This is a genomic window from Paenibacillus phocaeensis (genome assembly GCF_900021165.1).
Classification (GTDB): domain Bacteria; phylum Bacillota; class Bacilli; order Paenibacillales; family Paenibacillaceae; genus Fontibacillus; species Fontibacillus phocaensis.
Map to the genome: position 1 here is coordinate 346,028 of NZ_FCOQ01000012.1, position 89,630 is coordinate 435,657.

At 54.8% G+C, this 89,630-nt stretch carries 76 protein-coding genes; 33 read left to right on the top strand and 43 right to left on the bottom strand.

Features of this window, described 5'->3' with window-relative positions; translation table 11 throughout:
* Positions 1-714, bottom strand: a complete 714-nt coding sequence (locus BN3795_RS07045; RefSeq protein ID WP_068783984.1) for a copper homeostasis protein CutC — start codon at positions 712-714, stop codon at positions 1-3.
* Positions 715-906: 192 nt separating this feature from the next.
* Complete coding sequence (gene rlmN / locus BN3795_RS07050; protein ID WP_068783985.1) at positions 907-1,962, bottom strand: 23S rRNA (adenine(2503)-C(2))-methyltransferase RlmN; 1,056 nt, start codon at positions 1,960-1,962, stop codon at positions 907-909.
* A 368-nt stretch (positions 1,963-2,330) separates the two neighbouring features.
* Here rlmN and BN3795_RS07055 point away from each other — a divergent pair, with 368 nt between their 5' ends.
* The 4 genes from BN3795_RS07055 (at position 2,331) to BN3795_RS07070 (ending at position 6,767) form a co-directional block, all read left to right on the top strand.
* Positions 2,331-3,488 carry an MGDG synthase family glycosyltransferase gene (locus tag BN3795_RS07055; protein ID WP_068783986.1) on the top strand — a complete coding sequence of 386 codons (1,158 nt, stop codon included), beginning with the start codon at positions 2,331-2,333 and terminating at the stop codon, positions 3,486-3,488.
* Between the two features lie 62 nt (positions 3,489-3,550).
* The gene (locus BN3795_RS07060) at positions 3,551-4,759 is read left to right on the top strand and encodes an MFS transporter (RefSeq protein WP_068783987.1); all 1,209 of its coding nucleotides are present in this window, start codon (positions 3,551-3,553) and stop codon (positions 4,757-4,759) included.
* 252 nt (positions 4,760-5,011) lie between these two features.
* Positions 5,012-5,548, top strand: a complete 537-nt coding sequence (locus BN3795_RS07065; protein ID WP_110945061.1) for a phosphatase PAP2 family protein — start codon at positions 5,012-5,014, stop codon at positions 5,546-5,548.
* Between the two features lie 622 nt (positions 5,549-6,170).
* Positions 6,171-6,767, top strand: a complete 597-nt coding sequence (locus BN3795_RS07070; RefSeq protein WP_068783988.1) for a YkoP family protein — start codon at positions 6,171-6,173, stop codon at positions 6,765-6,767.
* 69 nt (positions 6,768-6,836) lie between these two features.
* Here the strand turns inward: BN3795_RS07070 and BN3795_RS07075 are convergent, their stop codons facing one another.
* From BN3795_RS07075 to BN3795_RS07090, 4 genes are all read right to left on the bottom strand, one after another.
* Positions 6,837-8,540: a methyl-accepting chemotaxis protein gene (locus tag BN3795_RS07075; RefSeq protein WP_068783989.1), complete on the bottom strand. Its 1,704-nt coding sequence runs from the start codon at positions 8,538-8,540 to the stop codon at positions 6,837-6,839.
* Positions 8,541-8,658: 118 nt separating this feature from the next.
* Positions 8,659-8,937: a hypothetical protein gene (locus tag BN3795_RS07080; protein WP_068783990.1), complete on the bottom strand. Its 279-nt coding sequence runs from the start codon at positions 8,935-8,937 to the stop codon at positions 8,659-8,661.
* Positions 8,938-8,974: 37 nt separating this feature from the next.
* Positions 8,975-9,562 (bottom strand): class I SAM-dependent methyltransferase, encoded by a 588-nt coding sequence (locus BN3795_RS07085; RefSeq protein ID WP_068783991.1) that lies wholly within the window; start codon positions 9,560-9,562, stop codon positions 8,975-8,977.
* A 57-nt stretch (positions 9,563-9,619) separates the two neighbouring features.
* Positions 9,620-11,251: a bifunctional metallophosphatase/5'-nucleotidase gene (locus BN3795_RS07090; protein ID WP_110945062.1), complete on the bottom strand. Its 1,632-nt coding sequence runs from the start codon at positions 11,249-11,251 to the stop codon at positions 9,620-9,622.
* Positions 11,252-11,435: 184 nt separating this feature from the next.
* Here BN3795_RS07090 and BN3795_RS07095 point away from each other — a divergent pair, with 184 nt between their 5' ends.
* The 4 genes from BN3795_RS07095 to phnE (BN3795_RS07110) all read left to right on the top strand — a co-directional run bounded on the left by BN3795_RS07095 (position 11,436) and on the right by phnE (BN3795_RS07110) (position 15,171).
* Positions 11,436-12,452: a phosphate/phosphite/phosphonate ABC transporter substrate-binding protein gene (locus tag BN3795_RS07095; RefSeq protein WP_068783992.1), complete on the top strand. Its 1,017-nt coding sequence runs from the start codon at positions 11,436-11,438 to the stop codon at positions 12,450-12,452.
* 108 nt (positions 12,453-12,560) lie between these two features.
* Positions 12,561-13,361 carry a phosphonate ABC transporter ATP-binding protein gene (gene phnC / locus BN3795_RS07100; RefSeq protein ID WP_068783993.1) on the top strand — a complete coding sequence of 267 codons (801 nt, stop codon included), beginning with the start codon at positions 12,561-12,563 and terminating at the stop codon, positions 13,359-13,361.
* Positions 13,358-14,242, top strand: coding sequence for a phosphonate ABC transporter, permease protein PhnE (gene phnE, locus BN3795_RS07105; protein WP_408635012.1), 885 nt, complete (start codon positions 13,358-13,360; stop codon positions 14,240-14,242). Before phnC ends, phnE (BN3795_RS07105) begins: the two co-directional genes overlap by 4 nt.
* 149 nt (positions 14,243-14,391) lie before the next feature.
* Complete coding sequence (phnE, locus tag BN3795_RS07110) at positions 14,392-15,171, top strand: phosphonate ABC transporter, permease protein PhnE (protein ID WP_068783994.1); 780 nt, start codon at positions 14,392-14,394, stop codon at positions 15,169-15,171.
* Between the two features lie 443 nt (positions 15,172-15,614).
* Here phnE (BN3795_RS07110) and BN3795_RS07115 read toward each other — a convergent pair whose 3' ends face one another.
* The 3 genes from BN3795_RS07115 to BN3795_RS07125 all read right to left on the bottom strand — a co-directional run bounded on the left by BN3795_RS07115 (position 15,615) and on the right by BN3795_RS07125 (position 19,455).
* Complete coding sequence (locus tag BN3795_RS07115) at positions 15,615-17,183, bottom strand: IS1182 family transposase (RefSeq protein ID WP_068783995.1); 1,569 nt, start codon at positions 17,181-17,183, stop codon at positions 15,615-15,617.
* A 658-nt stretch (positions 17,184-17,841) separates the two neighbouring features.
* The gene (locus BN3795_RS07120) at positions 17,842-18,519 is read right to left on the bottom strand and encodes a hypothetical protein (RefSeq protein ID WP_068783996.1); all 678 of its coding nucleotides are present in this window, start codon (positions 18,517-18,519) and stop codon (positions 17,842-17,844) included.
* A 453-nt stretch (positions 18,520-18,972) separates the two neighbouring features.
* Positions 18,973-19,455, bottom strand: coding sequence for a glutathione peroxidase (locus BN3795_RS07125; protein ID WP_068783997.1), 483 nt, complete (start codon positions 19,453-19,455; stop codon positions 18,973-18,975).
* Between the two features lie 183 nt (positions 19,456-19,638).
* Here BN3795_RS07125 and BN3795_RS07130 point away from each other — a divergent pair, with 183 nt between their 5' ends.
* The 5 genes from BN3795_RS07130 (at position 19,639) to BN3795_RS07150 (ending at position 23,895) form a co-directional block, all read left to right on the top strand.
* Positions 19,639-20,103 (top strand): MarR family winged helix-turn-helix transcriptional regulator, encoded by a 465-nt coding sequence (locus BN3795_RS07130; protein ID WP_068783998.1) that lies wholly within the window; start codon positions 19,639-19,641, stop codon positions 20,101-20,103.
* 62 nt (positions 20,104-20,165) lie between these two features.
* Positions 20,166-20,348 (top strand): hypothetical protein, encoded by a 183-nt coding sequence (locus tag BN3795_RS07135; RefSeq protein ID WP_068783999.1) that lies wholly within the window; start codon positions 20,166-20,168, stop codon positions 20,346-20,348.
* A gap of 177 nt (positions 20,349-20,525) precedes the next feature.
* Positions 20,526-21,371: a helix-turn-helix domain-containing protein gene (locus BN3795_RS07140; protein WP_068784000.1), complete on the top strand. Its 846-nt coding sequence runs from the start codon at positions 20,526-20,528 to the stop codon at positions 21,369-21,371.
* 122 nt (positions 21,372-21,493) lie between these two features.
* Positions 21,494-22,501, top strand: a complete 1,008-nt coding sequence (locus BN3795_RS07145) for an ABC transporter substrate-binding protein (protein WP_232729866.1) — start codon at positions 21,494-21,496, stop codon at positions 22,499-22,501.
* Between the two features lie 185 nt (positions 22,502-22,686).
* A complete protein-coding gene (locus tag BN3795_RS07150) occupies positions 22,687-23,895 on the top strand; it encodes an MFS transporter (RefSeq protein ID WP_068784075.1) in 1,209 nt (402 codons plus the stop codon).
* A gap of 114 nt (positions 23,896-24,009) precedes the next feature.
* Here BN3795_RS07150 and BN3795_RS07155 read toward each other — a convergent pair whose 3' ends face one another.
* The 18 genes from BN3795_RS07155 to BN3795_RS07240 all read right to left on the bottom strand — a co-directional run bounded on the left by BN3795_RS07155 (position 24,010) and on the right by BN3795_RS07240 (position 46,799).
* Positions 24,010-25,032, bottom strand: a complete 1,023-nt coding sequence (locus tag BN3795_RS07155) for a potassium channel protein (RefSeq protein ID WP_068784002.1) — start codon at positions 25,030-25,032, stop codon at positions 24,010-24,012.
* A 34-nt stretch (positions 25,033-25,066) separates the two neighbouring features.
* A complete protein-coding gene (locus tag BN3795_RS07160; protein ID WP_068784003.1) occupies positions 25,067-25,459 on the bottom strand; it encodes a DUF350 domain-containing protein in 393 nt (130 codons plus the stop codon).
* Positions 25,456-26,097 carry a hypothetical protein gene (locus BN3795_RS07165; protein ID WP_068784004.1) on the bottom strand — a complete coding sequence of 214 codons (642 nt, stop codon included), beginning with the start codon at positions 26,095-26,097 and terminating at the stop codon, positions 25,456-25,458. Before BN3795_RS07165 ends, BN3795_RS07160 begins: the two co-directional genes overlap by 4 nt.
* The gene (locus tag BN3795_RS07170) at positions 26,098-27,303 is read right to left on the bottom strand and encodes a glutathionylspermidine synthase family protein (RefSeq protein WP_068784005.1); all 1,206 of its coding nucleotides are present in this window, start codon (positions 27,301-27,303) and stop codon (positions 26,098-26,100) included. It abuts the gene before it with no gap.
* Positions 27,300-28,058, bottom strand: a complete 759-nt coding sequence (locus BN3795_RS07175) for a hypothetical protein (RefSeq protein WP_408635013.1) — start codon at positions 28,056-28,058, stop codon at positions 27,300-27,302. Before BN3795_RS07175 ends, BN3795_RS07170 begins: the two co-directional genes overlap by 4 nt.
* A gap of 30 nt (positions 28,059-28,088) precedes the next feature.
* The gene (locus BN3795_RS07180; RefSeq protein ID WP_110945063.1) at positions 28,089-28,304 is read right to left on the bottom strand and encodes a hypothetical protein; all 216 of its coding nucleotides are present in this window, start codon (positions 28,302-28,304) and stop codon (positions 28,089-28,091) included.
* 804 nt (positions 28,305-29,108) lie between these two features.
* Positions 29,109-29,342 carry a hypothetical protein gene (locus BN3795_RS07185; protein WP_068784006.1) on the bottom strand — a complete coding sequence of 78 codons (234 nt, stop codon included), beginning with the start codon at positions 29,340-29,342 and terminating at the stop codon, positions 29,109-29,111.
* 283 nt (positions 29,343-29,625) lie between these two features.
* Positions 29,626-29,958, bottom strand: coding sequence for a hypothetical protein (locus BN3795_RS07190; protein ID WP_068784007.1), 333 nt, complete (start codon positions 29,956-29,958; stop codon positions 29,626-29,628).
* A gap of 107 nt (positions 29,959-30,065) precedes the next feature.
* Positions 30,066-30,398 (bottom strand): hypothetical protein, encoded by a 333-nt coding sequence (locus BN3795_RS07195; protein WP_068784008.1) that lies wholly within the window; start codon positions 30,396-30,398, stop codon positions 30,066-30,068.
* Between the two features lie 298 nt (positions 30,399-30,696).
* Positions 30,697-31,866 carry an outer membrane protein assembly factor BamB family protein gene (locus BN3795_RS07200; protein ID WP_068784009.1) on the bottom strand — a complete coding sequence of 390 codons (1,170 nt, stop codon included), beginning with the start codon at positions 31,864-31,866 and terminating at the stop codon, positions 30,697-30,699.
* Positions 31,867-31,890: 24 nt separating this feature from the next.
* Positions 31,891-33,147 carry an RHS repeat domain-containing protein gene (locus tag BN3795_RS25830; protein ID WP_232729876.1) on the bottom strand — a complete coding sequence of 419 codons (1,257 nt, stop codon included), beginning with the start codon at positions 33,145-33,147 and terminating at the stop codon, positions 31,891-31,893.
* Between the two features lie 153 nt (positions 33,148-33,300).
* On the bottom strand, positions 33,301-33,693 hold the full coding sequence (locus BN3795_RS07210; protein WP_068784011.1) for a CDI toxin immunity protein: 393 nt from the start codon (positions 33,691-33,693) through the stop codon (positions 33,301-33,303).
* A gap of 8 nt (positions 33,694-33,701) precedes the next feature.
* Positions 33,702-34,496, bottom strand: a complete 795-nt coding sequence (locus BN3795_RS25835) for an RHS repeat-associated core domain-containing protein (protein ID WP_068784012.1) — start codon at positions 34,494-34,496, stop codon at positions 33,702-33,704.
* A gap of 264 nt (positions 34,497-34,760) precedes the next feature.
* Positions 34,761-35,186, bottom strand: a complete 426-nt coding sequence (locus BN3795_RS07220; protein ID WP_068784013.1) for a hypothetical protein — start codon at positions 35,184-35,186, stop codon at positions 34,761-34,763.
* Positions 35,187-35,196: 10 nt separating this feature from the next.
* Positions 35,197-40,050: an RHS repeat-associated core domain-containing protein gene (locus tag BN3795_RS07225; protein ID WP_198524665.1), complete on the bottom strand. Its 4,854-nt coding sequence runs from the start codon at positions 40,048-40,050 to the stop codon at positions 35,197-35,199.
* A 44-nt stretch (positions 40,051-40,094) separates the two neighbouring features.
* On the bottom strand, positions 40,095-43,250 hold the full coding sequence (locus tag BN3795_RS07230; RefSeq protein WP_232729867.1) for a hypothetical protein: 3,156 nt from the start codon (positions 43,248-43,250) through the stop codon (positions 40,095-40,097).
* 166 nt (positions 43,251-43,416) lie between these two features.
* Entirely contained in the window at positions 43,417-44,835 is a 1,419-nt protein-coding gene (locus BN3795_RS07235; protein WP_068784078.1) for a hypothetical protein, read from the bottom strand.
* 128 nt (positions 44,836-44,963) lie between these two features.
* Positions 44,964-46,799 (bottom strand): sigma-54 interaction domain-containing protein, encoded by a 1,836-nt coding sequence (locus BN3795_RS07240; protein ID WP_068784015.1) that lies wholly within the window; start codon positions 46,797-46,799, stop codon positions 44,964-44,966.
* 228 nt (positions 46,800-47,027) lie between these two features.
* On the opposite strand from BN3795_RS07240, the gene BN3795_RS07245 reads away from it, so the two are divergent.
* From BN3795_RS07245 to BN3795_RS07275, 7 genes are all read left to right on the top strand, one after another.
* Positions 47,028-47,942, top strand: coding sequence for a proline dehydrogenase family protein (locus BN3795_RS07245; RefSeq protein ID WP_068784016.1), 915 nt, complete (start codon positions 47,028-47,030; stop codon positions 47,940-47,942).
* A 33-nt stretch (positions 47,943-47,975) separates the two neighbouring features.
* The gene (pruA, locus tag BN3795_RS07250) at positions 47,976-49,547 is read left to right on the top strand and encodes an L-glutamate gamma-semialdehyde dehydrogenase (RefSeq protein ID WP_068784017.1); all 1,572 of its coding nucleotides are present in this window, start codon (positions 47,976-47,978) and stop codon (positions 49,545-49,547) included.
* Between the two features lie 1,968 nt (positions 49,548-51,515).
* Positions 51,516-52,784 carry a Glu/Leu/Phe/Val family dehydrogenase gene (locus BN3795_RS07255; protein ID WP_068784079.1) on the top strand — a complete coding sequence of 423 codons (1,269 nt, stop codon included), beginning with the start codon at positions 51,516-51,518 and terminating at the stop codon, positions 52,782-52,784.
* Between the two features lie 3 nt (positions 52,785-52,787).
* Positions 52,788-54,191: an NAD-dependent malic enzyme gene (locus BN3795_RS07260; protein WP_068784018.1), complete on the top strand. Its 1,404-nt coding sequence runs from the start codon at positions 52,788-52,790 to the stop codon at positions 54,189-54,191.
* A gap of 180 nt (positions 54,192-54,371) precedes the next feature.
* Positions 54,372-56,408, top strand: coding sequence for an S-layer homology domain-containing protein (locus BN3795_RS07265; protein WP_068784019.1), 2,037 nt, complete (start codon positions 54,372-54,374; stop codon positions 56,406-56,408).
* 101 nt (positions 56,409-56,509) lie between these two features.
* Positions 56,510-57,709 (top strand): lysophospholipid acyltransferase family protein, encoded by a 1,200-nt coding sequence (locus BN3795_RS07270; protein ID WP_068784020.1) that lies wholly within the window; start codon positions 56,510-56,512, stop codon positions 57,707-57,709.
* Positions 57,710-57,731: 22 nt separating this feature from the next.
* On the top strand, positions 57,732-59,102 hold the full coding sequence (locus tag BN3795_RS07275) for a sodium/glutamate symporter family protein (RefSeq protein WP_068784021.1): 1,371 nt from the start codon (positions 57,732-57,734) through the stop codon (positions 59,100-59,102).
* Positions 59,103-59,173: 71 nt separating this feature from the next.
* Here the strand turns inward: BN3795_RS07275 and BN3795_RS07280 are convergent, their stop codons facing one another.
* The 9 genes from BN3795_RS07280 to BN3795_RS07320 all read right to left on the bottom strand — a co-directional run bounded on the left by BN3795_RS07280 (position 59,174) and on the right by BN3795_RS07320 (position 67,435).
* Positions 59,174-60,202 carry an HAAS signaling domain-containing protein gene (locus tag BN3795_RS07280; RefSeq protein WP_068784022.1) on the bottom strand — a complete coding sequence of 343 codons (1,029 nt, stop codon included), beginning with the start codon at positions 60,200-60,202 and terminating at the stop codon, positions 59,174-59,176.
* Positions 60,180-60,536: a PadR family transcriptional regulator gene (locus BN3795_RS07285; RefSeq protein ID WP_068784023.1), complete on the bottom strand. Its 357-nt coding sequence runs from the start codon at positions 60,534-60,536 to the stop codon at positions 60,180-60,182. The genes BN3795_RS07280 and BN3795_RS07285 overlap by 23 nt, the downstream gene beginning before the upstream one ends.
* Before the next feature lie 185 nt (positions 60,537-60,721).
* A complete protein-coding gene (locus BN3795_RS07290; protein ID WP_068784024.1) occupies positions 60,722-62,041 on the bottom strand; it encodes an extracellular solute-binding protein in 1,320 nt (439 codons plus the stop codon).
* A 41-nt stretch (positions 62,042-62,082) separates the two neighbouring features.
* A complete protein-coding gene (locus BN3795_RS07295; protein ID WP_068784025.1) occupies positions 62,083-63,240 on the bottom strand; it encodes an efflux RND transporter periplasmic adaptor subunit in 1,158 nt (385 codons plus the stop codon).
* An 18-nt stretch (positions 63,241-63,258) separates the two neighbouring features.
* On the bottom strand, positions 63,259-64,113 hold the full coding sequence (locus tag BN3795_RS07300; RefSeq protein WP_068784080.1) for a carbohydrate ABC transporter permease: 855 nt from the start codon (positions 64,111-64,113) through the stop codon (positions 63,259-63,261).
* Positions 64,114-64,203: 90 nt separating this feature from the next.
* Positions 64,204-65,118, bottom strand: a complete 915-nt coding sequence (locus BN3795_RS07305; RefSeq protein ID WP_068784026.1) for a carbohydrate ABC transporter permease — start codon at positions 65,116-65,118, stop codon at positions 64,204-64,206.
* A gap of 98 nt (positions 65,119-65,216) precedes the next feature.
* A complete protein-coding gene (locus tag BN3795_RS07310) occupies positions 65,217-66,326 on the bottom strand; it encodes a sensor histidine kinase (RefSeq protein WP_068784027.1) in 1,110 nt (369 codons plus the stop codon).
* Entirely contained in the window at positions 66,319-67,020 is a 702-nt protein-coding gene (locus tag BN3795_RS07315; RefSeq protein WP_068784028.1) for a response regulator transcription factor, read from the bottom strand. Before BN3795_RS07315 ends, BN3795_RS07310 begins: the two co-directional genes overlap by 8 nt.
* Before the next feature lie 43 nt (positions 67,021-67,063).
* Complete coding sequence (locus BN3795_RS07320) at positions 67,064-67,435, bottom strand: winged helix-turn-helix transcriptional regulator (protein ID WP_068784029.1); 372 nt, start codon at positions 67,433-67,435, stop codon at positions 67,064-67,066.
* A 196-nt stretch (positions 67,436-67,631) separates the two neighbouring features.
* Here BN3795_RS07320 and BN3795_RS07325 point away from each other — a divergent pair, with 196 nt between their 5' ends.
* Both BN3795_RS07325 and BN3795_RS07330 read left to right on the top strand, forming a co-directional pair.
* Entirely contained in the window at positions 67,632-68,837 is a 1,206-nt protein-coding gene (locus tag BN3795_RS07325) for an MFS transporter (protein ID WP_068784030.1), read from the top strand.
* Positions 68,838-68,852: 15 nt separating this feature from the next.
* Positions 68,853-69,695, top strand: a complete 843-nt coding sequence (locus BN3795_RS07330; RefSeq protein ID WP_068784031.1) for an aldo/keto reductase — start codon at positions 68,853-68,855, stop codon at positions 69,693-69,695.
* A 57-nt stretch (positions 69,696-69,752) separates the two neighbouring features.
* Here the strand turns inward: BN3795_RS07330 and BN3795_RS07335 are convergent, their stop codons facing one another.
* Positions 69,753-70,256, bottom strand: a complete 504-nt coding sequence (locus tag BN3795_RS07335) for a hypothetical protein (protein ID WP_198524666.1) — start codon at positions 70,254-70,256, stop codon at positions 69,753-69,755.
* Positions 70,257-70,465: 209 nt separating this feature from the next.
* Between BN3795_RS07335 and BN3795_RS07340 the strand changes: the two genes are divergently transcribed.
* Complete coding sequence (locus BN3795_RS07340) at positions 70,466-70,930, top strand: DsrE/DsrF/DrsH-like family protein (RefSeq protein ID WP_068784081.1); 465 nt, start codon at positions 70,466-70,468, stop codon at positions 70,928-70,930.
* A gap of 136 nt (positions 70,931-71,066) precedes the next feature.
* Positions 71,067-72,581, top strand: coding sequence for an aminotransferase class V-fold PLP-dependent enzyme (locus tag BN3795_RS07345; protein ID WP_110945066.1), 1,515 nt, complete (start codon positions 71,067-71,069; stop codon positions 72,579-72,581).
* A 19-nt stretch (positions 72,582-72,600) separates the two neighbouring features.
* Here BN3795_RS07345 and BN3795_RS07350 read toward each other — a convergent pair whose 3' ends face one another.
* From BN3795_RS07350 to BN3795_RS07360, 3 genes are all read right to left on the bottom strand, one after another.
* A complete protein-coding gene (locus BN3795_RS07350; RefSeq protein ID WP_068784034.1) occupies positions 72,601-73,566 on the bottom strand; it encodes a DMT family transporter in 966 nt (321 codons plus the stop codon).
* A 203-nt stretch (positions 73,567-73,769) separates the two neighbouring features.
* Positions 73,770-74,648, bottom strand: coding sequence for an N-carbamoylputrescine amidase (gene aguB, locus BN3795_RS07355; RefSeq protein ID WP_068784035.1), 879 nt, complete (start codon positions 74,646-74,648; stop codon positions 73,770-73,772).
* A gap of 30 nt (positions 74,649-74,678) precedes the next feature.
* Positions 74,679-75,722: an agmatine deiminase family protein gene (locus tag BN3795_RS07360; RefSeq protein WP_068784036.1), complete on the bottom strand. Its 1,044-nt coding sequence runs from the start codon at positions 75,720-75,722 to the stop codon at positions 74,679-74,681.
* Between the two features lie 283 nt (positions 75,723-76,005).
* On the opposite strand from BN3795_RS07360, the gene BN3795_RS07365 reads away from it, so the two are divergent.
* Together BN3795_RS07365 and BN3795_RS07370 are read left to right on the top strand one after the other, a co-directional pair.
* Positions 76,006-77,085, top strand: coding sequence for a bifunctional transcriptional activator/DNA repair enzyme AdaA (locus tag BN3795_RS07365; RefSeq protein WP_068784037.1), 1,080 nt, complete (start codon positions 76,006-76,008; stop codon positions 77,083-77,085).
* Complete coding sequence (locus BN3795_RS07370; RefSeq protein ID WP_068784038.1) at positions 77,060-77,857, top strand: isocitrate lyase/PEP mutase family protein; 798 nt, start codon at positions 77,060-77,062, stop codon at positions 77,855-77,857. The genes BN3795_RS07365 and BN3795_RS07370 overlap by 26 nt, the downstream gene beginning before the upstream one ends.
* A 1,271-nt stretch (positions 77,858-79,128) precedes the next feature.
* On the opposite strand, the gene pcp is transcribed toward BN3795_RS07370, so the two are convergent.
* Entirely contained in the window at positions 79,129-79,737 is a 609-nt protein-coding gene (gene pcp / locus BN3795_RS07375) for a pyroglutamyl-peptidase I (protein WP_068784039.1), read from the bottom strand.
* Positions 79,738-80,046: 309 nt separating this feature from the next.
* Here pcp and serS point away from each other — a divergent pair, with 309 nt between their 5' ends.
* From serS to BN3795_RS07405, 6 genes are all read left to right on the top strand, one after another.
* On the top strand, positions 80,047-81,339 hold the full coding sequence (gene serS / locus BN3795_RS07380) for a serine--tRNA ligase (RefSeq protein WP_068784040.1): 1,293 nt from the start codon (positions 80,047-80,049) through the stop codon (positions 81,337-81,339).
* A gap of 77 nt (positions 81,340-81,416) precedes the next feature.
* Positions 81,417-82,532: a C40 family peptidase gene (locus BN3795_RS07385; protein WP_068784041.1), complete on the top strand. Its 1,116-nt coding sequence runs from the start codon at positions 81,417-81,419 to the stop codon at positions 82,530-82,532.
* 111 nt (positions 82,533-82,643) lie between these two features.
* Positions 82,644-83,357, top strand: a complete 714-nt coding sequence (locus tag BN3795_RS07390) for a guanylate kinase (protein ID WP_232729868.1) — start codon at positions 82,644-82,646, stop codon at positions 83,355-83,357.
* A gap of 250 nt (positions 83,358-83,607) precedes the next feature.
* Positions 83,608-83,991: a GntR family transcriptional regulator gene (locus tag BN3795_RS07395; protein ID WP_068784042.1), complete on the top strand. Its 384-nt coding sequence runs from the start codon at positions 83,608-83,610 to the stop codon at positions 83,989-83,991.
* Entirely contained in the window at positions 83,981-84,883 is a 903-nt protein-coding gene (locus BN3795_RS07400) for an ATP-binding cassette domain-containing protein (RefSeq protein WP_068784043.1), read from the top strand. The genes BN3795_RS07395 and BN3795_RS07400 overlap by 11 nt, the downstream gene beginning before the upstream one ends.
* Positions 84,855-85,571, top strand: a complete 717-nt coding sequence (locus tag BN3795_RS07405; RefSeq protein WP_068784044.1) for a hypothetical protein — start codon at positions 84,855-84,857, stop codon at positions 85,569-85,571. The genes BN3795_RS07400 and BN3795_RS07405 overlap by 29 nt, the downstream gene beginning before the upstream one ends.
* Positions 85,572-85,745: 174 nt before the next feature.
* On the opposite strand, the gene BN3795_RS07410 is transcribed toward BN3795_RS07405, so the two are convergent.
* Positions 85,746-86,462 carry an ArsR/SmtB family transcription factor gene (locus tag BN3795_RS07410; protein ID WP_068784045.1) on the bottom strand — a complete coding sequence of 239 codons (717 nt, stop codon included), beginning with the start codon at positions 86,460-86,462 and terminating at the stop codon, positions 85,746-85,748.
* A 113-nt stretch (positions 86,463-86,575) separates the two neighbouring features.
* Between BN3795_RS07410 and BN3795_RS07415 the strand changes: the two genes are divergently transcribed.
* Positions 86,576-87,205, top strand: coding sequence for a flavin reductase family protein (locus BN3795_RS07415; RefSeq protein WP_232729869.1), 630 nt, complete (start codon positions 86,576-86,578; stop codon positions 87,203-87,205).
* 475 nt (positions 87,206-87,680) lie between these two features.
* Here BN3795_RS07415 and BN3795_RS07420 read toward each other — a convergent pair whose 3' ends face one another.
* Positions 87,681-88,742 (bottom strand): LLM class flavin-dependent oxidoreductase, encoded by a 1,062-nt coding sequence (locus tag BN3795_RS07420; protein ID WP_068784046.1) that lies wholly within the window; start codon positions 88,740-88,742, stop codon positions 87,681-87,683.
* Positions 88,743-89,630 lie beyond the last annotated feature (888 nt).

The window sequence follows — 89,630 nt, forward strand, 5'->3', positions numbered from 1 at the left end:
TTATGGAGTTTCCTGTTGGTTCGTGTTGTTGTCGTGCAGCAGGCGGGATACGCGCAGCAGCCTGGATGGATCGAGAGGAGCACGCCCGTCCCCGCCCGCTCGTACGGCGGAGCCGAAATGCACCTCGGTAACGCCGGTCTCGGCGACGAATGCGGAGAGGGTCTCCAGCGTCAAGCCGTGTCCGGCCAAAATGCGCAGCGAACTGCCGCCGGCCAGCTGGACCAGCTCCCGGATCTCGGCAACCGCCTGCGGTGCCGGGCGCGGTCCGCCCGAAGTCAGCACCCGGTTCACCTGCGGGTACCGCATGAGCGTACGCAAACCGGACGGCAGGTCGGCCAGTTCATCAAACGCGCGGTGAAACGTTACGTTTAACCCGCCGGACAACGCCAGGATTCGTTCCAGCGCCACCTCATCGATCTTACGCTCAGGCGTTAGCGCGCCGAATACGATACCCGCCGCTCCTGCATCGGCGATGGCCCGAACCTCTGCCTCCATTGTCAATACATCCGCTTCCCCATACACAAAAGAACGGCTATGCGGACGCACCATCACGTGAACGGGAAGGCGCACCGCCTTCACTACTTGTTGGACCATCCCTATGCCGGGGGTTAGCCCGCCTTCCGTGATCGCAGTGATCAGTTCCAGCCGATCCGCCCCGTTCGCCTCCGCGACGATGGCGTCTTCCACACAAGTTGCAATGACCTCCAAGAACATCTCTTGTCCTCCCTCCAAACTGCCGATTCTATTACTCTAGTTGTATCCCAGGATCAGGTCCTGATGCAAATATGTAAATGTCCCATTTCCGAGCGCGAAAAAGGACCTGGAGCATTTCCCCAAGTCCTTCTCCTTTCAATTCCTGCTTGCGCGTTCGCCGCCCAGCAGCTCGTTTCGTTCGCACTCGCCCGCTCAGCTCGGCTGCTTCAGTTGCTTGCTGCGCAGTTGCCCGCAGGCCGCGTCGATATCGGCCCCGTGTTCCAACCGGACGCTGACGCTGAGACCGCGTTTTTTCAACGCATCGTAGAAGGCCAGCACGGAATCCTGCTCGCTCCGCTGATACTGGCTGTGTTCGTCCACCGGATTATACGGAATCAGGTTGACGTTCACGAACCGGTCGCCCAGCAGATCGGCCAGTTCCTGCGCATGCTCTATCCCGTCATTAACGCCCTTCAGCAAAATATACTCGATCGTAAGCCGCCGATTCGTTTGTTCCAAGTAGTAGTCGATCGCCGCCATCAGCTTCTCAAGCGGAATCGCTTTGTTGATCTTCATGATCCGCGTGCGCAGGTCATTGTTTGGCGCGTGCAGGGACACCGCCAAGTTCACTTGCAAGTCGGAATCGGCAAACTCGATGATTTTGTCCGCCAAGCCGCTGGTCGACACAGTAATGTGACGCGGTCCAATTGCGAGCCCTTTGGGGTCCTGGATGACCCGCAGGAAATCGGCCATATTCTCGTAATTATCGAAGGGCTCGCCGATCCCCATCACGACGATATGCGTCACCCGCTCCCCTCGGCCTTGCCGGTCCAGATGCAATTGCACCTTCATGACCTGCTCCACGATTTCGGCGCTCGTCAGGTCCCGGCTCTTCTTCAGCAGGCCGCTCGCACAGAAACTGCAGCCGATGTTGCATCCGACCTGGGTCGTCACGCAAACCGACAGGCCAAATTTATGGCGCATGAGCACCGTCTCGATCAGGTTGCCATCCTGCAGGCGGAACAGAAACTTGATCGTTCCGTCTATCGACTCCTGACGGACGTGCTCCTCCAAGGTTTCAATGGCGAACTCTGCATCAAGCAGCGCAAGGCACTCCGCATGAACGCCTTCCATAGCTGCGAAATCGGCAACCCGCTTGCGGTACAGGCCGTCCCACACCTGCTCAGCCCGGCCTTTCTTATGTCCACGGTCCAGCAGCCATGCGGTCAGCTGGTCCTTCGTTAACCCATAGATTGATTGTTTATTCATGCGTATCCTCTTTCTAAGCGAACTCAAGTCATTTTCTAATTATACCTAATCCGCCATCCCCAATGCCACAGGTAAAAAAAACGAATCCCGCCGCGCCGCCTCAGCATCCGTTTTACACAGAATGCCTTCCCTTTTAAACGAACGTTAACATTAGTGCCCTAAAGTGAAGGTACATTCGCTTGGGCTGTGAAGCGATGGAGCCGGTTGAATCCAAGCGGCGGTCCGGCTTGCAGACTGGACCAAGGTCGGGATCAAATCACGCCGCGCGGCCGGTTTGGTTCTTCCAGGCTTCCTATATACTGGAACTCGGAATGAACCGACGGAACGAACCGTGCGTTTCTATTTCGGTGGAAAGGCGGCAGCTAGCTATGAAGCAAAACATGCACTTCGTCATCCTGACCGCCGGGTACGGCAATGGCCATATCCAGGTGGCGCGGACGCTGGAGCAAGCCCTGACCCGTTCGGGTGTCCGCTCGGTCAGCGTGATCGATCTGTACCGTGAAGCCCATCCGGGAATGAATTCCGTCTCTCGACATCTCTATTTATACAGTCCGTGGTTCTCGGCGTATGGCCTGGACTATTACGGATGGAGTTACTACGCCACTCGGGATCTGGAGCAGACAAGCGCGATAGCGAAATGGGGGAACCAGCTGGGGATGAAAAAACTGGTCACCCTGCTCCAAAAGCAGCGTCCCGACGCGATCATCACCACGTTCCCCTTCGGCGGCATCACGGACCAGCTGCGGAAACACGGCATTCGGGTACCGGTATTCACCGTCGTCACCGACTTCAGCCTGCACAATCGCTGGTTGTTCACACGGCCGGATCGTTATTACGTGGCGACCGCAGATTTGAAGCGGGAGATGCTCCAACGCGGCGTGCCTGCGGAGTCGATTGTGGTAAGCGGGATCCCGGTCCGGGAGCCGTTCTATGAGCCGGAGCGCTCCGCGAATCCGCATCCGCAGGCGCAAGCATGGCGGCCCTCGGAGGAATCCCGCTCCATCCTGGTCATGATGGGGGCGCATATTCCCTTGCCCGACGCCCAGCTCATCATTGCCAAGCTGCTGGCGCTGCCGAACGCACAGGTGGACATCGTCTGCGGCGGCAACGAGAAGCTGCGACGCCGGCTGGAGCGGAGGTTCGCCGGGCATGAACGGCTGCGCTTGTTCGGTTACGTCGAAGCGATCCACGACCGCATGCGGGAAGCCGCCTGCATCGTGACGAAGGCCGGAGGCATTACGCTGTCGGAAGCGATCCAGATTCGCACCCCGATCGTGGTCTACAAGCCGTTCTCCGGCCAGGAGCGGGAGAACGCGAGGTATCTGGAACGCAAAGGGGCAGCCATCGTAGCCTCCTCGCCGCAAGCTTTGGTAGAGCAGGTACACGAGCTGCTGAATTCCGAGGTTCGCAGAGCCCGTATGCTTCAGCAGTACGATGTACTGGCCGCAGGATGCGCCACCGAGACGATCGTCCGGGATGTGCTGCAACGGGCAGGCCAACTGCCGGCCTTGGCGGACAGCCAATGATCCGGTTCCCCGCGCCTTTGCCGGCGTACGAATACGAATAAGAAGCAAGGAGCCTTGCGAATATGAAACGTACTAGCCAATGGATTTCCGGAAATCATCTTACCCCTGCATTTCTGCATTGCGCCGCCATTTTGTTTATGACGGAAATCGCTCGCAGCGCTTTTCTCATCTCGTTCCTGCCTGCCTATGCCAAAGAACGCCAGATTACCTTGGCAGCGGTTGGCGTCGCCATCTCGGTCCACTACTTAGCCGACACGCTGATTAAAGTGCTCGCGGGATATGTGCTGGATCGCTTCCCGGCCCGGCTGATTCTGAACATCTTCCTGCTGCTTGGACTGCTGGGCCTGTTCGTTTCTTACGGCGTCAGCGCCCCCTGGGCCATCGTTCTCGGAGCCGGACTAATCGGAATCGGGGTCTCGCCCGTCTGGCTGCTCTGCTTATCCGAAATTCGGGAGGACAGCCGCGGCTCACAGATGGGCTCCATCTACACCATTTGGCTGGTTTCGCTGGGTCTCGGCCCGGTCGCTGTCAATTTTCTGATGGACCGCAGTTATGCTTTATCGTTCTGGCTGTTGGCCGGATGCTGGGCAGCCGGGTGGTTGCTGGCCGCCTTCAAGCGGATCGATTTCTCATCCCGCCGATTGTTGCAGGACACCATTCCCTTCAAGCAGCAAATGCGGCAGATCGGAAGCAAGCTGGCCCAGATGAAGCCGCTCGTGCCCGGCATGATCGTGCAGACCTTGGCTGCCGGCCTGCTGGTCCCCGTCCTGCCGAGCTTCGCCTCCGAATATTTGGCGCTGGATTATTCGGGATACTCCATCGTATTGATGGCCGGAGGCTGTATGACCGTACTGCTGCTGATTCCGATGGGCCGGCTCGCCGACAAATGGGGCCACAAGTGGCTGCTCATCGCAGGCTTCGGCGCCTTGGCCGCCTGCCTCGGACTGCTGATCTACTCTCGGCAGATGTTCAGCACGATGGTGCTTGCCGTCTGTCTTGGCGCAGCGTATGCCGCCGTGCTTCCGGCATGGAACGCGATTCTGTCCCATTTTGTTCCCCATGAACAAAAAGCAACCGGCTGGGGCGTACTCTCCGGCATCGAGGGCATCGGAGTCATCCTCGGCCCGATCTTGGGCGGCTGGATGGCGGAGACCTTTGATGTCACGGTTACGGTGGGAATCAGCTCGCTTCTGCTGTTCGGGATCATGCTGTTCTACTGGGTCCGCCCGGTGCGTCAGCATCAACCGGGACATTACGAGCCGCGCGGGTAAGTAGGCTGGACTGGGCGAGAGCCTGAGGCGTTGGCAGGCAAGAGAAGCGGGAGTGGTTGGAGTGGTTGGAGTGGGAAGAGTGGGAGAAGATGTGAGAGAGGTAGGAAAGGTTGGAGAGGTTGGAGTAGTTGGAGAGATAGGAGAAGCAGGAGCCTGTTTAGCGGCGGGGACCAGCATGAAGCGATTGCCTGCCTCAGCTTCAAGTAGGCACGGATAGAGAGCATTATTTTTACTGGGAGTGGAGGAGTTGGAGTGAGACATCGCTATTATCTTCGGTTGCGCGAATACGACAACCGGCTGTTCATGTGGTGCAACCATTCGCTGAGTCACCCGTGGCTGGATCGGATTCTGAAGGGATTAACCCATTTGGGGAGCGCGGCATTTACGATCGCGTTGACGATTTCGGTGGTCGTCTTCGCCACGGGGACGTGGCAACGGGCGGGGTGGCACAGCCTGATCGCCCTGACCCTCAGCCATCTGCTCGCGGTCGTGATCAAGAAGCGGTTCCAGCGCACCCGCCCCTATGAAGCCCTGCAGGACGCGCGGATTTCGATTCACCCGCTCAAGGACTACTCCTTCCCGTCCGGCCATACCACAGCGACCTTCTCCACATTTATCCCGTTTCTGTTCGCGGCTCCCGGCCTGGCTCAAGTACTGCTCCCGCTCGCTTTTATCGTAGGCCTGTCGCGGATTTACCTCGGCGTCCACTACCCCTCTGACGTCCTGGCCGGCGGCTTGGTTGGGGCCGCCACTGCCCTCCTTGTTGTTTTGGGCGCCGGATTGATGTAGATACCAGGCGCGGACGACCCACGCCAGCGGCGCATACATATCCGCAGCCTGTATAAGTTGCTTGGCAAGCGCTGGTTCACAGCGGCCAGTAATCTTACCTTGGCTGGCCTAGCCCGCCGTTGCATGATCGTCGCTGTGGCAGCGCTGGTTCACGGCGACCTGACCATCGCTCGCCAGTCACGGCAGCCTGTCCGTCGCTATGTCTGCATTGGTTCACGGTCACCTGACCGTCGCTATGATAGCACCAGTTCAGGGCGGGCCTGCCCATCGATACGCTGACGCGGGATCGCGGCATTCTGCAGCAATCCGCTTGGCGTGAGCCGGCCGGCCACGGTCTGCGGACTTCACGGAGAAATGTTGCATTTTATGCAGCATTTGGCACCGCCCACCCAGCCGAAACGCCGAAATGTTGCATTTCCTGCAGCATTTTCGAGCTAATTCTGCTCTAAGCTCCAAATTTGTTGCACATAATGCAGCATTTCCTCCATCCAGAGTCCATACCGCCTTAAAATGTTGCCCTTTTTACAACATTTCCGCCGGGATGATTTCAAAGAAAAGAAGGGAAACGCAGCCAACCTAAGCGCTCATCAGCTCAATCTACTAAAAGAAAGCGGGGATATCAATGCAAGCCGGAAGGGTTATCAAGCAAACGATTCAAGGGGTTTGGATGGGCTGGGAGCAGGTGTTCGAGCTGTTCAGTCGACTGCGCTCCCATTACGCCGGAGAGTTCGGCATCTGTAAACTGTTCGTCACGAAATATCACGGGAAAAGCATCCAATGCGAAGACGGCACCTGGATTATAGACGGCGATTGGATCGGGGAGCTGCATTTAGATAACCGCCAGATCCTCGACATGCTGCAGTCCAACGAGGCGAACCGCGTCGCCTTAAGGGTCGCCCGCCTTGCAAGAAGCGCCATGAAGCAAATTTGCGCTGAAATGCAAAGAAACCCGAAGCTCAGCCAGGTGAAGGCGCTGCAGGGCATTACATTACTCCATCGAGGGATTACACACGGACTGGGCTTCGAGACGCATCGCGTCGAGCAAGGCGCTTTCCGAACGTTAACGACCTCCTATCTACGGTTGCTGCTTACCGTCTTCCATCCCAGCAACCGCAAACGGATCAACGGCCATACAGACAAGCTGATCCCGATGAAGCTGGTTATGACCCGCGCCTCGCTGTTCCGTCAATTCGGAACGGAGACAACGGCGCTCGCCTAAACCAATCGGTGCCCGCACAGCCGCTTCTCGCAGAAGCGCTGCAGCGGGCACCGATTGGCGCGTTCCGTGCTACCGGGAGGATCCCTTCACTTTAAACTGGCCCAACACCCGCTGCAGTTCGTCCGACACCGCCGACAGCGAAGCGCATGAGGCGCTGATGTCCGCGATGGCCGACAGCTGATTGGCCGAAGCGCTGCTCACTTCCTGGGCAGCGGCGCCCGAGCTTTGGGCGATATCCGCAATGACGTGGACGGAAGCCGTAACCTCTTCAATCCCGGCGGACATCTGCTCGGCCGTCGCAGCCAGCTGTTCGATCCGGTCCGCGATTTGACCGTTCGACGCGGCGATGCCTGCAAAGCTGCGGTCCGTCTCCTGCGTTAACGCCAGCCCCGACTCTACCTCCTCCATCACGCGATCCATCGCTTCCAGCGATTGCTTGATGTCCGCATCGATCTCCGTCATCACCTCGGCGATCCGGGCCGAGGAGGTCTCCGACTGCTCAGCCAGCTTGCGGACTTCGGAGGCCACCACAGCAAAGCCGCGGCCTTCCTCCCCGGCGCGAGCGGCCTCGATCGACGCGTTCAGCGCCAGCAAATTCGTCTGCCGCGAAATTCCGCGGATCGCCTCCACCATCACGGCGATTTCCTGCGATTTATCGTTGAGCAGTTGGACCAGCGCACTGCTGGTTTGAACGGAACGATCGATGGATTCCATCTGCCGAACCGTTCTGCGTACCTGCTCGCCGCCGTCTGCGGCCTGCTGTCGGGACAGCCCCGCCAACTCGGCGGCTTCGGAGGCATGCTCGGCGATATGCTGAACGCCGACGGCAATCTCCTCCATCGCGCGGGCATTCTCCGCCGTGCTCATCGTCTGACTCTGCGCCCCTGCCGCGACCTGCTCGATCGAAGCCGCGATCCGGGCCGAGTCATCATTGGTTTGCTCCGCGACTGTCTGCAGCCTCCGGGCGGCTTCGGTCACCTTGTCCGAGGCAAGCAAGCCCTGCTGAACCAACTGCCGCAGGCTGGCGCCCATCTGATTGTAACCGGCGCTAAGCTGCCCGATCTCGTCCTGTGAATCCTCGCGGAGGGTCGCCGTAAAATCGCCCGCACCCGCAAGTTCCATCGCATGGGCCAGCCGGGCGAGCCTTTTTTTCATGCCGCGCATATAACCCAGAATTAATCCGATGGAGACCACAAGCGCACCTGCAAAGACCACGGCAAAATGCCGGATAAACGTCCCGCGAATGGTATCCATTAAACGCTGTGGCGCTCCTACGTACAAGATGCCGATCACCTCGCCGCTCTCCGACAGGATCGGTTGATAGGCCGCCTGATAGGTTTGGCCGACCACCACCGCTTCTCCGTAGTAGCTGCTGCCTCCCTTGAGGACGACATCAGCGACCTTATCAGACACCTTCGTCCCGACAGCCCGCTCCCCCTCCACCATGACATTGGTCGACACGCGAGTATCCCCTTGAAAAATCGTTACCGTATCCTCCGTCAATTCCCCGATTTCATCCACAATTTCAAAATTTCCGCTGATCACCGTATCGCCTTTGTAAAATTGGTCCCCTTCAATGCGCCAAGCACCGGGGTATTTGCTATCCAAATAGCGGGTGACCAGCTTGAGGTCGCTTTTCGCCTTGGCGGTGGCGAACGTCTTGATGCCGCTCTCCATCTGCCCCACAGCAACCAGAGCGATGGCCGCCGATACAACCACCAATATGCCGATAACGATGAGATTAATTTTGGTCCCGATGCTTCGAATGCGCATGTTTTCTCCTCCTTACCATTCTGAATAAATCATAAGGGGATTCATTCTGTTTTTGTAGCAAAGGAAAGCCCAGCGCCCCCAGTATTTAGGGGCCTGGGCTATTTTTATTTTTGCCTGATTAATCGATATACCCGGCGAGTCCATGCTCCGTCAAATAGTCCATCTCCAAATCGAGGATCGTCTCTACGGTCAGCTCGTCGAGGGTCACGTCGCTCCGGCCGAGGACATAATCGACCAGCTCATCGCCGTCGATCTCCACCTCGCCGTCGGCGTTTTGCTGGGCCTGATTGATGAAATCCGCTTCGTGCTTCAGCACCAACCGGATGCTGTCCGTAGTCGCCTTCGATCGGTCCGCGATAAACTGGACCAGTTCCTGTTCATTGATTTGATCGCTCACACCGTTCACTCCTGCCTTGTAGGGTTCATTTTGTTTTCTAGTCTTTCTCGTAGATGTAAATCTTAGTCCGGTACAGATCCCGGCAGGTGATGACCTTCGTCGGCTGCCATCCCGGCAGGGCAAAGCATAGGCTGACCACCCGGGTCCCCGGGGTTAACCGCGCCCGCAGCAGGGGATCAAGCCGCCGCATCGCTTCAGGGTACAGGTAACAAACCACCGTTCCCGCCGTCTCGTATGGAAATTCGTACAGATTCCCGCGTATCAAATCCACCTGAGAATAGCCGCCCCACCGCCGAGCCAATCTGGAAAATAACCAGGGAATCGCCGAGTTCTCGATCCCTACGATCCGCCAATGGGCCTGGGCCCGAGCGATGGCGAAAGCCAGCGTTCCCCATCCTGCGCCCGCCTCCACGATGGGGCTAAGCCCCTTCTGTGAGGCTGCTCTCTCCAAGGGGGCGGCACGCTCCAGCTGCTGCAGTTCCCGGACAACCGCCAGGCGGACGGCGGCGGAGGCAGGCATCGGCGAAATGCCGTTTCGCCAGCTCCGATAAACGATCGCCCCAACTCCGATCAACAGAAGCAGCAGCAGAATGGAGGTGAGGATCGAGGACACAGTTGCGGACACGGGAACAACTCCTTGGGCGTTAGGTTCGATGCTTGTATTGTACCAGATCACGCAGACTCAGGGCGAACCCTGGATCACACTCCAGTTCGCATTGCATGCGGCTCGGACAATTCCGCGCCGCTCGATGTACGCGGCCACCAGCTCGGCCATATCCGTCTGGATTTCCCTTACCACAGGTTTGCCCCGGTACATTTCATAATCGCCGCCCCCGCCGGCGCGGTAATGGTTCATGACCACGTCGACCTCTGCCTCGGCCTGCAGCGGCACTCCGTTCCGGGTCAGCTTCACGACCCGTTGCCCTGCAGGCTTGGCCACGTCCAGCACGTATTCGATTCCTTCCCACATATCGTAATTGTAATGCTGCGCCTTCGGCTGGATATACGCCGGATTCACCGCGATTTCGCCGCCCGGCCCCAGGACGAAATAGTTCGCCGTCTGTTCCAATGCTTCTCGGATGTCCCGCCCGGTCAAACGCAACACCGTTAAAGTGTTCGGATACATAAAATGGGTCAACACGTCCCGCAGCGTAATGCTGCCGGCAAAACCCTTGGAGTGTTCACTCAGCAAAGCCGCATTGGAGACGTCCACCCCCGCAGCTTCCATCTGCACCCGGTTAACGAACTCCATAAACGGATGGTCCGCTAACCGGCAGGCAAGCGGGCTCTCGATCGTCATATCGCCGTCCACTTGGCCGATCGGCTGATCCAGCCAAGCCTGCGTAGCCGATTCCAGCGGCCGCAAGAGCTCCAGCACCTCCGCATCAGATGCCGTATCGGGTTCGGGAACGAGCAGCTTGGCTGTTTTCTCGCGAAGGATCCAGCGGCCGCCGGCTCCCCGCTCAAACCGGACGGCGAGGTGACCCAGAGCCTGTCCGCCCGTCCCCGGCTGAATCACCGTGACCCCGCCGACTTCGCCCGCGATCATCCGGTGCTGGTGCCCCGTAATCAGGACGTCAATGCCCGGGATCTCCCGGCACATGGCGTAAGCCTGATTTTCTCCGGTCAATCGTTCCGTCGGCGCACCTGTCGCCAAATCGCGCTCGAACCCGCCGTGGTAGCTGACCACCAGCAAATCCGGCCGCTCCTCCTCCCGGATGCGGGGAACCCAGGTTTTCACCGTCTCCAGCGCGTCCTGAAATATCCAGCCTTCCATATGCCGCGGATGCTCCCAATGCGGGATATAGTGCGTTGTAACGCCTAAGATGGCGATCCTCACCCCCTCCGGGGTCGTCTTTACAATATACGGCTTGCCAAACGCCGGCTCACCCGACTCCGCCTCCACGATCCCCGCCGACAGCCACGGAAAACGAGAATCCCTCATCGCCTTGCCCAACAATTCCTGTCCGTAATTAAATTCGTGGTTGCCCAGCACCGCGGCGTCATAACCCAACAGGTTCATGGCTGCAATGGCCGGATGCACACGGTCCGAATGATTTTTTACGTAAAAAGTACACAACGGCGTCCCCTGAATCGCATCCCCGTTATCGATCAGCAGCAAGCCAGGCGCCTGCTCGCGCTCGCGGCGAATCAGCGTAGCCAGCTTGGCCAGACCCCAAGGACGTTCCTCGGCCGTGCGGTAGTCCGTCGGGTAGATGAAACCGTGCACGTCGCTCGTGACGAGAAGACAGCAAAGCGCTTCCTCCTGCCTTGCTGGTATGGGCCGTTCTACGCAATCTGTATGTTGATCCATGTCATCCACCTCATTTTTTCATATCGTAAATCCCCTTCCATTCTAGCAACCAACCTCGAGAGTTTTGTAAACTCCGGAAAATCGGAAATTTACAAACTTCCCCTTTATCTCTGACGGCGGGTTAATAAATCTCTTTTATAGTAAATCACGTAACCCAAAAATAAGATAAGTGGAGGTCATACGCTTGAACAAGATTGCCAAGTTCGCTTTGCCTTTATTTTTGACGTTCTCCGTGATCCTGAGCGCCTGCGGAAATAACGCGCCGGCCAACACCAGCGGAAACGCCTCAGCCGAATCGGGCCAAACCCAAGCCACTGCTGCCAACGGCGGTACTAACGCACCTGCCAATGCTGCTGAAACACCAGCCGATACCGGCTATGTTCCCGAAACGCTGACCGTCCAATTCGTGCCTTCGCAAAACGCCGATACACTGGAAGCCAAAGCGAAGCCGCTGGAAAAGCTGCTGTCCGATCGTTTGGGAATTCCGGTAAAAGTCAGCGTGTCGACCGACTACAATACGATTATCGAAGCGATGGCTTCCAAGCAAGTCGACGTGGGCTTCCTGCCTCCTACGGCTTATGTGCTGGCCAAAGAGAAAGGCGCAGCCGAGGTGATTTTGCAGGCGCAACGCTACGGGGTACAGGATGATACCGGCGCACCTACGGACGAGTTGGTGGATTTCTACAAATCGATGATCATTGTCAAGAAGGATTCGGATATAAAGTCCGTTGAGGACCTGAAGGGGAAAAAAATCGCCTACCAAAACGTAACGTCTTCCGCAGGTTATGTATGGCCGGCCGCCAAACTCCAAGAAGCGGGGTTGGATCCGCTGTCCGATGTCCAGCCGATTACGGTAAAAGGTCATGACCAAGGTGTTATCGCCGTGCTGAATGGCGATGTGGACGCCGCCGCGATTTTCCAGGATGCCCGCAACACCGTTGTTAAGGACTATCCGAAGGTGTTCGAAGACACCCGCGTGCTGACGTTTACGGAACCGATTCCGAACGATACGATTTCCGTCCGTTCCGACATGAGCGCCGAATGGGTGCAAAAGCTGAAGGATGCCTTCATCGAAATCGGCAAGGATACGGAAGGCCACCAAATTATCGCGGATATCTACACGCATGAAGGTTATGTCGAATCGAACGACAGCGTATTCGACATCGTCCGCGAATATAACGAGAAAGTCAAAACGGAATAGGTTGTAATCGAAATTTGACGAATAGCCCCCTGCAAGCCGGCCGGAGTGCCCCGCGCTCCCGCTGGCTGTGCGTTTTTCTCAGATTATTTCTCATAAAGGAGCCTAACCGTGATAGAACTGCGCAATGTATCCAAAACCTACCCGAACGGCACGAAAGGGCTGGATCAGATCCATCTGACGATCGAACCCGGCGAATTCGTGGCCATCGTAGGCTTATCCGGCGCCGGCAAATCGACGCTGCTGCGATCCATGAACCGGCTGCATGATATCTCCGAGGGCGACATTCGGATCGACGGCAAGTCGATCACGCAAGCCTCCGGCAAGCCGCTGCGGATGATTCGCCGCGATATCGGCATGATCTTCCAAAGCTTCAATCTCGTGAAGCGATCCTCCGTGCTGCGCAACGTGCTGGCCGGCCGGGTCGGCTACCATTCCACGCTGCGCACCCTGTTCGGCCGTTTCCCGGAGGCCGATGTAGAACTGGCCTTCCAGGCGCTGGAGCGGGTGAATATCGTGGAAAAAGCCTACGCCCGGGCCGACCAGCTCTCCGGCGGGCAGCAGCAGCGGGTGGCGATCGCCCGCGTGCTCGCGCAGGAGGCGAAGATCATCCTCGCTGACGAGCCGGTGGCCTCGTTGGACCCCTTGACGACCAAGCAGGTCATGGACGATCTGAAGCGCATCAACGTCGAATTGGGCATTACGACGATCGTCAACCTGCATTTCATCGACCTGGCGCGCAGCTACGCCACCCGGATCATCGGGCTCCGCGCGGGTCAAGTCGTCTTCGACGGACCGGTGTCGGAGGCGACGGACGCGCGGTTTGCGGAGATTTACGGCCGCGCCATCGACCAGGAGGAGCTGCTGGCAACCCGGCTCCCGGGACCGCAGGTGCTGGAGGCACAGGCTTGATGAACGTGAATCCGAATCCACATTCTAGCAACGAACCGGCTGCCACGATCAACGTCAATGCTGACGCCAAACTTGAGGTTCATCCGCCCGGCGACACCGGCCTGCACCGGAATCGCCCTCAAGCTCCCGGCAAGCTCAAGTCCTATTTAACCGCCGCGATTGTTCTGCTCCTGCTGTGGGGCAGCGCCGTGGACACGGAGGCATCGCTGGGCAAGCTGATTCAGGGCTCGCCGAATATGCTCGACCTGCTGCGGGAGATGTTCCCGCCGAAGTGGAGCTACTTCGACAACATCGTACCAGCGATGCTGGAGACGATCCGCATGGCGCTGATCGGCACGACCTTCGGCGCGATTCTCGCCGTACCGGTGGCGCTGCTCTGCGCCTCCAACCTCAGCCGCAGCGCCTGGATCCACCAGCCCGTCCGCTTCCTGCTGAACCTTGTGCGGACGATTCCGGACCTGCTGCTGGCGGCGATCTTTGTCGCCATCTTTGGACTCGGCCCACTGCCCGGCATGATGGCGCTGACGGTGTTCTCGTTTGGCTTGATCGCCAAACTAACCTACGAAGCGCTGGAGACCATCGACCGCGGGCCGCTGGAGGCGATGACATCCGTCGGGGCTGCGCCGGTGCAGCGGATTCTCTTTGGCGTCGTGCCGCAAATCCAGGCTCATTTTATTTCTTACGTGTTGTACACGTTCGAAATCAACGTCCGCGCTGCAGCGGTACTGGGCCTCGTTGGAGCCGGCGGGATCGGCCATTATTACGAGGTCACCTTAGGTTTCCTGGAGTATGACAAGACGTGCATGATCATCTTGTTCACGCTCGCGGTCGTCTTGTTAATCGACTATGCAAGCACCAAACTGCGGGAGAAATTATTATGACGACAAATGCAAATACGAATGCAAATGCAAGTGCAAAAGCAGATGCAAAAGCAGATACAAGTGCAGATACAAACACAAGTGCAAATGCAAACACAAGTGCAAGTGCAAATGCAAATGCAAACGCAGATGCAAATACCTGGCGGCACAAAGTGGAGAAGCCCAAAAAGAGCCGCTACCGTTGGCTGATCTATCTGCTGCTCCTTCTCCTATATATATGGGCGTTTGCCGGGATCCCGTTTGACGGAATCAAAGAAACTGCCGGTCAAATCACGAAGTCGATCCTCGCAGGGCTGTTCTCGCCCGACTGGGACTACGTCTATCTGCCGGATGGCGAGGATTTGCTGCGCGGCTTGTTGGAGACTTTGACGATCTCCATTCTGGGCACCTTCGTGTCCACGGTGGTCTGCCTGCCATTTGCCTTCTGGGCGGCGGCCAACCGCAGCAAGCCGCGTTTCGTTTCCGGCTCGGGCAAGATGCTGCTGAGCTTTATCCGCACCTTCCCGGAGATCGTGATGGCGCTGCTGTTCATCAAGGCCGTGGGACCCAATGCCTTCGCTGGTGTGCTGGCGCTGGGGCTGCATTCGGTTGGAATGCTGGGCAAGCTGTTTGCCGATGAGATCGAAAATAGAGACCACGGCCCAACCGAAGCGCTGGTCGCTGCGGGGGCAAGCCGCCTGCAAATCCTGTGGTTTGCCGTGCTGCCCCAAGTGCTCCCGGGCTTCCTGTCTTACACGCTGTACCGTTTCGAGATCAACTTGCGCTCCGCCACGATCCTTGGCGTCATCGGCGCCGGCGGCATCGGAACGCCGCTGATCTTCGCCCTCAGCTCGCGGGATTGGGATCGTGTCGGCATCATCCTGCTCGGCATCATCGTCATGATCACCCTCGTCGATTGGATCTCCGGGGCGCTGCGGAAGAGACTGGTCTAGGCTAAGCCTGCATCATAAATCCATGGTGCATCGGTGTAGCGATATATCAATCTATCGGTGCATGGGTGTAGGTGTATGGGTGCATGGGTGTATGGGTGTATGGGTGTATGGGTGCATGGGTGCATGGGTGCATGGGTGCATGGGTGTATGGGTGTATGGGTGTATTGATACATCGGCGCATCCGTGCATCCGTTTTGGCTCTAGCCCAAGCTTGGCCCTCGCCCTTGTTGACACGAGCCCATTCTATATGATTTTTCGAATACATTTCCTCGAATCCTCGCCAATTGGCTTATTCTATATGAAATTTCGAATAGAATGGGCCGATTGAGCCTTTCAGCGACCGATTATATATGAAATATCATATATAAAGAGGGTGTCCCAAAAGTAAACTCTGGGACACCCTCAGCAGCCAAATTGGATGGGATTCATAAAAAACCAAGGAGCTAGGCGGTCTGTTCTCGCTTAGCTCCTTGGTTTTTGGCGTCCACCGCTGCTTTCTTGAGCAGATTGTGGGCAAGGGAAAGCCACCCCACCTCCAGACTTACTTTGGGTAAGCCTCGAAGCAGGAACCTTTTAAAGCCTCGGTTGTTCTTTACATGGCCAAACACAGGCTCCGGCTCGATCATGCGCCTTACGGCTAGGGCATGACCTTCTTCACTGCGGAGCTTTTGCCTGGCCTGGTTCTTTAGCCGCCAATACTTCATACTCACCTTGATCTCGCGATCACCTTGGGCTTGGGTACACTGCGGTTTTAGCGGACAACCCTCACAGCCGGCGCTTCGGTAATGTCGGTATTCGATTTCATACCCGCTTTCCGTTTTCTCCTTACTCCCTCTTCGGAAATGGAGCGTTTGTCCGGCCGCACATGTCCATGTATCTTGTTCACTGTTATAGGTCCAGTTGTCGATCTTGCTGATGTCTTTTTGCCAGGCCTTGCTCTTTTCGCGGTGATACGTGTTGTACTTCACCATGGCTTCGACTTCATTTCGCTCCAAGTAGTCGTAATTTTCTTCACCGCCATAGCCTGCATCGGCGATGACTTTTTTTGGCAGCTTGCCGAACTGCGATTTTATCTTCTCAAAATGCGGGATGAGGCAGCGCGTATCGGTTGGCCGCTGGTGCAAACTGTAACCGATAATGAATTGATTTTCAGTGCCAATCTGAACATTATAGGCTGGCTTTAGCTGGCCGTTTCGCATGTGGTCTTCTTTCATCCGCATAAACGTGGCGTCCGGGTCTGTTTTACTGTAGCTGTTTCTCGTGCCTAAAATCGCTTCCTGCGTCTCATACTTCTGAAGGCGAGGAAGCAAGTCTTTGCGGAGCGTGCGCATCGCCTTCTTGAGCGGCTTGTCCTTTGGTTTCTCCTGCAGACGCTCCTCTAATTGTTTGACGGCTTGCTCCAGCTTTTCACCGGTGAGGGCAGAGGACTCGCCCAGTTCAAGAAGATCCTGGCCCCCGTGAGCACGTTCTTCTTGTTTCTCAGCTTCCTCAATGGCGGCGAACAAGGTTTGGACTTTTTCTTGGAGCTTGGCTTTATGCTTCACTACCGCCTTCCCCCATACAAACGTATATCGGTTGGCATTCGCTTCGATCTTCGTGCCGTCCACAAAGTAATGCTCAAGCTGCACGTAGTTTTCCTCGGCCAGAAACTGAAGAACGGCGGTAAACACCGTCTCCAGTACGTTTTTCATTCGCTCTGAACGAAACCGGTTGATGGTGCGGAAATCCGGCTTTTGCCTGGCCGCGATCCACATGAACATGATGTTTTCACGGATCGCTTTGGCGATCTGGCGAGAGGAGTAGATACGCTGCGTGTAGGCGTAAATGATGACTTTGGTGAGCATTTTAGGGTGGTAGCTGTCTCGTCCGCCTCCAGGGTAAGCTGCGTCGAAGATGGCTTCGTCGAGACGATTAACGGCGGCGTTGACCACACGAACGAGGTGATTGGCGGGGATATCTTCTTCTAAATCCATTGGTAAGCAGAGTTGATCCATGGTATATTGAATGTACAAAGAAACCGTCTCCTTTTGGTTTATGGTTGGGTGGTACCTCCATTTTACCAAAGAGTGGTTTCTTTTTGTTTGACGAAATGAAAAAGAGGGTCGCCCCTAGTCATCTATGATGACTTTTGGGACACCCTCATTATATATGAAATATCATATATAAATCGCCCCTTCTCTCTCCCGAGGGCCTAATGTATATGATTTTTCGAATACATTCCCTCGAACCTTCGCCAAATGGCCCATTCTATATGAAATTTCGAATAGAATGAGTCGATTGAGCCTTTCAGCGACCGATTATATATGAAATATCATATATAAATCGGGCCTTCCCTCCCCCGAGGACCTAATGTATATGATTTTTCGAATACATTCCCTCGAATCCTCGCCGAATGGCTCATTCTATATGAAATTTCGAATAGAATGAGCCGATTGAGCCCTTCGGCGAACGATTATATATGAAATATCATATATAAATCGGGCCTTCTCTCTCCCGAGGACCTAATGTATATGATTTTTCGAATACATTTCCTCGAATCCTCGCCAATTGGCCCATTCTATATGAAATTTCGAATAGAATGAGTCGATTGAGCGCTTCGGCGAACGATTATATATGAAATATCATATATAAATCGGTTCCTCTATAATCACCACGGCTCACGGTTCGTGGTCACACCAAATCCGGGCTTAGCGCCGGGCCTACGTATTCATAAGAAGTGATACGTCCGGAAGCCCCTTTTGCTATTGCACGGAGCTTTCCTTTTTCTACGAGGATCCGGCAATACTTAATGACCGTCATCGGATGCAGTTCCAGTTCCCGCGCCACCTCCGCTGGGCGAAGCACCCGATCATGGCGAATCGAGGCACGCATGAGATCCCTCTCAATCTTGGAATAGTTCCTCATAGACGACCTCCCCTGTACGACGGACAAGTAAGGAGACAGAATACTCCGCAAGGAAGACAGAATAAACGTGGGGTTCTCCTTCAGCTCGTCCAAGGCAATGTAGTAGATCAAGCAGTCTTGGGACTGCAGAAACAGCCCCCTGTTCAAGTCCATCCGATACTTCGTCCGATCCGTACCATGGGAGCCGTAATCCATGACCTCAAACACGATCCGCGACGTACCCACCCTCCATAAAAAATCAACAAAATAGGATCTCCCCCGCCAATCCCTCACCTCAAACTCAGGGTGCAATCCGTCAAAATGTCCCACCAGCGGCCACCAAATCAGCTCGATGAACAATTGGTTTCCATAGCCATGCCCCCTTCGGAGTGCATCAAGCCGCTCGCCACTTCTTCGTTTCATGTGCTCCTGAATCCAGATCTCATGTTCCGTTTGAAATCCCATACTATCCCCTCCACAGTCATAGTAAAAAACAAAAAGCCCCGCTCCTCTCCAAACTGGAAAGGAAACGGGGCAGGCTTTGCCTCACGTTGCTGTCTGATACTCCTAGTGTGACACAAGAGAAAGCTCACCGCAATAGGACCTTGTGCGGCCGTCTGTTGTTCCGTATTACTCAGTATTAATCCTCCGCATCAAGACTCGTTACTACTCGGAAACTACTCCTTGCTACTCCTTGCTTCTCCTTGCTACTCCTTGCTTCTCCTTGCTACTTCTTGCTACTTCATACTACTCCTCACCACTCGTTACTCTTCATTCCCCGTAGTTCCTAATTACTCTTCAGTACTCCCTGTTTCTCCCACTTTCTCCTCCATCATTATTTCTCTTTATTACTCCTCATTCCTTCATTCCCCCTACTCCACCCTACTCCGCGTCAAACCGCATCCCCCCACGCGCTGCTTACACCCCAAGCAGCTCGCGGATCTTGCCTTCGATGCTCTCCGGTTCATCCGTTGGGGCGAAGCGCTTGACGACCTTGCCTTCCTGATCGACGAGGAACTTCGTAAAGTTCCATTTGATCAGCTTGGAGCCAAGCAGGCCCGGTGCTTCCTTCGTCAGTTGCTTGAACAGCGGATGAGCCGTTTTCCCATTAACATCGATCTTCGAAAATAACGGGAACGACACGCCGAAATTCAGCTCGCAAGCCTGTGCCACCTCTTCGTCTGTTCCCAGCTCCTGGTTCGCAAATTGGCTCGACGGGAATCCCAATACAGAGAAGCCTTGCTCCTTGTAAGTATCATGCAGCTTCTGCAGCCCTTTAAACTGCGGGGCAAACCCGCATTTGGTCGCCGTATTGACGATCAGCAGCACTTGACCGCGATAAGGCTCCAAGGTTTGTACCTGGCCTTGAATTGTTTTCACTTCAATATCGAATAATGACATCCACAGCACCTCCGACCTTCATTTAAATTAAGTATAATTTAATTGTATACAATCTTTATAGACGTGTCAATTTGAAACTCGCCGCGAGGAGGAACTTCCGGATCTTTACTCTCCCTAGGGAGCAATGCTATAATAGCTCAACAGTAAAATAAATTGCATACAATTTAATGGCAGGTGGAATAGATGAATACCGACGAGTTAATGAAACTGGATAATCAGCTTTGCTTCGCTTTTTATACCTGTTCCCGTGAGATCATGAAGCTGTACCGGCCCTTGCTGGCTGAGTTTGGCTTAACCTATACGCAATATATCACGCTGCTCGCCTTATGGGAGCGGGACGGCGTTACCGTTAAAGAGCTTGGCTCCATGCTGTACCTCGACTCCGGCACGTTAACTCCGCTGCTCAAGAAGCTGGAGCAGATGAAGCTGGTCACCCGGACGCGGGATAAGTCCGACGAGCGCAGCGTCATTATCGAATTAACCGCGGAGGGCAAAGCCCTGCGCGACAAAGTATGCACCGTACCGATGCGGCTGTTTGCCGGCACCGATGCCGAGGTGGAGGACATTACCGCCATGCACCGGCAGATCAACGAATTCATGCGCAAAATCGGCGGCGGCGGTTCCCCCCAAGCTGAACAGCCTGAATAAGGCTACCCTAAATCCTCCATAATAGGGAAGGATCACCCAGTAACCGATGGAGGAGTATCAGCATGCTGGAAAATCTCGAGAGCAACTATGACTGCGCCCACGCGGGCGAAGATCTGCACCGGTTGAAGCAAGAGTTGGCCTCGATGCGAGGCATGGGCCACGCCGACCCGGAGACGCAGGAGCAAATCAATCGGCTCGAAAACCAAATCGCGTTCATCATGAACAAATGCGACATTCATCATTAATCAAGCCGATCAAAACAGAACACCCGTCCCTGCCGCTTGACAGTCCGCGCGCGGGAAACGGGTGTTTTGTCGTTGCGGCCGGCAAATCGTCAGCGGCTTCAAAGCTTCCCTTTTCCCCGCAGGTTTGTCCGAGTAAAATAAATAGAACGCGACTCCCCCATACTTACCGGAGAGCAGGTGATTTCCATCGTTGACTTGAACGAACTGGCCGGGCAATTTGCTGCCGGCACCTTAACGATTCATGGTGTTTATTTATCGAGTCTCGAACCGGGGCAATACAACGGGCATTCCCAAGCGCGCCCTACGCCGCATGCCGGTTTGGTATTCGCCTTGCAAGGGCAAGCCGAGTTCGCTTTCGACGGCATCCCTTGCGAATTGGTCCCCGGGGTCGTTGCACACGGCGCACAAAATATGACGCTGCAATTGAAGGTACCCGCTTCGGGTTTCGAATATGTCCTGATCCATTATACGCTTGATTTGCCCGCCGCCGAATGGAAGCACGCATACCCTCGAACGCATTATGTACTGGAGCCGGGAGAGAACCCCCGGATCGTGGAAATGCTGCGCCAGCTGCACGCGGCCGCGAACACGCCGGGCTCCCTGCAGGCGATTCGCGTGAAAGAGCTGTTCTACGGAACGATCGGCGAGGTGATCCGCTGCGCCCGCAACCGCTTGAACGTGGAGAGCCGCAGCGCCGTTGAACACGCGTTGGAGTATATTCACGCCCACTATATGGAGCCGCTTAATTTGCGGAAGTTGGCCGGTCTGCACGATTGGGACGTCAAAAAATTCGCTTACGCCTTCCATAAATACGTCGGCTTATCCCCGATCGATTACGTCATCCGGCACCGGATGGCCCGGGCCAGCGAGCTGCTGGCCACCAGCCGCTGCAGCGTTGGCGACATCGCGGAGAGCGTCGGATACGGCGACGCCCATTATTTCAGTCGGCTTTTTAAAAAGCATGTCGGCTGCTCGCCCAGCGAATTTCGGGCCCGAAACGGAAATGATCCACCTTCCCTTTGAAAATTGTCTATTCTCAAGCCCGCCCGGTTTTGATTATAATTTGTTTTGAAAATGAAAATCATTATCATCATCTCGAATCAAATCAAACCAGCTCAAATCAAATCGAAGCGGAGGAACGACAAGTGTGGCGATCATTCCAAAAAAGGGGACTGTTTCCCCTCCTGATTATTTTATTGCTCTCCCTCGCGGCGACGGCCTGCGGAACGAATACGAATCCGGCAACACCAACTGACAACACCAACGGCGGAACAAGCGAGGCGGCGGCGGGCGATTCGAATACGACTTCCGGCAATGCGGCGCAAACCGCGAAATTTCCGATCACCATTCAGCATGACAAAGGTGAAACGGTGCTGAACGAAAAGCCGAAAAAAGTCGCCGTCACATATTTCCCGTATGCCGACCATCTGTTTGCGATCGGGGAGCAGGACGTCGTGGCCGGCGTTGTCGGCCTGAAATCGCTGCAGAATTTCCCCGTCTACGATGCATACACGAAGCAGGACAAGATCGCTGATTTAGGCGATACGGCCAGCATGGAGAGCATCTTGGCGCTGGACCCGGATGTCATTATCGCCTGGGAGGACGACGAGAAGATTTATGACCAGCTGTCCAAAATCGCCCCCACGATCCTGATTCGCCAATCCGAAAACTGGCAGGATACGATCGGGAAAGTTGCCGCGGTTATTGGGGAGGAAGCGAAAGCCGAGCAGTACATTGCCGACTACAATGCGAAGCTGGACGCGCTCGCGGCCAAAATGGACGAGACCGGCGCCAAAGGGAAAACGGCCATTTTCATGATGACCTGGGGCAAAGGATTCAACTATTATGGCGGTGTTCGGATGGAGCCGTATTACGATCGCTTGGGCTTCGCCAAATTCGATCATATGGAGGACTGGGCGGAAATCAGCCTGGAGGGCGTGGCTGGCATTAACCCGGATTATATTTTTCTCGGGGAGGATTTCACCGGCGCCGCGGAGCTTACGTTGGATGCACTTGCCGATAACCCGGTCTGGAACGGGCTGAAGGCGGTCAAGAACGGCAACCTTTACCCAATCGACACGGAAATTGTCGGACCGCTGGCCATGGGCCAATCGAAAGGCCTCGACGTGATCGGGCAAATCATGGGGAAATAGCCGCCGGATCTCTCCCGCAAACCGAGGATAGATAGGAGCCCGAAATTGTGTTACGATGTGGCTGTTCGTTTCTTTCCATCCCATCGTAACCTCAGGAGGGCATCTTTTTGAAGGCGAAATCTCGAACTAACGCGGAGTCGACGGCCGCCCGCGCCACACAGTCCGCTTCCGTCAAACGGAATTATATCTTTCAGCTGTTAACCGTCTTTATCGGTTTCTTTATCTTCGGCTTCTCGGAAAATATTAAAGGCCCCGCCATCCCGCGCATCCAAACGGATTTCGGCATCGACGAGATGCAGGTCGGGACGCTTCTGTCGCTCAACTCGCTGGGGTACCTGCTGGCCTGCTCCTTTACCGCTTACCTGACCCGCAAATGGGGTGCCAAAGCGGTGACGATGCTCGCCTTCGGGTCGATGGTGGCGTCCGGGGTACTCATCTTCGCTTCGCGCAGCTTCCCGGCGTTGTCGGGCTCCTATTTCCTGATGTACATCGGTAACGGGATGCTCGAGATCGCGCTGGCCATTCTGGCCGCCCGCATTTTCGTGGGCAATACCGGCACGATGATGAACCTCGCCCACTTCTTCTATGGGCTGAGCTCTACGGTAGCGCCGATGATCGCCTCGGGACTCATGACCGTGTCGATCGGGGGGCATGTGCTCGATTGGCGCGGCATGTATCTGATCATGTTGTCGCTCTCCGTCATTCCGATGATCCCGACGCTGCTCAGCCGGTTTCCGGGCGAGGAAGATCAAGGCGGCGAGCGGGTACCGTTCACGCAGCTCATGCGCGATCCGGCCATTTGGCTAATCGTGCTGGTGCTCTCGTTTGGCGTGGTATCGGAGATGGCCGTAGGGGGCTGGCTGGTCAACTTTTTGGAGAAAGCCTACCAATGGAATACCACCAGCGCTTCGGGCATGTTGTCCGCCTTTTTCCTATGTTTTACGTTCGCGCGGCTGGCACTCGGGCCCATTACGGACAAAATCGGCTTTACGCTCTCGCTGATTCTGTTCTCCGCCTTCTCGGGGATCTGCACCTTGATCGCCATTTGGGCTGGCGAACCCGGGGCCTTCCTGTTCGCGGCAGCCGGCATCGGCATCGCCCCGATCTACCCGACCGTCATGGCGCTGATCGCCAAGAAGTACCGCTCCTCCAGCGACTCCGCCATCACCTTCATCGTGACGCTGATGGGCGTTGGCAGCGTCATCGGCAACTATCTGATCGGCGCGATCACCGACGGGATCAAGGAGCTCGTTGCCGGCGGCGCCGACACCAGATTGGGCCTGCTTCGCGGCCTGCAAGCCGGGTACGCCTTTATCGGCGTCTGCGCCTTGTTGTGCGCGGTGTGCAGCCTCGTTTTGTTTGGCTATCTGCGCAAACGGAACGAGCTGCTGTAACGCCGCGCCCGCATTCATATGCGAAAAACCCCCCGCATCCAACCAAGCGATAGCCGCCGGTGGACACGGGGGTTTCCCATTATAGGGCATAGGCCGTCCTATGCGGATTGCAGTTCATGACGATAAGCCGGCAATCCGCCGATACGTGGCCTCATCGGCTACGACGTAGAGCCGTGCCTCCGCGGGAACCGGCTGATCCAGCTTGCGGTTGATCCCAAGATCGCCGCGATCCGCCAGCAAAGTCGCACCTTGCCGGAGCAGTGCCTCAAAGGCATCTCCGTACGTGCTCCAGTCCCGCTGTACCGGGACTTCATAAATATCGTCGCCGTATTGACGGCTAAGCAGTTGGCGAATCACTTCGGAGTTGCCCGCCTGCAGCGCAGATCGGACCGCCAATCGCGAAATGGCGTCATGGGACAGCACAAATTCGTTCACTTGAACGTGGCGGAAGTTCTGGATATGTTTTTCCTGCGTGATCTCCACAGTTGTATGTACCTGTGGCGCCAAGCGTTCGATGCTGGAGGCAATCAACAGCGATTTGCCGTCGATCAGCGAAAACTCCTCGATCCGCGTATCGGCAAAAATGATCGCCGCCTTCGCTTGATCGATGCCGGCTTTCATCAGGATGTCATCCGAGGCCGGATCGCCGCTGATGAAATGCACCTGATGCATATGCTCCAGCGGGTGCCGATCCCCCTCGTCAATAATGACGATGCGGCTCTTGGGAGAGTAACTCAAAATTTCCTCCACCGCCGACTGCGCCTTTTTGCTCCAATTGATCAGAATGATCTGGTCTTCGCCCCGAAAGCTCAAAGCCCCCGCTCCTCTCTGCCGCTGAAGGCTCCCGATGGAATCGATCACTTTTCCGATCACCAAGCTCAGCAGCCCGATTCCGAAAATGTACAAAAACATCGTAAACACTTTGCCCTGCACGGTCTCGGCAAAATAATCGCCATATCCCACCGTGGCCATGGTGGTCATTACCCAATACAGCGCGTTAAACCAACTCCCGAAGGTCGCCGGCTCCAGCCCGTAAGCCACCGTTGCGCTTAATGCAACAAATAACAGGATAATCAGTCCGATCGACGTTTTGCGCAAACGCATCAAACGCGTCGTAATTCTGAGCAAAAAGTGCATGTGACTGCCCCTTTTTTCAAAATTCAAGTCCCTCTTAAATGATGAGGCTGCTGACAGCGAAGGCCATACCGATAAACACCAGGCACAGCAGGGTGCCTACCGCGACATTGCCTTTCTTCAACTGCTCGGAAATGTTGAACCCCGGCGTCACCAGTTCAAAGATCCAGTAGGACGCCACGAGGCAAACGTACCCGACGGCGAACCACAGAATCATATGCACAATCGAAGTGTTCGTAAAAGCGGACACTCCCAAAATAATCGCTGTGCCCAGGAACTTGCCGCCCAACGCCAAAGCTACGGCGACGTTCCCCTTCTTCAGCTCCTCCATGTCGCGGTACGGGGTCATCCAATTGAAGACCACCATCCCCAGAAGCTGCAGCAAAATCATCACCACAATACTAACCACTATATTCACTACGATCGTCACTTCGCCCACCCCCGAAATTTCGCAAATGCCAAGTCATAATCGGCAAAATCATGCACTTCCTCAAGCACGACCGATGCGGTCTTCGCTTTCTCTAACGCAGCGTACCGCGTGTCATCAATCGGCTGCTTGATCCGGTTCCCGGATGGCAGCTCCAATACGGCGAAGCTCCGGGTTTTGCCTTGGTACTCCGTTTTGTACACGCCAACCAGGTCGACGTCGGTTGTCACCGACACCTTCAGTTCGGCCAGATCCTTCTCGGCGGATGCCTGATCGGGGTAGGACTTCAGCGTCGTCCAGGAGGATAAGCGCACCTCATTCTTCTGGTTCTCGTCCGTAGTCAGCTCGGCATCCATGAACTGAAGAATCCAGATTTTATCGCCGGTCGCGTAGTTATTATCATTTGGCAACAGATCATTATCAGGCAAAATCGTCATGTCGCTGCCCACCAGATCGCCGACCGTAGCCTCCACGATTTTATAATCCCAGGGAACGCGGGAGGTCGTTAACGCCGACTCCGAACCCGCGTTAGTGGAGAAGACGCTGGTCGTATTGCCGCAGGCTCCAAGTACCGCCACCGACAACACCAGCATCCACGTAACGAGGAATCGCCGCGCCCAAGGCTGCTTAAATACTTGCATTCACTTCACTCCTAACGGGATAAAATGGCTGGTATTGCCCGTGATCGGCCCGCCGGCCCGCCCCAGCAGGCCGCAAGGCGTTCCGTTCAGGACAAACAGGCCGATCAGCAGATGGCGCTCGCCTAGGACGGTGTTGATGCGCGCCAGCTCGGCTCTCTTTTGATAGACCGTCGGAAAAAGGACACTGCTGTCAAACCCCTCCCGGTCCTCCAGCTCCAGCTTGCCCTCCTCATCGAACAGACGCACCGAACCGCCTTCACGGCCAAACATCGATTTGGACACGAAATCCCCCGAGAAGACCGGCTTGTTGTAGGTCGGCAGTACATATTTGGCGATCGCCCGCCGTTCGTCTTCATCGAAGAGCAAACCCAGCTCGTAAAGCCCCCAGGCCGCAGCAAGCAGGCCTTTGGATTGCAGCAGGATGCTGTGCGGCCCGTTGAAAAGGGTCAGACGGCCCGTTTCGATCGCGTAGCTCAACGCTTCGCCGGCATCGTCCACCGCCATCCATTCCTTCGGATACAGTGCAAAAAGACGCTCAATCCCTCGCCCATCTTTATTCTTGAGGGTCCCTTCATCAACCCATAACTCCAGGCAATCCTCGTAATGGAGATTCAGTCCGCTGTGACGCCCCAGTGCTTCGATCGTGCCGGAATCCTCCAGATGCCAGCCGTAATCGACGCAGGCTGCGGTATCCGGCCGCTCAAGCGTCCAGGCTTCCGCCACCAGGTCCTTCATCCGCGCATTAGGCGAATCAAGCCCCGCCTGCTCCAGCAGCCAGGGAGTGGCAATCGAAGCTTCCACATAACCGGTTGGGGTATCTGCATTCAGCTCCAGCAGCTTGATGGTGCCGTCGTTCCCCACCGCGAAATCAAAACGCGCGTAGCGGCTGATCACACCCGGCTCCGGCAGCGGAAGCTGGTCCAGCATCGTCCACAGAATTGGCGGGATGCCGATCAGCTCATACAAATCAGGCCGGCGATGGACGTAACGTACAACCTTGTCAAGGATGCGCCACAGTATAGCAGCGGCTTGTTCCAACTCCTCATAGGTTGCCTTTGGCATCAATACGAGCTGATCGATCCAGTACTCCTCTTCCTCGAGATCCGCCCAGGTGAACCCCAGCTCGGCGAGCTTCGCGACCCGCGCGCTCCGATCAGGATGCGGCTGGCCGACAACTTCAAACACGCTGCTGCTTCCGTCCGTCATCCGCCGAACGACCCCTTACCTGTACCGCTGGATCTCGAACCGGAGAATGAACTCTTGGAGGAGCCGGTTGAGGAGCTGGACGATGAACCAAGCGAGCTGGATTTCCCGCCGATGCCGCCGGCCTTCGAGGACGTAGAACGCCGAACGATCGAGCCGGTGGATGAGGTTGAGGTTTTGGGACGCACAACCGAACCGGCCATTTGTTTATTTTGAAACGTCTCGCTGGAATACGTCTTTGGTTTATACGGCGTTGACGATCCTGCGTAGTAACCGCGATGCCCGTCATACCAGCGGCCGGACGAATAGCTCGATCCGCTGTTGAACAGCAGGTGGTACAGCAGCATATCGTCCCAACCAAACCCGCCGCCGTAATGGTTGATGACGGTAGTGCCTCCCGCGCCCGAGCTGCTTGAGCCGCCGGAACCGGACGTCTCTCCAGCCCCCTCTTGATCCTCTTCTGCAGCCGGAAGCGGGATGTTCCAGTCCACGTTCTTGTCGAAGTATTGCTTGACTTCCTCGGTTGACCAGGCAACCAGCTTCGGTTCATCCGCCGTTGTACCGCTTCCCGAGGCCGTAGCCCCCGCACCCGGAACCAGGAATGCATTAGCCAGCAGCGCAAGGCCCAGGGAGGTAGACAAGACGCGGATCGGCTTGCCTTCCGGGGTCAAAAACTTGGATGCGAACGGTTCTTTCATCGGCTCTGCCTCTTTGGATGCGTGAATGTCCGTTCGGGTTGCTTCCTCTTCTTTTGCCAAGATCGATTCCCTCCTTACGAAAAAAACCTCTTATTCATGCACGATCGGAACGAGCAGCAGCTCCAGTTTCCCCTCGTCCACGTTCAGCCGGCCTTCGACCGTTTCAAACTCCCGGCTGCCCACGACCAGGTAGTTCACATGCTCCAACGCAGCGACCATATTCGCGCTCCAGACGCGCTCCTCCAGCTCTCTTAGCTCACCGTCCGGTAACTTCTCGTACAACTTCACGCTCATGCCGTTATCCAATGCAGCTCACCCTTTCCATGTACACACTAAATAATGTTACGTCCCGGTTCCCGCTTCGTTTCATCCTTTGTGCAGGGAGATAGAGGGAATGGGGCGATAGGCGGGATCGGACGATCTGGCTTGGCCCGGCACCCGGCATGGTCGACTTGGTTCAGCTTCGCTGGTTTGGCCTGGTCCTGAAATCATCGACCTTAATGTGGGGGACTCTCCCACGATCCTTCCAACAGCTTACGTCCGTTGCCACTGAAAAGCAATGCTGAAATGCGAAGCTGCTATAAGTCAGGAGGCGGCTAGCCTGAAACGTGATAAATTGCGAACAAAGTGAGATAATTTGATGCCGTTCCCTTTCACCCTCACTATCGAGATAAGAGATTTTATAGTTCTTTTGGACGTAGCCGCTCGATTCAATCGGCACTGGGTGGGGTTAAAAAAGACCTTGAGGATTGACGCCCCAAGGTCAAATAGAAATTTACAAACTTAAGAATAGTCTTTTAATTGCTCAATATCGTCAGTTGCCCAATCTTTAGTCTGAATTTCTCTAAGGATTTTTTTTGAAGCTTTTAAAATGGATTCTTCAAAGAATCAGTTTCCACATCCAAAGTTGTAATCAGCTCCAAATTAGCCTTATTTCTCCTTATAAAACTTAATGAGACGAGTATATCATCTTTTTTCACAGCACGAACATAATATGGACCATCCATAAAATTAAAATCTACTGATGTACCAACTGACGAAGTTTCGAGTAATCTTATGGACTTATTCCACCAAGTTAAGATAACCACAACAAAATAACTACAACACTTATCAACTTTTTTCTCCCAGCATAGGTGTGATTCTACCAAACTCCTCCGTAGAGAATCCAAAAGACTTCAACTGTGACTCAATTACTTCAAGTACATCATAATATGAAAAATTCATACCTAGTCTGTAGTTCTTTCCAGAGAGGTCTTCCCCTTCTTCCGGGATTAATGTTTGGTCATACTTTTCTTGAATCTCCTTAATTAAATCATTCAAAAAATTTTTTGTGTCATTATGCAAAACAATCCCCCCTTATTTTTCTTTCAAAATTCCTTCGGATATTTGTTTCTGTTCCTTTTGCCTTTGAATATCAGAAGGCCACTTTTTATTTATCAAAGCCTCCTGCTGTCTGGGATCTAAATTTTTAAAATTAGGAATGTACTTCTCCGGGTTTTTAATAATACTCGCCGGAATAGCGGGATATGTTCGGTACGGTCTCTTCTTATTCTTAGGCTCACAGTATCTGTGCAAATCATTAGAAAACAATCGTTTGGAAAACCCATTAGTCATCTATTCAAAGTCGTTAGTCAATGATAAAGTAATCATCTTCAATCATGCCATCAAAAGTAAATAAAATTTTATGAACACCTATATTCTTTTTTTTGTACCTTATAGGGATTGTAACTACTACATGGTTATAGTTGAAATCTGGATAGTTGCCAAATGTAACTGAAACTGCTTGAATACTTACTTCTAAGTCAGAAGAACTGAAATTGGGAAAATTATCTTCAAACTCTTCTGGATCCTCTTCTCTGTACAATTGAATGACTTTCCAAAAGAACTCAATCGCTTTATTTTCTACTTCTGTTCTATTCATCCAGTTCTTAATAAACTTTACATCAAAGTAATTAGTCATATCATCCCTCTATTTATGTGTTTTTTCAAAAATATCAAATATAATATGTCCTGACTTTTTATCATAATTCCCTAGAGCCCTATATGCACCAAAGTCCCCCTTTACCACTAAATAATTTCACACCATTCGAGCCCTCTGCTCCAACTAGCCCTTTTTTCATTGCATTTGAGAATTTCATTATATGTTGATCGTTTAATCCAAGTTTTTGTTGCATTGCTAGAAGCAGCACCTATTTTTGAGCCTTTGGAGTTCACTGTAAACATCCCGATAGAAAGACCTATAATAGCCTCTGCTCTTTCTGCATTTTTCTCATACATTTCTAATAATTCAGCTTTGGCCCACGATGCGTTTTCCGGTGTGTTCTCTTCTTCAATGTAATGATTTCCTGTAGCCAAATTGAATAAGTATTTAAATCTATTGTTTTCGTCCAATACACTCATAGGATAGGACCCATAACATCCCCCTTACAAAAATTTATTGCCGGCATTCCCACAATGGTTCCAAACCCATAGCTTCGCTTGTGATGTGAGGTCAATGCCTCTACCAGCTCAAACATGGTCATTGGTGATAGTGGGAGAACAGTTTTTATGACGGGGTCAACGCCCCTAAAAGAGCCTCGTTCTCCCGGCTTCCCCCATCGTAAAATGCCCATAAAAAAGGCCAACCAGAAATAACTGGTTAACCTGATAATACGAAAAGAGGCCGCATAAATGCAGCCTAAAATGAAACGTAATTAAGTTACCCAATACAATACAAATATCCGTGATTTTTTAAAGGAATATTTGTCGTAATATACACCTTATTCCCTTGTCCCAAGCATGGACTTGTTACCTCTCCGGGAAGGTATACCTCACTGATCAACTCACCCGTTTCATTTAATAAGGTCATTTTTGAGACTAGCCCCTTTTTGGCATCTCTTGGAATATTTCCTCCCGAAGATGCAATGATCAATTTATTATCGTTGGATATCAGCGGAGGATGGCCAATGGTACCCTCAATTCTACTCTCCCACAACAGAGATTGACTCTTTACATCAATGGCTTGAAATCTATACTCACTTCCTGCAATATAGATGATTCCATCCCTACTTATTACAGGAGATCCCCATAGTGAGTAGTCTTCTTTTTCTGGAAAAGCCCATACACATTCTCCTAGACTATTCAACTTCAAGAGCTTCATATTTTCATTTATAGAACCAGTGGTCAGATATGAGTCGTCAGATAAAACAATTGGAATTACCCCAATACCCGCTCCCGTTTCCTTCCTCCAAACCTTTTGTCCGCTCAAATTCAAACAGTGTATAAGCCCCCCCTCGTTTATTAGAATATGTCCTTTTGAGGTTATTACTGGCGAACACGACAATAAATAATCTGTACTGGTTGTCCATTGGATAATACCATCAGGATTTATACAGCACATCTGCTTTCCGTAAGTTGTTACATAAATGTTCCCCGCACTATCCAACATAGGAGGATATGAAATCAGTTGATTCAGTTCACATTTCCATTCGACTATAGCATCAGCAGAAATGGCATAGAGGTAGCTCATTTCGGAGTCATCATTCATCTTAGCCGCAACATATATTCTCTGGTCTGCACCAATTGCTGGGCTACTAAGTTCTGAACCCAATTTTAATTTCCATACAAGTTCGCCCTCAGAAGAATAACAATACAGATCTCCTGACAGTGATCCAAAATAAATCTCTCCATTTCTACCAAGAACTGCAGAACATTCTTGAAGGCTAGATGGAACTTTTACTTTCCACTGGATTTTTAATTCGTTTGGAGCACTAATTAGCGAATGTCTTACCCAATTGGTTTGGGAAGGTTGATAGGCGTATACATCATAGCCACCTTCCATAAAACCACCGATTGTTTGATTCTGATTAAACAGAACGCGCTTTTCCATTTAGTCACCTCTCAAATTTAGTACTTAAGGAAACACCGGAAGTGGAGAAGGTACTCTAGGAATCGGTACAGGAATCGGCATCATTTCCACCGTAGGTATGATCCCATTTTCAAAATCAGCAAGGTGGTCCTTAACGATTTGATATACTCTTGATGAACTCATAGAGACCTCCTTATTTCCTTTCTTTTTATAAAAAGAATATAATGCGTATCCTCTTTCCGGAAATTCGATCATCATATAAATATCATTATAGATAGGAATATCTCTGATAGTCTGTAATTTCATACCTTCAGTCAAATTACCTTCAGTTTTGTATAACTCCAGTTGGTCCTTAGGATCTTTTCCGTACTTAGGCTTCACCTCCCATACCAATTTATTAGACCTTACGACTAAATCTGCTTCATACTTAACTGCTTTTTTAATGATACCTAATACGGTTGTTTTCTGTGTAGTTGATTTAACTTCATATTCAAGAGTTGCATTAAGCTTATTATTATCTTGGTACAATTTTCTTGAAACATGTAACTGTGCAATTTCATGAAACGCCAGCCATGGATTTTCACCATTTAAGGTAATAACTGTAGATGATAATACCTCATCACTATAAGCTTTAGTTCGGAAGTATTTTAGTGAATCCAAGTATCTTAATTTCGACACTGCCATATTTCCGCTCGGATCCACATAAATCAACGGATTATTCTCCACATACGAATACCGATTCAAACTTAGCGGATTATCGATGCTACCTTCATACGGATCCTTCGACACGAATCTTCCCGCGTTCGGGTCGTACCAGCGGGCGCGGAGGTATTGCAGATCTGTCGTGTTGTCCCAGTACTCGCCGGAATAACGGAACACGTTCGGCACCGTCTCTTCTTCCGTTTCCGGGTTACCCCAGATGTCGTAGGTGTAGGTGTTGAGTTGGTTGCCTTGGCTGTCGGTCAGGCCGACAACGTCGCCGTGGCCGTTGAGCTGGTAGTATTGCACCTCGCCTGTCTTTTGATCCACGCGAGACCACAAGAGTCCGCTCAGATCGTAGATGTAGGTGTAGCTTACGCTTGGCGTTCCGCCGCTGACGTTCGCTTCGGCGATCAGCTTGGCTTCCTCATCATAATAATACCGGGTTCGGTCGGTCCCTTCCACACACTCATAGAGTAAGCCATCGCCGTTATAGGTGTAGTTCACTTCTTTGCCGTTTTCCAGCTTCACCTTCGTTAAGCGGTTCAGGCTGTCGAAGGTGAAATTTGCGTTTGTTAGGCCCCGAAGTTCCCGGCCTTCCACGGTCAACGGATTGCCACTTGTAGGCGGTTTTTTTCTTGCTATTACCCAACCCACTCTCTCATAAAAAGAAAAACCGATTTTTGCAAGAACAACCTTGCAAAAATCGGCCTTATACTTACATAAAAGACAGAGTAATGGAATCAGAACTTCTATTTAGAAGCCTAAGGTTACTTCTCCTTCATGGAAAAATTCTATTACATACTCTGTTGGACAATAGATCCAAGTGTCAGACCCTACTGCCGTTACATCATCAATACAATCAAGAGCCCTCTGTAATTCAGTTTTTACACATGTAGCATCAGAATAATTCCAAAGCAGAAAGACAATATTATTCAAATGATCGGGATATTTTTTATTTAAAATCTTTAAAGATTCTTGAGGGAAATGTATTTTATATTTCTCTTTAATCTTATCCCAGTCTATTCTCCCCCATGATGTAACAGGATAATTCTTTACAAGATGCTTAAAAAGCTCCTGCGTTTTTTCTGAAGACATAATTTCCACTTTATCTCCCAGAGCCTGGATACATTCTTCAAATAATGTCATGGTACCTCCTATTTTTGAAGATGCTTAAGTAACGAATTAAATGTTTTTTCATCTCCCTCAAAGGGAATGACCAGTTTTATAGCATTCTTCCCTTTGCCATTACGGTAATCTTCTATATTTATGTGTGTCCCCTTCTGTGGATCATAATCAAGTCTCCATAGGAGTTTCCCATCAGATGATTGTCTCCCTACTACTTTACCATAACCAGCACTACTAGGTAATCTCCCAATAACAGCTTTGGAATCGGAACCTAAATCACCCACAATGTCTAGAGCTAAATTCCTAGCATCTTCATATGATTTGAGGGTAGAGTCAAGTGTTTTCTCAACACCATTTCCAGTGAAATTAATTACCCTCTCTATTTTCCTCCCTTCTTTGCTGGTTAACTTTATTAAAAGTTTCCCACCTTTAAAAAACTTAGAAACCGGTATAAAACCAGCAGCAGCAAGGGTTTTGTCAAAATAGGATGAATTAGGATCGAGCAATGTATTAATATCATCTATTACTAGAAAATTAGCTACAGCCATTGAAGCTTCAATTGTACCTGCCTTTGCTTCCTTCAAGCACGTACTAATCCCTACACTTGCACAATGTTTTGCAATTTTTGTATTGCTATACCATGTTCCTGTATGAAAAAATTTATTCCCGCTCGGATCCACATAAATCAACGGATTATTCGCCACATACGAATACCGATTCAAACTTAGCGGGTTATCGATGCTACCTTCATACGGATCCTTCGATACGAATCTTCCCGCGTTCGGGTCGTACCAGCGGGCGCGCAGGTATTGCAGATCCGTCACGTTATCCCAATACTCTCCCGAATAACGAAAGACGTTTGGAACCGTCTCTTCTTCGGTTTCCGGGTTGCCCAGATGTCGTGGGTATAGGTTTCTTTGCCGTTTTCCAGCTTCACCTTCGTTAAGCGATTCAGGCTGTCGAAGGTGAACTCCGCGCTCGTTTTTTCAATCTCACTTCATTTAGCTCTTTAATTTACCTAAATCAAAACTGAAAAGCCGACCTTCGAGAGAAAATCTCCTTACGGTCGGCTCTAATGCCTAAAAAGCTCAAATAAATCTCTTTAAACCTTCAATATCATCAGTTAACCATTGCTTAGTATCAACTAGCTCAATTACTTTTTTTGTAGCTCGAGCTATAGATTTTTGAAGAAGTCTAAAATCTGTTTCTAGCGTTGAAATTACTTCTTCACCAACTTTTTTTCTTCTTAAAAAACTTAACGCTGCTTTTTCATGATTTTTTATACATCTTACAAAAAACGGGCCATCCATAAAGTTAAACTCTGCTGTGGTACCTGCAGTAGCACATTCAAGTGTTTTCAATGAATTGTTCCACCACGTTAAGATCACTACCACAAAGTCGCTCCAATGTAACTCAGGAAAATACATATCCTCAATTTGAAAATAGATTTGTCCTGTAATAGTTCCAGAGTTATTTATATCAATAGTTGATTCATTAATAATAACACTAAGCATTTTACACCCCCTACTTAGAAACAGGGTAGGCTGTTTCAATAGTTTTCGTTTTTGTATTCACCCACATCTCAATAGTAATGCCATTGGATTCCCCTCTAACAAGAACACGGTCACCCTGAGTTTGAATTTTTTTAGATTTAGAATAAGCATTTTGAATTGCCTTTTCTATTTGCGATTTACTCATATTATCAGGGAATAAATCCTTTAATTTACTCTGCTTTGCACGAGCCCCCCCTTTAGTATGACCAGAGATTATATGATCAATATCAATTTTTATAGATTTATAAGATGGAAGATTAATTGGTTTAATTGGTTTAATACGTTTAGTATCCTTTATTATATCCTTACTTAAGTCTACTGTCTTTTCTGTCTTTTTGACAACTTTAAATGCCTTGAATATGGGAATCATCTGAATAAGCGTCCCACCTTTTTCGAGACCACTTGCATCTTTGCTCATTAAGGTTTTGGCATCGTCCAGATAAACAATATCAAAGGCCTGTTGTCCTCCCTTGATCTGCGCATCAAGGTTCGTCTTACAATTTTCCATATCTACAGCACAAGTTAATGAAGGAGTCGGTCCCATAGGCATGATATACTGCCCACTCGGATCCGTATAGATTAGAGGATTATTCGCCACATACGAATACCGATTCAAACTTTGCGGATTATCGATGCTACCTTCATACGGATCCTTCGATACGAATCTTCCCGCGTTCGGGTCGTACCAGCGGGCGCGGAGGTATTGCAGATCTGTCGTGTTGTCCCAGTACTCGCCGGAGTAGCGGAAGACGTTCGGCACCGTCTCTTCTTCGGTTTCCGGGTTGCCCCAGATGTCGTAGGTGTAGGTGTTGAGTTGGTTGCCTTGGTTGTCGGTCAGGCCGACAACGTCGCCGTGGCCATTGAGCTGGTAATATTGCACCTCGCCCGTGGCCTGGTCTACGCGAGACCATAAACGTCCGCTCAGGTCGTAGAGATAAGTATACGTCACGCTTGGCGTGCCGCCGTTAACGTTGGCCTCGGCGATTAGTTTGGCGTCCTCATCATAATAATACCGGGTTCGGTTGGTCCCTTCCACTCGCTCATAGAGCAAGCCATCCCCGTTATAGATGTAGCTCACTTCTTTGCCGTCTTCCGTCTTCACCTTCGTTAAGCGGTTCAAGCCGTCAAAGGTGAACTCCGCATTCGTTAAGCCTCGGAGTTCCCGGCCTTCCACGGTCAACTGATTGCCGCGTTCATCGTAAGCGTATTTTTTGCTTTTTAGCCCGCTTTCGGTCTGAATTCGGTTCAGCGGATCGTACGTAAAGGTATCGACAGCACCGTTTTGCGTACGGCTGGTGATGTTCTTGTTAAGGTCATAATCATACTTAAACGTATGCCCGGTAGCTACACTCAGCTTGGCCAAGCCATATACCGCTTCGGTTGCGGTCGCGGAGTTTTCTTCTGCATTTACCGCCGCTTTCTTTGCAGTGGCCGCAGCTCCAGCGTCTACCGTCATCCCCGTCAGATCATAACCTTCATAGCTGTAAGACGTGCTTGGTCCATTAACTGATGCGCCTTGCTCCAGCAATCCGTTGGCCTTGTAATCGAATGTAATCCGGTCGATTTCCGACAAAGCCGTTGGGGCGGCCGCCAACGCCGACTTTCGAATCCCCGCTTCATTTCGCACGACGCCCAATGTGCTGACCCGGTTCATTTTATCTAACGTGTAGCTTGCGCCAGCTGCTTTCCCCGTGGCGTCCGTCAGCGTATAGCCTGTCCGCATTTGCTTATTGTAGCTATAGTCGATACGCGTGCCATCCGGATATCGAATGTACGTCAAGGATCCGTCGGCCGGATCGTAGCTGTATGTCGTACTCCCCGTGGCATCGGTCATTCCCGTACGGCGACCCATCGCGTCATAGGCATACTGAATCTTTTGATCCGGGACCGTAATCTGGGTAAGCAAGTTATCGCTGTTATATTGATACTCCGTAAACCGGCTCGAGTGATCCAGCGATTTGCTCAGATTCCCCTTGGAATCATAGAAAAAGGCCTCTACCAAGTGTTCTTCGTTTATTTGGCGGATCAGACTGCCCGCTTCGTTGTACTCTTTCTCCACGTAAGTGTTGTCCGGGTACTCGATCTTGACCAGATTGCCGGCCAAGCTGTACGTGTATTTCGTAACGCGCTGCTCCGGATCGGTTACGGTCACGATCCGTCCCAGAGCGTCATACTGATTGAGGGTTTGCTGTCCCTTGCCGTCGGTCACGGACACCGCATTCCCTTCCAAATCATAGGCGGTTTGTTGCAGAGCGGTAAAGGTTCCGTCTTTCCATTCTTCCACGGCCACCGTGTTCCCGAGTAAATCCAGCTTCTGCCGCTGCTTAACTCCGGCTGGGTCCGTGTAGGTCACCGTGCGGTTCACCATATCATAACTGGTTTCATCCTGCGAACCGTCAGCATAAAGCGTCTGGGTTGGTCGGCTGAACCCGTCATAAGTGAATTTCGTGATGTTTTGTTCAGCATCGATTTGCTGGTCCATGTTCCCCGCTTCATCATAGGTGTACTCGAAGATGGCGTCATCCACCACTTCTTTAACCAAACGGCCAAACGGGTCGTATTTCTCCAAGGTGACGATGCCTTCCGGTCCGGTCGTCGTTACGGTATTATGGTCGTCGTCATACTGAACCGCTGTCTTGGTCTGGTCGCTGTACAACGTCTCGATCATCCGGCCAAGCGCATCGTACGTATAGGTCGTGACCGCACCTGCTTCATCTTCCGCCGTAAGGAGCTCGCCCGCCGCCGTATAGGTAAAGTTCTGCTTTGATTCGGTGGAAGTCCCGTCAACGGCGTGGATCACCCTCGATTGCTTGGTGAGCAAGTGCTTCCCATAAGGAGACGCATAGGAATAGTTGACCGTATTCGTCCGTTTATCGTCCTTGACTTTCGATACGGTCGGATTGCCGTAAATGTCATATTCCCAATCGGTTTGAGCCAGCAGCTTACCGCTAGCGCTATTTTCTCTTACCGAAGATTGGGATACGCTGCCCTGGTCATTGTATTGGTAGCACTCAATCCGCTTCTGTCCTTCCCGGAGTTTGGTTTGAACTTGGTTCGGCAGAGACCAGAAATAAGGAGCAGAGGATCCCGTATACTCGTAAATCGTTTCTTGTCCCGTACTCCAGTTTTCCGACAACACCTGTCCCTGTTCATTGTACCGGTAGGTTGCCGTCAGAGGCTGCGATTCGCTGCCTCCTTGCGCATAGCTCTCCGTGACTTGCACAGGCACGTTCCAGCCCGTCGCTTCATCATAACGAAATTGCCGCTCAAATCCCGTAGTCGCTTCATCGCTTCTCTGCTCGTCCAGATACAACCGATCCGGTTGACCGCTGCCTTGAAAAGCCTTTCGAAACTTCAACGTATCTGTGGTACGAGCTTCCTTAATGGTTGTGGCCCAGGCTGCCGCCTGACCAAAGCTGTTCAAGTCTTCGCCGGAATAGCTAAACTCCGCAGGCTGGAGAACAACGTCCCCGAGTGGCGTCGAGTACATGTTCTTGCGCTCCTTAGCCTTAAAGACAAAGTCGGTCGCATATTCACCGATTTGCTTGCGGGCCGGAACGTAATCGAATTCCGTCGTCCCCGAAGCCGGATGGATCACGCGCATCAAAAGAGCCGAATGCTTTACCGGCTGCTGCCCCTCCAGGTCCTTTAATGCCGCCAAGAAATTATATCGAGACTCGGGATAAGAATAAAAATATTGGGTACTCCGGCCCAACGCATCCTTAACCTCTTTTAAAACGGGTTGACCGTCATCGACTGCAGTGCGGTACTCCATTTTCCGATCCGTACCCGTTTGGGTTACGGTCATCTGACCTGCTGCATACGCAAAGGTCAGTTCATTGCCGTCACTGTTCTTGATTCGGGATAAGACCGTTGCGTTATTTTGACCTGTGTAGTGGAGTTCAACCTGATTCCCATAGTTGTCGGCGATCAAAATAAGATGGCCCGAAGAGCTAAAAAAGTACTGGTTCCCGTTCAACACCGAAACCTTCGTGTCACTGGTTAAGTCTCCGACTGTCTTGGTTGCATCCGCGGTCAGCAACAGGTCCTTCCATGGATACCCTTGCAGCTTCAGATCATCCGATAACGAATAACGCCCAATTCCCGGAAAGTCCAAAATCCGCGTACCTTCCCGTTCTTCGATGAAAGGAAGCTCCCATCTCCAGCCCCGGCCCAAAGCGGAGTCCTGCTCTTCCCGGCGGACTGACGTCTGATTCACAACCGCTCCGTTCTCCATTGCAACGCCGATCTCCTCGCTGGCTCGGGCGCTGTCATAGATCCGCGTTAATCCGAAAGGAAGCGCCCCAGACAGGGTCAAATCCGTGGTGTGAAGCGTCACGTCGCCAGTGGCAGCGTCAACCGAGTCCTCAGCGTAACCCCTCTCATATCTCGAAGATTCATCCTTCAGCGACAACTGCTCGATGGCCGTCTGATCATAATCGGCAGCAGCGGCGGATATAGCTGGAAGGTTATCCATTTGCACCATGGGTTCTTTCGTCTGACCGGACACCGGGACCAGATCGATCTTCCACGCTGGCTCGAACTGAGAAATGGCCGTTTCATAACCCTCCTTCCCGCCAAGCAACGCCTTATAAATCTGATAAAGCGTATATCCCTTGGACAACTGCTCGTCCATCCAGTCATCATCAAGGTCGAATTGACGCATCATCCCGGATATGGTCAGGAAATCAGCGGAAGCCGAGGAACCGGCTGTTGTATTCTCCGTTCCCCCACGATCCGCAGCAGCCCCAAAAGACACAGCCTCCATTAAGCTCGTACTCATCAGTGATAAACACAGTACCAGGCCCATGACTTTCTTATACATCCTTAATCACCCCGTGAGTTTCATATTGGCGGAACTGCCACACTTTACTGGAACGGAAACACTTTCTTCGTCCGATTCTTCAGATTCCCATTCGGATCGTAGTTGTAAATCAGCTTATCGCCGGTTGGAAAAAGGAGCTCCGTGAGCCGTCCATCCGGCCGGTAATTGAATTTCGCTTCCGGAGCCATCGCCATGATGGAAGCCATCAGTTGCAATTCAAGCGGAAGGGCATTTTTCTCGACAAGCTTCAAATAGTACGTCTTGCCGCCTTCCAAATCAAATTCCAGCACCGTGTAATCGAGGCCGAACTCCTGCTCATCATCTCCGCTTGACGCAAGCGGAACAAGCAAATCCGGCTGATCGTACAGCGTCATGACCGGCTGCAAAGCAAAGTTTTGCAGCTCTTTCGTCGCAAACCGATAACGGCCCGTTTCGGGAGCCTCAAAACGGTAATAGCCATTTTGGCCCGCCGCTTTATACACGTACAAAACCTGACGATGCAGCAAATCCTCAAACACGTATTCCTGTCCGTCCACAAACTCGAAGTTGCGATAAGGAGCCGTGAAAAGAACCGCGTTGCCCGAAGTCGTCTTCACTTGGATCGTTCCTCCGGCGGGAACACCGTACGAGATCGCGGTTTGATCCCCTTGCCGGACGATACTTCCGTTTACATCCAGAATCGTAAAGTCAAAGTACCGGTTAGCCGAAGTGCTGGCGTTGGTCGTCAGCTTCGCCTCAAAGCCGCCTTTATTTTTGAATCCGATCCGCTGACCCGACTCCAACACGCGCTTCAGCAGCGCAGGTTCCGCACTCGGACTTGCTTGAACAGCTTGTCCGTACGTAAAAGTAACAGGGGTGTCTGTAGTTACCGTAACGACAACCTGGCTGCCTGGTAAAACGGATAAGTCACCAACCTGATCAAACTCCGCTCTTTCCGGTTTACCGGTGGAGCTATACATGGCGTAATCAAACCTCGACAACGCCTCTTTGGAAGCATTAGTGGCCAATGTCAGCGACGAGGTCATTGGATTCATAAACATATAGCTTTCATTTTTGTTTAAAGTGACCTTTCGGACTGCCGGGTTTTCGCCCGGCGCACCCGTAAACGAAGTATACACTCCTCCAAAAGTGACGGAAGCCGTAAGCGGTGTTACCGTAACGGAGTAACCTGCCGGGACCGGCACATAAGTATGGCGAGCCGGGCCATCGCTTGAAATGGTACCGTCCGGACGCCGGACCACATAAGAGAACTCGTTCGTAGCCGTAGCATTACTGTATAAACGCTCCAGTTCACCGCTGATGTTTATATACGTGTACGAGTTCCCCGGAGCCACAGTCGCTCGCAGCAAAGCCGGGTGCTCCGCGGGGGATACGGTGATCGTGTCGGTATAAGAGATCGTTACCGGACTGCCGGATTGCCCCGTAATAATGGCCTCTCCCCCTGCAGGAATGGACACATTTCCCGTCTCTTCGAACGTGACATTGTAGACGCTGCCATCATCGCTATAGACGGCGACATCATAGAGCCCCTGGGCCTCGCGTGCGTTACTGTTTATCGTAATCGCCTTGCTGCCGGTGTTGCTAAACGTATAATTTTCCCCTGAATGGATGATTTGCTTGGAAATCGCTTCGCCCGGCTTGCCCTTCCACGAGAACAGCCGATAGTGAGCGCCAAAGGTCACCGGAGCGGACACAGCTGTGACCACAATCGAGTTGCCGCCAGACACCTGAGTATCGGTATACGTATTTTCGCGCTTGCCTTGCTGCGTTCCGTCGGGATAGTACTCCACCCAGTCAAATGGGTTGCTGGAGGACGCGTTACTGCGCAAATACCGTGCGGATGAAGTGATATTGATGAACTCATAGCTTTCTCCTGGCAAGAGAGTTACCCTAAAATGTGAAGGCTCATCGCTGGGTTCGGCGGAAAAGTCGTCGGTATAATCGAAGGTAACGTTAGCCGCGCCTTGGACGGTGATGATCGCAAATCCACCTGCAGGCAATTGTGGCGTGCTGATCGAGTCAAAGCCCTGAGAGTAGAAGCTGCCATCTGCTCTGTACACCGTGTAATCGTAAAGTCCGTCCACTTTTCTCGCGTCATTGTTGACCGGATTGGTGAGCGTTCCGTTATTCGTGAATTTGTAAGACACTCCAGGGGATAATGTTATCCGGGTAATCGCTTCATCTTCCCGTTCTCCCCTCATAAAAGTTCTATACGGAGCCCCCACACGAACCGGATTCTCGGTTACAAGCGTAATCACTACATATCTTCCAACCCCGACCATAGGGAAGGTCGTTTTGCTCGTTCCCCGGGAGGTTTCCGTGCCCTCCTCGTTATAAACGACATAATCGAATTTGTCCTTGGTTGTTCCCGCATGTTCGACTTTATCCGATTTCGTACCCACATTGGTAAACTTGTAGCTCTCTCCCGGATATAGCACAACGCTATCATAAGCCGGCTCATCGGTTTCATAGCCATAGAAGCCCTCATAAGGTACGGCCACCGTTACCGGCTCGTCCGAAGCTCCCGTAAGGATGATCGTATCCCCGACACTAAATGAAGGTTTGGTATACGTATCAAAGCTTGATTTTTCCAAAGTATCGTCTTCTTTGTATACCGCAAAATCGTAACGTTTTCCGTTTGCCGAGGTAGCATCGCTCATAATCGATCTTGCCGCATAGGCCTGATTGGAAAAGAGGTAGCTCTCTCCGCGAGTTAAGGTCTTCTTCAATAAAGCAGGAACCGGAGAATAGGAATATGACAGCTCAGACTTAAAGTTGACTGTTAAGGGGTTGCCGTAATCCACGGTGATGACTGTAGTTCCCCCTTTGGGGTACACGCTTGCGCTCCCGGTATGAGCCAAATCGTCAGCGGTGACCTTTCCTTCATTGTTATAAGAAACGTAATCATAGCGAATCGCATTGCTCGACTTGGCGTCCGTTGAGATGGAAATCAGACTGGTGGTATCATTCGTAAACTGAACGCTTTCGCCCGGGAAAATGACCAGTTCCGTTTTCTCAACCGCCATCAAGTTATAGACACTATCCGTTACCGAATAAACACTGTTCGTTACGGTAGTCGATTTCGTGAGATTCTTGGTTGTTTGCTCTGCTGTCCCTTCCGCTGATAACGATGCTGGCCCTAGACTACCCAAAAATAACAAAACAACTAAACTGGAAAACAGAACTCGCTTTAACCTCATACATGTTTCCTCCCTTTCCATATTTAGTATTAGGTTCTATTCTTTATATCGACTTTTTGTGAATTGTGACTAAATAGGAAAATTGCACCTAAAATGAAAAAAGCCAACTTCTAATCAAGAAGTTAGCTTCTACGTTAAACGGACGATTGGCCTTCTCTTTCCCTTGTTAAACCAGAAACATCGCCACCACGGTGGTCACGGCGAGGCCGATGAGCACCGGCTTCAGGTTGCGGCGGGCGAGCTCGAACGGGCTCACGCCGCAGATGGCGGCGGCCGGGATGAGCGCCCACGGGATCAGCGTGCCGCCGCCGACCCAGATGGCGGCGACCTGCCCCAACGCCGTCAGCACGGCCGTGCCGGAGCCGATGGCGGTGCCAAACAGCTGGGCGATCGAGCCGGCCAGCGAAATGCCCGAGAAGCCGGAGCCGTCCAGGCCGGTGATCGCTCCCGTGACGGCGAGGGTCACAGCGCCGACGATGCCGTTCAGCGGAACGACGTCGGCCAGCGCCACGCCGAGGTCGTTCACGATCCCATGCGACGTTTCGGGGAGCACCTGCCCGAACAGCTCCTTGAACGCCGCGTCGCCAAGATAGAAGAACGCGGCGATCGGGATCACGGGGCCAAACACCTTGAAGCCGAAGGTCAACCCTTCGATCAGATACGAGGTCACCTTCTCCAGGCCCCGATTCCGGTGAGCCAGCAGCGTCACGCCAATCAGGATCAGCACCGCCGTGCCGCCTACCAGCGCCGTCGCGTCGCCGCCTTGCAAATGGAGCAGGAACATGGCGACGACGTCGGCGGCGAAGAGCAGCGGGATCAGGATCGCCAGCCCTTTCTGAGCCTGCGGGGAGATGGCTGCACGATCCTCCGGGCTTGCCGGACGATCCTCGCCAAGCCCGCTACCCGTGCCCTTCCCGACAACCAGGCCGTCGCGCCACGTCCCGTTCCGCTGGTCGCGGCGCATCAGCCAGAAGGCGGTCACCGTGCTCACCAGGCCCATGACGAGGACCAGCGGCACACTGGCCGTCATCACACTGCTGACAAGCAAGCCTGCGGCATCCGCCGTCAGCTTCGGTGCCCCCTGAATGATATAATCGCCGGACAAGGCGATGCCGTGCCCGAACAAGTTCATCGCCACCGCTGCTCCCAGCGCCGGCAGCCCTACGCGCATTGCCACGGGCAACAGGACGGCGCCGATCAGCGCGACTGCAGGCGAGGGCCAGAAGAACAATGAAGTGACCATCATGATGATCCCGATGCCCCAATAGGCCCTCGTTGGTGTTCGGATGAATCTCGTCAGAGGGGCAACCATCGTTTCATTGATCCCCGTGCGGATCAGCACCCGGCTCATGGCCACGATGATCGAGATGATCATGATCGTCCCCATCAGCTCTTTGGTTGCGTAGATAAACGAGTTGAAGATGCCCGAGACCGAACCGCTGAGCGTTTCCGTCGCAAGCAGCCCCAGCGTAAAAATCCCCACCACGCATATCATCGTCGTATCGCGCCGCTTGATTAACAACGCCATAATCAAGAAAATGAACGCCAGGTATACATAGTGAATCGCCGACAACTCTATCCCTATCATGGAGTCACGCCCCTTTTCCCGCAAATGTGCTATATGCTATGCAGGAGTCCAAGCAAGGGTTCGGCCATGTCGAAGTGAACAGATGGTCGGCGTCGAAATATGCAGTATTTTCTAGATCAAGTTATCTATACCAAATTATAGTCGCGGATTTTCTTATAGAGCGTCCCCCGGGAGATTCCCAGCAGCTTGGCCGCATGGCTCTTGTTGCCCAACGTACGCTCCAGCGCTTCCTTCATCAGTTCCCTTTCTTCCTCAGGGGTGATCCGCGGGCGCAGCATCTTGTCCAGCCGATCCGACGGCTCGGAAGAGGATAGCTTCTGCCCACTGTCGGAACCGGCGACGGCTCCGGTGCCAAACGCCATGCCCGTGTGGACCGCCGCTGCGAATTCCAGCTGGGCTTGCCGCCGCTGCAGCGCTTCCGGCAGATGCTCCAGTGTCACTTGCTCGTTGTCGCTCAAAATAACGCACCGCTCAATCACCGCCCGCAATTCGCTCACGTTCCCCGGCCAGTCGTAATTCACGAACGCCAGCAGGACCTCCGGCGATACGGCCGGAAGCGGCTTCTGGTATTGCAGTGAAAAGACGCGCAAATACATTTGCACCAGTGCGCCAAGGTCCTCCCTGCGTTCCCGCAGAGGCGGCACCTTGAGCGACACCACGTTCAGCGCGTAATACAAATCCGTCCGGAATTTGCCCGCCCGCACGAGCTCCCCCAGATCCTGGCTGGTGCCCGCGAAGATCCGGGTCGATACCGGCACCGCTTCCGAAGCCCCGATTCGCGTCAACGCACGGCGTTTGATGTACTGGGCGAGCTTCTCCTGCACATCCAGCGGCAGGCATTCGATTTCGTTCAGGAAAATGGAGCCGCCGTCCGCCGTCTCGAGTCGCCCGGCTTGACCCGTTGGCTGTCCCGAAAAAGCGCCGCCCTGATAGCCGAACAGCTCGGCTTCGGCCAGCCCTGCCGGTATGGCCCCGCAGCTCAGCGACAGGAACGGTCCCTCCGGCCGCACGCCGGCCCGATGAATGACCTTGGCCAACTGCTCCTTGCCGGCCCCGGTTTCTCCGATCAGCAGCACGGCGGAGTCGGTTTCGGCCAGCTTTTTGGCCAGCTTGATGACCTTGCCCATGCTTTCGCCGCGTCCGCTGATCATGGCGAACGGGTCCTCGTCATGGATCCGCTGCGTCAACAGGCGGGACGTTGCAACCGTCAACTCGTCGTTCAGCTTCACAAGATGCGTGATATCCTGCTCGGTTGCCACGCCGCCGATGATCCCGCCGCCCGGCTCCACGATCGGCGACGCGTTGATCAGCACGTGCGTCCCTTCCCGCGGACGATGGTACGCCCCGCGCAACCGCCGACCTTCATCCAGAATGCCCAGCACGACCAGTGCATCCGGATCAAAATGCTCCCCGATCGTGCGGCCCACGATATCCGCTTTGGCGATGCCGTACACTTCTTCCGCCACCGCGTTCCAGCCGATCACGGTCCCGTTCCGGTCAACGACGGTAACCGCATCGCTGACGGTCTCCAACAGGCCGTCGAAATATGCCTCCGTCCGCTGTTGCCGTTCTGCCACAGTCTTCAGCAAGTCCATCAGCGGGAGGTACCCGAGAGGCTCCCGTCCATCCTCCGTCACTAACGCCGGCCGGCCGCTCACATCCGCGCCGGACCACCGCGATACCAGTTCGCTGACCGGGAGCGTCAGTTCCGAATCGCGCAATGTGAACGAAACGGCGAACCTGGTTCCGCTATGCCGCAGCCCTTCACCAACGGTCTGCACACCTATAGCCTTGGCTTCCAGCAACTCGGTGTCTTCCGGCGTCAGCAGATGTCGTACTCCGCCCTCTTCGACAACCGCCGCCCGGCCGTCCCGCAGTACTTCGAGCAGCCCTTTCATTTCCTCCTCCGGCTTCAGTTGAACCACACCCTGCCGGTACGATATCCGTTCATGATTGAACATAACAACCTCGCACACATGAAATTTTACTTGTAAATCTAACATGAATACGGGTTGGGTTCAATATTCCAGCCTTAAAGATAGGTGGGTGGCCATTTCGATATTGTTCAACATTGAACACTTTATTGTTGTTTCAAATCTTTTTTGTTTATTTTTTCAATGTATATTGTTCAAAAATCTAAAATATTGTATATTTTGTGTACAATGAGAATTGGAAAAGGATGGATGCCTATGGATGCGTTACTCCGAACCTTGTTTCAATCCTTCGCCAAAAGCCAGTCCGCCGGCCGCATGGCCCGCCGATACGGTCTTCGCTTCGGCGCCGCCCGGTTTGTGGCCGGGGAGACCATCGAAAGTGCGATCGATGCCGTACGCGTGCTGAATGCGACCGGCCGGGAGGCTACGCTCGACCATCTCGGCGAATTCGTCTCCACTGAAGCCGAAGCGGAACTGTCCACGCGGATGTGCCTCAAGACGTTGGACGCCATCGCCGAAGCCGGCGTCAAAGCCACTCTCTCGCTGAAGCTCACATCGCTGGGGCTTGGGATCAGCGAGCAGGTAGGTTTGAGCAACCTGACCACGATCCTGAATCGGGCCCGGATGCACGGGTTGTTCGTGCGGATCGATATGGAGGATTTTGCCCAATGCGCTAAAACGATCTCCATTTACAAACGCCTGCGCGAGCAAATCGACAATGTGGGCATCGTTATCCAAGCTTACTTGTATCGCTCCCTGGACGACGTAGACGCTCTCCAACCTCTCCAGCCGAACCTTCGCCTTGTCAAAGGCGCCTACAAAGAGCCGCCTACGGTTGCCTATCCGTCCAAGTCGGATGTTGATGAAAACTTCAAACGCCTCATCTCCACTCATCTCAAGAACGGCGGTTATGCCGCTATCGCAACTCATGACTCCCAGATCATTGACTACGCCAAACAAACGATCCAAGACTTGGCGGTGCCGCCGGACCGCTACGAATTTCAGATGCTGTACGGCATCCGCGAGGATTTGCAGCTTGCCCTCGTTCGCGAAGGCTACAAGGTGCGGGTCTACGTTCCTTTTGGCCGCGACTGGTTCGGTTATTTTATGCGCCGCCTTGCTGAACGTCCCGCCAACGTGTGGTTTGTCTTGAAGAATTTGTTTAAATAATTCACAAATTCCATTCGTAAAGGAGCGCGCCTTATGAGCCCAACGGCAAAATTGGAAGTTTTCCGCAACGAACCGTTTACCGATTTCCGTCAGGAGTCGGCCCGGCAGGCGATGGAAGCCGCGATCGCTCGCGTGAAGTCGGAACAGCTGGGTCGGGAGATTCCTTTGAAGATCGGCGGCAGGGACCTGTTTACGGAGGCAAAAATCCACTCGATCAACCCCGGCAACCTCGATGAGACGATTGGCTGGGTCAGCAAGGCGGATCAGGAGCTGGCGGAGCAAGCTATGCAGGCGGCGCTCGAAGCTTTTGAGTCGTGGAAAACAGTCCCGCCCCGCGAACGCGCGCAGTACCTGCTGAAGGCTGCCGAGCTCATGACGGAGCGGAAGCATGAATTCTCCGCCCTGATGGTGCTCGAAGCGGGCAAGAACTACGCGGAGGCCGACGCCGATACGGCGGAAGCGATTGACTTCCTGAATTTCTACGCGCGGGAAATGATCCGCTTGAGCGAGATCAACGAGACGATGCCTTTGACTCCGGTTCCCGGGGAGCACAACCGGCTGACCTACATCCCGCTGGGCGTAGGCATCGTGATTCCCCCGTGGAATTTCCCGCTGGCCATTTGCGTCGGCATGACTTCGGCAGCGATCGTTGCCGGGAATACCGTGCTGCTCAAGCCCGCCTCCAACACGCCGGTGATTGCTTACAAGTTCGCCGCGCTGATGGAGGAGGTGGGCCTGCCCGCCGGAGTGCTGAACTTCATTCCGGGCAGCGGTGCCGAGGTTGGCGACTACTTGACCATGCACCCGAAAACGCGGTTCATCAGCTTCACCGGCTCGAAAGAGATCGGGCTTCGCATCAGTCAACTGGCGGCCGATCCGGCGCCGGGGCAGATCTGGATCAAGCGACTGGTCGCCGAAATGGGCGGCAAAGACGGCATAGTCGTCGATGAAACGGCGGATTTGGATGCGGCTGCGCAAGCCATCGTGGCTTCGGCTTTTGGTTACCAGGGGCAGAAATGCTCTGCCGGGTCGCGCGCATTGATCGTGGCGTCCGTCTACGATGAGGTGGTGGAGAAAGTGGTGCGTTTGACGAAGCAGCTCGAGATCGGACTGCCTGAGCAGAACAAAGCGGTAGGGCCGGTGATTGACGAGGCCTCTTGTCGTAAAATTCTCGATTACATCGAGATCGGCAAACAAGAGGGGCAACTGCTTACGGGGGGACAACGAGCCGCAGGCAACGGCTACTATATCGAACCCACCGTGTTCGCCGGCGTTGACGGGAAGGCCCGTATCATGCAGGAGGAGATCTTCGGGCCGGTGCTGGCTATCGGCAAAGCGAAGGACTGGCGCGAGGCGATCGCGATGTACAACGACACCGAGTTTGGGCTGACGGGCTCGTTCTTTTCCCGGGAGGAGGATCGCATCGGCGAAGCGCTGGAATCGATGCACTGCGGCAACCTGTACATCAACCGCAAGTGCACCGGCGCGCTGGTCGGCGCCCACCCGTTTGGCGGCTTCAACCTGTCGGGAACCGACTCGAAGGCCGGCGGCTACGACTACCTGCTGCTGTTCACCCAAGCCAAGCTGACCTCGCGGAAACTGTAGCAGAGGAAGCAGGCAGCAACCAGCCCGCCTAAGGGGGGCTGCTCCTCCGAGGTCGAATGGCCGCCGGTCTTCTGACAGCCGGTCGTTCGCCGGGTGACCCAACTCGCCGACCGGTTTGATCGCCGGCTGCCTGAGCCGGGTGACCTTGGATCGGTGCGGAGCTTGATCGCCGGTCACCCCGCAGGGGGACCTGACCTCGGCGCGGGGCCTGGCCACTGGACAGTGGTCGCCGCTGGCTGGGGTTGCCGCTGGCCGGGGGCGCTTCGCTAGGTCTTGTTTGCTTACCAGCTTACTGGCTCGCTCGTTCGCTGCCCGGGCACCTACTGCTTGCTCACTGTTCGGACACCTACTGCTTGCTTTCGCACTCGCTCACTGCTCGGACACCTACTGCTTGCTTTCGCACTCACTCGCTGCTCAGACACCTACTACTTGCTTTCGCACTCGCTCACTGCTCGCCCCCCTGCCTGCTCTAACGCTGATGAGACACGCTATTGTGGGGATTTCGCCCCGACTAAATTTCTAACGACGCTGAGACACGCTATTTGAGCGAAAACGCCGTGTTTCACCAGTAAAATCGTGAAATAAGCTCTGTGATCAGCGTTAGAATTCCAAATCGGCGTTTTTAGCCGGTTTAAGGTTTGTGGCAAGCGTTAGAGCCACGGCAGGAGTTTGTTGGTCTACTTGTCGAGCATCAGTGCCACGGCAGCAAGTTGATTGGTCAATTGTCCAGCATCCGAGCTACGGCGATGAGTTTGTTTGGTTGGATCATATGGTGAGCGCTGATGTCACGGCGGTAACTTACTACTCGCTCACTGCTCGGCCACCTACTGCTTGCTTTAACGCACTCACTCACTGCTCGGCCCCCTGCCTGCTCTAACGCTGATGAGACACGCTATTGTGGGGATTTCGCCCCGACTAAATTTCTAACGACGCTGAGACACGCTATTTGAGCGAAAACGCCGTGTTTCACCAGTAAAATCGTGAAATAAGCTCTGTGATCAGCGTTAGAATTCCAAATCGGCGTTTTTAGCCGGTTTAAGGTTTGTGGCAAGCGTTAGAGCCACGGCAGGAGTTTGTTGGTCTACTTGTCGAGCATTAGTGCCACGGCAGCTAGTTGGTTGGTCAATTGTCGTGCATCGGTGCCACGGCAGCAAGTTGATTGGTCAATTGTCGTGCATCAGAGCTACGGTAGCTAGTTAGTCGGCCCACTTGTCCAGCATCCGAGCTACAGCAGCAGTTAGTCGGTCACTTTTCGAGCATCGGTGCCACGGCAGCAAGTTGATTGGTCAATTGTCGTGCATCAGAGCTACGGCGATGAGTTTGTTTGGTTGGATCATATGGTGAGCGCTGATGTCACGGTGGTAACTTACTACTCGCTCACTGTTCGGACACCTACTGTTTGCTTTCGCACTCGCTCGCTGCTTGGCCACCTACTGTTTGCTTTCGCACTCGCTTACTGCTCGCCCCCCTGCCTGCTCTAACGCTGATGAGACACGCTATTGTGGGGATTTCGCCCCGACTAAATTTCTAACGACGCTGAGACACGCTATTTGAGCGAAAACACCGTGTTTCACCAGTAAAATCGTGAAATAAGCTCTGTGATCAGCGTTAGAATTCCAAATCGGCGTTTTTAGCCCGTTTAAGGTTTGTGGCAAGCGTTAGAGCTACGGCAGGAGTTTGTTGGTCTACTTGTCGAGCATCAGTGCCACGGCGGTGAGTTAGTTGGTCAATTGTCGAGCATCGGTGCCACGACGGTGAGTTAGTTGGTCAATTGTCGTGCATCAGAGCCACGGCGGTGAGTTAGTTGGTCACTTGTCGAGCGTTAGAGCTACGGCAGCTAGTTTGTCGGTCAATTGTTGAGCATTATAGCCACAGCGGCCACGATGGCAAGTCTGCTTTGTGCTAGAGGATGTGCTTTTGCTGAATTTCAAGAATCACCCCCATAACGGATCGAAAGAAGGGGAACCCATGATTATGAACGGGAAACGAAAACTTTCGGAAAATACGGACGTTTTGACCGGCACTCAGCAGGTGATCCGGATGGCGCTGGAGACGATGAACGAGCCGCCGGCGATGTACGACCTGCTCAAGGAGCCGCTGCGGATGCTGACCGTACGGATTCCGGTGAAGATGGACGACGGCTCCGTCCAGGTCTTTACCGGGTACCGCGCCCAGCATAACGACGCGATCGGGCCGACCAAAGGCGGCGTGCGGTTCCACCCCGAGGTCACGGCCGAGGAAGTCAAGGCCTTGTCGATGTGGATGAGCATCAAGTGCGGCATCGTGTCGCTGCCCTATGGCGGCGGCAAAGGCGGGATCGCCTGCGACCCGCGGACGATGTCGATGCGGGAGCTGGAGGCGCTCAGCCGCGGGTACGTCCGGGCGATCAGCCAGATGGTGGGGCCGGCCAAGGACATCCCCGCGCCCGATGTCTACACCAACTCGCAGGTGATGGCCTGGATGATGGACGAGTACAGCCGCATCCGCGAGTTCGACTCGCCCAGCTTCATCACCGGCAAACCGCTGGTGCTCGGCGGCTCTTATGGGCGGGAATCGTCAACGGCGCTTGGCGTGACGATCGTACTGAAGGAGGCCGCGAAGATGGCCGGGATGGCGGTGGAAGGCTCGCGGGTCATCATCCAGGGCTTTGGCAACGCCGGCAGCTACCTGGCGAAGTTCCTGCATGATGCCGGGGCCGTCATCGTAGGCATCGCGGACGCGCGCGGCGCGCTGTACGATCCGAACGGGCTCGATATTCCGGAGCTGCTGGATCGGCGGGATTCTTTTGGCGCGGTGACTCATCTTTATCCCAACCGGATTACGAATCAGGAACTGCTGGTGAAGGCGTGCGACATCCTCGTGCCGGCGGCGATCGAGAATCAACTTACCGAGCAGAACGCGCCGGACATTCAAGCGAAGCTGATCGTCGAAGCGGCCAATGGCCCGACGACTTATGGGGCGACCGAAATTTTGTCCAACCGCGGGGTTCTGATTGTGCCGGATGTCCTAGCGAGTGCGGGCGGCGTGGTCGTATCCTATTTCGAGTGGGTGCAAAATAATCAGGGTTACTACTGGCCGCTGGAGGAAGTCAACGCGAAGCTGGAGCAGCTGTTGGTGGACGCTTTTCACAAGGTTTATCAGACCTCGGCGACGCGCCGGGTGAACATGCGTCTGGCTGCCTATATCGTTGGGCTGAAGCGAATGACCGAGGCGGTTAAATGGCGGGGGTGGGTATAAGCAATGGCACGTACTTTAATTATTATCCGGTTGGAGCTCGACCATAAACAGGCCAGCTTCGGCGATGTCGCCGCTGCGGTGAGCGGTGCAGGCGGAGATATCACTTCGATCGATGTCATCTCTTCGGCCAAAGGGTCCTCGGTGCGCGATATCACCGTCGATACGGGAGATCGGGAGGAAACGGATTTCGTCAAAGCGCTGCGCAAGCTGCATGGCGTCCGGCTGATCAACGTCTCCGACCGCACGTTCCTCATGCATCTCGGCGGCAAAATCACGATGGAACCCACGATGCCGATCCGCAACCGCGACGATCTGTCGCAGGTGTACACGCCTGGGGTCGCTAAAGTCTGCACGGCGATCCATGAGAGCCCGAACAAGGCGTTCTCGCTGACGATCAAGCGCAACACCGTGGCGGTCATCACGGACGGCACCGCTGTGCTGGGGCTCGGCAATATCGGCCCGTACGCCGCTGCGCCGGTTATGGAAGGCAAGGCGATGCTGTTCAAGCAACTGGCCGGGGTCGACGCCTTCCCGCTCTGCCTCGATACGAGCGATACGGAGGAGATCATTCGTACGATCAAAGCGGTCAGCCCGATTTTTGGCGGAATAAACCTGGAGGACATCAGCTCCCCACGGTGTTTTGAAATAGAGCAGCGACTGGCGGAAGAACTGGACATCCCGGTCTTCCATGACGACCAGCACGGAACCGCGGTTGTGGTGATTGCGGGATTGATCAACGCGCTGAAGGTCGTCGGCAAAACGATGTCCGAAGTTCGGGTTGTGGTGAGCGGTGTGGGGGCGGCCGGGGTCTCCATCTGCAAAATGCTGCTCGCCGCCGGCGTAACCCAGCTCGCTCCGGTGGACAAGGAGGGGGCGATTGTCCGCGGCGGATCGTACCGATACCCGATGTGGCAGTGGCTGGCGGAGCAGCCGCAAGTGGAAAGTCGGCCCGGTTCGCTGCAGGACATCCTCCCCGGCGCCGATGTGTTTATCGGCGTCTCGGCAGGCAACCTGCTGCGCGGAGAGCATCTGCAATCGATGAACGAACAGCCCATCGTGTTTGCGCTCGCCAACCCGCAGCCGGAAATCGATCCCGAGGTGGGGTTGGTGCATGCGGCCGTATTTGCAACCGGCCGAAGCGATTATCCGAACCAGATCAACAACGTGCTCGTGTTCCCCGGCATATTCCGCGGCGCACTGGATTGTCGGGCGCGCGTGGTAAATGAGGCGATGAAGCTCGCCGCCGCAGAAGCGATCGCTTCTGCCGTCACCGACGCGGAGCGGAACGAGCAGTATATCATCCCGAGCATTTTTAACGACCAGGTCGTCCCGCTTGTGCGTAAAGCCGTTATCGATGCGGCAATGGCTACCGGTGTGGCTCGGCGTATCCCCCCAGATTTTCGGTGACAATACGGAGGGGAGAACCCTCCTCTTCCTGCCCTTACTGCCTTCGCAGCAAGGGTTTTTTTGTGCCCGGAAAAAGACGTTTAAAATTAGATTGCATGATTTTAAATTTGATATATATTAATTTTAGACAAATATCGAGACATCCTTGTAAAAATTTGATGAAACGAAAGGAGCGTACAGATGAACAAGAGGCTTTACGTCAAAGTCATGACCAGCGCCGCCCTGCTCAGCGCCATCGCGCTGCCGGCCCATGCAGCAACTGACTTATCGGACATCCAGGGTTCTTATGCGAAAGAAGCTATTCAGGAACTGGTCGACGCAGGGATCCTAAACGGAAAGGGGGGCGGGAAATTCGATCCCACAGGGAAAATCGAGCGGCAGGATTTCGCAATCCTTCTTGCCAGAGCCCTGAACCTGGATTTGGCTCAAGCCCCGGCGACAGCTACCTTCAGGGATGTACCTGCCGATCACTATGCGTATAAGTATATCGAAGCTGCGGCGGAAGTCGGCTTAATTAATGGCTACGGAAATGGAGTCTTTGGTGCCGGTCAAAACTTATCGCGGCAAGACATGGCGGTTATTTTCGTGCGAGCATTGGGTATCGATGCCACCGGTAAAGGCGCCAACCTGTCCTTTTCCGATGCGAACCATATTTCCGATTATGCGAAGGATGCGGTAGCCGCGGCGATGGAACTGGGTTTACTCTCGGGTGTTGGCAACGGTCAATTTGACCCTACCGGAAGTGCGGAGCGACAAGCGGTGGCCTTGGTGGCCAGCAAGTTTATGAAGAAAAACGAAGAGATCAAGAAGCAAACCGAAGCCAGTCCGTCCTCTTCCACAGAGGAGACGCCCGCTCCAACCGAGCCGGACAAGCCTGCAGGGCCAGGGCCAGCAACGTCCGTCCCTAGCTCTGGCGGCAGCAGCGGCGGTGGCAGCAGCACTCCGCAGCCTGATGTGACCGCTCCGACGGTGACACTGGTCTCCAACACACCCGTAACCATTGGGCTTCCTGTGATTGCCCGAAGCAGCGAGTCAGGCACCCTTTATCTCATTCCTAACTCAACCACTCCAAGAACAAAGTCCGAGCTGGATTCGTACAGTTCCGGCCGCGGCGTCATCGCCACTTCGGCCAATATCAACGCAAATATCCCAACCACCGGGTTGTCCGCCGGGAGTTACCGGGTTTTTGCGGTAGATGCAGCGGGAAATGTGTCTGAACCTTCTACAGCCCTGGTCTTGCTAAAAAGCCTGCAGGATCTGGTTGCCGAAGCTCAATTGTTGGCGAATACGGCTGTTGAGGGAGACGAACCCGGAAATTACCCCGGGCTTGCCATTCAAGAGCTGAAACATGCCATGATGGCCGCTCAAAATGTCCTAATTAATCCCGCATCCACCCCATCCGACCTTAATAACGCAGCCGCGACACTCCAAGAAGCGATATCCGTCTTCAAAAAAGCCCAAGTGCCGCAGCCAGTTGAACTGGAGCTTCAGCTAACCGAAGGAGCCAAGCTGGTCCTTAATAGCGGATCAACATCGGGGTCCGAAGTCACATTGACCGACTCCGACACGGGAATCTATCAGTACCCGCTCAGAAATATCCAGGATTTCGTGCAGGTGACTCGAAATCAGGTCGTTCAGAAGCTGGAATATCACCCTGACACCTATATTTTCTCCGTCCTTGACCCGGAAACCAACGACGAACTCGCGCTTCTCAGGCTGGTTAGCGAATCGCCACTGATTGAAGTCGTCCCGTCACCAGCGGGCGTGGTGATTCGACCGCTTGAAGCGCTGGAGGAGAACAGCCAGGTGGCATTGACGTTGAATCTGATCAACCTTGATATCCTCGTCGCAAGCAAGGATTTGCCGATTATTGGGGATCAGACCCCGCCGACCGTAACCGATGCAACGTATCACGCGGAGGGCAGCATCACCCTAACGTTTAGCGAAGATCTCCCGAGTGAGGCGTTCCCGTCCAGTCTTACGCTGGGTTACTCCGCTTCCGGTGATTTCATGGATACGGTGAATATTGATCCCGTGGGATATACCTTATCCCCAGTAAGCAGCACGCAATTACGCATCCAATTCAAGCCGGAGACGATGGCGAAGTATGATTTCAAAAAACCCGGGAAATTCCGCATCCTAGCGATAAACGGCACGGATTATGCCAACCTTCCTCTGAACCTTAGCGAGGGAATCAAGGAGATCGTCATTCCCTAAAGTCTCCCCCAAGAACGGCCTCTCGGCCGTTCTTTTCTTCAAAATATGATATAACAATATTAATGTATTTTATCGCAAAAATGACCTCAGGAAGTGAACTCGTGAGTATAAAAAAACCGGGGAAACTCGTGCAGCGATTGGTGTTGTTCGCAGCGCGCGCGATCATTCGGAGCCGTTCCCGCATGAAAGTCGAGCGTAACGATACGGTAGGGCTGAAGCCGCCTTATCTGATTTTGGCGAACCATGTAACCAACTGGGACCCGCTGTACATCAACTGCTATGTGGACGAGCCCATCAGCTTCGTGGCCGGAGCCTCCCTGTTCCGCAACCCGCTGCTCGCCAAACTGCTGAATTATACCGGAGCAATCCCCAAAACCAAATATAAAAACGACACGCGAACGATCCGCGGTATGTTGAAGGCCAAGCAGCACGCGCGAGTCATCGGCTTGTTCCCGGAAGGCAACCGGAACTGGGACGGGATGACCGAACCGCTCATTTACTCCACGGCCAAGCTGGTGAAGATGCTGGATGTTCCGGTGGTCATCGCGACCATTTCCGGCGGCCACCTGTCGTTCCCCCGTTGGGCGGAGAGCCCTCGCCGAGGTCCGATCCGGATCTCATTGGTGAAAAAATGGGACGCCGGTGCGTTCGCAAACCATACACCGGAAGCCATTCACGAAATGCTGACGGAAGCGTTGGCGCATGACGAGGCGGAGTGGCAGTCTCTAACAGGCGCTGCTTATTACGGCAAAGCCCCGGCTCATTACCTGGAGCGCCTGCTGTTTATTTGCCCGCACTGCGAGGCACCGGGCCGACTCCGCTCCGAACAAGACTTGTTCGGCTGCACAGCCTGCGGCTACACGGTTCGCTACACGCCGCAAGGCAAGTTCGCCCCCTTCACCCATCCCCTGCGGTTTACCACCACGCGGGACTGGAACCGCTGGCAGCTGGAACGGCTCGAGCAAGCGATCCAAGAACCGGGACAACTGGCCGCCTGGGAACCCGTCATGCGCGATCCTGTACATATGTATGTTTCCGAAGGGGAACAGCCCTTTCAATCGCGGGGAACGGGGCAGCTGCGATGGAGCGCCGATCGGGAAGCTTCACTGACTTTTCAGGGTGACGCCGGGCCAGAATACTCCTTCCCGTTTGCCGAGCTGGAAGGCCTCAATGTACAACTTCACCATAAACTTGAATTTTACGCCGGGGACAAGCTGTACCGCTTCCTGTTCTACCAACCGCGCACCTCGGCTTACAAATGGCTTCAATTTATCAACGCGCTGGAACAGCGTACACCCTAGCATAACTTAGGAGGTTCTCCCCTTGGATCATTCATGGTCGTTCGTGATTGACTTTACGCTTCTCTCCCTGTTGATGGTCGTGTCGGCCATCCTCAAGGCGCGCATTCCGCTGCTTCGTAAAATAATCGTCCCCACCTCCATGGTCGCCGGCATCCTCGGATTGCTCGTCGGCCCGGAGCTGCTCGGCTGGCTCCAGTTCGATATCGACCGCCTGGGTCAGCTCGTCTATCACCTGATGGCCGTTGGGTTCATCGCTCTCTCCCTCAAGGAACGGGAGGTGACGAACAGTCCGGCGGTGATGAGGTCCGGGATGCTGATCGTGTCTACCTACCTGATTCAAGGGTTGGTGGGGTTCGGGCTGCTTTTGCTGCTGACGGAGCTCTTCTATCCCGGGATGTTCCCGGGGATCGGTCTGCTCCTCCCTCTCGGGTATGGGCAAGGTCCGGGCCAGGCTTATTCGATCGGCAGCCGTTGGGAGGCGTTAGGGCTTGAAGGCGGCGGCAATCTCGGTCTGACCATCGCCGGGTTCGGTTTTATCTGGGCCGTGATTCCCGGCATCATCCTGATGAATTTCCTCATCCGCCATCCGAAATTTAAACAGGCGGCCGCCTCCGGCTCCCATAAGGAACGGACCGAGGTCACGGAAAAATCGGAAGAAGGCGAAATTCCGCTTAGCGACGCGATCGATAAGCTGACCTACCAAATTGCGCTAATTGGTTTTATCTATCTCGTCACCTATATCACGTTACGCGGGCTGGAGGCGGTGCTGACCCCGCTCGGCACCTATGGCGAAACGCTGGCCCAACTGCTGATCGGCTTCCACTTCCTGATCGGCAGCCTGTATGCGATGTTGTTCCGGTGGATTCTCAACCGCTGGAAGCAGGCGGGCTTTCAGCTGGAGCATTCCCCTAACAACTATCTATTGCAGCGCATCTCCGGTTTATCCTTCGATTACATGATCGCCGCCTCGATCGCGGCGATCTCGATTTACGCCTTGAAGCAGTATCTGACGCCGGTGCTGATCCTGACGACGGTCGGCGGGTTGGTTACCGTGTGGTTTATGGTATGGTTGGTGCCGCGGGTGCTGCCGGAGGATAAACTGCCGAACATTCTCGGTTTTTACGGCATGTTGACCGGAACGATCTCCACCGGACTGGCGCTCGTCAAAGCCGTCGATCCGAAATTCCAGTCGAATACAACGGACAATCTGGTCATGGGCAGCGCAAGCGCGATCATGTTCGGGTTCCCGCTGCTGCTGATTTTGAACATCCCGATCGTCGGGTACCTGCAAAATCAGCCGATGATGTACCTGTACACCTTTGCGGCGCTGTTCCTATATTTCGTCATCCTGCTGGGCGTGCTGCTCTACCGCTCCCGAAAAGCGGCCGCCTAAGCCGGGGGACACGCAATCGCTGAAAATCCCCACCCTCTTCACCAAGAGAGTGGGGATTTGTCATGACGGCGTTATTTCGCCGGTTTGGAGATGTTCGCTTTGCGGAACCCCTGGTAGCTGTCGAGGACCGCGGCTAACATGCAGGCAAACAACGCCAACCACATGATCCATTCGGAACCGAAGCCGGACACTCCCCATGGTTGAGGTCCGAAAATCTCCTCCATTTTCGCGGTGAAACCTGGGGACAGCAGCTCCGGATTCAGGATCATTGCGCCGAACACCACGAGCGAAAGGACGTGGTTGGCCACGTTCAGGAATGCGACGGGCACAGTCCATTGGGAAACGACCCATTTATAGATCGCCAGAGCGACGTCCAGCACGAGAACCACCACGACAAACGGCCAATAGGAGAGCAGCACCTCCTGATTAAAGACCGGAGTCGTCACTTCAAATCCGAAACGGCCGTTTTCGTAAACGCCAATCAACCGATCCGCGTAAAAATACGCGCAGCCCCAAATCGCCGTCCACAACAGGCCAAAAAACACTTCGCTTTTCTTGATCTCTTTCTCCTTCGGAATATCGCGAACATCGTATAGATCCTCCGGCGTCCATGGCTTGAACTTCGCATTAAACGGCAGCTCCTTACCTGCCCCGGTGCGCTCCAAAACGACAAAAAGCAGCGTAATCCAAAAGGCGACCTGGATCCCGGTTTCCAGCACCCCCCAAATGGCCTTGCCCATGAAGACAGCCGCCGTATTAAACAGGGCCGTTTCATCTGAATACATAATAATTTGGTTGGCGACCAATGAAAGGAGTGCGATGACAATCGCGATCGGAACAACCATCTTCATCACTTGAACATAGGCGTCATAGAAACGCGGCCCGATCAGGTACGCCGGCTGATCCCGGTACTGCGCAGCCAGCATGGCCGGGTCGCCTAGTTTGGCCAAGGCCTCCTTCACTTCGGCTTCGCCATATCCCTCCGGCAGCATATCCTCAATCGTGGAGCGCAGCTCCAGCGCAATATCCTCCCGGTTTCGCTCCGGCAGCCTGCGGGTTACTTCCTGAATGTACAGATCAATCAGTTTTGATGGATTCATCGATCTTCTCCCCCTTTAACAACGTGTACAGCTCCTGGGAGGTCTTCTCCCACTCCAGCTTCAACTGCTCGAAAATCTCGACGCCAAACGGGCTTAGCACATAATAGCGGCGCGGCCGGCTCTCCGACGTGTCCCAACTGCTCGTCACCAGCTCCTGCTTCTCCAGTCGGCGCAGCAGCGGGTAAAGGGTGCTTTGGTCAATCGTGATCCCCGACTGCTCCAACCGTTGAACCAGCGAATACCCGTATTGCGGCGTCCGCAGTTGGCTTAACACCGCCAAGGTCAGCGTTCCGCGGCGGAGCTCCGTGATCATCGAATTCAGTAAGTCATTCATCCTTCCACCTCGTTGTTTAATACTGTTTCGCATATACTGTGTGTCGTACAATATAACTTATACTATGCATCATACACTATTGTTTGATATCAAGCAATAGGCATCGCCTAACTTAAACCAAAAAAATCCTGCCTCATCACGAGGCAGGACCTTCCGAAAATTCAGGTTCAACGGTCTGCTTTCTTTTATTCGTTCAGAAATGTCGTCGCCCGGTTTTGCATCAGCTTCGCGGCTTCCTCTGCGGATTTCTGACCGCTGAAGAAGGCGAGCGACTCCTCGCCAACGATGGAGATCACCTTGGCGTCCAGCGGCGAATATGGGTCCACCGCATCCAGCATCTGACGAAAACGGTCGAATTCCTCGCCCTCCGCCTTGACCAAGGTTCCATCAGGCAGTTTATAGCTGCCCTCCGCAACCTGCTGCCGCATCTCGTCCAGCTTTTGTTCGTTGACCGAAGAAAGCAGTGAGAAGCCGCTGCGCTCCGGCATCTTCTGCGCCTCCTCCGACAGGAGAAAACGGATCAGCTTCCAGGCTTCGTCCGGAACTGCCGAATTCGCCCGGATCCCGAACAAGGTGTCCGGAATGATTCGCATCGTGCCGGATTGATCCGGGCTATGCGGTTTCTGCATAAAGATTGGACGTTCGAAATACTGGTGAGGCACGTGAATGACATCCACAGGGTCACGCAGCACGTCGGAATAAAACAGCTGCTTCCCCGGCCCCGCCGGATCTGCGGTCATCACGCCATCGTCGTACATCTGCTTCACCTGATGCAGCAGCGCTATGAATTCCGAAGAATCGAACTTGGCTTGCTTCTTGTTCGTATCGACATAGGTCGCATAGTTATCCACCGTCATTTCCTGCATCAGCATTTCCGGCGGGTATTCCGCCATGGCAAAGGTCTTATCTTTCCCTTGCGTCAACGTCTTCGCCATTTCGGCAAAATCCTGCCAGGTCCAGGTTTTCTCCTGGATTTCCGCCTCTTTCAACGCCTCTCCGTCACCGATGAACGCTCTCAGAGAAAAGCCGCCCGGAATCGCATATAAACCTCCGTTCTCCTTCGTGGCGTCCAGGATGTTTTGTTGGAGCTCCTCCTTCTTGATGGACGAATCACCGCTTAACAGCGTATCCATGTTCTGAAGCAGGCCTTTGGCAACGTAGTCGCCGATCGGCAGGCTGCTCATTTCAATGACGTCCGGCCCCTGCCCTGAGAGCAGCGCGGTGTTGACCGATTTGCGGTATTCCTCGATTTCGCCGGCCTTCCACTCCTCTCCGGCTTGCTTATAGGCCTGAAGGGTCAGGTCGATGTCCGGGTACTCGGCCTCGAACTTCCGTTCCAGCGCCGCATAGAATGGGGTTGCCTCCTGAACCGATAAGGTAAGAACGGTTTTGCCCCCTTCTCCGGCCGGTTTCTTCCCGGCATTTTCCGTCTCCCTGCTGCATGCAGCCAAAGCGATCGAAACCATCAGCGCCACGATGATTGTCGTTCCCATTCGTTTTTTCATGGGTCATTCCCTCCTATGTTTCATCTCTCTCTCGCCTATCTTTATTGCAAACGAACCCGGTTACCGTCCTGCAAAGGTTCGCTGCTCTCCAAAATGATTCGCTCTCCTTCATAGAGAAGGTCTGCCGGAATCATCGTTTCTTCTTCATTCGTCCCGATCGTTTCGATCGGCACCTTCCGGGCTACGAATACGTTGCCCAACGCTCCGCGCTGCTCCTCCACCTTGAAAATAAAACGCGTATTGCCGTCGCGGTGAATCGCTTCGTTCGGAACAACCCAGCCCTGCTCGGAGGATGTCTGCTCCAGCCGGACTGAAACCTGCTCCCCTCCCTTCAGGCCGGGAGCAGCTGCATGGATACGCAGGCGTCTTTGCGGCACCGCCGCCGTTTCGGCACCGTCTGACGGCGAACCGGCCGGCCGTGGGTCCGCATCGGCGATCTCCTCGATCGTTCCCTCCAGCCGGTGGGCCGGCCGTTCGGCGGTGCCGGCAACCTCGACCGCCACCGCTTGGCCGGTTGCGATCCCGAGGCGGTCGATCACCCCGGCATCTCCGGTGATGTCTACACGGTAGCCCGCGCTGCCGCTTGAAACCACCACGTCCGGGAGGGAGGCGGAAGCCAATCCTGCCGCCGCGTTCACCTCCGCGACCACTCCATCAAACGGGGCCACAATCTCCCGCTGGCGGCTTAGCTGCTCCCGCAGCCCCTCGATTTTCCGCTCCTGCACCTGGAGGTCGAGCTTGCGCGTTTCCAGCTCACGCTTAACCTCCCGGAGTCCGGTCTCGTCTCCGCCGACCGTGGCCTCAATGAACTGATCCTGTATCGTTTCCAGCGCGATTCGTTGTTTCTTGAACTGTGCCAGTTCATCCTCCAATTCTCTCTCGGCGGCGGCACTATCGTATAACACAAGCTTCTGGCCCTCCTTAACCATGGTGCCCTCCTTTACGAGCACCTTCCGGACCTTCCATCCTGCCGGGTTCGCCAGTTCCGCCTGCTTCGCTGGCTTCAAAATCCCGCTTCCCGTCAGCCGATAGGTGAGTCCGCCGGCCGACGCCGGGTTCGTTCGGACCTTCGGCAAGGTCATGGATTGCAGCGTATTGCTGAAAAATGTGAAAAACAGCAAGCCCCCCATCAATGCCGTAAAAGCAGTTAAAATCATTTTTTTGCGTTTGCGATCCGTTTGATCTTTCGCGAGTTCCATGACGCGTCTTTCTCCTTCCTATCCCTTGATTCCGGACAGCTGCACGCCTTCGATGAAATACGATTCGGCGTGAAGGAACAGCAGCACCATCGGCGACATGTACAACATCGAAGCGGCGAAGGCGATCCCCCACTCGCCGCTTAATCTCGATAGGAAGACCGACAACGGCTGCCGAAGCGGGTCCAGAAAAATCAGCGGCTGCTCGACCATATTCCAGTAATCAACGAACAGCAGAACCACCAGCGCGGCAATTCCCGGCTTGACCATCGGGAGGATGATCGTCAGGAAGATCCGCAGATGACCGGCACCGTCGATATGGGCGGCTTCGATATAGGCGTACGGGATATGCAGCATGAATTGGCGCAGCAGAAAGACCCCGAACGCCGCGAAGATGCCGGGCAGAATCACCGCCGCCGGGCGGTGGATCAGTCCCAGCCAATCGGCCATCAGATAATTCGGGACCAGCGTCACTTGAAAGGGCATCAGCATCGAGAGCAAGTAGATCAGGAAAATGGCGTCCCGGCCGCGAAACCGCAGTATCGACAGCGCGTAAGCCGCCAGCGCCGCCACCGCCGTCTGTCCGGCGATGATCGGCAAGACCAACCCCACGGAATGCCAGAACATCAGCAAATAATTGGGGGTATACACCAACAGACGGCCGTATTGCGCCAAGGTCGCCTGATCGGGCACCCATTTCAGGTTAACGAAGGTATCGGCTCCGGTCGAAGTGGCCGCCGTCAGTTCCCCGATCGGACCGTAATTGATTTCAAGCTCCTGTTCGCTCATCAGCGAGTTGGTGAATGTAATGACGACGGGGAACAGGAGCAGCACGGCGAATACGCCCAACACCCCTGTCAACAAAGCCTTTTGCATCGTTTTGAACGCATGCACGCCCGACACCTCCTATATACGCGCGTTCCATGTCGGTTCTCAGGACCGAGAAGGTTGGATGAAGCCGACCCTCTATTCCATGAAGTGCCGGTATCGGCGTTCCAGCCCGAACAAGCCCAGGACAATCGCCAGGATGGCGGCGACCATCAGGACGGCGGCAGCCGTCAGTTTCTGGATGTCCATGGATACGAACATGTTGTTCATGTAATGCTGCAGCATGTAGATGCTATCGTGCGGATAATCGCCCGCCAGCAAATACGTCTCCCGAAATACCTTAAACGAATTGATGATTGACATGATCGCCACGAAGAACGTTGTTGTCGTTAAGTAAACGAGCGTAATGCCGAAAAACCGGCGGGCCGCGCCGGCGCCTTCCACCTGCGCAGTCTCGTAGTAATCCCGGGGAATTTGCTGTAAGCCGGCCAGAAACAAAATGACGTTGTAGCCGAGATTTTTCCACAAATACGCTGCGATGACGACATACCGGGCGGCACTGCTCTTCATCCAGTCCACGCGCTCGATACCGAAATGACCGAGGAGGTAGTTCAGGACCCCGTTCCAATCAAACACCATCTGCCAGATGAGGATGACCGACGCCACCGGAACGACCAGCGGCAGCACGTAAGAGGTGCGCAGCCATTTCCTCAGGTAAATCTGCCGATTCAACAGCAAGGCCAGTCCCAGCGATAATCCCAGCAATAACGGAACGCCAAGCGCGCTGAAATACAGCGTGTTGGCCGCCGCCTTCCGGAACGAATCGCTGGCCATCAGTTCGCGGTAATTCGCCAACCCGACGAAGCTTCCGCCGGCGGCTCCGCTCCGGAAGGAGGTGAAGAGACTCATGCCAAACGGGATCAGATAAAAGACCGCGAACCCGACCGCGCTCGGGGCCAGAAACAACCCGGCCGCCGCGGCATCCCTGCGACGCCACCTTGCAAAACCTGAAGCCCGGCTTTTGGGCGCACGACAAAAAACCCACTTTTTCATTTCCCAATCCTCCTGCCGTTCTTCCTCTTCAAGCTTAAGGCGGACTGTTAAAATCAAAAGTGGGGTAAATCTAAAATTTTCCTTAAATTGAGCCGAATTCAACCCTCAAGTTTCGGCAAACGAACCTCGAACTCCGTACGGATCAGATCGCTTCGCACCGCAATGGCGCCTTCATGCTGCTCCACAATGTTCTTGGCGATGAACAGCCCCAGCCCGGTGCTGCCTTCCTGGTGCGTGCGCGCCCGATCGCCGGTAAAGAACATATCGAACACGTGCGGCAGCTCATCCGGGGGGATGGAATCCCCGTAGTTGGTGACGCGCACGACAACCTCTCCCCCGTCCAGACGACCGCGGACGTCGATGTGCTCTCCGTCTTTGCCGTAACGAACGGCATTGGACAGCAGGTTCTCAAAGACGCGGGCGAGCAAGTCGCCGTCGCCGGAGATCATGAGCTGCGGTTCGGTTTCCAGCCGGGCGGTCAGCTCATTTTTCTCAAATACAGGATACATCTCTTCGGTTAATTGGATCAGTAGCTCGTTCAAGTCCAGCGGCCGGCGGTGGATATTCAGCTTGCCGTAATTCATTCGCGTAATTTCGAACAGCTCGTCGATCAGCTTCTCCAGTCGCTCCGACTTGGTGTAGGCAATCGTGGTGTAATGCTTCATTTGCTCGGCGGTTAAATCTTTGCCCTGCAGGATGAAGTCCAGATATCCGATGACAGAGGTTAACGGGGTTCGCAGATCATGAGCCAAGTTCAGCACCAATTGCTCCTTGCTGTTCTCGGCAAATTCCCCCCATTCCACCGCCTGCTGCAGCTTCTCGCTGGCCAGATTAATGTCCCGAGCAATCTCTCCGAACTCATCGCCGGAAGGAACATGAACCCGATTCGTGAAGTCTCCCCCCGCCAACTGGTTGATCCCCCGGGAAATTTCCCGAAAATACGCGACGTAACGCCGGGTAAGCAGATAGAAGTATAAGAACGACAGCGGGATAAAAATAATCAAAAATACATTAACGTCGCCGATCTCACGTATGATCCGACGGACATCATACAGCGGGTCCTCGCGGAGCAGCGTGTGGTAATACTCCCGCAACGCCAGGTAAATCAGAAAGGTCGTCCCGGCGGACAGCAGCATGCTGAGTCCGAACAACCGGATCATTTGAAAGCGAAAGCTGCGAAATTTCGGTTTGTCCGCGTAATTATCCATTGAACGAATACCCTACTCCCCAGACGGTTCTGATCAGCTTGGTCTTGTGCTGATCTTCCCCCAGCTTCTTGCGCAGGGTCCGAATATGCACCATGACCGTATTCCCGCCCTCATAATACGCTTCGCCCCAGACTTTCTCGAAAATATGCTCCGAGCTGAACACTTTCTTCGGATGGCTGGCGAGCAGCACCAAAATGTCGAACTCCTTAGGCGTAAGTTCCACCGGTTCGCCGTACAGGAACACCGTCCGCTGCTCGGGATGGATCACGAGCCCTCCGGCCTCCAGCACCGGCTCGTCCGCCGGGGCGGCGACCGACGGATTCAGCTGGATGAAACGCCGCAGTTGGGCGTTCGCCCGCGCCACCAGTTCCATCGGGTTAAACGGCTTGGTCATATAATCGTCGGCTCCGCGTACCAGACCGGTGATTTTATCGAGATCGGTTGCTTTGGCGCTTAGAAAAATAATCGGCAAATGATGCTGCTCGCGGATTTGCCGGGTTACCTCATACCCGTCGATCTTCGGCATCATAATGTCCAAGATGGCCAAATCCACCGACTGCGTCCGGATGATATCCAGCGCCTCTTGCCCGTCGGATGCTTTGATGCAGCGGTACCCTTCCCGGGCCAGATGCAGCTCGATCAAATCGGCAATTTCCGCCTCGTCATCCGCAATCAATACCGTGATGGGTTTCATCGATCCCTCGCTCCTTTTCATGGACAGCATAACCAATGACGCTTCAAGATTTCAAATGTTCGTTTAACACGTTCTCGTCCAGAACATCATAGCTGCCGTAAACCTTGCGGATATGCTGCTCCCCCCAAGCGCACAGCGCATCCAATATCCCGCTTAAACTCTCCCCGTAATCGCTTAGCTCATATTCCACCCGAGGCGGAACCTCCTGGTAGACGATCCGGCGAATCACCCCGTCAGCCTCCAACTCGCGCAGCTGCTGGGTCAACATTTTCTGGGTGATGTCGGGCATTAAACGTTTTAATTCACTGGTCCGCTTCCGGCCGTGCGTCAGGTGGCACAGGATCACGCATTTCCACTTCCCGCCGATCACCTCCAGCGTGGCTTCCACGGATATATTGTATTTCTTCGCTTTCATCGCGATGGCTCCTTTTCATAGGCACAAAAATGTACCTATCCTACTTTCTAGTGCCTATATTACTTCAAAGTACGTACTTCTCAAAATCGACCCTATCTCCCATAATAGCATTTGTCGCTCGCTTCTGCATAAGTCCCTTGCCGAACGACGATATCCTAATATCCACATCATGACAGGGAGGTTCAAAGAAAGGGTTATGGATAAACAACGAAGTATCCTGGCGCTGCTCGCCTTGGCCATCAGCGCCTTTGCTATTGGGACAACCGAGTTTATCAGCGTGGGGCTGCTCCCCTTGATCGCGGAAGATCTGCATATCTCCACAACCACAGCGGGGCTGACCGTTTCCTTATATGCGTTAGGCGTGACCTTCGGGGCGCCGGTTCTCACCTCGTTCACGGCGCGAATGTCACGCAAGACACTGCTGCTCTGGATCATGATCGTGTTCATGATCGGCAATGCCTTGGCTGCGGCGGCGACCGGCATCGGCATGCTGCTCGCAGCCCGGGTGGTCTCCGCCTTCTCGCACGGCGTGTTCATGTCGATCGGATCAACGATCGCCGCCGATCTGGTACCGGAACACCGCCGGGCCAGCGCCATCTCGATCATGTTCACCGGCCTGACCGTTGCGACCGTTACCGGAGTGCCGCTCGGTACCTTTATCGGTCAGCAGCTCGGCTGGCGCGCCGCATTTATCCTGATCGTCGCCGTGGGGCTGCTGGGCTTAATCTCCAACAGCCTGCTGATTCCATCCGGCTTGCGAAAAGGGACGCGAACCGCGTTCCGCGACCAGGTACAGCTGGTCCGGAACGGACGGCTGCTGTTGTCGTTCTTGATCACTGCCTTGGGTTACGGCGGCACCTTTGTCGTCTACACCTATCTGTCGCCAATCTTGCTGGAGATTACCGGATTTAAGGAAAACGCCGTCGCGGTGATCTTGCTCGTCTACGGCGTCGCCATCGCCATCGGCAACATGATCGGCGGCAAGCTGTCCAATCGGCAGCCGGTTCGAGCCTTATTCTATATGTTTATCGCTCAGGCCCTCATCCTGCTGGCCTTGCTGTTTACGGCACCATTTAAGGTTGCCGGCTTGGCGACTATTTTCCTCATGGGGCTGTTGGCCTTCATGAATGTGCCGGGGCTGCAGGTGTACGTCGTCATGCTGGCGGAGCGTTTCGTCCCGTCTGCGGTTGACGTCGCCTCTGCAATCAATATCGCGGCCTTTAACGCCGGAATTGCGCTAGGATCTTATCTGGGCGGGGTTATCGCTGATTCAATCGGCCTCATCCATACCTCATGGATCGGCGCACTGATGGTCGCTGCCGCCGTGCTGCTCACCGGTTGGAGCCGCGTCCTGGAGAGGAAAGACCAACCGGAAATGCTCTATTCAACACCACATTCTTAAGGAGGTTCATTTATTATGATCACCCATTTGCACGATACCACTACACTGCATAACGGAGTGAAGATGCCTTGGCTGGGCCTCGGCGTCTTCCAGGTTGAGGAAGGCCCCGAACTCGTGGATGCGGTCAAATCCGCGATGGCCCACGGCTATCGAAGCATCGATACCGCCGCCATCTACGGGAATGAATCGGGCGTCGGACAAGGCATCCGCGAAGGCCTGCAGCAAGCCGGCATTCCGCGTGACGCGCTGTTCGTCACCTCCAAGGTATGGAATGCCGACCTCGGATACGAAGAGACGCTGGCCGCTTATGAAACGAGCCTGCGCAAGCTTGGATTGGACTATCTCGACCTCTACTTGATCCACTGGCCTGTGGCAGGCAAATACAAAGACGCCTGGCGAGCGCTGGAGACGCTCTACAAGGCTGGAAAAGTCAAAGCGATCGGCGTCAGCAACTTCCAGGTCCATCATCTGGAAGACTTAATGGCGGACGCGGAGATCGTGCCGATGGTCAACCAGGTCGAATACCACCCTCGTTTGACCCAGCAGGAAGTACAAGCTTTCTGCCGCCAGCACGGCATTCAGATGGAAGCCTGGTCCCCGCTGATGCAAGGGCAATTGCTGGATCATCCTTTCCTGCAAGAGCTTGCTCGCCACTACGGCAAATCGGTCGCGCAAATCATCCTTCGCTGGGATTTGCAGAACGGCGTGGTTACGATACCGAAGTCGACCCGGCCGCATCGGATTGTCGAGAACGCAAACGTATTCGATTTCGCATTAACGACGGAGGATATGGCGCGGATCAGCGCGTTGGACGCCAACCTGCGAATCGGACCGGATCCTGACAACTTCGATTTCTAAACCAATCAAGAAGAGCAGATCCCGCGGATCCCTTGGATCCTCCGGGTCTGCTCTTCTTCAGCTGTAAGGTCCGATTTCGATACGATGATGCTCCGTCTCGTACGAAAGGTCCTTGTATACGCCGTCTTCCTTGACCGAAAATTCGGCAACTGCATAAATTTCATACGTGCCTATGCGGTCGATACGGGTTTCGAAAAACTCGTTGATATCCGTTTCTCCCCCCATGCTGCGAACCACCGCATGGTCCGCCTCAGTGCTCGTGCTCACCCGGTTTCCCGCGCTATCCACGATCAGATAGTGGAACACTCGCGGCCGGCTCTGCAGTTCAAAGCGGGTTTTGGACAGATTGTGCAGGCTGGCAATCAGCGTGAACGTCTCGTCCAATCCGGCGTGCTTCGGAACCGAGAGCTCTGCAGTGAAGGAACCTTCCGTATTGCGTGAAGCCTCCGGGGGTTCGGCCGGTCTCAGTTGGGTGATCGCCTTGTTGACCGGGTCCAAGCTGCAGCCGGCAAGAAGGAGCATGACGAGCGCAACCGCCACCCCTAACCTATATCTCTTCAACACTTCTCACCTCGAAATTCATAACGTGATCCGCCTGTTCTGTTGCAGATGCGTAAAGAAAGGGTACCCCAAAGGTACTTTCGAAATCAAGGGCCGTGAATTTTGAGCGATTGTTGAACGAAGCATAGTCCTCCTTCCAAAAACCATACTAATGTCAGATTCATCCAAATTACGAATAATGGAGGCGGGCCGCATTGGCGCAAAAAAGAATGAATTTGCTGATGTTCAGCGGGGATTACGATAAGGCAATGGCCGGGCTGATTCTGGCGAACAGCGCGCGGGATATCGACGTGGAGGTGACGATGTTTTTTGCCTTCTGGGGGCTGTTTCTGGTACGTGATCCGGAGAAAATGACGCTGGAAGACAAGACGTTGTACGAAAAGCTGATGACCTGGATGACCCCCAAAGGGCCGGACGAGCTGCCGCTCTCGAAAATGAATTACAGCGGGCTGGGCAAATGGATGCTGAATGAAATGATCGAGGATCAGGAAGCTCCGCGGCTCATCCATTTCCTGAAGGGGGCCCGGAAGAAAAACATCAAATTCTACGGCTGCAAGCTCTCGGTTGACATCATGGGTTTCAAGCCGGAGGAGTTCCTCCCCGAGCTGGAGATCATCGATGCTCAAACCTACCTGCGGGATGCGCTGGAATCGGACATTCAGCTGTTTATTTGAAGTTGAAGTTGCTTGCAGCAATCGCCTCGTCCTCATTGTGGACGTTTTTCGAACTCTCTCATTAACCCTAACCCCCCTGGGCGAATACACATAACCTAAAGCGAGATTACAGTTGCCTAACAGGGGGAGAATCGGTTTGCAGGAGATTGAGGAATTGGAATTTGAGGTTTACCGTAAAAATACGATCGGCTACCGCCACCGCTATGTGACGCCGTACGGAACGCAAACGCTGCTGTATGCCGATTGGGCAGCCAGCGGCCGCCTGTATCGGCCGATCGAGAGGAAGCTGGCCGAGGAATTGGGCCCGCTCGCAGGCAATCCCCACACCGCCGCCAGCTTGACCGGAACGGCTATGACCACCGTTTATGAAGAATCTAAGCGGATAGTAAAGCACCACGTCCACGCCGGTCCGAGCGACATCCTGCTATTCGAGGGGACGGGGATGACAGGAGCGGTGAACAAGCTGCAGCGGTTGCTCGGATTGAAGGCACCGACAGGATGGCGGGCTGCCTCCCGGGGCGGCATGGTTGGGCGGGAGCGGCCCGTCATCTTCGTCACCCACATGGAGCATCACTCCAACCACATCTCCTGGGCAGAAACGATCGGCGAAGTCGTCTGCATCCCGCCGGGGGCGAACGGCCGAGTTGACCCCGATCAACTGGACTTCCTGCTCCGCCGCTACCGGGATCGCCGCATCAAAATCGGAGCGTTCACCGCTTGCTCCAACGTCACCGGCTTCGTTACGCCGATTCGCCAGCTCGCTCGGGTGATGCATCAGCACGGCGGCTGTTGCGTGATCGATTACTCCGCCAGCGCGCCGTACGCGCCGATCGACATGCATCCGGCGGGAGCCCCGGAAGAGCGGCTTGACGCCATCCTCTTCTCCCCGCACAAATTCCTGGGCGGCCCCGGCACCGGCGGGGTGCTGGTTATGGATGCGGGGTTATGCGCAGGCGCATCGCCGGACCGCCCGGGCGGCGGCACGGTGTCCTGGACCAGCCCGTGGGGCGATATTCAGTATCTGTCCAATGCCGAAGCGCGGGAGGATGGCGGCACGCCGGGGGTGATGCAGGCGGCCCGTACCGCGTTATGTCTCCGGCTCAAGGAGCAGATGGGCACCGAGCGCATGCTGCGCCGGGAGCGGGAGCTGACGGACCGGCTGTTGTCGGAACTCGAAGCCGTTCCGGGCTTGAGCGTGCTGGGCGGGCTGAGCCGCGAACGGCTGGGCATCGTCTCGTTCACCTGCGAGCCGCTTCATTACAATCTGCTCGTCAAGCTGCTGAACGACCGATTCGGCATTCAAGCGCGCGGCGGCTGCTCTTGCGCGGGAACGTACGGTCACTATCTGCTCGGCATTGATCGGGCCAATTCCCAGCGTATCGCTCGCCAGATCGCCGGCGGCAACCACACCGCAAAACCCGGCTGGGTGCGAATCTCCCTGCATCCCATGATGACAGTCGACGAGATTGCCTATATGGGATATGCGCTCCGTCAAACGGTCGCCCAAGGCCGGGACTGGGCCAGGGACTATAACTACGATCCCCGAACCAATGAATGGCATCATTGGCGAGGAGAACCCCGGTTCGACCTGGACGAATGGTTCCGCTTGCCGGATCGGCAAGCGGTTCATAGCAGCCCTGACCTGTCATAAGGTTACTTCGACCTACGCGTTACCGAGAAGGTTCGCCGCCGGGAACCGTCGCCGCCGCATCCGGGGCAGTACCTGCCGTGTCCGACCGGGACCCGGCTTGCTGCCCGGCGCTGCGCGAGCCGCTTCGGTTCGCCAGATACACCCCGCCAAGGATGAACACCAGTCCGGCCAACAGACGCCAGCTAACCGGTTCGTTCAGCAGCGTAAAGCCCCAAATAATTGCGCTGGCGGGAACGAGATACGTCACAGTGGTGGCGAATTGTGCGGAGCCTTTTTGCACCATGAAATAGAACAGGATATAGGCGACCCCCGAACCCAATACGCCCAGACCCATCACCGCGCCAAGCGTAGGGAGCTTGGCGAGCGGGGCCAGCGAGTCCCGCTCGGCGATCAGCGCCATGAGACCGCTGCCGGCCATCGCGCTGATCAACGTGCCGAAGGTGACCTGGTACATCGTTAGCCCGCCGGACAGCCGTTTGGACAGATGCGAGCCGACGGCGTAACAGAACGTTGCCGCCAGCATGCAGCTGAATCCGAGCAGATCCACCGAAGCGAGGGAGGAGGGGCTGACGCCGACGAGCACAAGCAACCCGAGGAAGGCGATCCCCATCCCCGCCCACTGCATGCGGCTCGTGGCGACGCGGAAGAACAAGACGCCCACCACCAGCGTCCAGAGCGGGGTTGTGGCATTCAGCACCGACGCCAGGCTGCTCGTCAGCCGCGTCTCGCTGAATCCGATCAACGCCCACGGAATCGCCGTGTTAATCAGCGCCATCACGACCATTGCCGGCCAAGGAATCGCCCGGAACCCAAACGGCTTGCGCAGGACGAGCATCACGCCCGTAATCGTCGCCAGCCCGAAGGCGGAGCGCAGGAACGCTACCGTCCAGGGGCCGAAGTCGGGCAGCAGGATTTTGATGAAGAAAAAGGAGCCGCCCCAAATCAAACTGAGCAGAATTAATGCCAAATACAACGAACGTGCCAAGCTTATCCCTTCTTTCTATGAACGTCCGGGCTAGTTAGGTATAACGTTGCCCGCACTTGAACGTACCTGATTGTATCATAGAGATGCTTCCACCATGATCGAAATATGCCTGAATCCGCAAGGGTGCGGCGCAATCGACAAAAGCCCCCAATCACCAAACACGGCGGATTGGGGGCCGTCACGATCTGACGCTGCCTATGCGGTTAGTCGATGCGAAGCTCGCCGTCGTACGAGGTGATGATCTTGTACAGATCCGGCCGGCGATCGCGGAAGATCCCCCATTCAATGCGCTGAATCTCCAACTGATCGAGGTCAAATTCCGCCACGAGTACGGTCTCCTCCGTCCGGTCGGCTTCCGCGACCTTGTTGCCTTGCGGCCCGGCGATGAAGGAGGAGCCGTAGAACGTGATGCTCGAATCTTCGTCGGTTTCGGTGCCGATGCGGTTCGAAGCAATGACCGGCACGAGGTTCGACGCAGCATGCCCGAGCATGCACATCTGCCAGTGATCCTTGGAGTCAATCGAGCCGTCCTGCGGTTCGGAACCGATTGCCGTCGGATAGAACAGCAGTTCCGCGCCCATCAGCGCCATGCAGCGGGCCGCTTCCGGATACCATTGATCCCAGCAGACGCCGACGCCGATTTTGGCGTAACGGGTCTTCCACACTTTAAACCCGGTATCGCCCGGATTAAAATAAAACTTCTCCTCATACCCCGGCCCGTCCGGGATATGGCTCTTACGGTAACGGCCCAGCACCTCGCCGTCAGCGTCAATCACGGCCAGCGAGTTGTAGCGGGCGTTGTTCTTTTTCTCATAGAAGCTGATCGGCAGAACCACTTCCAGCTCCTTGGCCACCTTGCGAAAATGCTGAATCGCCGCATTCTCCTCCAGCTCGGTCGCGTAGACGTAGTAGTCGGACTTCTCTTTTTGACAGAAATAAGGGGTCTCAAACAGCTCCTGCAGCAAAATAATCTGTGCCCCTTGCGCCGCCGCTTGTCTAACCAGCCGATCGGCTTTGGCGATGTTCTCTTCTTTATTGGACGAGCAGCTCATTTGCGTCGCTGCCACTTTGACGTTTCTCATGTCGATGATCGAACCCCTTTCGCGAAAAAATTATGAGCGTCTTGCCGCCATTTGCTGCGTGGTGCAATGCACATTGCCGCCCTCGCGGATGATGGCCATGCCGTCGACGGTACGGATCTTGCGATCCGGGAACGTCTCGCTCAGGACCTGAACGGCCTGGCGGTCGGTTTCCGCTGCAGCTCCGCCAAAGACCGGCAAAATGATCCCGCCGTTGACGAAGTAGAAGTTCAAATAGCTCAGCGTCAACCGGCTGTCCTCGTAGAACGCCTGCGGCGGCTGCGGGATCGGGATGATCTCCAGCTTGCGGCCTTGGGCGTCGGTTGCTGCGCTTAGGATGGCGATATTTTCCTGCGTAATAGCGTAGTTGTCGTCGCTTGGATCGTCGCACACCTGAAGGATGACTTTGCCCGGGGCGGCGAAGCAAGCTACGTTGTCGATGTGACCGTCCGTTTCGTCCCCGCTTAAGCCGCGTTTCAGCCAAATGATGTGATCGACGTTCACGAAGTTCTTCACCGCTGCCTCGATCTCTTCCCGGCTCAGTTGCGGGTTGCGATTCCGATTCAGCAGGCACTCCTCGGTGGTCAGCAGCGTGCCTTCGCCGTCCGTATGGATGGAGCCGCCCTCCAGCACCAATGGCGCATCAAACCGCTTCACTTTGAGGGCTTCCAGAATTTGCGGCGCTACCGCATCGTCCAGATCCCACGGCGAGTATTTACCGCCCCAGGCGTTAAATCCCCAGTTCACTCCGGCCAACTCCCCTTCCGGATGGACGAGGAACGTCGGGCCGTTGTCGCGCAGCCAGGCGTCGTTATGCTCGATCGGCAGATAGGCGATACGATCGGTGTTCGGGTCCTGCTCGAAGCGAGCTTTCACCTTAGGCAAATCATCCGGGTTCACCACAACGGTGATCGGTTCAAACTCGGCGATCGCGGTAATGAATTCCGCATACCCGTTGCACACCTCGGCGTACCGGTCGGGATAAACCATGGACTCCTGCACCGGCCAGGAGATGAAAGTGCGTTCGTGCGGCGCCCATTCGGCCGGCATTCTATAGTTCAAGTCTTTAGGATACATCGTTTCCTCCACACTTTCATTTATTGATCGTTACAAGCTAAATCCGCTGATGGGAAATGCTGTGAGGCTGGTTTCAAGTGATATGACCTGTGCCAGATTACACGGACATCCCCCGAAAATCCAGGGCGTTCGCCCAATTTACCATGATATCATATAACAAATCGCCCCCGCCTACAATGGAAGTCTTGACCGGAAAATAAATGCCTGATTTTCGGCGGCATCCCCCCGCTGCAGACGATATAATAAGGGCACCAAGATGAAAGCCAAGGAGGGCTGACCCTAGATGATTCCCGTCGAACGAAAGGAAGAATATTATCAAGCGTTGCTGGAGAAAAATACGGAATACGAAGGGGTATTCTACGTCGGCGTCAAAACCACCGGCGTGTTCTGCCGCCCCACCTGCCCAGCACGAAAACCGAAATTCGAAAACTGTGAGTTTTACGAAACGGCCAAGGAAGCGCTGCTCGCCTCCTACCGTCCTTGCCAACGTTGTCGTCCGCTATCCCATCCGAACCGGGTATCTGATTTGGTTCGTCAGCTCGTGGAAGCGGTGGAAGCTCATCCGGAGAAGCGCTGGAGGGACGAGGATTTCCGGCAGTTGTCCGTCGACGCCTCCACCGCGCGCCGCCAATTCAAGAAGCGCTTCGGCATGACCTTCGTCGAATACGCTCGCGCCCGGCGCATGGGCCTGGCACTGGGGAACATTCGCTCCGGGCTGCCGGTGATTGACGCCCAGCTCTCTACGGGGTACGAATCGAGCAGCGGATTCCGGGACGCATTCTCCCGAATTATGGGGGCTGCGCCGACCCGCCTGGAAGAGAGCAAGGTACTGCGGGCTGCGTGGCTCGATACGCCGCTGGGGCCGATGATCGCCATCGCCGATGAGGAGGCGTTGTACCTGCTGGAGTTCGTCGATCGCCGCGGGCTTGAGCGCGAAGTCGAACGGCTCCGCCTGCGGACGAAATCGGCGGTGATCCCCGGCGTCACCGGCCCCATCCGCTCGATCGAGCGGGAACTCGCCCTGTACTTCGAGGGGCGATTGACCGAGTTCGCCACCCCGCTGCGCCTGCTCGGCACGCCGTTTCAGCAGCAGGTCTGGGCTCGGCTCCGCGAGATCCCTCCGGGGGAGACGCGCTCGTACGCCGAGCTGGCGGCCGAGGTCGGTCGTCCGACAGCCTTCCGCGCGGTTGCCCAGGCCAACGGGGCGAATCAACTCGCCCTCGTCATCCCCTGTCACCGCGTTATCAACGCCAACGGGGATCTTGGGGGATACGGCGGCGGACTGTCCCGCAAAAGCTGGCTGCTCAAGCATGAGCAACGGAAGGGGGAGTCGTACGATGTCTACTCGAACCACGCGAATTGAGCAGGCTCGCCGGTTTAAGGCACGGCATGTGCCCGGACAACCTCTGGTGCTGTTTAATGTCTGGGATGCCGGGAGCGCCTTGGCGATGAAGGAAGCCGGGGCCGAGGCGATTGCGACGGGAAGCTGGTCCGTCGCCGCAGCCCACGGCTACGAGGACGGCGAGAAGCTGCCTTTCGAGCTGGTGTTGGCCAACCTGGAGCGGATTGTCCGCGTGATCCCTGATCTGCCGGTTACGATCGACATCGAAAGCGGGTATGGATTGAGCGCGGCCGAAGTTGGTCAACACGTACGTCTCATTCTTGAAGCCGGAGCCGTTGGCATCAACCTCGAAGATCAAAAAATCGGCGGGGAAGGCTTGTACAGCGTGGAGGAACAAAGCCGGCGGATCGCTGCCGCCAGGGAAGCCGCGGAGGAAGCCGGCATTCCCCTATTTATCAACGCTCGCTGCGATGTGTTCTTTCAACCCGATGCCGCCGCCGTGCCCGGGGATGCGCAGATGGATGAGGCGATTCGCCGTGCTCGCGCTTATGCAGAAGCTGGGGCGGACGGGATCTTCCTGCCGGGCCTGAACGAGCCCGAGCGGATCGCCTTGTTGGGCCCATCGAGCCCGCTCCCGCTGAACCTCATGGTTGGCACGGCGGCATCGCCTTCGCTGCGCGAGTTGGCAGCGTTAGGTGTCGCCCGGGTCAGCTACGGGCCTCATCCTTATTTGCAAGCGATGGATGCCTTCCGGGAAGCCGGGCGTAAGGTGCTGCTGCATGCAATACAGTAGATGAACCCAAAAAGCAGCACAGGATGTGTTAACCGGCCCTACGGGCGCGGGGAAGGCGTCACGGCCATAGGCCTTCCTCCTCAGGGAGGGGGAGAAATGTTGTAAATCAGGCAACATTTCTCCCGGGTGGCAAGGCGATAGGGGTAGAATGTTGCAAATAATGCAGCATTTTTGCCCCTTTTCGCCTGAATCCCATCAAATTGTTGCACATTATGCAACATTTGGGCCTCGGTGCCTCCGATCGACGCACAAATGCTGCACTTTTTGCAACTTTTCCTGATCTTACACCGCCAGCCAGGCCTCTCCTACCCTGCCTGTTCCCTGACTAGCAACTTTCTCACCTGTGACCGTCTGTCTACTGCCTCTCTACTACCCATCTACTAACCACCCTCTACTGACCGCCTACTACCCATCTACTAAACTATCTACTCCCCACCTACTCTCCATCATCTCCTCCGTCTGCCCCTTATTCACTCGCTGTGTTCCACCTATTGCCATCCACCTGCTTAGTTACATCCTTCCGCCTGTGCTACCATCTGGTAATTACTTGTTTGCCAACTACAAATGTTGTAAATCAGGCAACATTTCTCCCGGGTGGCAAGACGAAAGGGGTAGAATGTTGCAAATAATGCAGCATTTTTGCCCCTTTTCGCCAGAATCCCATCAAATTGTTGCACATTATGCAACATTGGGGCCTTGATCCCTCCGATCGACGCACAAATGTTGCACTTTTTGCAACTTTTCCTGATCTTACACCGCCAGCCAGGCTTCTCCTCCCTGCCTGTTCCCTGACTAGCAACTTTCTCACCTGTGACCGTCTGTCTACTGCCTCTCTACTAACTATCTACTAACCCTCTACTGACCACCTACTACCCATCTACTAACCACCCTCTACTGACCACCTACTACCCATCTACTAAACTATCTACTCCCCACCTACTCTCCATCGTCTCCTCCGTCTGCCCCTTATTCACTCGCTGTGTTCCACCTATTGCCATCCACCTGCTTAGTTACATCCTTCCGCCTGTGCTACCCCCTGGTAATTACTTGTTTGCCAACTACAAATGTTGTAAATCAGGCAACATTTCTCCCGGGTGGCAAGACGAAAGGGGCATAATGTTGCCTACCGCCTATTACCTGCCTGCCCGCAACACATCCACCTACCTCCCGACTACCTGCAACACATCCGCCACCTACCATCTACTTGCCCACCAACTACCTGCCCGCCTCCAGCTTATTCGCCTCCCTACCAGCTTGCCCACTCTCCAGAGCTAGGCCTCCAACCCCTCAATCGCCACCTTCAATCCAGCGATGAGCTGCTCCAGTGACAGACTTGGGGTGCCGGGATGGCGCTCTGCTTGCTCCGGCAAGTAGGGGACATGGATGAACCCGCCCCGGATCGGCTTGCCGCTGACGGCGATATGGTGCATCAGCCCATAAAACAGGTGGTTGCACACGAAGGTGCCGGCCGACAATGACAGCGATGCGGGGATTCCCACGGCCCCCAGCCGATCCGCCAGGCGCTTGACCGGCAGCGTGGTCCAATACGCTGCCGGGCCTTCCGGCACAACCGGAACGTCGACCGGTTGGTTTCCCGCATTGTCGGAAATGGCCGCATCGCTTAAGTTGACCGCGATCCGCTCGAACGAGATCCCCTCGCGTCCACCCGCCTGTCCCAATGCGATCACCACCTCCGGTTCCGTTTCCTTAATCGCCTCCAAGAGGCGCTCAAGGGATTGGCCGAACACCGTCGGCAGCTCCAGACCTACAACCTCATAAGAACCGACCTCGCAGCCCCGCAGCCGCCGCACCGTTTCAATCGCCGGATTGATGGGTTCGCCGCCAAAAGGCTCGAAGCCGGCAAGCAGTAACTTTTTCATCCCGCATCCTCTCCCTCTTGAACATCGTGGTTCATTTACGTTATACTGCTATACAAATCAAATTTCGGAATTATGCCTATGAAGAGCATCCAACTCGGAGGCGTTTTCGTCAAGGGGAGCCCGTGTATCCTACGCGCGCACCTCTCCCCCTAAGCTAACCGGGTCCGCCCGTTACCGCGGAACTAAAGAGGATTGAACCGGACCTGCCGGTTTGATCAATTTGGGTGGCACCGCGAGTCGATCAGCGCTCCTCGTCCCAATCGGACGAAGAGCGCTTTTTGTATTTTCACGAAAAGGAGCGGATCACTCATGTTAGACATCAAATGGATTCGGGAGCACCAGGAACAGGTTCAAACGGCGGCGGCGGAAAAAGGGATCAGGTTGTCGGTCGCGGAGCTCTTGCGGTGGGACGATCAACGTCGGGCCCTACTGAGGGAAACGGAACGTTTGCGGCAAGAGCGCAACCGGCTGACATCGCAGATTGAGGCCTCCCTGCGGAAGCAAGAGCAGGGCGCGGCTGCCCCATTAAAAGAAGAGGTCAAACAGCTCAACCGGCGGCTTAGCGGGCTCGTGAAAGAACTGGAGGAAGCCGAAGGCGAGTATCGACAGCGGATGCTGCTTGTCCCGAATCCGGTCTCGCCGGACTCGCCCAAGGGTCGATCGGATCTCGACAATGTCGAGGTGAAACGGGTCGGCGAACCGACGACCTTTGCGTTTGCCCCTCGCGACCACGTCGCGTTAGGCGAGCTGCACCAACTGATCGACATCCCCCGCGGGGTCAAAACGGCCGGCGCCCGCAACTACTACTTAAGCGGCGCAGGGGTGCTGCTTCACCGGGCGGTGCAGCAACTGGCCGTGGATCTCCTTGCGGCCAAAGGATTCACCCTGCTGGAGGTCCCGTTAATGGTTCGCTCGGAGGCGCTCGTGAACACCGGATTTTTCCCGCTGGGCGCGGATCAGACGTACCGGATGGCCGATGACGACCGCTGGCTGGTCGGCACCGCCGAGGTTCCGCTCGTGTCGTATTACGACCATGAAATCGTGGACGTCGCCCATCCGATCAAGCTAGCCGCGGCGTCGCTGTGCTTCCGCAGCGAAGTTGGCTCGGCAGGCCGGGACGTGCATGGCTTGTACCGCGTGCATCAGTTCTCGAAGGTCGAGCAGGTGGTGCTGTGCGAAAACAATCTGGAGCTATCGGAGCGTCTATTTCAGGAAATCACCCGGAACGCCGAAGAACTGCTTCAACTGCTGGAGCTCCCTTACCGGGTTATGGCGGTGTGCACCGGCGACATGTCGCAAAAAACCTATAAGCAATACGACATCGAAACGTGGATGCCCAGCCGCGGGGCTTATGGAGAGACGCATTCGTCGTCGCAGCTGCTGGATTTTCAGGCCCGTCGTTCGAACATCCGCTATAAGGACACCGACGGCATGCTGCAATACTGCTACACGCTGAACAACACCATGGTTGCCTCGCCGCGTATCCTGATTCCGTTATTGGAAAATCATCAGGAGGAAGACGGCAGCATCCGAATTCCCCTTGCTTTGCGCAAATATATGAATGGCCTGGAGCGCCTGACGCCGTTGGAGATGCAGGGGTAGGAAACATTTCCCACACAACAAATCCGCGCAGGTTTCGTCCAATTGTATAAATCCATCCAGAAAATAGGTGATTTAGAATGACGAAACCGAACAACTCTAAAATACTCGGATTCACCTGGCTGCTGGCCGCTTCTCTCATACTGTCTGCCGAAGCAGGAACGGCCGGCGCGGAGCCCGCAGGCGTTGCAGCTTCGGGAGCCGGGACCAAGGCGGCGAGTCCGACACCCCAAACCGCCTCCATCTCGACAGGCCGCATCGCCATCGAACTCGACGGGAAGCTGCTGCAGCCGAAAACGCCGCCAACCTTAGTAAACGGAAGCGTTCTGCTGCCGATCCGCGACGTTTTTGAAGCGCTGGGGGCCAAGCTCGGCTGGGACGATGCCAGCAAGACCGTCACGGCCACCAAAGGCCCAATGACGCTCGTATATCGCATCGGCGACACTACTGCGCAGCTGAACGGCCAGACCTTGACGCTGCCCGTGCCCGGGCAGATCAAGAACGGTTACACGCTGGTGCCCCTGCGGTTTGTAAGCGAAGCGCTGGGCTGCGAGGTCGTCTGGGATGGCGATCACCGTACGGTGCGGATCACCTCGACTCTCACCTACGAAACCACCGTTGCGTGGGGCGTCAACCTGCGCAGCGCGCCGGATGCAAGCAGCGAAGCGGTCGACGAGGAATTGCTCCCCGCGGGCAGCAAGCTGCATGTCGTTCGCGAAGCCGGCGCACTCTGGCTGGAGGTCCGCACTCCGGACGGGCGCTCCGGTTATGTCTCAGCCAAGCCGAAGTACACGGACTACCGCAGCAATGCCCTGGCGGACAAGCAGGCGGATGAGCTGATCGCCTATGGCAAAACGTTTGAAGGCACGCCGTACGAATTCGGAGCGTCCCCTGACCAGACGAAGACGTTCGATTGCTCCTCTTTTGTGAAACGGGTATATGGGGACATTCTCTCGATCGAGCTTCCGCGCGTGTCCTATAACCAAGCCAAGGAAGGCACGGAGGTCGGCCTGGACGAGCTGCGCAAGGGAGATCTGCTGTTCTTCAGCGCACGCGGGCTGGACATCGGCCATGTCGGCATTTACATTGGGGATGATCAAATTTTGCACACCTATTCCAAGGAGCAAGGCGTCCATATCGAGGCGTTCGACGGTCAGTGGAAAAAGCGCTTCGTCACCGCGCGGCGTGTATTTTAAGACGGCGGCCTGGGTTGAGTGCCGGACTGTAACCGGACCCGGAGTACATTCAAGTTATTCTTCCTTTCTGCCGACATAGGAAGTATAGACGTTGGCGAAGGAGGTGAATCCGTGCGGTTCTGCCGGCAAGCAAATGAACCCAAGCCGGTTAACGCGCATGGAGACGCGATGTGGAAATGGCTGAAAGGCTCGAAAACAACTTCTGGCGCTACCCGCAGCAAGGCCGAAGCACCTGATAAGCCGGGCGGTACAACCCAGGAGGAGAATCACATCCCGAAGCCCAAGGTGATCGTCATTACCGGCACAAGCGGCTCCGGCCGCAAAAGCATTGCCAAGCAGCTAAGCACGGACCTTAACCTCCCTTATGTTCTGCCCTATACCACGCGGGCGATTCGCTCTGGGGAGCGGGATGGCGAGCATTACCATTTCATCGCCGAAGCGGATTTTCAAACGATGGTAAGCAGACAAGCGTTCAGCCAGCAGGTCCGCCTGGAACGCGGCAGTTACGGAATCGCGGAGCGCGAGCTGGTCGATGCGCTGGAGCAGCGAGGGGCAGCGATCGTTGTTGTGAATCACGAAGGCTTGCAAGACTTGCAGAAGCGATTCGGACCGCAGGTCATCCGAATTTTCCTGTATGTGACGAAGGAGGACATTCGGCTGCGCGAGGAACGCGAGGGAGCGCCGCCCGAGGTGATCGAGGAGTACTTGCGAAATTACTCCGAACAGGTTGTTCACAAGAAGGAATCGGATTACTTGCTGCAGAATCTGGATCCCGGCTTAACGCTGGGGAAGATCAGGGATTTTTTGCAGGACAAAATTATTTAAAGGGTAAACGGGTTATCCCGGTCGATCAGGCTGGGGCGGCCCGTTTTTTTTGTGCTCAGGGCGGACTGTGCGGCAAGCGTTAGAGATGAAGCCGCCGCTTCTCGGAGCGAAAAGAAGGAGGACTGCGGAAGGTGTTTGGGGCGAAGTTAGGCATTTAGTGCTTGACGGGGTGGAGTTTTATTCATATAGTTATATACATGACTATATAACTATATAACAAACAATCAAAAAGCACGGAGGTGAATTCCCGTTGAATCCGTCTTTTGACGACAAGAAGCCGATTTTTCTGCAGATCAAAGAGCTCATTGAAGACCAGATTGTGAACGACCAGTTGAAGGAACATGAGCAAATTCCGTCAACAACGCAGCTGGTGCAATTTTACAAAATCAATCACCTGACGATTGCCAAAGGCATTAATCTGCTGGTCGACGCCGGTATTTTGTACAAGAAGAGGGGGGTTGGCATGTTTGTGGCCGAACAGGCGAAGGAAATGCTGCTGACGCAGCGCAGGGAGCGGTTTCTCGATGAATACGTCCTGCCGATGATGCGGGAAGCCGCGAAGCTGGGGATTCACGAGGATGAAATGAAACAGCTGATTACGAAAGCGAAGGAGGGTGTCCTAAATGAGCCTTGATGTGAGGTTAGAGCAGGTAAATGTCCATTTCGGCGGTCATCGCGCTCTAGCGGATGTGTATTTGGAGCTGGAAGCCGGGAAAATTTACGGACTGCTGGGTCGAAACGGGGCGGGCAAAACCACCCTGCTCTCGCTGCTGGCCGCTTATATGGAGCCCACGTCAGGGCGGGTGCGCATCGGCGGACACAACCCGTTTGAGCATGCCGAGACGATGGCCCGGATCAGCTTCGTCTATGAAACCAACTACAGTGAAGAGAGCGAGAAAGTGAAAGGCCTGCTGAAGGCGGCTGAGCGATACCGCCCCCATTTTGACCGGGCGTATGCCGAGGAGCTGGTGCGGTTGTTCGGCCTCCCGCAGGACGTGGCGATCAAGAAGCTCTCCAGCGGGATGCAATCGGCGCTGAATGCCGTCATCGGGCTGGCGAGCCGAACACCGGTAACGATCTTTGACGAGGTCTACCGCGGGATGGATGCGCCAACTCGGGAGATTTTCTATAAGCAATTGCTGGAGGACCAGGCCCGCCATCCGCGCACGATGATCCTGTCCACTCACCTGGTCTCAGAGATGGATTATTTGTTTGAGGACGTGGTGATTTTGCATAAAGGGCGGGTATTGCTGAAAGAGCCGATCGACCAACTGCTGGAACGTGGTGCATCCATTACCGGAGCGGCGGCGGACGTCGACGAGTTCGTGCACGGCATGAAGGTGTTGAACGTTCAGCAACTCGGCGGAACGAAGGCGGCGATGGTCTACGGGGAGATCGATGAGCCCCGGCGCAGAGTCGCTGCGAACAAAGGACTCGATATCGGGCCGGTTCCGCTGCAGGATTTGTTCATCCATTTAACCGGGGAGGTGGGTTCGCATGACCACGAAATCGAATTCGAGCAGTAAAGCCCAGCCCATCCGTCATGCCAACCGCGGGCTTCGGGTAGCCGCAGACATGGCTCGCACCCAACTGACCTGGGCCGCCTGGTTTCTCTGCTTCGTGACCCTGGTCTATGTGATCATTGAAGTGAACGCGCAAAACTTCATCACGCTAGCTTTTCAACCGTCCAAAATGTTTATGCTCGTCATCGGAATTGTATCGGTGTCCGGCTTCTTGAACTTTTACGCCAGACTAGGGGTGACGCGTACCGCTTATTTCTACGGCTCTTCTCTGGCCGCAGCAACGGTTGCTCTGGTTCTGATGGGAGGTGTAGGGGTCCTCGGCAGCTTGCAGCATTGGCTAATTCCGGCTCCGGAGAAGGTTTCCATCCTGGGGGAGAACGATTCCTGGCTGCTTACCGTACTCGTGTATATGCTGAACGCCCTGGTGTACTATTTGGCAGGGTATGTGATCGGCATCGGCTTTTACCGGTTTGGCAAGTTCGGCGGAATGCTGTACATCGTCCTGGCTCTGGGGATTCTGGCGACTTCCGAGGCCTTGTGGGACAGGGAGCTTAAGGATCTCATTAATCGCGTTGTGTATATCGGCGAGCTCCCGCTAGGGGTTTCATTGCTGGGTTCGTTACTACTGATTGGCGTCGCTTTGGGGATTATTGGGGCTACAATGAAAAGGGTGCGGATCAAAATAAAATAATCGGGCCGCGTTGCCCAAGGAGTAAACCTGGGGGCAACTACCAGAAACGGCGGGGCGCACCTGCAGTAAGGCTAGCGATGCGCTGCGGAGACGAAGGTCAAACAGCCAAAAAACCATCTCACTTGTAGGAGATGGTTTTTGGCTGTTTCGTTGATCTCTTGATGTACACAAGAGCTAGCCGGCTTCTTCCTCTGCGTCCAGGTCCAACGCAAACACGTCCTTCAAACCGGTGCGCCCCTGTGCGGTAACTTTGACCGCCCGGCTCTGCGGACTTCGCTCCACCCATCCCAATTCAAGCAGCCGCTCCAGCAGCGCGTTGCCCAGCGCACCGGCCAGATGATGGCGGCGCTCGCTCCAATCGAGACACTTGTGGGAAAAAGATCGTCGTTTATTCCTCGATTGTTCGAGGTTGACCCCGAAGTGATTCAGAAACGCTGCGCCCTCTGCGGTCACCTCAAACGCTCCGTCTCCTTCGGCGAGAATGCCTGTGCGCACCAGGCTTTGTGTCAGGCGAACTCCAAGGCTCCCTGCCAAATGGTCGTAGCAGGTTCGAGCATACCGAAGCGCTTGATCTTCCGTTGCCTGCCGCAGCGACCTGACCGGTGCCGGCGGGGCGATGGACAGCAAGGACTCCATGACCCGGGCGACTTCCGGGTTCGCGATGCCGTAATAACGGTGGCGGCCTTGTTTCTCGACGGCAACCAGTCCGGCCTCCGTCAGTTTGGCCAAATGAAAGCTGGCCGTCTGCGCCTGAACTCCGGCCATTCGCGCCAGCTCGCCGGCCGCATGAAATCTCCCGTCCAGCATCCCCGTCAGCATCGCCGACCGGCTGGGATCGCTGACTAGCGAGGCGATGGCAGCCGCTGGTGATGTTGGTGATGTCGCTCCCATCACGTATGAGACCCCCCTTTCGCGTTCAAATGGTATTCCATATTTCGATGACGATGGTAATGTTGCCATTATACAATAAGCGGGAATCCATTGAAAACCAGGAGGGAATTCATTTGTACTTTTCTAAAGCGACAACTCCGTCAGACGACACTTTGCTCATTCAGCCGAAAATATTGTATTATGGAACGCCCGTTGTCCTGCTCACAACGTTAAACGAAGACGGGAGCACTAATATCAGCCCCATCTCATCTTCTTGGGCCCTCGGCGAACACCTCGTCCTTGGCATCGGGCTGGGCGGCAAAGCCGCTGAAAATCTGCAGCGCTGCCCGGAATGCGTAATTAACCTGCCCGATCCATCCATGTGGGAACAGGTCGAGCGGTTAGCCTCCACAACCGGACAAACCCCCGTGCCAAGTGAAAAAGCAGCGCAAGGTTTTGTCTATCAAAAGGATAAATTTGCGATCAGCGGCTTGACTCCGCACCCTTCCCAGCAGGTACAGCCCGTACGTATCCGCGAGTGCCCGCTGCAAATCGAAGCCGTCGTCGAGGACTTCCGTGTGCCGGACTCTGCACCCTTCTTCGCGATCGTCCAAACCCGGGCCGTAGCCGTTCATGCCCGCCAGGACCTAGTCATCGGCGACCATCACATCGACCCTCGCCAATGGAGCCCGCTGATCTATAACTTCCGCCATTACTTCGGCCTTGGCGAGCCGATAGGGAAGACGTTTCGAGCGGAGGTGTGAGGGGACGGGTGTGGAAACAGGGGCGGATGTGGGTATAGGTGCAGTGTGGGTCAGCGAGTACGGTGCGGGTATGGCTGCAAGTACGGGGAGGTGCTGGGGGCGAGTATAGGTGCAGTGTGGGTCAGGTACAGTGTGGGCTAGGTGCAGTGCGAGTACAGGTGCGGTGTGGGTCAGGTACAGGAGGAGCTGGTAAGGTGCGGGTGAAGGTCTGGGGCAGGTAAGGACGTTGGAGTAGGTGCCGGGGCGGGTACGAGAGTAGGTGCCGGTGGAGGTCAGGCGCGAGTGTAGATCAGGTGCAGATGTGGGATCGGGTGCAGCTAGGGCTAGAATACTGGAACGGCACCAGCACAGTGCGGGTGCCAGTTTGGTAGTGGCACTGTACTGGCATCGGCACCAGTACCGATACTGACCAGGCTAGGCTAGGCTAAGCCTGGTCAAGATCTGGTTCCTGCGGAGCTGTACGCTCCCCTTCCCTTTACTCCGTATCCCCGCCGGCAGCTTCCCAACGGGCGATTTCTTCGCGCACCCGCGGAGCTACCTCCGTGCCGAGAAGCTCTATAGAACGCATGACATCCTCATGCGGCATCGTCCCAAGCGGACAGTGCAGCATGAATCGGGTGATACCAACCTGTTTGCGCAGGTAAATAATCTTGTTCGCCACCGTCTCCGGATCGCCGACATACAGCGCTCCTTCCAGGCTGCGGGCTGCATCGTAGCTGGCCCGGCCGTAGTGGCCCCAGCCGCGTTCCCGTCCGATCACGTTCATGGCTGCCTGGGTCGAAGGGAAGAACTTTTCCACCGCTACGTCTTGGCGTTCTCCAACGAAGCCGTGCGAATGCGAGGCGACTGTCAGCTTCGAGACATCATGCCCAGCCTGAGCGGCGGCACGCTTGTAAATCTTCACGAGCGGTGCAAATTGAACCGGCCGGCCGCCGATGATCGCCAGCACCAACGGCAGGCCGAGCACTCCGGCACGAATGACGGATTCGGTATTGCCTCCGCTGCCGATCCATACCGGAAGCGGATTTTGCACAGGACGCGGATAGACGCCCAAGTTGTGGATCGCTGGACGGTGCTTGCCTTGCCAGGTTACTTTTTCCGACTCACGCAGTTTCAGCAGCAGATCCAGCTTCTCCTCGAACAGTTCTTCATAGTTGTTCAAATCGTACCCGAACAGCGGGAAGGACTCGATAAATGAACCCCGGCCGGCCATAATCTCCGCGCGCCCATTCGAGAGGGCATCCAGCGTTGCGAAGTCCTGGAACACTCGAACCGGATCATCGGAAGACAGCACGGTAACGGCGCTGGTCAGCCGGATGCGGGACGTCTGCGGCGCTGCCGCGGCCAACACCATCTGCGGCGAGGAAGCGGCATAATCTTGACGATGATGCTCCCCGACGCCGAACACATCCAGTCCGACTTTGTCGGCCAGGACGATCTCCTCTACCACCTCGCGCAGCCGCTGCGCATGACTGATCAATTCGCCTGTGACGACATCCGGCGTTGTTTCCACGAACGTGCTGATTCCGATTTCCATGTTTCGTTCCTCCGCTTCATCTTGTTAACTATATTTTTGTATTTTACTATACTTTTGTTATTTGAGCAAAAGAAATGCGCAGCTCCGGCGGCCCATCGTTCATAAGCTGCACGCTCCGGGCTTCTACTATACGCAGGACCGCGCTTGGAAGGGAAGTTTGTAGCAGGATTGAGTTGTGCGGGGTGACTTTGTGCGAGGCGGAGTTTGTGACTGGGATGAGTCTTTGGCTGGGTAGAGTTTAGTTTGCGGTAGGACGAAGTTTGTGCGGGGTGGAGTCGGCAAGGCAGAGTTTGTGCGGGGTGAAATTTGTGCAAGGCGGAGTTTGTGACTGGGATGAGTCCTTGGCTGGGTAGAGTTTAGTTTGCGGTAGGACGAAGCGTGAGGCAGAGGGCGGTGAACGAGGCTTGGCAGAGGGACATAGGATACGGTGGTGGAGTCGTACACGAGAGAGAGTCCTTAAGGGCGGGCATGTTCGGGAGGCGGCAGGACTCGGCGACGAAGGACTTGTCCCCTGGGCTGGTGCCCGTAACCGTAGCCTTCGGTCCCAAACCGGCACCTTCCTGCGAGGGATACGCAATGAGGGCAAGCCGGTGTGTGCCCGCAGAGTGAAGTCCGCACGCGGGCGGGTGGATGCCCCGAAATGTTGACTTTTGTGCAACATTTCGGGGGGACTGGCGGGCCGGGCGAATGAAATGTTGCATAAAGTGCAACATTTATCAAACATACGGCCGCCGAAGGGCAAAAATGTTGAGGTTTTTGCAACATTTGCCCCGTAGGGGCCAAAAGAAAGGGAGAAATGTTGCAGGAAAGACAACATTTCTCCCTTTGGGCCGAGCGGGCGAGCCGGGGCGCGGCGCTCGTGAAGGTGGGGCACCCCGCGGGTGCCCC

What these genes read in the sequence shown, in the direction of transcription:
- BN3795_RS07265 (WP_068784019.1), top strand. Translation starts at nt 54,372, where the DNA reads ATGAACAAGAGGCTTTACGTCAAAGTCATGACCAGCGCCGCCCTGCTC.
- BN3795_RS07120 (WP_068783996.1), bottom strand. Translation starts at nt 18,519, where the DNA reads ATGGGATTTCAAACGGAACATGAGATCTGGATTCAGGAGCACATGAAA.
- BN3795_RS07370 (WP_068784038.1), top strand. Translation starts at nt 77,060, where the DNA reads ATGTCTACTCGAACCACGCGAATTGAGCAGGCTCGCCGGTTTAAGGCA.
- BN3795_RS07245 (WP_068784016.1), top strand. Translation starts at nt 47,028, where the DNA reads ATGGATGCGTTACTCCGAACCTTGTTTCAATCCTTCGCCAAAAGCCAG.
- BN3795_RS07230 (WP_232729867.1), bottom strand. Translation starts at nt 43,250, where the DNA reads ATGAGGTTAAAGCGAGTTCTGTTTTCCAGTTTAGTTGTTTTGTTATTT.
- BN3795_RS07210 (WP_068784011.1), bottom strand. Translation starts at nt 33,693, where the DNA reads ATGACATTATTTGAAGAATGTATCCAGGCTCTGGGAGATAAAGTGGAA.
- BN3795_RS07310 (WP_068784027.1), bottom strand. Translation starts at nt 66,326, where the DNA reads ATGGATAATTACGCGGACAAACCGAAATTTCGCAGCTTTCGCTTTCAA.
- BN3795_RS07090 (WP_110945062.1), bottom strand. Translation starts at nt 11,251, where the DNA reads ATGGATCAACATACAGATTGCGTAGAACGGCCCATACCAGCAAGGCAG.
- BN3795_RS07200 (WP_068784009.1), bottom strand. Translation starts at nt 31,866, where the DNA reads ATGGAAAAGCGCGTTCTGTTTAATCAGAATCAAACAATCGGTGGTTTT.
- BN3795_RS07055 (WP_068783986.1), top strand. Translation starts at nt 2,331, where the DNA reads ATGAAGCAAAACATGCACTTCGTCATCCTGACCGCCGGGTACGGCAAT.
- BN3795_RS07255 (WP_068784079.1), top strand. Translation starts at nt 51,516, where the DNA reads ATGATTATGAACGGGAAACGAAAACTTTCGGAAAATACGGACGTTTTG.
- BN3795_RS07300 (WP_068784080.1), bottom strand. Translation starts at nt 64,113, where the DNA reads ATGCAAAAGGCTTTGTTGACAGGGGTGTTGGGCGTATTCGCCGTGCTG.
- BN3795_RS07075 (WP_068783989.1), bottom strand. Translation starts at nt 8,540, where the DNA reads ATGCGCATTCGAAGCATCGGGACCAAAATTAATCTCATCGTTATCGGC.
- serS (WP_068784040.1), top strand. Translation starts at nt 80,047, where the DNA reads ATGTTAGACATCAAATGGATTCGGGAGCACCAGGAACAGGTTCAAACG.
- BN3795_RS07405 (WP_068784044.1), top strand. Translation starts at nt 84,855, where the DNA reads ATGACCACGAAATCGAATTCGAGCAGTAAAGCCCAGCCCATCCGTCAT.
- BN3795_RS07330 (WP_068784031.1), top strand. Translation starts at nt 68,853, where the DNA reads ATGATCACCCATTTGCACGATACCACTACACTGCATAACGGAGTGAAG.
- pcp (WP_068784039.1), bottom strand. Translation starts at nt 79,737, where the DNA reads ATGAAAAAGTTACTGCTTGCCGGCTTCGAGCCTTTTGGCGGCGAACCC.
- BN3795_RS07290 (WP_068784024.1), bottom strand. Translation starts at nt 62,041, where the DNA reads ATGAAAAAACGAATGGGAACGACAATCATCGTGGCGCTGATGGTTTCG.
- BN3795_RS07170 (WP_068784005.1), bottom strand. Translation starts at nt 27,303, where the DNA reads ATGACGGACGGAAGCAGCAGCGTGTTTGAAGTTGTCGGCCAGCCGCAT.
- BN3795_RS07240 (WP_068784015.1), bottom strand. Translation starts at nt 46,799, where the DNA reads ATGTTCAATCATGAACGGATATCGTACCGGCAGGGTGTGGTTCAACTG.
- pruA (WP_068784017.1), top strand. Translation starts at nt 47,976, where the DNA reads ATGAGCCCAACGGCAAAATTGGAAGTTTTCCGCAACGAACCGTTTACC.
- BN3795_RS07410 (WP_068784045.1), bottom strand. Translation starts at nt 86,462, where the DNA reads ATGGGAGCGACATCACCAACATCACCAGCGGCTGCCATCGCCTCGCTA.
- BN3795_RS07220 (WP_068784013.1), bottom strand. Translation starts at nt 35,186, where the DNA reads ATGCTTAGTGTTATTATTAATGAATCAACTATTGATATAAATAACTCT.
- BN3795_RS07135 (WP_068783999.1), top strand. Translation starts at nt 20,166, where the DNA reads ATGCTGGAAAATCTCGAGAGCAACTATGACTGCGCCCACGCGGGCGAA.
- BN3795_RS07165 (WP_068784004.1), bottom strand. Translation starts at nt 26,097, where the DNA reads ATGCAAGTATTTAAGCAGCCTTGGGCGCGGCGATTCCTCGTTACGTGG.
- BN3795_RS07325 (WP_068784030.1), top strand. Translation starts at nt 67,632, where the DNA reads ATGGATAAACAACGAAGTATCCTGGCGCTGCTCGCCTTGGCCATCAGC.
- BN3795_RS07315 (WP_068784028.1), bottom strand. Translation starts at nt 67,020, where the DNA reads ATGAAACCCATCACGGTATTGATTGCGGATGACGAGGCGGAAATTGCC.
- BN3795_RS07400 (WP_068784043.1), top strand. Translation starts at nt 83,981, where the DNA reads ATGAGCCTTGATGTGAGGTTAGAGCAGGTAAATGTCCATTTCGGCGGT.
- BN3795_RS07125 (WP_068783997.1), bottom strand. Translation starts at nt 19,455, where the DNA reads ATGTCATTATTCGATATTGAAGTGAAAACAATTCAAGGCCAGGTACAA.
- aguB (WP_068784035.1), bottom strand. Translation starts at nt 74,648, where the DNA reads ATGAGAAACGTCAAAGTGGCAGCGACGCAAATGAGCTGCTCGTCCAAT.
- BN3795_RS07190 (WP_068784007.1), bottom strand. Translation starts at nt 29,958, where the DNA reads ATGACTAATTACTTTGATGTAAAGTTTATTAAGAACTGGATGAATAGA.
- BN3795_RS07320 (WP_068784029.1), bottom strand. Translation starts at nt 67,435, where the DNA reads ATGAAAGCGAAGAAATACAATATATCCGTGGAAGCCACGCTGGAGGTG.
- rlmN (WP_068783985.1), bottom strand. Translation starts at nt 1,962, where the DNA reads ATGAATAAACAATCAATCTATGGGTTAACGAAGGACCAGCTGACCGCA.
- BN3795_RS07045 (WP_068783984.1), bottom strand. Translation starts at nt 714, where the DNA reads ATGTTCTTGGAGGTCATTGCAACTTGTGTGGAAGACGCCATCGTCGCG.
- BN3795_RS07260 (WP_068784018.1), top strand. Translation starts at nt 52,788, where the DNA reads ATGGCACGTACTTTAATTATTATCCGGTTGGAGCTCGACCATAAACAG.
- BN3795_RS07285 (WP_068784023.1), bottom strand. Translation starts at nt 60,536, where the DNA reads ATGAATGACTTACTGAATTCGATGATCACGGAGCTCCGCCGCGGAACG.
- BN3795_RS07340 (WP_068784081.1), top strand. Translation starts at nt 70,466, where the DNA reads ATGAATTTGCTGATGTTCAGCGGGGATTACGATAAGGCAATGGCCGGG.
- BN3795_RS07130 (WP_068783998.1), top strand. Translation starts at nt 19,639, where the DNA reads ATGAATACCGACGAGTTAATGAAACTGGATAATCAGCTTTGCTTCGCT.
- BN3795_RS07295 (WP_068784025.1), bottom strand. Translation starts at nt 63,240, where the DNA reads ATGGAACTCGCGAAAGATCAAACGGATCGCAAACGCAAAAAAATGATT.
- BN3795_RS07280 (WP_068784022.1), bottom strand. Translation starts at nt 60,202, where the DNA reads ATGAATCCATCAAAACTGATTGATCTGTACATTCAGGAAGTAACCCGC.
- BN3795_RS07360 (WP_068784036.1), bottom strand. Translation starts at nt 75,722, where the DNA reads ATGTATCCTAAAGACTTGAACTATAGAATGCCGGCCGAATGGGCGCCG.
- BN3795_RS07385 (WP_068784041.1), top strand. Translation starts at nt 81,417, where the DNA reads ATGACGAAACCGAACAACTCTAAAATACTCGGATTCACCTGGCTGCTG.
- BN3795_RS07365 (WP_068784037.1), top strand. Translation starts at nt 76,006, where the DNA reads ATGATTCCCGTCGAACGAAAGGAAGAATATTATCAAGCGTTGCTGGAG.
- BN3795_RS07225 (WP_198524665.1), bottom strand. Translation starts at nt 40,050, where the DNA reads ATGTATAAGAAAGTCATGGGCCTGGTACTGTGTTTATCACTGATGAGT.
- BN3795_RS07195 (WP_068784008.1), bottom strand. Translation starts at nt 30,398, where the DNA reads ATGAGTGTATTGGACGAAAACAATAGATTTAAATACTTATTCAATTTG.
- BN3795_RS07155 (WP_068784002.1), bottom strand. Translation starts at nt 25,032, where the DNA reads ATGCACTTTTTGCTCAGAATTACGACGCGTTTGATGCGTTTGCGCAAA.
- BN3795_RS07305 (WP_068784026.1), bottom strand. Translation starts at nt 65,118, where the DNA reads ATGAAAAAGTGGGTTTTTTGTCGTGCGCCCAAAAGCCGGGCTTCAGGT.
- BN3795_RS07060 (WP_068783987.1), top strand. Translation starts at nt 3,551, where the DNA reads ATGAAACGTACTAGCCAATGGATTTCCGGAAATCATCTTACCCCTGCA.
- BN3795_RS07420 (WP_068784046.1), bottom strand. Translation starts at nt 88,742, where the DNA reads ATGGAAATCGGAATCAGCACGTTCGTGGAAACAACGCCGGATGTCGTC.
- BN3795_RS07070 (WP_068783988.1), top strand. Translation starts at nt 6,171, where the DNA reads ATGCAAGCCGGAAGGGTTATCAAGCAAACGATTCAAGGGGTTTGGATG.